The 115,343-nt window shown below is 34.3% G+C and carries 122 protein-coding genes; 100 read left to right on the forward strand and 22 right to left on the reverse strand.

The window, feature by feature from the left end; all coding sequences use genetic code 11:
* Positions 1-98: 98 nt before the first annotated feature.
* From SLH48_RS03570 to SLH48_RS03690, 25 genes are all read left to right on the forward strand, one after another.
* Positions 99-1,136, forward strand: a complete 1,038-nt coding sequence (locus SLH48_RS03570) for an NAD(P)H-dependent glycerol-3-phosphate dehydrogenase (protein WP_320257034.1) — start codon at positions 99-101, stop codon at positions 1,134-1,136.
* Between the two features lie 458 nt (positions 1,137-1,594).
* Positions 1,595-1,795 carry a DUF2768 domain-containing protein gene (locus SLH48_RS03575; protein ID WP_214480052.1) on the forward strand — a complete coding sequence of 67 codons (201 nt, stop codon included), beginning with the start codon at positions 1,595-1,597 and terminating at the stop codon, positions 1,793-1,795.
* A 29-nt stretch (positions 1,796-1,824) separates the two neighbouring features.
* Positions 1,825-2,547 carry a hypothetical protein gene (locus tag SLH48_RS03580; RefSeq protein WP_320257037.1) on the forward strand — a complete coding sequence of 241 codons (723 nt, stop codon included), beginning with the start codon at positions 1,825-1,827 and terminating at the stop codon, positions 2,545-2,547.
* A 201-nt stretch (positions 2,548-2,748) separates the two neighbouring features.
* The gene (gene spoIVA / locus SLH48_RS03585; protein WP_214480050.1) at positions 2,749-4,227 is read left to right on the forward strand and encodes a stage IV sporulation protein A; all 1,479 of its coding nucleotides are present in this window, start codon (positions 2,749-2,751) and stop codon (positions 4,225-4,227) included.
* Between the two features lie 340 nt (positions 4,228-4,567).
* Entirely contained in the window at positions 4,568-4,840 is a 273-nt protein-coding gene (locus tag SLH48_RS03590; RefSeq protein ID WP_214480049.1) for an HU family DNA-binding protein, read from the forward strand.
* Positions 4,841-5,099: 259 nt separating this feature from the next.
* Positions 5,100-5,666 carry a GTP cyclohydrolase I FolE gene (gene folE, locus SLH48_RS03595; protein WP_214480048.1) on the forward strand — a complete coding sequence of 189 codons (567 nt, stop codon included), beginning with the start codon at positions 5,100-5,102 and terminating at the stop codon, positions 5,664-5,666.
* 89 nt (positions 5,667-5,755) lie between these two features.
* Complete coding sequence (gene mtrB, locus SLH48_RS03600) at positions 5,756-6,001, forward strand: trp RNA-binding attenuation protein MtrB (RefSeq protein ID WP_214480047.1); 246 nt, start codon at positions 5,756-5,758, stop codon at positions 5,999-6,001.
* Positions 6,002-6,424: 423 nt separating this feature from the next.
* Positions 6,425-7,249 (forward strand): heptaprenyl diphosphate synthase component 1, encoded by an 825-nt coding sequence (locus tag SLH48_RS03605; protein WP_320257040.1) that lies wholly within the window; start codon positions 6,425-6,427, stop codon positions 7,247-7,249.
* Between the two features lie 4 nt (positions 7,250-7,253).
* Positions 7,254-7,955, forward strand: coding sequence for a demethylmenaquinone methyltransferase (locus tag SLH48_RS03610; protein WP_320257041.1), 702 nt, complete (start codon positions 7,254-7,256; stop codon positions 7,953-7,955).
* Positions 7,956-8,023: 68 nt separating this feature from the next.
* On the forward strand, positions 8,024-8,986 hold the full coding sequence (hepT, locus tag SLH48_RS03615; protein WP_320257042.1) for a heptaprenyl diphosphate synthase component II: 963 nt from the start codon (positions 8,024-8,026) through the stop codon (positions 8,984-8,986).
* A gap of 102 nt (positions 8,987-9,088) precedes the next feature.
* On the forward strand, positions 9,089-9,535 hold the full coding sequence (gene ndk / locus SLH48_RS03620) for a nucleoside-diphosphate kinase (protein ID WP_320257044.1): 447 nt from the start codon (positions 9,089-9,091) through the stop codon (positions 9,533-9,535).
* 169 nt (positions 9,536-9,704) lie between these two features.
* Positions 9,705-10,478, forward strand: a complete 774-nt coding sequence (locus tag SLH48_RS03625; RefSeq protein ID WP_320257045.1) for a protein-glutamate O-methyltransferase CheR — start codon at positions 9,705-9,707, stop codon at positions 10,476-10,478.
* Between the two features lie 316 nt (positions 10,479-10,794).
* Complete coding sequence (gene aroC, locus SLH48_RS03630) at positions 10,795-11,967, forward strand: chorismate synthase (RefSeq protein ID WP_320257046.1); 1,173 nt, start codon at positions 10,795-10,797, stop codon at positions 11,965-11,967.
* A gap of 1 nt (position 11,968) precedes the next feature.
* A complete protein-coding gene (aroB, locus tag SLH48_RS03635) occupies positions 11,969-13,054 on the forward strand; it encodes a 3-dehydroquinate synthase (protein WP_320257047.1) in 1,086 nt (361 codons plus the stop codon).
* Between the two features lie 2 nt (positions 13,055-13,056).
* Positions 13,057-13,425: a chorismate mutase gene (gene aroH, locus SLH48_RS03640; RefSeq protein WP_214480039.1), complete on the forward strand. Its 369-nt coding sequence runs from the start codon at positions 13,057-13,059 to the stop codon at positions 13,423-13,425.
* Positions 13,426-13,594: 169 nt separating this feature from the next.
* Positions 13,595-14,698 carry a histidinol-phosphate transaminase gene (hisC, locus tag SLH48_RS03645; RefSeq protein ID WP_320257048.1) on the forward strand — a complete coding sequence of 368 codons (1,104 nt, stop codon included), beginning with the start codon at positions 13,595-13,597 and terminating at the stop codon, positions 14,696-14,698.
* A gap of 16 nt (positions 14,699-14,714) precedes the next feature.
* Positions 14,715-15,818, forward strand: coding sequence for a prephenate dehydrogenase (locus SLH48_RS03650; RefSeq protein ID WP_320257049.1), 1,104 nt, complete (start codon positions 14,715-14,717; stop codon positions 15,816-15,818).
* 23 nt (positions 15,819-15,841) lie between these two features.
* A complete protein-coding gene (gene aroA, locus SLH48_RS03655) occupies positions 15,842-17,119 on the forward strand; it encodes a 3-phosphoshikimate 1-carboxyvinyltransferase (RefSeq protein WP_320257158.1) in 1,278 nt (425 codons plus the stop codon).
* 612 nt (positions 17,120-17,731) lie between these two features.
* Entirely contained in the window at positions 17,732-18,643 is a 912-nt protein-coding gene (locus SLH48_RS03660) for a hypothetical protein (protein WP_320257050.1), read from the forward strand.
* A gap of 232 nt (positions 18,644-18,875) precedes the next feature.
* On the forward strand, positions 18,876-20,132 hold the full coding sequence (locus SLH48_RS03665) for a tetratricopeptide repeat protein (RefSeq protein WP_320257051.1): 1,257 nt from the start codon (positions 18,876-18,878) through the stop codon (positions 20,130-20,132).
* A gap of 86 nt (positions 20,133-20,218) precedes the next feature.
* On the forward strand, positions 20,219-20,755 hold the full coding sequence (locus SLH48_RS03670) for a ReoY family proteolytic degradation factor (RefSeq protein ID WP_214480034.1): 537 nt from the start codon (positions 20,219-20,221) through the stop codon (positions 20,753-20,755).
* A gap of 151 nt (positions 20,756-20,906) precedes the next feature.
* Entirely contained in the window at positions 20,907-21,374 is a 468-nt protein-coding gene (locus SLH48_RS03675; RefSeq protein WP_214480033.1) for a YpiF family protein, read from the forward strand.
* 152 nt (positions 21,375-21,526) lie between these two features.
* Positions 21,527-22,036 (forward strand): ubiquinol-cytochrome c reductase iron-sulfur subunit, encoded by a 510-nt coding sequence (locus tag SLH48_RS03680; protein WP_320257052.1) that lies wholly within the window; start codon positions 21,527-21,529, stop codon positions 22,034-22,036.
* Between the two features lie 3 nt (positions 22,037-22,039).
* Positions 22,040-22,714, forward strand: a complete 675-nt coding sequence (gene qcrB, locus SLH48_RS03685; RefSeq protein ID WP_214480031.1) for a menaquinol-cytochrome c reductase cytochrome b subunit — start codon at positions 22,040-22,042, stop codon at positions 22,712-22,714.
* 49 nt (positions 22,715-22,763) lie between these two features.
* A complete protein-coding gene (locus SLH48_RS03690; protein ID WP_214480424.1) occupies positions 22,764-23,540 on the forward strand; it encodes a menaquinol-cytochrome c reductase cytochrome b/c subunit in 777 nt (258 codons plus the stop codon).
* Between the two features lie 281 nt (positions 23,541-23,821).
* Here SLH48_RS03690 and SLH48_RS03695 read toward each other — a convergent pair whose 3' ends face one another.
* The gene (locus SLH48_RS03695; RefSeq protein WP_320257053.1) at positions 23,822-24,289 is read right to left on the reverse strand and encodes a YkyB family protein; all 468 of its coding nucleotides are present in this window, start codon (positions 24,287-24,289) and stop codon (positions 23,822-23,824) included.
* A 702-nt stretch (positions 24,290-24,991) separates the two neighbouring features.
* Here SLH48_RS03695 and SLH48_RS03700 point away from each other — a divergent pair.
* The 3 genes from SLH48_RS03700 to crcB are packed head-to-tail and all read left to right on the forward strand — an operon-like array spanning position 24,992 to position 25,922.
* On the forward strand, positions 24,992-25,114 hold the full coding sequence (locus SLH48_RS03700) for a hypothetical protein (RefSeq protein WP_320257054.1): 123 nt from the start codon (positions 24,992-24,994) through the stop codon (positions 25,112-25,114).
* A 48-nt stretch (positions 25,115-25,162) separates the two neighbouring features.
* On the forward strand, positions 25,163-25,543 hold the full coding sequence (locus tag SLH48_RS03705; RefSeq protein WP_320257055.1) for a CrcB family protein: 381 nt from the start codon (positions 25,163-25,165) through the stop codon (positions 25,541-25,543).
* Positions 25,544-25,565: 22 nt separating this feature from the next.
* Entirely contained in the window at positions 25,566-25,922 is a 357-nt protein-coding gene (gene crcB, locus SLH48_RS03710; protein ID WP_320257056.1) for a fluoride efflux transporter CrcB, read from the forward strand.
* A 118-nt stretch (positions 25,923-26,040) separates the two neighbouring features.
* On the opposite strand, the gene SLH48_RS03715 is transcribed toward crcB, so the two are convergent.
* Positions 26,041-26,904: a metallophosphoesterase gene (locus tag SLH48_RS03715; RefSeq protein ID WP_320257057.1), complete on the reverse strand. Its 864-nt coding sequence runs from the start codon at positions 26,902-26,904 to the stop codon at positions 26,041-26,043.
* Positions 26,905-27,108: 204 nt separating this feature from the next.
* Here SLH48_RS03715 and fadH point away from each other — a divergent pair, with 204 nt between their 5' ends.
* From fadH to SLH48_RS03730, 3 genes are all read left to right on the forward strand, one after another.
* Positions 27,109-27,873 (forward strand): 2,4-dienoyl-CoA reductase, encoded by a 765-nt coding sequence (fadH, locus tag SLH48_RS03720; RefSeq protein WP_214480026.1) that lies wholly within the window; start codon positions 27,109-27,111, stop codon positions 27,871-27,873.
* 161 nt (positions 27,874-28,034) lie between these two features.
* The gene (locus tag SLH48_RS03725; protein ID WP_320257058.1) at positions 28,035-28,274 is read left to right on the forward strand and encodes a hypothetical protein; all 240 of its coding nucleotides are present in this window, start codon (positions 28,035-28,037) and stop codon (positions 28,272-28,274) included.
* A gap of 653 nt (positions 28,275-28,927) precedes the next feature.
* Positions 28,928-29,452 carry a DUF3993 domain-containing protein gene (locus SLH48_RS03730; RefSeq protein WP_214480024.1) on the forward strand — a complete coding sequence of 175 codons (525 nt, stop codon included), beginning with the start codon at positions 28,928-28,930 and terminating at the stop codon, positions 29,450-29,452.
* A 50-nt stretch (positions 29,453-29,502) separates the two neighbouring features.
* Here SLH48_RS03730 and SLH48_RS03735 read toward each other — a convergent pair whose 3' ends face one another.
* Both SLH48_RS03735 and SLH48_RS03740 read right to left on the reverse strand, forming a co-directional pair.
* Positions 29,503-29,742 (reverse strand): glutaredoxin domain-containing protein, encoded by a 240-nt coding sequence (locus tag SLH48_RS03735; protein WP_320257059.1) that lies wholly within the window; start codon positions 29,740-29,742, stop codon positions 29,503-29,505.
* Positions 29,743-29,928: 186 nt separating this feature from the next.
* The gene (locus tag SLH48_RS03740; RefSeq protein ID WP_320257060.1) at positions 29,929-30,900 is read right to left on the reverse strand and encodes an MBL fold metallo-hydrolase; all 972 of its coding nucleotides are present in this window, start codon (positions 30,898-30,900) and stop codon (positions 29,929-29,931) included.
* Positions 30,901-31,077: 177 nt separating this feature from the next.
* On the opposite strand from SLH48_RS03740, the gene SLH48_RS03745 reads away from it, so the two are divergent.
* The 14 genes from SLH48_RS03745 (at position 31,078) to SLH48_RS03810 (ending at position 44,677) form a co-directional block, all read left to right on the forward strand.
* The gene (locus SLH48_RS03745) at positions 31,078-31,314 is read left to right on the forward strand and encodes a YkuJ family protein (RefSeq protein WP_214480021.1); all 237 of its coding nucleotides are present in this window, start codon (positions 31,078-31,080) and stop codon (positions 31,312-31,314) included.
* 43 nt (positions 31,315-31,357) lie between these two features.
* Entirely contained in the window at positions 31,358-31,507 is a 150-nt protein-coding gene (locus SLH48_RS03750; RefSeq protein ID WP_320257061.1) for a hypothetical protein, read from the forward strand.
* A 329-nt stretch (positions 31,508-31,836) separates the two neighbouring features.
* Positions 31,837-32,355 (forward strand): ribonuclease H-like YkuK family protein, encoded by a 519-nt coding sequence (locus tag SLH48_RS03755; RefSeq protein WP_320257062.1) that lies wholly within the window; start codon positions 31,837-31,839, stop codon positions 32,353-32,355.
* An 87-nt stretch (positions 32,356-32,442) separates the two neighbouring features.
* Positions 32,443-32,886 carry a cyclic-di-AMP-binding protein CbpB gene (gene cbpB / locus SLH48_RS03760; protein WP_214480018.1) on the forward strand — a complete coding sequence of 148 codons (444 nt, stop codon included), beginning with the start codon at positions 32,443-32,445 and terminating at the stop codon, positions 32,884-32,886.
* A gap of 61 nt (positions 32,887-32,947) precedes the next feature.
* Positions 32,948-33,814: a LysR family transcriptional regulator gene (locus tag SLH48_RS03765; RefSeq protein WP_320257063.1), complete on the forward strand. Its 867-nt coding sequence runs from the start codon at positions 32,948-32,950 to the stop codon at positions 33,812-33,814.
* Positions 33,815-33,911: 97 nt separating this feature from the next.
* Positions 33,912-34,622 carry a 2,3,4,5-tetrahydropyridine-2,6-dicarboxylate N-acetyltransferase gene (gene dapD / locus SLH48_RS03770; RefSeq protein WP_320257064.1) on the forward strand — a complete coding sequence of 237 codons (711 nt, stop codon included), beginning with the start codon at positions 33,912-33,914 and terminating at the stop codon, positions 34,620-34,622.
* Between the two features lie 220 nt (positions 34,623-34,842).
* Positions 34,843-35,985, forward strand: a complete 1,143-nt coding sequence (locus SLH48_RS03775; RefSeq protein WP_413785388.1) for an N-acetyldiaminopimelate deacetylase — start codon at positions 34,843-34,845, stop codon at positions 35,983-35,985.
* A gap of 78 nt (positions 35,986-36,063) precedes the next feature.
* Positions 36,064-36,306 (forward strand): YkuS family protein, encoded by a 243-nt coding sequence (locus SLH48_RS03780; protein ID WP_214480014.1) that lies wholly within the window; start codon positions 36,064-36,066, stop codon positions 36,304-36,306.
* A gap of 337 nt (positions 36,307-36,643) precedes the next feature.
* Positions 36,644-37,186: a peroxiredoxin gene (locus SLH48_RS03785; RefSeq protein WP_214480013.1), complete on the forward strand. Its 543-nt coding sequence runs from the start codon at positions 36,644-36,646 to the stop codon at positions 37,184-37,186.
* A 327-nt stretch (positions 37,187-37,513) separates the two neighbouring features.
* Complete coding sequence (locus SLH48_RS03790; protein ID WP_214480012.1) at positions 37,514-37,969, forward strand: TlpA family protein disulfide reductase; 456 nt, start codon at positions 37,514-37,516, stop codon at positions 37,967-37,969.
* Between the two features lie 200 nt (positions 37,970-38,169).
* A complete protein-coding gene (locus tag SLH48_RS03795; protein ID WP_320257066.1) occupies positions 38,170-39,924 on the forward strand; it encodes an ABC transporter ATP-binding protein in 1,755 nt (584 codons plus the stop codon).
* Between the two features lie 12 nt (positions 39,925-39,936).
* Positions 39,937-41,757, forward strand: a complete 1,821-nt coding sequence (locus tag SLH48_RS03800) for an ABC transporter ATP-binding protein (protein ID WP_214480010.1) — start codon at positions 39,937-39,939, stop codon at positions 41,755-41,757.
* A gap of 470 nt (positions 41,758-42,227) precedes the next feature.
* Positions 42,228-43,718 (forward strand): S8 family peptidase, encoded by a 1,491-nt coding sequence (locus SLH48_RS03805; protein WP_320257067.1) that lies wholly within the window; start codon positions 42,228-42,230, stop codon positions 43,716-43,718.
* A 302-nt stretch (positions 43,719-44,020) separates the two neighbouring features.
* Positions 44,021-44,677, forward strand: coding sequence for a TrkA family potassium uptake protein (locus tag SLH48_RS03810; protein WP_320257068.1), 657 nt, complete (start codon positions 44,021-44,023; stop codon positions 44,675-44,677).
* Positions 44,678-44,762: 85 nt separating this feature from the next.
* Here the strand turns inward: SLH48_RS03810 and rnjA are convergent, their stop codons facing one another.
* The 3 genes from rnjA to def form a co-directional block, all read right to left on the reverse strand.
* Positions 44,763-46,430 (reverse strand): ribonuclease J1, encoded by a 1,668-nt coding sequence (gene rnjA, locus SLH48_RS03815; RefSeq protein ID WP_214480007.1) that lies wholly within the window; start codon positions 46,428-46,430, stop codon positions 44,763-44,765.
* A 6-nt stretch (positions 46,431-46,436) separates the two neighbouring features.
* Positions 46,437-46,646, reverse strand: a complete 210-nt coding sequence (locus SLH48_RS03820; RefSeq protein ID WP_214480006.1) for a DNA-dependent RNA polymerase subunit epsilon — start codon at positions 46,644-46,646, stop codon at positions 46,437-46,439.
* Positions 46,647-47,406: 760 nt separating this feature from the next.
* On the reverse strand, positions 47,407-47,961 hold the full coding sequence (gene def / locus SLH48_RS03825; RefSeq protein ID WP_214480005.1) for a peptide deformylase: 555 nt from the start codon (positions 47,959-47,961) through the stop codon (positions 47,407-47,409).
* Between the two features lie 521 nt (positions 47,962-48,482).
* Between def and SLH48_RS03830 the strand changes: the two genes are divergently transcribed.
* From SLH48_RS03830 to lpdA, 5 genes are all read left to right on the forward strand, one after another.
* Positions 48,483-49,169 carry a YkyA family protein gene (locus tag SLH48_RS03830; RefSeq protein ID WP_214480004.1) on the forward strand — a complete coding sequence of 229 codons (687 nt, stop codon included), beginning with the start codon at positions 48,483-48,485 and terminating at the stop codon, positions 49,167-49,169.
* A 681-nt stretch (positions 49,170-49,850) separates the two neighbouring features.
* Positions 49,851-50,957, forward strand: coding sequence for a pyruvate dehydrogenase (acetyl-transferring) E1 component subunit alpha (gene pdhA, locus SLH48_RS03835; protein WP_214480003.1), 1,107 nt, complete (start codon positions 49,851-49,853; stop codon positions 50,955-50,957).
* A gap of 3 nt (positions 50,958-50,960) precedes the next feature.
* Complete coding sequence (locus SLH48_RS03840; protein ID WP_214480002.1) at positions 50,961-51,938, forward strand: alpha-ketoacid dehydrogenase subunit beta; 978 nt, start codon at positions 50,961-50,963, stop codon at positions 51,936-51,938.
* A 53-nt stretch (positions 51,939-51,991) separates the two neighbouring features.
* Positions 51,992-53,287, forward strand: coding sequence for a dihydrolipoamide acetyltransferase family protein (locus SLH48_RS03845; RefSeq protein ID WP_320257069.1), 1,296 nt, complete (start codon positions 51,992-51,994; stop codon positions 53,285-53,287).
* 3 nt (positions 53,288-53,290) lie between these two features.
* On the forward strand, positions 53,291-54,700 hold the full coding sequence (gene lpdA / locus SLH48_RS03850; RefSeq protein ID WP_320257070.1) for a dihydrolipoyl dehydrogenase: 1,410 nt from the start codon (positions 53,291-53,293) through the stop codon (positions 54,698-54,700).
* A 131-nt stretch (positions 54,701-54,831) separates the two neighbouring features.
* On the opposite strand, the gene SLH48_RS03855 is transcribed toward lpdA, so the two are convergent.
* Positions 54,832-55,206, reverse strand: coding sequence for a hypothetical protein (locus tag SLH48_RS03855; RefSeq protein WP_320257071.1), 375 nt, complete (start codon positions 55,204-55,206; stop codon positions 54,832-54,834).
* Between the two features lie 199 nt (positions 55,207-55,405).
* Here SLH48_RS03855 and SLH48_RS03860 point away from each other — a divergent pair, with 199 nt between their 5' ends.
* Positions 55,406-55,654 (forward strand): hypothetical protein, encoded by a 249-nt coding sequence (locus SLH48_RS03860; protein ID WP_214479998.1) that lies wholly within the window; start codon positions 55,406-55,408, stop codon positions 55,652-55,654.
* On the opposite strand, the gene SLH48_RS03865 is transcribed toward SLH48_RS03860, so the two are convergent.
* Complete coding sequence (locus SLH48_RS03865) at positions 55,625-56,710, reverse strand: FUSC family protein (RefSeq protein WP_320257072.1); 1,086 nt, start codon at positions 56,708-56,710, stop codon at positions 55,625-55,627. The genes SLH48_RS03860 and SLH48_RS03865 overlap by 30 nt on opposite strands.
* A gap of 509 nt (positions 56,711-57,219) precedes the next feature.
* On the opposite strand from SLH48_RS03865, the gene SLH48_RS03870 reads away from it, so the two are divergent.
* The gene (locus SLH48_RS03870) at positions 57,220-58,089 is read left to right on the forward strand and encodes a polysaccharide deacetylase family protein (RefSeq protein WP_320257073.1); all 870 of its coding nucleotides are present in this window, start codon (positions 57,220-57,222) and stop codon (positions 58,087-58,089) included.
* 183 nt (positions 58,090-58,272) lie between these two features.
* Here SLH48_RS03870 and SLH48_RS03875 read toward each other — a convergent pair whose 3' ends face one another.
* Complete coding sequence (locus SLH48_RS03875) at positions 58,273-58,701, reverse strand: DUF1885 family protein (protein WP_214479995.1); 429 nt, start codon at positions 58,699-58,701, stop codon at positions 58,273-58,275.
* Positions 58,702-58,861: 160 nt separating this feature from the next.
* On the opposite strand from SLH48_RS03875, the gene SLH48_RS03880 reads away from it, so the two are divergent.
* From SLH48_RS03880 to SLH48_RS03890, 3 genes are all read left to right on the forward strand, one after another.
* Entirely contained in the window at positions 58,862-59,161 is a 300-nt protein-coding gene (locus SLH48_RS03880) for a DUF3055 domain-containing protein (RefSeq protein WP_214479994.1), read from the forward strand.
* A 386-nt stretch (positions 59,162-59,547) separates the two neighbouring features.
* Complete coding sequence (locus SLH48_RS03885) at positions 59,548-59,667, forward strand: GapA-binding peptide SR1P (RefSeq protein ID WP_320208552.1); 120 nt, start codon at positions 59,548-59,550, stop codon at positions 59,665-59,667.
* Positions 59,668-60,017: 350 nt separating this feature from the next.
* Positions 60,018-60,797, forward strand: coding sequence for an alpha/beta hydrolase (locus SLH48_RS03890; protein ID WP_320257159.1), 780 nt, complete (start codon positions 60,018-60,020; stop codon positions 60,795-60,797).
* Positions 60,798-61,150: 353 nt separating this feature from the next.
* On the opposite strand, the gene SLH48_RS03895 is transcribed toward SLH48_RS03890, so the two are convergent.
* Entirely contained in the window at positions 61,151-62,623 is a 1,473-nt protein-coding gene (locus SLH48_RS03895) for an aminotransferase class I/II-fold pyridoxal phosphate-dependent enzyme (RefSeq protein ID WP_320257074.1), read from the reverse strand.
* An 857-nt stretch (positions 62,624-63,480) separates the two neighbouring features.
* Between SLH48_RS03895 and SLH48_RS03900 the strand changes: the two genes are divergently transcribed.
* Positions 63,481-64,440, forward strand: a complete 960-nt coding sequence (locus tag SLH48_RS03900) for a nitronate monooxygenase family protein (RefSeq protein ID WP_320257075.1) — start codon at positions 63,481-63,483, stop codon at positions 64,438-64,440.
* A 37-nt stretch (positions 64,441-64,477) separates the two neighbouring features.
* Positions 64,478-64,750, forward strand: coding sequence for a UPF0223 family protein (locus SLH48_RS03905; RefSeq protein WP_320257076.1), 273 nt, complete (start codon positions 64,478-64,480; stop codon positions 64,748-64,750).
* Positions 64,751-64,942: 192 nt separating this feature from the next.
* Here SLH48_RS03905 and SLH48_RS03910 read toward each other — a convergent pair whose 3' ends face one another.
* Entirely contained in the window at positions 64,943-65,590 is a 648-nt protein-coding gene (locus SLH48_RS03910) for a DUF1054 domain-containing protein (RefSeq protein ID WP_320257077.1), read from the reverse strand.
* A gap of 211 nt (positions 65,591-65,801) precedes the next feature.
* On the opposite strand from SLH48_RS03910, the gene SLH48_RS03915 reads away from it, so the two are divergent.
* Positions 65,802-65,996, forward strand: a complete 195-nt coding sequence (locus SLH48_RS03915) for a hypothetical protein (protein ID WP_214483192.1) — start codon at positions 65,802-65,804, stop codon at positions 65,994-65,996.
* Between the two features lie 284 nt (positions 65,997-66,280).
* Positions 66,281-67,081 carry an inositol monophosphatase family protein gene (locus tag SLH48_RS03920; protein WP_214483193.1) on the forward strand — a complete coding sequence of 267 codons (801 nt, stop codon included), beginning with the start codon at positions 66,281-66,283 and terminating at the stop codon, positions 67,079-67,081.
* Between the two features lie 205 nt (positions 67,082-67,286).
* Here the strand turns inward: SLH48_RS03920 and SLH48_RS03925 are convergent, their stop codons facing one another.
* Positions 67,287-67,472, reverse strand: a complete 186-nt coding sequence (locus tag SLH48_RS03925) for a YlaF family protein (RefSeq protein WP_320257078.1) — start codon at positions 67,470-67,472, stop codon at positions 67,287-67,289.
* Between the two features lie 167 nt (positions 67,473-67,639).
* Here SLH48_RS03925 and typA point away from each other — a divergent pair, with 167 nt between their 5' ends.
* The 3 genes from typA to SLH48_RS03940 all read left to right on the forward strand — a co-directional run bounded on the left by typA (position 67,640) and on the right by SLH48_RS03940 (position 70,352).
* Entirely contained in the window at positions 67,640-69,481 is a 1,842-nt protein-coding gene (typA, locus tag SLH48_RS03930; RefSeq protein WP_214483195.1) for a translational GTPase TypA, read from the forward strand.
* Between the two features lie 251 nt (positions 69,482-69,732).
* Positions 69,733-70,050 carry a YlaH-like family protein gene (locus tag SLH48_RS03935; protein ID WP_214483278.1) on the forward strand — a complete coding sequence of 106 codons (318 nt, stop codon included), beginning with the start codon at positions 69,733-69,735 and terminating at the stop codon, positions 70,048-70,050.
* An 11-nt stretch (positions 70,051-70,061) separates the two neighbouring features.
* On the forward strand, positions 70,062-70,352 hold the full coding sequence (locus SLH48_RS03940; protein ID WP_214483196.1) for a hypothetical protein: 291 nt from the start codon (positions 70,062-70,064) through the stop codon (positions 70,350-70,352).
* 151 nt (positions 70,353-70,503) lie between these two features.
* Here the strand turns inward: SLH48_RS03940 and SLH48_RS03945 are convergent, their stop codons facing one another.
* Positions 70,504-70,704, reverse strand: a complete 201-nt coding sequence (locus SLH48_RS03945) for a YlaI family protein (RefSeq protein WP_214483197.1) — start codon at positions 70,702-70,704, stop codon at positions 70,504-70,506.
* Between the two features lie 94 nt (positions 70,705-70,798).
* Here SLH48_RS03945 and SLH48_RS03950 point away from each other — a divergent pair, with 94 nt between their 5' ends.
* The gene (locus tag SLH48_RS03950; RefSeq protein WP_320257079.1) at positions 70,799-71,251 is read left to right on the forward strand and encodes a pyridoxamine 5'-phosphate oxidase family protein; all 453 of its coding nucleotides are present in this window, start codon (positions 70,799-70,801) and stop codon (positions 71,249-71,251) included.
* Positions 71,252-71,340: 89 nt separating this feature from the next.
* On the opposite strand, the gene SLH48_RS03955 is transcribed toward SLH48_RS03950, so the two are convergent.
* Entirely contained in the window at positions 71,341-71,940 is a 600-nt protein-coding gene (locus SLH48_RS03955) for a YhcN/YlaJ family sporulation lipoprotein (RefSeq protein WP_320257080.1), read from the reverse strand.
* Between the two features lie 226 nt (positions 71,941-72,166).
* Here SLH48_RS03955 and SLH48_RS03960 point away from each other — a divergent pair, with 226 nt between their 5' ends.
* Positions 72,167-73,495 carry a PhoH family protein gene (locus SLH48_RS03960; protein WP_214483200.1) on the forward strand — a complete coding sequence of 443 codons (1,329 nt, stop codon included), beginning with the start codon at positions 72,167-72,169 and terminating at the stop codon, positions 73,493-73,495.
* A gap of 193 nt (positions 73,496-73,688) precedes the next feature.
* Here SLH48_RS03960 and SLH48_RS03965 read toward each other — a convergent pair whose 3' ends face one another.
* Positions 73,689-74,180, reverse strand: a complete 492-nt coding sequence (locus tag SLH48_RS03965) for a peptidyl-prolyl cis-trans isomerase (protein ID WP_320257081.1) — start codon at positions 74,178-74,180, stop codon at positions 73,689-73,691.
* Between the two features lie 136 nt (positions 74,181-74,316).
* Between SLH48_RS03965 and glsA the strand changes: the two genes are divergently transcribed.
* From glsA to pyc, 4 genes are all read left to right on the forward strand, one after another.
* Entirely contained in the window at positions 74,317-75,246 is a 930-nt protein-coding gene (gene glsA / locus SLH48_RS03970; RefSeq protein ID WP_320257082.1) for a glutaminase A, read from the forward strand.
* A 96-nt stretch (positions 75,247-75,342) separates the two neighbouring features.
* Positions 75,343-75,624 carry a YlaN family protein gene (locus SLH48_RS03975; RefSeq protein ID WP_320208568.1) on the forward strand — a complete coding sequence of 94 codons (282 nt, stop codon included), beginning with the start codon at positions 75,343-75,345 and terminating at the stop codon, positions 75,622-75,624.
* Between the two features lie 162 nt (positions 75,625-75,786).
* The gene (locus SLH48_RS03980) at positions 75,787-77,013 is read left to right on the forward strand and encodes an FtsW/RodA/SpoVE family cell cycle protein (RefSeq protein ID WP_320257083.1); all 1,227 of its coding nucleotides are present in this window, start codon (positions 75,787-75,789) and stop codon (positions 77,011-77,013) included.
* Between the two features lie 85 nt (positions 77,014-77,098).
* Entirely contained in the window at positions 77,099-80,545 is a 3,447-nt protein-coding gene (pyc, locus tag SLH48_RS03985; RefSeq protein ID WP_320257084.1) for a pyruvate carboxylase, read from the forward strand.
* 125 nt (positions 80,546-80,670) lie between these two features.
* Here pyc and SLH48_RS03990 read toward each other — a convergent pair whose 3' ends face one another.
* A complete protein-coding gene (locus tag SLH48_RS03990; RefSeq protein ID WP_214483206.1) occupies positions 80,671-81,591 on the reverse strand; it encodes a COX15/CtaA family protein in 921 nt (306 codons plus the stop codon).
* Positions 81,592-82,246: 655 nt separating this feature from the next.
* Between SLH48_RS03990 and cyoE the strand changes: the two genes are divergently transcribed.
* The 7 genes from cyoE (at position 82,247) to SLH48_RS04025 (ending at position 88,826) form a co-directional block, all read left to right on the forward strand.
* On the forward strand, positions 82,247-83,146 hold the full coding sequence (gene cyoE / locus SLH48_RS03995; RefSeq protein ID WP_320257160.1) for a heme o synthase: 900 nt from the start codon (positions 82,247-82,249) through the stop codon (positions 83,144-83,146).
* Between the two features lie 129 nt (positions 83,147-83,275).
* Complete coding sequence (coxB, locus tag SLH48_RS04000) at positions 83,276-84,346, forward strand: cytochrome c oxidase subunit II (protein ID WP_214483279.1); 1,071 nt, start codon at positions 83,276-83,278, stop codon at positions 84,344-84,346.
* A 44-nt stretch (positions 84,347-84,390) separates the two neighbouring features.
* On the forward strand, positions 84,391-86,259 hold the full coding sequence (ctaD, locus tag SLH48_RS04005; RefSeq protein ID WP_214483208.1) for a cytochrome c oxidase subunit I: 1,869 nt from the start codon (positions 84,391-84,393) through the stop codon (positions 86,257-86,259).
* Complete coding sequence (locus tag SLH48_RS04010; RefSeq protein WP_320257085.1) at positions 86,259-86,879, forward strand: cytochrome (ubi)quinol oxidase subunit III; 621 nt, start codon at positions 86,259-86,261, stop codon at positions 86,877-86,879. The genes ctaD and SLH48_RS04010 overlap by 1 nt, the downstream gene beginning before the upstream one ends.
* A 4-nt stretch (positions 86,880-86,883) precedes the next feature.
* A complete protein-coding gene (ctaF, locus tag SLH48_RS04015; RefSeq protein ID WP_214483210.1) occupies positions 86,884-87,216 on the forward strand; it encodes a cytochrome c oxidase subunit IVB in 333 nt (110 codons plus the stop codon).
* Positions 87,217-87,297: 81 nt separating this feature from the next.
* Positions 87,298-88,200 carry a cytochrome c oxidase assembly factor CtaG gene (gene ctaG, locus SLH48_RS04020; RefSeq protein WP_320257086.1) on the forward strand — a complete coding sequence of 301 codons (903 nt, stop codon included), beginning with the start codon at positions 87,298-87,300 and terminating at the stop codon, positions 88,198-88,200.
* Positions 88,201-88,358: 158 nt separating this feature from the next.
* Positions 88,359-88,826, forward strand: a complete 468-nt coding sequence (locus SLH48_RS04025; RefSeq protein ID WP_214483212.1) for a DUF420 domain-containing protein — start codon at positions 88,359-88,361, stop codon at positions 88,824-88,826.
* Positions 88,827-89,058: 232 nt separating this feature from the next.
* Here SLH48_RS04025 and ytvI read toward each other — a convergent pair whose 3' ends face one another.
* Entirely contained in the window at positions 89,059-90,117 is a 1,059-nt protein-coding gene (gene ytvI, locus SLH48_RS04030; RefSeq protein ID WP_320257087.1) for a sporulation integral membrane protein YtvI, read from the reverse strand.
* 292 nt (positions 90,118-90,409) lie between these two features.
* Between ytvI and SLH48_RS04035 the strand changes: the two genes are divergently transcribed.
* Positions 90,410-90,763, forward strand: coding sequence for an Asp23/Gls24 family envelope stress response protein (locus SLH48_RS04035; protein ID WP_320257088.1), 354 nt, complete (start codon positions 90,410-90,412; stop codon positions 90,761-90,763).
* A 48-nt stretch (positions 90,764-90,811) separates the two neighbouring features.
* Here the strand turns inward: SLH48_RS04035 and SLH48_RS04040 are convergent, their stop codons facing one another.
* Positions 90,812-91,165, reverse strand: coding sequence for a YugN family protein (locus SLH48_RS04040; RefSeq protein WP_320257089.1), 354 nt, complete (start codon positions 91,163-91,165; stop codon positions 90,812-90,814).
* A gap of 520 nt (positions 91,166-91,685) precedes the next feature.
* Here SLH48_RS04040 and SLH48_RS04045 point away from each other — a divergent pair.
* From SLH48_RS04045 to coaD, 11 genes are all read left to right on the forward strand, one after another.
* Positions 91,686-92,222, forward strand: coding sequence for a CAP domain-containing protein (locus tag SLH48_RS04045; protein WP_320257090.1), 537 nt, complete (start codon positions 91,686-91,688; stop codon positions 92,220-92,222).
* Between the two features lie 67 nt (positions 92,223-92,289).
* Entirely contained in the window at positions 92,290-92,718 is a 429-nt protein-coding gene (locus tag SLH48_RS04050; RefSeq protein WP_214483216.1) for a CBS domain-containing protein, read from the forward strand.
* A 555-nt stretch (positions 92,719-93,273) separates the two neighbouring features.
* Positions 93,274-94,323: a CAP domain-containing protein gene (locus SLH48_RS04055; protein ID WP_320257091.1), complete on the forward strand. Its 1,050-nt coding sequence runs from the start codon at positions 93,274-93,276 to the stop codon at positions 94,321-94,323.
* Positions 94,324-94,415: 92 nt separating this feature from the next.
* Positions 94,416-94,808 carry a YlbD family protein gene (locus tag SLH48_RS04060; protein WP_214483217.1) on the forward strand — a complete coding sequence of 131 codons (393 nt, stop codon included), beginning with the start codon at positions 94,416-94,418 and terminating at the stop codon, positions 94,806-94,808.
* A gap of 20 nt (positions 94,809-94,828) precedes the next feature.
* A complete protein-coding gene (locus tag SLH48_RS04065; RefSeq protein ID WP_320257092.1) occupies positions 94,829-95,065 on the forward strand; it encodes a YlbE-like family protein in 237 nt (78 codons plus the stop codon).
* Between the two features lie 89 nt (positions 95,066-95,154).
* Positions 95,155-95,589 carry a hypothetical protein gene (locus SLH48_RS04070; RefSeq protein ID WP_214483219.1) on the forward strand — a complete coding sequence of 145 codons (435 nt, stop codon included), beginning with the start codon at positions 95,155-95,157 and terminating at the stop codon, positions 95,587-95,589.
* Between the two features lie 328 nt (positions 95,590-95,917).
* Positions 95,918-96,361, forward strand: coding sequence for a YlbF family regulator (locus SLH48_RS04075; RefSeq protein ID WP_214483220.1), 444 nt, complete (start codon positions 95,918-95,920; stop codon positions 96,359-96,361).
* A 28-nt stretch (positions 96,362-96,389) separates the two neighbouring features.
* Complete coding sequence (locus tag SLH48_RS04080) at positions 96,390-96,665, forward strand: YlbG family protein (RefSeq protein ID WP_214483221.1); 276 nt, start codon at positions 96,390-96,392, stop codon at positions 96,663-96,665.
* A gap of 105 nt (positions 96,666-96,770) precedes the next feature.
* Complete coding sequence (locus SLH48_RS04085) at positions 96,771-98,204, forward strand: stalk domain-containing protein (protein ID WP_320257093.1); 1,434 nt, start codon at positions 96,771-96,773, stop codon at positions 98,202-98,204.
* Between the two features lie 465 nt (positions 98,205-98,669).
* Entirely contained in the window at positions 98,670-99,221 is a 552-nt protein-coding gene (gene rsmD / locus SLH48_RS04090; RefSeq protein WP_320257094.1) for a 16S rRNA (guanine(966)-N(2))-methyltransferase RsmD, read from the forward strand.
* A gap of 19 nt (positions 99,222-99,240) precedes the next feature.
* Positions 99,241-99,720: a pantetheine-phosphate adenylyltransferase gene (gene coaD, locus SLH48_RS04095; RefSeq protein WP_214483223.1), complete on the forward strand. Its 480-nt coding sequence runs from the start codon at positions 99,241-99,243 to the stop codon at positions 99,718-99,720.
* 212 nt (positions 99,721-99,932) lie between these two features.
* Here coaD and ylbJ read toward each other — a convergent pair whose 3' ends face one another.
* Positions 99,933-101,159, reverse strand: coding sequence for a sporulation integral membrane protein YlbJ (gene ylbJ, locus SLH48_RS04100; protein WP_320257095.1), 1,227 nt, complete (start codon positions 101,157-101,159; stop codon positions 99,933-99,935).
* Between the two features lie 176 nt (positions 101,160-101,335).
* Between ylbJ and SLH48_RS04105 the strand changes: the two genes are divergently transcribed.
* Together SLH48_RS04105 and SLH48_RS04110 are read left to right on the forward strand one after the other, a co-directional pair.
* Positions 101,336-102,133 (forward strand): patatin-like phospholipase family protein, encoded by a 798-nt coding sequence (locus SLH48_RS04105; RefSeq protein ID WP_214483225.1) that lies wholly within the window; start codon positions 101,336-101,338, stop codon positions 102,131-102,133.
* Positions 102,123-103,136, forward strand: coding sequence for a SepM family pheromone-processing serine protease (locus SLH48_RS04110; RefSeq protein WP_320257096.1), 1,014 nt, complete (start codon positions 102,123-102,125; stop codon positions 103,134-103,136). The genes SLH48_RS04105 and SLH48_RS04110 overlap by 11 nt, the downstream gene beginning before the upstream one ends.
* Positions 103,137-103,356: 220 nt before the next feature.
* On the opposite strand, the gene SLH48_RS04115 is transcribed toward SLH48_RS04110, so the two are convergent.
* On the reverse strand, positions 103,357-104,592 hold the full coding sequence (locus SLH48_RS04115) for a nucleotidyltransferase (protein ID WP_320257097.1): 1,236 nt from the start codon (positions 104,590-104,592) through the stop codon (positions 103,357-103,359).
* Positions 104,593-104,861: 269 nt separating this feature from the next.
* On the opposite strand from SLH48_RS04115, the gene SLH48_RS04120 reads away from it, so the two are divergent.
* The 4 genes from SLH48_RS04120 to SLH48_RS04135 all read left to right on the forward strand — a co-directional run bounded on the left by SLH48_RS04120 (position 104,862) and on the right by SLH48_RS04135 (position 107,219).
* Entirely contained in the window at positions 104,862-105,377 is a 516-nt protein-coding gene (locus SLH48_RS04120; RefSeq protein WP_214483228.1) for a YceD family protein, read from the forward strand.
* A 66-nt stretch (positions 105,378-105,443) separates the two neighbouring features.
* Entirely contained in the window at positions 105,444-105,617 is a 174-nt protein-coding gene (rpmF, locus tag SLH48_RS04125; protein ID WP_214483229.1) for a 50S ribosomal protein L32, read from the forward strand.
* Positions 105,618-105,708: 91 nt separating this feature from the next.
* Entirely contained in the window at positions 105,709-106,473 is a 765-nt protein-coding gene (locus tag SLH48_RS04130) for an enoyl-CoA hydratase/isomerase family protein (RefSeq protein WP_320257098.1), read from the forward strand.
* Positions 106,474-106,604: 131 nt separating this feature from the next.
* Complete coding sequence (locus SLH48_RS04135; RefSeq protein ID WP_214483230.1) at positions 106,605-107,219, forward strand: RsfA family transcriptional regulator; 615 nt, start codon at positions 106,605-106,607, stop codon at positions 107,217-107,219.
* A gap of 107 nt (positions 107,220-107,326) precedes the next feature.
* Here SLH48_RS04135 and SLH48_RS04140 read toward each other — a convergent pair whose 3' ends face one another.
* Entirely contained in the window at positions 107,327-107,803 is a 477-nt protein-coding gene (locus SLH48_RS04140) for an N-acetyltransferase (protein ID WP_214483231.1), read from the reverse strand.
* A 156-nt stretch (positions 107,804-107,959) separates the two neighbouring features.
* On the opposite strand from SLH48_RS04140, the gene SLH48_RS04145 reads away from it, so the two are divergent.
* From SLH48_RS04145 to mraZ, 7 genes are all read left to right on the forward strand, one after another.
* Positions 107,960-109,297, forward strand: a complete 1,338-nt coding sequence (locus SLH48_RS04145; protein ID WP_320257099.1) for an acetyl/propionyl/methylcrotonyl-CoA carboxylase subunit alpha — start codon at positions 107,960-107,962, stop codon at positions 109,295-109,297.
* Positions 109,298-109,405: 108 nt separating this feature from the next.
* Positions 109,406-109,618, forward strand: a complete 213-nt coding sequence (locus SLH48_RS04150) for a biotin/lipoyl-containing protein (protein WP_214483233.1) — start codon at positions 109,406-109,408, stop codon at positions 109,616-109,618.
* Positions 109,619-109,638: 20 nt separating this feature from the next.
* A complete protein-coding gene (locus SLH48_RS04155) occupies positions 109,639-111,180 on the forward strand; it encodes an acyl-CoA carboxylase subunit beta (protein WP_320257100.1) in 1,542 nt (513 codons plus the stop codon).
* A gap of 291 nt (positions 111,181-111,471) precedes the next feature.
* Positions 111,472-112,377 carry a 2-dehydropantoate 2-reductase gene (locus SLH48_RS04160; protein WP_320257101.1) on the forward strand — a complete coding sequence of 302 codons (906 nt, stop codon included), beginning with the start codon at positions 111,472-111,474 and terminating at the stop codon, positions 112,375-112,377.
* Positions 112,365-112,757 carry a DUF3397 domain-containing protein gene (locus SLH48_RS04165; protein WP_214483236.1) on the forward strand — a complete coding sequence of 131 codons (393 nt, stop codon included), beginning with the start codon at positions 112,365-112,367 and terminating at the stop codon, positions 112,755-112,757. The genes SLH48_RS04160 and SLH48_RS04165 overlap by 13 nt, the downstream gene beginning before the upstream one ends.
* Before the next feature lie 91 nt (positions 112,758-112,848).
* Positions 112,849-114,477, forward strand: a complete 1,629-nt coding sequence (bshC, locus tag SLH48_RS04170) for a bacillithiol biosynthesis cysteine-adding enzyme BshC (RefSeq protein WP_320257102.1) — start codon at positions 112,849-112,851, stop codon at positions 114,475-114,477.
* A 422-nt stretch (positions 114,478-114,899) separates the two neighbouring features.
* Positions 114,900-115,331: a division/cell wall cluster transcriptional repressor MraZ gene (gene mraZ, locus SLH48_RS04175; protein ID WP_214483283.1), complete on the forward strand. Its 432-nt coding sequence runs from the start codon at positions 114,900-114,902 to the stop codon at positions 115,329-115,331.
* Positions 115,332-115,343: the final 12 nt, after the last annotated feature.

Here is a 115,343-nt window from a genome sequence, read left to right on the forward strand (position 1 = left end):
CACTTGGTTTATACGTAGATATTTCTTAGTATGAATAGCAACAATTAAAGTGTAAAACATCCATAAAGTTATGAGATAATCAAGAAGGGTGTGGAAAAATGGATAGTATTGCAGTAATAGGTTCAGGAAGTTGGGGAACAGCTCTAGCAATGGTACTAGCTGATAATGGTCATGATGTACGGATTTGGGGGAGAAATAAGAAGCAAATTGATGAAATAAATACCGCCCATATGAATACACAGTATTTACCAGAGATTGAATTATCACCAAAAATTATTGGATATAGCTCTTTAACAGAAGCTTTACAAGATGTGAGGACTGTTGTATTAGCGGTTCCAACGAAAGCGATAAGAGATACGCTGAAAAAGGTTAAACAAATTATTTCTGAGCCGATTACAATTGTCTCAGTAAGTAAAGGTATAGAACCAGATACTTTATTAAGAATTTCAGAAATAATAGAGCAAGAACTCCCTGAAAGTCTTTTGACAGACGTTGTAGTTCTTTCTGGACCAAGCCACGCAGAGGAAGTAAGTTTACGTCACCCAACTACTGTAACAGTAACTTCTAAAAATATGGATATAGCTGAAAATATTCAAGATATATTTATTAATCAACACTTTAGAGTTTACACGAATCCAGATTTATTAGGTGTTGAAATTGGTGGGGCACTAAAGAATATCATTGCGCTTGCTGCCGGGATTACTGATGGTTTAGGCTATGGGGATAATGCGAAAGCTGCCCTAATTACTCGAGGATTAGCTGAAATCACCCGCTTAGGTAGTGCGATGGGTGCAAATCCATTAACATTTGCTGGTTTAACTGGGATTGGAGATTTAATTGTAACTTGTACAAGTGTTCATTCAAGAAATTGGAAAGCAGGTCATATGCTTGGAAAGGGAGAAAGCCTTTCAGAGGTATTAGACAATTTAGGTATGGTCGTTGAAGGTGTCCGTACGACCAAAGCAGCCTATCAACTTGCGAACAAAATGGATGTGACAATGCCGATTACAAACGCGCTGTACGATGTTCTGTTTGAAGATAAAACTGCAAAAGAAGCTCTTGATTCACTCATGCAACGAACAAGAACTGGTGAGATGGAGGAGCTTTTAAATATCATAAGTATTAATAATAATTAGCTAAAGGGTACATATTTATTGCTAAATGTAATAAAAAATGGGCAGTTGATGATACAACATAGTTCATTTTCGCATAAAATGGAACGTACGACCATATGAGCTTGAGCTAAGCGAAATGGGTTACATTGTCATATGCTGGAGTAGAGCTGCCCCTCTTTACTTCAGCATTTTCTGATGATGAAATAGGATAAGCTGTGATTGTAATTTAACTAAAGCTTGTATTTAAGATATGTAGAGGCGTTAATCGTGGTCATCCAACGACTCGAAGTTGCTAATTGTATAACTTTTGCAACTTCGACCACAGCCACTCAACCCTTTCCGCAAAGCAAAGGAGCCGTTTAGTTAATGGGTTTCAACAGGAGTGCTTAATATCCAAAGAACTTACTGATTTCTCATTGTTGATAACATTTTCATGTGGTAAGATATAATATGGTTTTAAAAAGGAGAGATAGTTAAGAATGTCACCAGGGATGTTTAAAATGTGGATATCGCTTGCAGCTATGGGCTTTATGTTTCTTGCTATTATAGCGATATATTTTAGTAGATTTAAGTTAAAAGGTGTGTTGAAAGGTATTGTTGCACTTTTTGCGTATTGTTTCATGGTGTTAGCAGGTATTATTATCTTTTTTGTTGTTTTTAGTGGTCCTGTAAGTGAATAGATATACATAAAATTAAGGAATGATTTACAATGAAATTATTCATTAACAGTGGGGTTACACTATTACTTCTTATGTTACTATCGGGATGTTTATACCCTGAAGCTAACTTGGAAAATAATCAAATCCCACTCGAAAATCAAGTATCAGATGTTCAGGAAGCAGTGGTTAATTATCAAAAGGACCAGCAAGGATTGTTGCCGATAAAAACGAGAGAGGCATCTACTCCTATATATCAAAAGTATCCAATCGACTTTAACAAGCTAGTCCCACGTTATTTATCAGAAACGCCAGGAACAGCGTATGAAAGCGGTGGAGTGTTTTCATATGTTCTTGTAGATGTTGAAACAAACCCAATGGTAAAACTTCTAGATTTAAGGATAGCGGAGCAAATTAGAGAATTAAATACACGTTTAATGTTCTATAGACAATCAAATGGTTACCCTCCATATAAAGAAGTAGTTGATGAGGGTGTTTTTACTCTGGATTATGGGAAATTAGGATATGAAGAGCCACCGTTTGTAGTCAGTCCATTTTCAGGACTCAATCTTCCATTAATCATAGCGTCTGATACAGAAGTTTATGTTGATTATAAAATAGATTTATTTAAAGTATTACAAGAGGAAGACTACTCTTTTAACCAAGATGAAGATATTAGGCATATATTAGTGGATCAGTCAATATTTGTGCCAGCGTATTCGATGCCTTATACAATTGATCCTAAAAATGGCGAACCAATTTTTTTATATAAATAAGTCATGAACCCTTTACTTAGGAATACAATCTAAGTGAAGGGTTTTTTAGTAATCCTTTGTTTAGGTCATTGTATGCCATTAAAAAAATTGTTCATAATAGTCATAAATAAATAGGACAACATCATAAACATATAATGTCCCCTATTATCAAATAACTGGATTAAATATATTCCAAGAACTCTAAGACCGGGAGGGAATCATTTGGAAAAGGTAGATATTTTTAAAGATATCGCAGAACGCACTGGTGGAGATATTTATTTAGGTGTGGTAGGTGCTGTTAGGACGGGAAAATCTACTTTTATTAAAAAGTTTATGGAACTCGTTGTATTACCTAATATTGGTAACGAAGCTGATAAAGCGCGTGCACAAGACGAATTACCACAAAGTGCAGCCGGGAAAACAATTATGACTACTGAACCGAAGTTTGTACCAAATCAGGCGGTATCAGTACATGTCGAAGAAGGCCTTGATGTAAATGTTAGATTAGTAGATTGTGTTGGTTATACTGTACCAGGAGCCAAAGGGTATGAGGATGAGAATGGACCAAGAATGATTAATACGCCATGGTATGAAGAACCTATTCCATTCCATGAAGCGGCTGAAATAGGGACTAGAAAAGTTATTCAAGAGCACTCTACAATCGGCGTCGTCATAACAACCGATGGTTCCATTGGTGAGATTCCTAGAATGGACTATATCGAAGCTGAAGAAAGGGTTATGGAAGAGTTAAAAGAGGTAGGTAAACCTTTTATTATGGTAATTAATACGGTTAGACCGCATCATCCAGAAACTGAAGAGCTTAGAAGAAAACTAACAGAGAAGTACGATATCCCTGTATTAGCAATGAGCGTAGAAAGTATGAGAGATACGGATGTATATAATGTGTTGAGGGAAGCTCTTTACGAATTTCCTGTGCTTGAAGTGAACGTAAATTTACCGAGCTGGGTAATGGTTTTAAGAGATGAGCATTGGTTAAGAGAAAGCTATCAGGAATCAGTAAAAGATACTGTAAAGGATATAAAGAGGCTAAGAGATGTTGACCGCGTTGTAGGTCAATTTAGTGAATATGATTTTATTGATAAGGCAAGTTTAGCTGGGATAGAAATGGGGCAAGGTGTTGCGGAAATTGATTTATTTGCCCCAGATGATCTATATGATCAAATTTTGAAAGAAGTTGTTGGAGTTGAGATTCGAGGGAAAGATCACTTACTACAATTGATGCAAGATTTTGCTTATGCAAAATCAGAATATGACCAAGTAGCTGATGCACTTAAAATGGTAAAACAAACTGGCTATGGGATTGCTGCACCAGCTCTATCAGATATGAGCTTGGATGAGCCAGAAATAATTAGACAAGGGTCGAGATTTGGAGTAAGATTGAAAGCTGTAGCTCCTTCGATCCATATGATTAAAGTAGATGTCGAATCTGAATTTGCTCCAATCATAGGTACTGAAAAACAAAGTGAAGAGCTTGTTCGATATCTAATGCAGGATTTTGAAGAAGATCCATTATCAATTTGGAATTCTGATATATTCGGTAGGTCGTTAAGTTCATTAGTGAGAGAAGGGATTCAAGCGAAGCTTTCTTTAATGCCTGAGAATGCAAGATATAAATTACAAGAAACATTAGAAAGAATCATTAATGAAGGATCAGGTGGATTAATAGCCATTATTCTATAATTCAAAGACTCCATAAGGGGTCTTTTTTATTGTTGCTATTTGAAAAAATGAAATAACCTAATTATTGGGAATGACTGAAATAGGTGGTCTTTAAGCTAAAATATGCTTGCTATGACTGTTCCAGTGTGATAATCTTTTAACAGTAAAGGCGCATTTTCATAGTGATTGTCTATCTAAAGATTATTAGTCAAACATATTGAATTCTGTCAATTTTTCATATAACATTATGCATGGTAAGAAAATGCTATTATTAAGATGTATAGAATTAGTTTAAAATGTGAAAAAATGTTGACAAGATAGCTTTTTATATAACATACATCTTTGGGAGGAGGTGAATGTCATGAATAAAGCAGAATTAATTAATACTGTAGCTGAATCAAGTGAACTTTCAAAGAAGGATGCAACAAAAGCTGTAGATGCTGTTTTTGATACAATCTTAGAGACACTTAAAACTGGTGACAAAGTACAACTAATTGGTTTTGGTAACTTTGAAGTACGTGAGCGTGCTGCTCGTAAAGGACGTAATCCTCAAACTGGTGAGGAAATCGAAATCCCAGCAAGTAAAGTACCTGCATTCAAACCAGGGAAAGCACTTAAAGACGCTGTAAAATAATATTTACATAGTTGGTAGAATCAATATAGCACACACAAAGAGGAACGACTGTTATGTAGTTCCTCTTTTCGTATGTCGTAAGATAAGAATCTGCTCTAAGGATGCCAAGTAGATTTGATAATGAATGTTAGCATCTTAAACAGTCGTTAGAGTAAGCACTTATTTTTTTGCGCTGGTTGCGCAATCCTTTACTTTAATGTTGTCGTTATGCTAGAATCTGATTACGACGATAGTATACAATCGTAGGAGGATTTATTGAATGGCAAATATTAATTATGAACAACTAGAACATGCAATGAAATTAATTATAGAAGCTGTTGGAGAAGACCCAAATAGAGAGGGGTTACTCGATACTCCAAAGCGTGTAGCGAAAATGTATGCAGAGGTTTTTGCTGGCTTAAATGAAGATCCAAAAGAGCATTTTCAAACAATTTTTAGTGAGGATCATGAAGAGCTAGTACTTGTCAAAGATATACCGTTTTATTCAATGTGTGAGCATCATTTTGTACCTTTTTTCGGAAAGGCTCATGTTGCGTACCTACCTAGGGGAGGGAAGGTAACTGGGTTAAGTAAATTAGCTCGAGCGGTTGAAGCTGTTGCTAAAAGACCACAACTTCAAGAGAGAATTACTTCCACAATAGCAGATTCAATCATGGAAACCTTAGAACCATACGGTGCAATGGTTGTAGTTGAAGCGGAACATATGTGTATGACCATGCGTGGGGTAAAAAAGCCAGGATCTCAAACAATAACAACTGCTGCAAGAGGCAGATACGAAAACGATCATATTGCTAGAAATGAAGTATTATCACTTATTAAATCATAATAAGAAATGATGACTTTCTAAAAATTACTAACCATTCAAACGAGTAGTTTTATGTTATATGACATATAGAAAGTTCAGGAGGTTGTATTGTGAATAAAAATAACAATGGTGATTATATTGTGATTAAAGCCATTGAAGATGGTGTGAATGTGATCGGACTTACCCGTGGTACTGACACGCGTTTTCATCATTCAGAGAAGCTGGATAATGGAGAAGTTATGATTGCTCAATTTACCGAACATACATCTGCAATTAAAATTAGAGGAAATGCTATTGTTCAAACACAACATGGCGAAATGAAATCAGAGCCAACACGCAAAAACAGACAAGAATAATAAATGTATGTAGGAAATTATTATATTACATTATCCTTCTTGCTAGTTTTTTTGATAAGGCTCATTTTTGTTACTTATGTTAACAATTAGCTCAACTAGATTAGCTTAATTATGAGTGTCATCGTTATAAAGAGAAAGGTGCTTCGAACTAATGATAAATGTTTTTTTCATAGTTAGATGAACACAATCAATAACGAAATAACTAAATTAAGCTGTTACCAAGTACATATTACAAAACATGTCGCTTCGCTGCTTCCTAGAAAGAACGATCTCTTTTTGGGAAAAAGGCGAAGCGATTGTCAATAAAGTCTATGTATAACTGTTTCGAAGAAAATAGTTATTTCTTTAAAAGTTATGTTATAATGGTCACTGGAATTTAGTAATTAGCACGGTGTAAATATATGGGAAACAAGGGTGATTTAATTGGAAGACATCTGGGGAAAAGTTGCATTATTTAAAGAAGAAATTACAGATATGATACACTATCCTTTTCTATTTAAGCATATTAATGCACCTATAATTGACGAGGATAAAATGTTACTTCTATATTCAGTACTTCAAGAATTAGAATTATCTAATAAAACAGTTTCTGAATATATGATAGCAATCATGCTTGTACAAATTTCCCTTGATACCCATGATACGGTTACAAATGTAGAAGAAAAACATAGTGACCATCTTACTGAACGACAGCTAACAATTTTGGCTGGTGATTATTATAGTGGATTATATTACAAGATTTTATCTCAAGCTGGGGATATTTCATTGATTTCAACAATAGCAAGCGCTATAAAAATGATTAACGAGCATAAAATTAAGCTATATGAAAATAAGCTAGATTCTTTAGAAGAGCTGATGAATAGTTTAAAGGTTGTTGAGTCATCATTGTTTCAAAACGTATCAGAATTATTTGGCAAACCATTTTGGAAAGAAATTTCTGCTCACTTTCTGTTATTTAAAAGGCTTCTGATAGAAAGAAAAAAATTCCTTAACAACGAACACTCTCTTTTCTTTGACTCATGTAAAAGAGTTATCTTTCAATTAAATCACAAAGATATACATGATAAAAGAGATGGTATAAAGTCACAGCTAATACATATGTGTGAAACTCAAATCATACAAACTAAGAATTTAATAGACAAAGGGTTAGAAGGAAATCCTATCATTAAACATATTATGGCTAATCGAATTGAGCAGCTAATGTATGAAAACTTTTTTACGGTAAAAAAGATAGTGGAAGAAGGGTAGGATTATGCAACAATCTAAAGAAGAACGTGTACACCATGTTTTTGAGAAAATCCATGATAATTATGATAAGATGAATTCGATTATTAGCTTTAAGAAGCATATTAAATGGCGAGTAGCAACGATGAAAAAAATGAATGTTCAAGAAGGTGCAAAAGCGCTCGATGTATGTTGTGGTACAGGGGATTGGACGATTGCACTTGCCGAAGCAGTTGGGAAAACTGGTCAAGTAACTGGCTTAGATTTCAGTAAAAACATGTTAAAAATTGGGCAGGACAAAGTTGATTCTTTAGGCTTAACTAATATTGACCTTATCCATGGCAATGCGATGGAATTACCTTTTGATGATAATTCGTTTGACTATGTTACAATTGGTTTTGGACTAAGGAATGTACCTGATTATATGCAAGTTCTTCATGAAATGTATCGCGTGGTTAAGCCAGGAGGGAATGTTGTCTGTTTAGAGACGTCTCAACCGACACTACCTGTGTTTCGTCAAGGGTATTATTTATATTTCCGATTCGTTATGCCGATATTTGGTAAGTTGTTTGCAGAAAGCTTCAAAGAATATTCTTGGTTGCAGGAATCTGCACGTGAATTTCCAGGAATGAAAGAATTAGCGAAAATGTTTGAAAAGGCGGGATTTAACAAAGTTGAATATAAAGCATTTACTGGTGGCGTTGCTGCTATGCACTTAGGGTACAAGTGAAAAAGTTAGCCAAAAGATATATCATATGACATACATTTTAGATTTTTTCTATGAATAAGGTGAAGAGCATGAAATTAAAAATGATGTATTCATTTTTAAATACTGATATAAATATTGTTGAAAAAGAATTAGAAAAGTCGATTAAGTCTGAACATCCTCTGTTGAGTCAGGCATCATTGCACTTATTACAGGCTGGGGGTAAGCGGATTCGCCCAGTTTTTGTCTTACTTGGGGGTAAATTTGGCGATTACCAAATAGATCAAATTAAATACGTTGCAATGTCATTAGAGTTAATTCATATGGCATCGCTCGTTCATGATGATGTAATTGACGATTCTACCTTACGAAGAGGAAAACAAACGATCAAAGCAAAATGGGATAACCGTATTGCTATGTACACTGGAGATTATATTTTTGCCAGGTCATTAGAACTGATGTCTAATGTTGAAAATATATCTGCTCAACAGATTTTATCGAAAGCGATAGTTGAGGTATGTGTTGGAGAAATTGAACAAATTAAGGACAAATATAATTTTCATCAAGACCTTCGCACATATTTGAGACGTATTAAAAGAAAAACAGCGTTGTTAATTGCAGTTAGCTGCCAGTTAGGAGCAGTTGCTGCAAATGCGGATGATGACATATGTGAATCATTATTTTGGTTTGGTTATTATGTTGGAATGTCATATCAAATTACAGATGATGTATTAGACTTCACTGAAACAGAGACTCAGCTTGGTAAGCCTTCAGGTAGTGATTTACAACAAGGAAATGTGACACTGCCAGCATTGTTTGCAATGGAAAACAAAGAAATTTACAACGAAATAATAAACATAAATCCAAAAACGACAAAAGAAGAAATGAATCATATTATATCTCTTATAAAACAATCAGGAGCAATTGAACGATCGATTGAAATAAGTGATAAATACTTACAAAAAGCTCTTGTTGTTCTTGATAGTTTACCGTCTGGTAAAGCAAAAACAGCCCTTTATAATATAGCAAAGTACATAGGAAAACGAAAAATCTAGGCCCAGAACTGTTGCTAAACTATAGAAACAGTGGTAATATTTTGATTGGTTGAACTATATTTGACAACCTATTTGACAATATTGTAGGGGTGGAAGAAAGTCATGGAAAGAACATTTTTAATGGTAAAACCAGACGGAGTACAACGCAATGTAATTGGGGAAATTATTTCACGATTTGAAAGAAAGGGCTTTCAACTTGTAGGTGCAAAATTAATGGCAATACCAACCGAGCTCGCAGAACAGCATTACGCTGAACATAAGGAGCGTCCTTTTTTTGGAGAATTAGTAGATTTTATCACTTCAGGTCCTGTGTTCGCAATGGTGTGGCAAGGGGATAATGTCATTGCAACTGCTAGGCAAATGATGGGGTCAACTAACCCTAAAGATGCTGTTTCAGGAACAATTCGTGGAGATTTCGGTTTGACAGTAGGTAAGAATATCATTCATGGTTCTGATGCACCTGAGAGTGCTGAACGTGAAATCAATTTGTTTTTTACAGAAGATGAGTTAGTAGATTATAGTAAGTTAATAAATGAATGGATATACTAATTGATTGCCAGCTCACATAGGGCTGGTTTTTATATCATTTACCGTTAATCGATTTGCAATATTCACTTTTTAATGTCCAGCCGCTGATTCCCCTCGAAATTTCTTTACTATGATTTACATCGAAATTAATAGTACTATCCATTGAGTTCATGTTAGAGGAGTAATAAGTATGTCACGAGATTACATACAATTTATAGAAAATATTAAAAGGAAAACTGGAATTGATTTATCTTTATACAAAGAAGCACAAATGAAAAGAAGGTTAACATCTCTGTATGAAAAAAGAGGGTTTACAAATTTTCAGGATTTCTTTCGCGCCTTTGGAAGCGATGAAAAATTATATGACGAATTTTTAGATAGAATTACAATTAATGTTTCAGAATTTTATCGAAATGCTAACAGGTGGAGTATATTTGAAGAAAAAGTGTTGCCTAAAATATTGAATGGTCGCTCACGATTAAAAATATGGAGTGCTGCTTGTTCTACAGGAGAAGAGCCTTATACAATAGCTATGATTCTATCAAAATATTTACCCCTTTCCAGATTTTCCATATTAGCAACTGATTTAGATGAAAATGTTATTCGAAAAGCTAAAATTGGTTTGTATCCTGAGCGATCTTTGATGGAGGTACCAGAAGAAATAAAAAGGAAATACTTTAGTAAAGATAGAGCATATTATAAGTTATCAGATGAAATAAAAAGTGCAGTCCATTTTAAAAAGCATAATTTACTATCTGATCAGTTTGAAAACAATTTTGATTTAATTGTTTGCCGAAATGTGCTTATATATTTTACTGAGGAAGCAAAAGATCACTTGTATCAAAAATTTTCTAATTCACTTCAAACTGATGGTATTTTCTTTGTAGGCAGTACTGAACAAATTTTCACTCCGAATAAATACGGATTCGATTCTGAAAATACCTTTTTTTACCGTAAGGTTTAAGTTTGAAAACAGATAAGCAAGATAATAAAGAATTACTAGAAAAGAGTTCGTCAATTTGATGAATTCTTTTTTAAAAGATGGCTGTTTGTGCATTAATTACTGTCTGAACAAAAGCTATAAACTGTTACAACTAGATTTGTGGCATCTTTTCGCAGATGGGGTTCAGAAATAACCTCATCTTCCTTATTATAATGTTGTAATAATGACAACAAAGGCTACGAAATGAGCTTAACAGATAAAAAAGCTACCTTTTAACTACTGTATATGATATATTGTTACACATAAAAGCTTTAAAGGATTGAAGGGAGATAGAAAGATGAGGTATTTAACAGCAGGAGAATCGCATGGCCCACAATTAACGACGATATTAGAAGGCGTTCCGTCTGGTTTAGAGCTGTTAGTAGATGATATTAATATTGAGCTAGCAAGAAGACAGAAAGGACATGGTCGTGGAAGAAGAATGCAAATTGAAAAAGACCAAGTTCAAATTGTCTCAGGTGTACGACACGGTAAAACACTCGGATCTCCAATAGCCTTAGTTGTTGAAAATCGTGATTGGAAACATTGGACGCATATTATGGGAGCTGAACCTCTTGTAGATATAAAAGAAGAAGATGTAAAGCGAAAAATTACAAAGCCCCGGCCAGGTCATGCAGATTTAGTAGGTGCGATGAAATATGGCCATAGAGATATGAGAAATGTGTTGGAACGATCTTCAGCAAGGGAAACAACTGTTCGTGTAGCTGCTGGTGCTGTAGCTAAAAAATTGCTTGAAGCATTAGGTATAAAGGTAGCAGGTCACGTATTAGAAATAGGCGGTGTAAAAGCTTCTAAAGTGAAGTATGATTCGCTTGAAGAATTACAACAGATAACAGAAGACTCACCCGTTCGTTGTGTAGATAAGGAAGCAGAGAAGAAAATGATGAATGCAATTGATACTGCTAAAGAAAACGGTGACTCCATCGGTGGTATTGTCGAAGTGATTGTTGAAGGAATGCCTGAGGGAGTAGGTAGTTATGTTCATTATGATCGAAAATTAGATGCAAAAATAGCTGCTGCTATTGTAAGTATCAATGCATTCAAAGGTGTGGAGTTTGGAATTGGGTTTGAAGCTGCCAGAATGCCAGGAAGCAAAGTTCATGATGAAATAAATTGGGATCAACAGGAAGGTTATACACGTAAAACGAACAATTTAGGAGGATTTGAAGGTGGAATGACAACAGGTATGCCAATTGTCGTTCGTGGTGTAATGAAGCCTATACCTACATTATATAAGCCTCTTCAAAGCGTGGATATAGAAACGAAAGAAACATTTGCAGCAAGCATTGAACGATCCGATAGCTGCGCCGTTCCAGCTGCTAGTGTAGTTGCAGAGGCTGTTGTTGCGTGGGAACTTGCAAATGCAATCATTGAACAATTTGGTCAAGACCGAATAGACATTATTAAAGAAAATGTAGAGAATATGCGGAAGTATGCTAAGGAGTTTTAATATGGAAACTCTTAAAGTAACAACTGAGTCAAAATCATACCCTGTACATGTTGGACAAGGAATTATAACCCGTTTATTATCATGTATTGATGAAACAAATGTTAAACCAAATAAATTATTTATCATTACTGATGATACAGTAGCTAAGTTATATTTGCGACAAATTTTAAACATCATCGGGCAAAAATATGAAGTGGGTCATAAAGTTATTCCAAGTGGAGAGGCTGCAAAATCATTTGATAATTATTTCGATTGTCATACAGAGTTATTAACATTTGGACTTGATAGGTCATCACTCTTAATAGCTCTTGGTGGTGGGGTTGTTGGTGATCTAGCAGGTTTCGTAGCTGCTACATTTATGAGAGGTATCCCTTTTATACAAATTCCAACAACTTTATTAGCTCATGATAGTGCTGTAGGAGGGAAAGTCGCAATCAATCATCCTTTAGGAAAAAATATGATTGGTTCTTTTTACCAACCTGAAGCTGTATTATATGATATAGATTTTTTATCTTCATTACCGGAGATAGAAAAAAGATCTGGCTATGCTGAAGTCATAAAGCACGCACTTATACATGATGCAACATTTTTTGAATGGTTAGTATTAAATGTAGATACGATTGGGGAATTGAAAGATGAAAAGCTTATTTATGCCATTACATCTGGTATAAAAGTAAAATCAGAAATTGTATCCTCTGACGAGAAGGAAAGTAGTGTACGTGCCTTTTTGAATTTTGGCCATACGCTAGGACATGCCATTGAAGCTGAACTAGGCTATGGGAATATTACGCATGGTGATGCAGTCGCAATTGGAATGTTATTTGCTTTATATGTAAGTGAGGAACGGTATGATATTGACTTACAAATTCCTAAAATAACAAGTTTGATGACGTCTATCGGATTTCCTACTGAAATACCGAGTAAACTTTCATTAGATGGTCTAATTAAACGAATGAAGAATGATAAGAAATCGGTCACTGGGATGGTTCGATTTGTTTTATTAAAAGAGATAGGCACACCAGCAATAGAGCCAATTGAGGACGAAACTTTACGTGCATTATTATCAAAATTTATGAAAGGAGAGTAGATATGATTCGTGGGGTAAGAGGAGCAACGACTGTCGAAAAGAATAATGCAAATGACATCATTAAAGCGACAGAAAAGTTATTATTGGAAATGATTGAATCTAATAAAATTATACCAACAGATGTAGCATCTGTTATGATATCAGTAACAGAAGACTTAACAGCAAGCTTCCCAGCAAAAGCATTACGGAATATTGACGGTTGGATGTATGTACCTGTTATGTGTATGCAGGAAATTACTGTGCCGAATGCTTTATCACATTGTATTCGCGTGATGATGACTATTAATACTAGTTTGGAGCAAGAGGAAGTAAATCATGTTTATTTAGAGAAAGCTACTGCATTAAGACCTGATTTATTTGACAGAAAATAATTGTACTTTTTCTTCTGTTTGTTTTTGATCTGCCGAATTTCTGACAATTTGAGGTGGGGGCATAGACCAAACTGTTTTAGGTGGTTTATTGTTTGCGCATATTTGTCATTATTAAGCAGGTCAATTGTGCTTTTAATATTAAATTTTACAATAAGAGGTGTGTAAAAAGATGGATATTAAGAAACAATTTCTTACTTTAAAGCCATATCAACCAGGTAAACCGACAGAAGAGGTACAGAAAGAGTATGGGCTAGACAAAATTGTAAAACTTGCATCAAATGAAAACCCATTTGGTAGTTCAAATAAAGTAAAGAGTGCCATTCATGATAACTTAACTTCGCTTGCCATATATCCAGACGGATACGCTGCGAACTTACGGGGGAAATTAGCCACTCATTTAGGTGTTGCGGAGTCCCAACTCATATTTGGCAATGGCTCTGATGAAGTGATTCAAGTGATAAGTAGAGCATTCCTCGGCCCTGGTACAAATACGGTAATGGCAACACCTACATTTCCACAGTATCGCCATAATGCTATTATAGAAGGTGCTGAAATAAAGGAAGTCCCATTAATTGAAGGCCATCATAATTTAGATGAGATGCTTAATGCTATTGATGATCATACGCAAATTGTTTGGCTTTGTAGCCCAAATAATCCTACAGGAACATATATCAATTCAGAAAAGCTATTGACATTTTTAAATAACGTTCCAAATAATGTTCTAGTAGTCATTGATGAAGCTTATTACGAATATGTAACCGCAACGGATTATCCTGAGACGGTTCCATTACTTGATTCATTCGATAATTTAATAATTTTAAGAACCTTTTCAAAAGCACATGGTTTAGCCGCGCTTAGAATTGGATATGGTATATCTCATCAAGAACTATTACAAAAAATAGAGCCTGGAAGAGAACCATTTAATACGAATAGATTGTCTCAAGCAGCCGCGTTAGCATCCTTAGATGACCAGGCTTTTATTGATCAGTGTGTTCAAAAAAATAAGGAAGGTCTTCAACAGTTCTATACATTTTGTGAGCAGTATCAATTAAGCTATTATCCATCTGAAGGAAACTTTATTTTAATTGATTTTGAGACTGAAGGTAATGAAATATTTCAATATTTACTTGAAAGGGGATTTATCGTTCGGTCTGGAAATGCCCTAGGATTTCCTACGAGTGTTCGTATAACGATAGGGTCAAAAGAACAGAATGAAGAAATTATAAATATATTAAGTGAAATGTTAAGTAATAAGACTGCTAACATGAAATAGCTATAGGTGATTAAATATGAATAAAAGAGTATTAATTATAGGTTTAGGTCTTATAGGTGGGTCAATAGGATTAGCAATTAGTAAAGCACATAAACAAACAACAATCATTGGGTATGATATTAATACTCATAACTTAAAACTTGCTAAAACTTTAGGAATCATAGATGAAATTGGTATATCTTTAGAGCAAGAAGTAAATAGTGCAGACTTGATTATTCTTGCGACCCCTGTTAGACAAACAGAAATATTAATTGAACAAATGGCACAGTATAAGTTTAAGAAATCAGCTATCGTAACTGATGTAGGGAGTACTAAACAGTTTATAGTGTCAAAAGCGATAATATTCCGCGAAAAAGGTGTTACTTTTATTGGTGGGCATCCGATGGCAGGATCTCATAAGAGTGGAGTAGTGGCAGCGAAAGCACATTTGTTTGAAAATGCATTTTACATTTTAACTACACCTGAAGATGTTGGTATTGAACATGTAAACGATTTGAAGGAATGGTTAAAAGGTACAAATGCTAAATTTATTCATTTATCTCCACAGGAGCATGATAGAATTACAGGGGTCATTAGTCATTTTCCACATATTATTGCAGCAAGCCTTGTACATCAGGCGGAAACGTTTCAAAACGAACATGAATTTATAAGTAGACTAGCAGCTGGAGGCTTTAAAGATATTACAAGAATCGCATCAAGTAATCCGGAGATGTGGCGTGACATTTTACTCCATAATAAGGATGAGTTGTTACATCTATTCAACCACTGGACTAGTGAAATGGAAACAATTCGAAAAATGATTGATAATGAGGATGGTGAAGGAATCTTCTCTTACTTTTCCTCAGCAAAACGTTTTCGTGAATCATTACCAGCAAAGGCCAAAGGTGCCATTCCGTCATTCTATGATTTATATGTAGATGTACCCGATTACCCTGGGATTATCTCTGAGGTAACAGGGTATTTGGCATTGGAGAAAATAAGTATTACGAACATACGTATTATCGAAATACGAGAGGATATATATGGAGTTCTTCGCCTTAGCTTTCAATCGGAGGAAGATCGAAATAAAGCAGTTTCCTGTCTTGCGAAGCATACCAGCTACGATACGTATTACGGATAGAACAAGGAGTGAACCTATTGAAAATGATAAAAACGAAGGTACCTAGCTTATTAGGGACCTTACATATTCCAGGGGATAAATCAATCTCTCATCGTGCAGTGATGTTTGGTGCAATTGCTAATGGTAAAACGACAATCAACAATTTTTTAGCGGGAGATGATTGTTTAAGTACAATCGATTGTTTTCGCAAAATGGGTGTTGCCATTAAACAAAATGACGATCATGTAGAAATAGAAGGACAGGGTATCGAAAAGTTAAAAGAGCCTTCAGATATATTAAATGTAGGAAACTCAGGTACGACCACAAGGTTAATACTTGGCCTTTTAGCAGGCTGTGATTTTCATGCATGTTTAATTGGCGATGATTCCATAGCTAAAAGGCCGATGGGAAGGGTTACTATTCCATTAAAAGACATGGGAATTCAAATAGATGGGCGCTCAAATGGAACATTAACCCCGTTATCAATTCGTGGAGGGAATGTCAAACCTACACACTATATTTCTAAAGTTGCTAGCGCACAAGTGAAATCTGCCATTCTTCTAGCGGGATTACATGCTGATGGTGTGACATCTGTTACAGAACCACATAAGTCAAGAGATCACTCTGAGCGAATGTTACGAGCATTTGGAGCTGATGTAAAGGAAGATGGACTAACTGTATCTATTGAGGGTAAACAGCCTTTAACGGGTACGAATATTGAAGTTCCAGGAGATATATCATCAGCCGCTTTTTTTCTAGTAGCTGGAGCTATTGTTCCTAACAGCAACATCACGTTAAAAAACGTTGGGGTTAATCCGACACGAACTGGGATTTTAGATGTGCTACACATGATGGGGGCAAATATTAATATAACAAATGAGCGTTTGGAAAATTTTGAACCTATAGCTGATATTAACATAACAACTTCTGAGTTAAAAGGTATAGAAATCGGTGGGGACCTCATTCCAAGGTTAATAGATGAAATACCGATCATAGCCCTGATGGCTACGCAAGCTAAAGGTGTAACAGTAATTAAAGATGCAGCAGAATTAAAAGTTAAGGAAACGAATCGTATTGATACAGTCGTTTCACAATTAATAAAGCTAGGCGCAGATATTACTGCAACTGATGACGGGATGATTATTAATGGCACGACTAAGCTGACAGGAGATCGTGTCGATAGCTATCATGATCATAGGATAGGTATGATGCTTGCAATTGCAGGATGTATTTGTGAAGGAGAGATGACTTTGCAAAATGATGAGGCTATATCGGTATCCTATCCAAACTTCTTTCATCATTTAAATAGTCTTATCAATTAAAGTACGGTAGTTTTTTGTAAGAATTCCCCACCTAAAGAGGTGGGGTTTTTTATCGGAGTAGAGCTGGCATTTAGACGTTCATTTTTACTTTTCCGGGAGGGTTTAGTTATTTGTTGTGTAATTAATAACTAGGTTAATGTTTATTTAGAAGTAAGTAGGAGGATTACAACAAGTCATATGTTTTTGGCCGTTTTCTCATTGGTTGTTCCTAGTCGTTCTTACATATAAAAGTGAAATATCTACCGTTCGTGGTACCTTTTTACTTGAGAAAGATTACCTTACTGTCCATTATTAGTAACACAGTAACAAGGTTAACATAAGTGCCTTTGTTTTTTATTACCAGATTGAACATTAAAGTGTCTATATGCTAACTAACGATGTTAATGATATGAAAGCTTATAGCTAGATTTTGTAAAAATAGTAACAATGCTAATCGACTGAGCATTATAAAAGAGCGGAATATGTTTAATCGTACTTCGTCATAAATTACTATCGTAAGATATATTGATTGAGAGGAAGAGAGACGTTATTGATTTCATAATTTGTGTCATAGTTACCATGCTTCGTACATAGCTTGTCATAAGACCTTTTTATCATTTCAAGGGGGATATTATGGCATATATTATTGATGAAGCCAAAGTGTTAAAAGGTAATGGAGTCGAAGCATGTTCGATATTTGTAAAAAATAATAAGATTGACTTTATAAGAGAAAACGCCAACAGGTTTCGTTCGCTTAAGATGAACGTCAATAGTTTTATCGTTACGCCTGGTCATGTGATGCTTGATCTATCACTATCGACATCCCTCCCCTTTCAATTATTTAAACAACACCTTCGGACTCATTTCCTCATGAAGGGCTGTACAACAATACTTGTTATTTGTAAAATTCCTTATGAAAATCAGCTAATAAATGAACTCAATAAAGTTCGGGGAAATTTAGTTAACAGTCCGATTGATTATTACATTGGAGTGCAAATTTCTTTGAAAACATTAACCCCTTCTTTTGTACGAGCTTGTAAACGAAATAAAATACCAGTAATATTAGTTGAAATTGAACATGAAGATGATTTATTTGATGTACAGTGGGGATGGATTAGGGAAGCATTATTTTTATATCCAATTGTATTTATCCCTGTTTGGCAAAATCAAAATCGACCAAAGCAAGAGCAAAAAAAGGTTACAAAGATTTGGAATCATCATACATCAACACATAAAATTCCAACTATTGTAGAATGTCCACAAGAGGGAAGGCCGTTATCAAAGGAAGTATTAACAAAGATAGGAATCTATCCGGCTAAAGGGGATATTCGAGTTGGAGGGGAAGTTGATTATAATTTGTATAACCAAGAAGATCAAGTAAAGAAAGTTGCTCAAAAAGCATTTGTCGATTATCATAATCATAACCCCGCTATAACGGTGCATAAGGGTGTAGTTATTAAATCAGGTGACAAAATCGATTTCCGACCAGGTTTTGGAAATGAATGTAGTGTTAAAATCCCTGGGTATTTTTCTGCACCTACATAAACAGAACATAATTAAAACTTGATGTGATAATAAAATAAGAAGGCTCTTTTCGCAAACTTTGTTGTTCTAGAGATTTATATAGGAAAGCAACAAATAAATTGACCACATTTAAAATGAGAAAAGTTTCCATGAATGCTTGTTTTATACGTATTTTATTTCTTATAACGAAATGCAACAATGAATGCGGAAACAGCCAGTAAGAATGAGTTTAAATAGAGAGGATTACTGTTATATGAGTACTATCGATAAAGCGTTAAGTTATATAGATAATGGAGATGTAGAGAGAGGTATTGATCTTCTAAATAGTTTAAAGCTAAACTGTACAGATGACGAAAAGTACCGGATTGCGGAGATATATTTCGATTTAGGGTTCGCAGATGACGCCAAAGTTGTGCTTGAAGAATTGTTACTACTTTATCCTAATGAAGGAGAGTTATTAACTTTCTTGGCTGACGTGCTAATCGACTTAAATCATGAAGATGAAGCTATTGAGGTATTAAATACCGTATCCAAAGAAGATCCAGCATTTCCTCAAGCGTTATTGCTGCTTGCAGATTTATATGAAATGCAAGGTTTAGAGGAAGTTTGTGAACAAAAATTACTGGAAGCAAAAAGTATTCTACCTAATGAACCACTTATTGACTTTGCCCTTGGAGAATTTTATCTAAGTCATGGATATTTTAATAAAAGTCTAGCGTACTTCATTCGACTCGTAGAAAATAGTGAAACAATTTCAGGAGTAAATCTTAATCAACGTATTGCAGAAGCATACAGTTCAAGCGGTGAATTTGAAAAGTCACTTCAATATTATCAAGCAGCACTAGAAGAAAATGTAGATATTAATTTATTGTTTGGTTACGGATTTACTGCTTATCAAGCTGAAAACTATCAAACCGCAATTAAGAAACTTACTGATCTTAAAGAGATGGATCCTGAATATACTTCATTATATTTATATTTAGCAAAGTCTTATGAGCATGAGGGTGCTACGACTAAAAGCTTGGAAGTAGTAAAAGAAGGACTTGCAGTGGACGAATATAATAAAGAATTATATTATTATGCAGGGAAATTAGTGATTTCTGCAGGTGAGAATAGGGATGCCATTCAATATCTATATGAAGCCTTAGCATTAGATCCAGAATACGTCGAAGTAATCCATACGTTAATTGAGCTTTTCATGATTGAAGAGAACTATGACGAGGTTGTAAATACAATTGAAGAAGCAAAAAGATATGGATTAGATGATCTCCAGTTTGCTTGGCAAATAGCAAAAGCTAAAAGCAAACTTGAAAAGTTTTCAGATGCATTAAAACATTATCGTCTCGCATATACTTTCTTTAACAATGATATTGCATTTCTTGAAGAGTACGGTTATTTCTTAGTTGAAGAAGGCTTGAGAGATGAGGCGAAAACAGTTTTTTTACAGTTACTTGAACTAGACCCTGCCAATACGGAAATTGCTGATATGTTATTACAAATGGATTATTAATGATTAGTTGAATCATGTTGTCTAACTTGTATAGCTGTTAATTGTTTTGTTTTCCTTTTATAGTTGAAAAGGAGGGAAGGAAGAGTATGGCGATTCCTGTTTCTGTTAATGAAAAAAAAGATTTTATTCGTTGGTTCTTAAGTAACTATCAATTAAAAAGAAGAGAGTGTGTTTGGATTTTAAACTACTTAATGAGTCATGATCAACTAATGAAACACGTTCATTTTGTAGAACAATCGCAATATTGCCCTCGAGGAATTATTATGTCAACACATTGTGTTGATGATGTTCCCTTTCGTTTTTATAAAGAAAATGTGATGACAACAGATGCTGAAAAATCCTTTCATGACATAAGGTTAAACCGGGAAGAGGAGATTTATATACAGCTAAACTTTCGAGCATCCATACATTCTCCCAATTATGCTGCTGTTTTAGAGGAAAATCCATATATTCCAAAACAGATGCATATCAATGAGAAAGACCGCATTTTAGCTGAAAGGTTTTTAGAGGATTCTATACAATCGTTTCAAAAAGACAAACTGTTAAAGCTGATTGATGAAGCGCTTGACTGTGATGATAAAGATGAATTTAACCGATTAACTGAAATCTTAAAGAAAATATGAACATTTTATGAACTTTTTTATTGTATGTAACCTTGCGTTATAATTTAGCAAGGTTTTTTTTTATTTGTAGTTTTCTTATGAATGTAATTATGATATGTTTTTTGCTAGTAAGGAAATTTAGTTTTTCAGACTGAATGATGGAGGGATAATTTTGAGATGGACAATCAATGATATTGACATGTATTTGAAATCGGCAGACTATGTTGATTCTGCTATCATTCCACTAATACCATTCGGTTTAGGTTCAAATATCAAGTCAACTGTAACTATGGGAGAATTCATAGGAATGATTACTTATGAGTTGGAGCGCCAATTTAAAGGAAGGTTATTGCTATTACCACAGTTTACATACATGCAAGATGAGGAGATAGAAACGAAGAAAAATAAGTTGTTTACGTGGTGTAATGAATTAAAAGCTAATGGCATAAAGCATATCTTTATTTTGACAAGTGATAGTGAATGGAAGCAAATTGAATCTATAATGGAAGATATGTTAATCTGGTTGCCCGCCTTACCACTTGAACATTTAGATGACGAAGCCTACAATACAATGATGAAAGAACAAGTAAATCAATTAATTCCACTTTTTATTAATACGTGGAGAGAAAAAAACAAATAAATCTCTATAGTAGGACACATAGTTGACATGTTTTAAGAGAATGATAATATTGACCTCATTGGCATATTGATATATCATGAGTATGTCCTAGTTTTATATGTGTATAATGTATGTCCGGGAAGGACCTAGCAATGTTTAGAGGGGGGAAAAATATGAGCGAGAAAAATCACCGAGTTTCTAGACGACAATTTTTGAACTACACTCTTACTGGTGTCGGTGGATTTATGGCGGCAGGGATGCTAATGCCGATGGTTCGCTTCGCAGTTGACCCTGTACTTAGACCATCGGAAGAACAAGAAATGCTTCCTGTTGCACAAGTTACAGATTTAACAAACGAGCCGAAATCGTATTCTTTTAAAGTCGATCAAGTTGATGCATGGTATGAGTCAGAGGTTCCTTATACAGCTTGGGTGTATAAAGATGAAAAGGATGAAATCGTCGCATTATCACCTATATGTAAGCATTTAGGCTGTGTTGTAGACTGGAATACAGATGATAGCAATCCTAACCACTTCTTCTGTCCATGTCATCTTGGTCTATATACGAAGGATGGAACCAATGTACCTGGTACACCACCTTTGGCACCGCTAGATGTGTATGATTTTAAAGTAGAGGACGGGACGTTATATCTAGGAAAAGCAAAACCACGAAAGGAGGCGTAATTAATGTTAAACAAGATTTATGATTGGATTGATGAGCGATTAGACATTACGCCTTTGTGGCGAGATATAGCTGACCATGAAGTACCTGAGCATGTTAACCCAGCTCATCATTTCTCAGCATTTGTGTATTGCTTTGGTGGCTTGACATTTTTTGTTACTGTCATTCAAATTCTATCTGGTATGTTCTTAACGATGTATTATGTTCCAGATATTGAAAATGCATGGAAATCGGTTTATTACTTACAAAACGAAGTAGCCTTTGGGCAAATTGTTCGCGGAATGCATCATTGGGGTGCTAGCTTAGTTATTGTTATGATGTTTTTACATACGCTACGAGTATTTTTCCAAGGGGCATATAAAAAGCCACGTGAACTTAACTGGGTTGTTGGAGTTTTAATATTCTTTGTAATGTTAGGATTAGGATTCACAGGCTATTTATTACCTTGGGATATGAAAGCGCTCTTCGCTACTAAAGTAGGACTAGAAATAGCAGTACAAACACCGTTAATAGGTGAACAATTAAAAACACTATTAGCTGGACACAGTGAAATTGTAGGGGCACAAACATTAACCCGTTTCTTTGCTATTCATGTATTCTTCTTACCAGGAGCTTTACTTGGATTGATGGGAGCCCACTTCTTAATGATCCGTAAGCAAGGAATTTCAGGTCCACTATAAAATATATGAATAATTGTATATACCTTAAACAAAGGAGGGAGAATTGAATATGCATCGTGGAAAAGGGATGAAATTTGTAGGTGATTCCCGCGTGAAAGCGGTAGAAATGCGTAAACCGAATATCCCGAAAGATTATTCGGAATACCCAGGGAAAACCGAGGCATTTTGGCCAAACTTCTTATTGAAAGAATGGATGGTAGGAGCAGTCTTTCTTACCGCATACCTAATCTTAACAGTAGCCCATCCATCGCCTTTAGAGCGTATGGCGGATCCGACTGATACTGGGTATACTCCACTGCCTGACTGGTATTTCTTATTCTTATATCAATTACTTAAATATACTTATGCGTCTAGTCAGTATACAGTATTAGGTGCATTTATTATGCCAGGATTAGCATTTGGTGCATTATTGCTCGCGCCATTTTTAGACCGAGGACCAGAGCGCCGTCCTCTTAAAAGACCTTTAGCTACAGGATTCATGCTATTATCAATCGCGGCAATTACTTTCTTAACTTGGGAATCTGTAGATCAGCATGATTGGGAATTAGCTAAAAAGCAAGGAGAAATTGTTATTGTACCTGATGTTGAGGTAGATACTGATGCTGAAGGTTATAAATTATTAGAGGCAAATACTTGTTTATCTTGTCACGGTAATGACTTGTTAGGTGGATCTGCAGCACCAGCACTTATTGATACAGGCTTAACTGTTGATGAAATTACAAATATTGTGATTAACGGACAAGGGGCAATGCCTCCAGGCATTTTTAATGGAACTGATGAAGAACTTCAAAAGGTTGCAGAGTTTATCGAAAGCTTGAAGCCTTAAAAAAAAGCTGACTAAATGTCAGCTTTTTTTTATTAAGAATGTTTTTGCATTGGATTGCTACTATTTGTTTTTAGATATAAACACGTATACATCTAGCGCTAGTGGCATCTTTTGTTTCGATGACTAACGTATAAAACCACATATTAAGATACTAATTTAATAACAATAGCAACAGAGTTTGCGATAAAAGCCTTTGTTAAAATAGATAAAACTTGTATAACACTTCTTCAACTGTGTTCTACAATCGTACAAATAGTAACAAAGTTTACTGAAAGAGCTGTTTAAAAATAACTTTGTCCAAGTTTTTTAAAAATTGGTTTATTACGTCGTTGAGAAGATGGAGGTGCTTTATCTGTATGATCTTCTTTAACACCGACGTAGGCTTGAAGTAGCATTTTTGCCTGGGACAATGGCATATGCGTTTTAGGGTTACGATATGATTGATTTAAATCCCCAAGATGTGGAAGTTTTGAAAAATCATCTTTTGTAGGGGGCATATGGAAAAAATATTCACCAGCAGACACGAGTACATCTGATTGCTGAATGCTGTTTCGAGGATTTCTTGAGAAGTGAAGGCCAATCTTTTCCGCCTTTTTTTCAGCTACCAGTTTTTGCAGAGCCTTCCGCTTTAGCAGATACAAAAATTTAGGGTTTGTAGCTGTTTTAGCATGACGGTTTACAATGAAGATAGCCTTAGTGAGGTTATTAATAGTAGGTTTCAGTGGAGGAGTTTCATTTGAGTTATTCATGGTCATCACCTTTCATTTATCTTTTAAAAATAGCTGTTTTAGCATAGATTGTTGAATATTCAATACGGCTAGAATTTGTCGTCATTTCTTCTTTAAAAACGAAGACTGTTTCGTAAAACGACATATTTGTCTTCTAGTTTACGAAAAGAGCATTTAAAATTAATTAGCTTGTATATATATACCATTATACATTTTGTATATGAATTTGCAAAAAAAAAGATATATCGAGAAAGTTGTTTATGCTTAATGGTAAAATAAATTACTCACATTGTACACTATTTATAGGAATTTATCTTTCTGCTTATCGTTTGGGAGTGTGGCTGAACAAGTCCAGAGGACACTTAAGTCCTCTTGGATATTGGTAAATAGGCAGCAATTGTTTGAGAGTGTTAATTAAAGGCTCTTTTCGTAAACTTAATTAATCTCTTTTAGTTTTAAGATTATGATTAACTGATGTGTACGATGTGATTTTTATAGTCTTTAACGAAAAGCAACATTTAATGCGAAAACATCCTAATTTAAAGGGTGCTTTCTATACGAATAAGGATAATTATAACCAAAACTGTAAGGGTTTCCGTAACCTCCCCCATAATAATATCCTCCGCCATAGGGATAGCCGCCGTAATAAGGAGGATAATATGGTGGTCTAAAAACATAAGGGCTTATCGCAAGTCCAGCTAAAAAGGGGAGAAATGGGAATCTTTGATAACGTTGAAAATGATGTGGATACATATTTCATCCGCCTCCTATCGTTCATTCTTTTCATCATATGGGAAAAAAGCGGAAGTTGAGCTTGATTACTTACAAGCTGTGGTGGAGGATTAAGCCTATATTTTATCTATCTACAAGTTTTTATAATATAGGAGTGATTAGATGTTCGTCTATTTAACACAAATATTGTCTGTCGGAATTGGAGGGGCATTGGGTGCAAGTATACGTTATTTATTGCAAGTTGGTCTTGGAAATGACTTTTTTCCAATTGCTACTTTTATTGCAAATATGGTAGGCTCCTTCTTATTAGGCTTGTTATCAGGACTAACGGCAAGATATGAAATGAAAAGCAATATCAAACTATGTCTTGGAACAGGTTTTTGTGGAGGTTTTACAACAATGTCTGCTTTCGCAGCAGATATATATATTTTAAATACTCAGCAATATTCAAGTGTAATGTTTGTTTATATAAGTTTAACGTTATTGCTAGGCTTAATATTATCTTTTATCGGGATAGTAATTGGACGAGGAGTAAAAAGATAAGTGATAGGAAGGTGATGTAGTGTTGACTATTTTGTCAATCATGCTTGGGGGAGCGATAGGAGCAATGAGCCGATATAGTATCGGTTTACTCATTTCAAAAAAAAAGAAACATTTTGGGTTCCCCGTTGCAATGATCATTGTTAATTGGATTGGCTCTTTCGGTCTAGGTATCAGTGTTCATTTTATAACGGGCTTATATCCTTATGCTCAATCGTTCATAACAATAGGTTTTTTTGGAGCGCTTACTACGTATTCAACTTTCAGCGTGGAGGCAGTTGAATTAATCTTAGAGAAAAAATATGTAGGTAGCTTATTATATATACTACTAACGTTTATAGGGAGTATTGGTTTATATTCTTTAGGGGTCAACTGGTTTTAGAATGTTATCACTCCTATCAATTAGTGAGAACACGTCAGGATAGGAGTTTTATATATAACGGTAAAACATTAAGTACTCATATTAGAATACAATGCTAACAACAGGCTCTAGTCTATTATTAAGCATTAAGATGGAAAACAGTTATTTCGGGCTTTGATAAAAAACGGAATGGGAGTCGTGTTGTCCCAATACCGCGATTTACATAGACACTCAAATTGCTTTCTTCTACTTCATAAAAACCCTCAACATATGTTGTTGCTAGTGGAGGGGTAATTAGTGGACCAAAAAAAGGTAGCTGTACTTGCCCTCCATGGCTATGGCCAGATAGTTGAAGATGAATTGGGTATTTTGATGTCACTTGAGCAGCATCTGGTTCATGTGCTAATAATATCGTGAAGAGCTCTTGTGGAACATTTTTCAAAGCTTTATCGTAGTCAGGATGTCCTAGTAATAAATCATCAACTCCTACTAAACATATTTGACTACCATCAGGTAAACTAATAATAGTTGATTCATTTACTAGCAATGTAAACTCTGCTTTGTTCATAATTTCAAGATAAAGATTTGATCCATATCCACCATGGTCGTGATTGCCGTATATAGAAAATTTACCTAGTGGAGCTTTAATACTTTTTAAAATTGCTGGTATTTTATCAGCATCTTTAAACGTCATAGGACTATCAATTAAGTCACCTGTAAATAATACTATATCTGGTTTTTCTTCGTTAATTTTATTCACTGCACTTTGAAGTTGCTTCAAATTATAGTTATATCCAATATGTAAATCACTAAATTGAACAATTTTTAGACCTTCAAAATTGTTTGGAATGAGTTGATGGGATATATTTTGATGGACTATAGACAGTTGTTTCGGCTCAATATACCTTGCATAATAATAACCTAATGAGGTTGCTAACAAACTACCAACAGTGATAGAAAATGAGCGTTTTAAAAATGTTCTTCTCGTTTGCTTCTGTGTCATTTTATTTCTCAACCTACCTATAAATACAAATAAAATCTATATAAATCTTATGTTTATTATACTTGTTAGCAGGGAGAATAAAAAGATAGAATAGTAACATACATTATTTTCTAAAAACTTAATTAAAAGATTAGAAAATTTAGAAAAGACATGGTATGATTAAAATGAATGGACATTCATTCATTTTAAAAGGGGGTTCACATGATGAAAGATAAGGTAGTTATAGTAACTGGCGGTTCTAGTGGAATGGGTAAATACATGGCAATGAAATTTGCTCAAGAAGGTGCGAATGTTGTCATTACAGGGCGAAATGTGGAAAAACTTAATGAAGTTAAAAAAGAAATAGAAACCTTTGACGGACAAGTGTTGACAGTACAGATGGATGTCAGGAATATTGAAGATGTTTCACGAATGGTAAAAGAAACTGATGAAAAATTCGGTAGAATTGATTCACTAGTAAATAATGCGGCAGGTAATTTTCTAGTTCCAGCAGAAAATTTATCTGTAAATGGTTGGAATGCAGTCATTGATATTGTGTTAAACGGTACATTCTATTGTAGTTCAGAGGTTGGAAAGTATTTTATAGATAAAGGGATAAAAGGAAGTATCCTAAATATGGTAGCCACATATGCCTGGGATGCAGGTCCTGGAGTTATTCATTCTGCATGTGCAAAAGCTGGAGTTTTGACAATGACAAGAACTTTAGCAGTTGAATGGGGAAGAAAATACGGGATTAGAGTGAATGCTATCGCACCTGGTCCGATAGAAAGAACAGGTGGAGCTGAGAAATTGTTTATTTCTGAAGAAGCAGCAAAGCGTACACTCCAAAGTGTTCCATTAGGTCGATTAGGAACACCTGAAGAGATAGCTAGCTTGGCATACTATTTATTATCAGAAGATGCTGCATATATTAATGGTGAATGTGTGACAATGGATGGTGGCCAGTATTTAAATCAAATTCCATTTTAAGAAAAAAATAACAAATAGATGTGAATATAAGGGATATACCGAATAATTTCTTTGGTATATCCCTAGTTTTATTTAGTAAATATCACCATAAAAAATACGTCTGAATATAGATAACTTATTTGTGAGAAAGTAAAAAAAGGATGTGTGAAGGTGGTGATTCAGTGAATAATTTAACATTTATACTGATGATTATTTCGATCCTTATATTAACGATCGGTCTAATCTATACCTACAGGTTAGGAAGGGCATTAAAATTGCAACAAGATGAGTATGACCCGGAATTAAATGAAAAGGTCCAAGATCACCCAGTTATGAGAAATCCTATTTTTATTGCATATTTAATAGCACTTGGATTGGTTGTTGCCTATATGATTTATTTAGCTGTTAACTCAAATTGGTAGCCAAGCCAATTTGAGTTATTTAATTGTAAACACAAATTGGTCAGCCAAGCCAATTTGAGTTATTTAATTGTAAACACAAATTGGTCAGCCAATCCAATTTGAATTATTTAGTTGTAAACACAAATTGGTAACCAATCCAATTTGAATTATTTAGTTGTAAACACAAATTGGTAACCAATCCAATTTGAATTATTTAGTTGTAAACACAAATTGGTAACCAATCCAATTTGAATTATTTAGTTGTAAACACAAATTGGTAACCAATCCAATTTGAGTTATTTAGTTGTAAACACAAATTGGTCAGCCATTCCAATTTGAGTTATTTAGTTGTAAACACAAATTGGTCAGCCATTCCAATTTGAGTTATTTAATTGTAAACACAAATTGGTCAGCCAATCCAATTTGAATTATTTAGTTGTAAACACAAATTGGTAACCAAGCCAAGTCTTCTATTAACCCCTATTCTTAATAAGGTTTTCAAGAATAGGGTGTTTTTGTGTGCACCACTATAGTTTATGTAGAAAAAAACAACATTAGTGTAGAGAAAAATGTCAAAATATTATGGATATTTACGAACGATTTATGCTAAATTAAGTCATATTTGTTGATACAATGATATTAACTATAAAATCTAGTTAAGAAAGGAGAATTATTTGGTCAATTACTTCACCCAACTGTTGCTGTCTATCGCCTTGTTGTACTGTTCTGTTGAAGATACGCAATTATATACACTCCCCTCTAAGGAAAACATAATTAATCATCTCCAAGATGCCTTTAACACACAAGTCTCCTTAAGTGAAGATTATCGTACACATGAAGAAATCACTGAGTTACTCTCACCGTATTTTAATGATGAATTTATGAATAAGTTTATTAGTGAGAATGTTGTTCAAGAAGAAGATGGTTACATAACTCTTGGAACCGATATTGCACGTTATTACATTCCATTCTTTTCGTATACAGATCAAACAGTAGTAATATACGACATACAATTGCAACAAATATATATTTATGAATATTTTTTAGAAGAAAATAACATCTTATTTACAAGTCCTGACCATTATGAAATTGTTACACTTAGCAAGGTAGAAGGTGAATGGAAAATTGCGGAGATTGAAAGTAGCGAGAGTAAACCGTATCGAATTAGCGAAATTGAAAGAACAAACAAGGTGGAGTAGACTATCCACCTTGTTTGTTTTGTATAACCCACGTTACAACAGACTCACGACTATTCTTCTATATTAAGTATATTAGCTAATTTTGTGAGATCAAAACCTTTTACAATTTCATCATCAATAATAATTGTTGGTGTAGAATAGGCTTTATATTCATTAATTAAACGTTCTTTTTCACGTTTGTTTTTTGTAATATCGATCTCTTGATATGTTATCTTGTGGTGTGCCAAAAATTTTTTAACAACCTCACAAGGTGGGCAGTCTGGTTGGCTATATACAGTGATGCTTCTCATAACAAATCATAGGCCTCCTGACGTATTGTTATAAGCTGTGCTCAGGTTAAGATATAGGGATCTTGGTTTCTTATACTTTAGCAATGATGATAAAACTATTCTATTTGTTTAGAAATAGTTTAACAGATTGCTAAAGTATGTAAACAGCTTTGTCGACCTCTATTGTAACATATGTACACATGTAGCTCATCCTTCATGGGACATATCTTCAATCAAATCATTCTTACCTAAATAATCTACAATTCCCATTGCACAGACTGACATATCCATAGGTATAATATTGTAAATCGGATGGCTTTCGGGAACTCCTTGCTCGTGAAGATAAGCAGAAATCATTGAAAATAGTTCCTCAGTTACTGCTTGAACTTTATGTTCATTATTTTTGTTAATACCTTTAGTTCCTGCATCAATAAATTTTGGTATCCAATAATGAAGTTGATTGATTACTTCCTCCACATTTGTTGTCATGCCATAATGTCCAAAATAAATGGCTTTTATATCTAGTTGCTTAATCACTTTTGCAGAATGTAACATTTTTTTTGGGTCAAATTGATTTGGAGATGTTGAAGGTAAGAACAGCAAGATATTTAGCTCACTTAATTGTTTGTAATAAATGCCTAGAGTATCACCTGTAAATATTCCCTTACTTATTGGGTCATAAATGCTGAAATGATGATTTGCATGGCCAGGTGTATCGTAAAAAGTTAACATTCGATCTTTGCCAATTTGAAGTTGTTCTTTATCTTTCATAATTACAATTTTGTTTTCTTCAATGGGAACAATTGGGTCAAATAATGTATTGAAATTCATACCGTAGACTGCCTTAGCGCCCGCTATTAATTTGGATGGATCAACTAAATGTCTTGCGCCTTTAGGGTGTACGATAACTTTAGCATTTGGACAATGTGATAATAATAATCCAGCTCCTCCTGCATGATCAAGATGTATATGGGTAACGATTATATAAACAATCTCTTCAGGTTCAACGCCTATATCAGCCAAACCCTTCAATATGTATGGTATCGATGGACTAGCACAAGTTTCTATTATCGTTGGCTTATCGGTTTTAATTACATAAGTTCCAGTCCTTTCCTGCATTCCTAAATCAAAATCATCAATTAAAAAAATGTCATCAAAAATTTGAACAGGCTTACTCAATTATATATCTCCCCTTTGCAAAAAGAGTATTTAATACCTTTTATTGTATGTGCTTTATTTATATAAGTAAAGTAATGAACAGAAAATTCAGAAAGATAAATCATGAAAAATAGTGATGAAAATTTCATTGATAGTAAAACATATATAATAACCCATGTAGTAAAGGAGAGCGATATGATGTCACAATTACAAGCAATCATAAATCGTCTCAATAGTTTGCGCGAAAATACGTTGCAGGGAGATTTATCCCAGCGATTTTTTGAAGTGGAAGGAGAAAAAAAATGCAGTGTTAAATTCTTTCAAAATAATAATGCTTTTGAGCTGGAGGTTTATGAAAAAGGAGAACAGTCTAAGCGATACCAATTTGATAATATTGACATGATTGCAATAGAGATATTTGACTTAATTCAGTAATTGTAAAAAATTATCGGTAATATATATTCAGGGAGGTGGTTGATTGTTTCCAGATATTTTTGTCGTTTGCCCACAATGTAAATCAACATCAACGATAGCTTCTGTTTTAACAGCCCAATCAAATCAAAATGTTATTTATACATGCCCTAAATGTAATTTTGTTGCACGCAATATTGAAACAAGTAAAGGATGAGCCCTCTTTTAAAGAGGGTTCTTTTTTTGGCTCTAGTCGCATTCATTGTTGCTTTTCGTAATAAGAGTCTAAACACGAATACAGCAAACGTTCGAGTCATCTTTTCTACTTTATAGACAATAGAAATATTTCGTAGACATCATTTACTTAAATATACGTAACAATCGATTAAAACTTTATTTTACTGGTAGTTTTCAAGAAAAAATGCAGCAATACTACGAAAAGAGTTTTACGAAATAAACCATTCTATTTATAAGCATTAATTTATAGAACTATTTCATCCAAGACTACGTATATTATAGTAAATAATGCCAGGGGTGGGATAACAAATGAATGATAAGCTCATGTTTTACAATATATCGGAAACGAATATGTCATTTGAAATAGTTATCTGTAGAATCACTGAATTTATGAAAAGTGACCCCCATTCGCTTTATGTTTTGTCGATAGGCACAGATTCACATATTCATAAAGAAATTACTCGTTTTATTACCGCTATTCACTTACATAGGGTGGGTAAAGGTGCTTGGGGATGTTTGAAAAACTACAATTTATCTCGCCCGGTTCGAAGTTTGCGGGAAAAAATATCTTTAGAAACTAGTTTAAGCCAAGAAATTGCTTATGATTTTACGACAAAGTATGTAACAGAGTTATCGGAGGTTATTTTACCTTATATTGATAAAGGGGCTGATTTTCGATTAGAAGTTCATTTAGATATCGGTAAAAAAGGTATGACAAAGGAATTGATACATGAAATGACTGGGAGAATTACTGCAATGGGAATAGAAGCAAAAATTAAACCAGATTCTTACGCTGCTTTTTGTTATGCAAACCGCTATACAAAGTAGTTAAGCAACAGCTCTTACATAAAGTATTATTGCTAATAGTGTGATACAATAAAAAGGAAAATGAATAGTTAAAGGGGAAGATCAGCAATGATAAGCTTACACAGTAGTGAATTCTTAGAAACAAACATTAAGGATTTACTTATTCCAGCTGATAAAGTGGCCCATGTACAAATAGGGAATAGTTTAGAGCATGCCTTGTTAGTATTAACAAAGTCTGGATATACAGCAGTACCTGTATTGGACCCAATGTATCGTTTACATGGCTTAATAAGTTCTACGATGATATTTGATGCTATTTTAGGCTTAGAAAGAATTGAATTTGAGCAACTTGAAAATATGAAAGTTGAAGACGTCATGAATAGTGATATTCCAAGATTATATGTAAGTGATTCCTTAACTAAAGGTTTAAATTTGGTCGTTAATCACCCGTTTGTGTGCGTACAAAATGATGATGAGACGTTGGAAGGAATATTTACCCGAAGAGCTATTTTAAAACAATTAAATCGCCACGTTCACAAATTAAATAAATAGCATTGTTCGCTGATATTTCATCTATTGAAGCGATAAGAAAAACTGAGTTAGAGGTATGAACATGCAATTTTCAGAGTTTCAATTATTAGTTGTGTTAGCTCAAGAATTAAATATGCGTAAAGCTTCAGAAAAGTTATTTGTATCTCAACCTGCGCTGTCACAAAGGCTTCATTCTATAGAAAAAACATGGGATACTCAAATCTTTCTTCGTTCCCAAAAAGGATTAACATTAACACCGGCTGGTGAAAAAATTGTAAACTATGCAATGGAAGTAGTGAGAAATGAAGAAAAGGTTCGAGAAGAGATCAACAAGTTAGACCAAGAAATACACGGAACTTTAAAAATAGCAGTTGCAACGATTATCGGACAGCACTGGTTACCGAGTGTGTTAAAAAAGTTTGTCAATACTTATCCACATGCAAAAATATCGTTAATAACAGGGTGGAGTAGTGATATTTTAAAAAGCTTGTATGAGGATTCAGTGCATATTGGTATTATCCGAGGTAATCCAGAGTGGAAGGGTGTAAAAAAGCATCTACTGTCGGATACTTTATATTTAGTTGATACAGAAATTAATAAAATTGAACAAGTTTTAGAAACTGAAAGGCCTTTTATCCAATTTAAAAGTGACTCTACTTATTATCAAGAAATACAAAACTGGTGGCATCGTCAATTTCAGACAACTCCTAAAAGGACAATCGTTGTAGATCAAATTGAAACTTGTAAACAAATGGTTTTACATGGAATTGGCTATGCCATCCTGCCATCTGTTACTCTAGATGGGGATTCTAACATGTATCGAATTCCATTATTAGATGAAAATGACCGTCCAATTACTAGAGATACATGGTTACTTGGTTATGAATCTGCATTTCAGCTAAAACAAGTACAAGCATTTATTGATATAATAAAGAACTCAAAGCAGTAACTTTGTAGAGTTCTAAAACAGTTGTCACATATTCTTTTGTCTGTTAAAGTATAACAGAATAACTAATTAAACAAGTAAAGTTGTGGAGGTATAAGCTATGAAAATGATGGATGCTAACGAGATCATATCTTTTATTTCAAATAGTAAAAAATCAACCCCTGTAAAAGTATACATAAAAGGTGAGTTGGAAGGTCTTGAGTTTGGTGCTAATTCTCAAACATTTATAACTGGAGATACAGGAGTAGTTTTTGGAGAATGGGAAGACATTCAATCTGCTCTAGAGAGTAATACAGAAAAGATCTCTGATTATGTAATTGAAAATGACCGTAGAAACTCTGCTATTCCAATGCTAAACCTTAAAAATATAAAAGCACGAGTTGAACCAGGTGCGATTATTAGAGACCAAGTGGAAATAGGAGACAATGCTGTAATTATGATGGGAGCTTCTATTAATATTGGTGCAGTTATAGGTGAGGGAACGATGATCGATATGAATGCTGTTCTAGGAGGACGAGCAACAGTAGGGAAAAACTGTCATATCGGAGCAGGTGCAGTACTTGCTGGTGTGATTGAACCACCTTCAGCAAAACCGGTTGTAATTGAAGATGGTGTTGTCATCGGAGCAAATGCGGTCGTTCTTGAAGGAGTTACTGTTGGACAAGGAGCAGTAGTAGCCGCTGGAGCTATTGTTATTGATGATGTGCGTCCAAATACGGTAGTAGCAGGCACCCCAGCTCGTGTAATAAAAGAGATTGACGACAAAACAAAATCAAAAACTGAAATTATGCAAGAGTTAAGAAAACTGTAAATGTGATAACAGAAAGGCCTTTTTCGTATCTTTTTTGCCGTATTCTCAAAGAATTCACAGCATGAAGAGTTTTGTAAGAACTCAAAAATGTTAAAAGTAGAAAAGACGCCGCTGTATACGTACTTAATCTAAGTACGAAAAGAAACAATCATAAAAATAATGCTAAGCGTGGACAAATAAGTCCACGCTTATGTTTTAAGGAGGTATAAATTTGAGTGAAATGGACCGTTTTATAAAAATCCGCAGAGATTTACATCAAATTCCTGAATTGGGATATAAAGAAAATAAAACCCAACAATACTTAATTAACTACTTATCTACTCTAAATGCTGAACGCTTTGTTATGAAGAAATGGAAAACTGGTTTATTCGTTAAAGTTGCCGGAACTAATCCGCAACAAACGATAGGTTATCGGGCTGACATTGATGGGCTTCCTATTACTGAAGAAACTGGGTATGAATTTTCAAGTAAACATAAAGGCAATATGCATGCGTGTGGACATGATTTTCACATGAGTATTGCGTTAGGCGTGCTAACTCACATTGTAAATCACCCTATACGTGATGACGTTCTTTTTTTATTTCAGCCTGCTGAAGAAGGCCCTGGAGGAGCGTTAGAAATGCTTAATAGTGAGATAATGAAAGCGTGGAAGCCAGATGAAATATTTGCTCTACATATAGCGCCAGAGTATCCTGTTGGAACGATTGCAACAAAAGAAGGGTTGCTTTTTGCTAATACGTCAGAATTATTTATTAATTTGAAGGGGAAAGGTGGCCATGCTGCTTATCCGCATCTTACAAATGACATGGTTGTAGCAGCTTGTGCACTTGTTTCTCAATTACAATCTATCGTTTCGAGAAATGTCAATCCACTTGATAGTGCCGTTGTTACTATTGGCAAAATTACCGGAGGAACAGTACAAAATATTATTGCAGAAAATGCAAGGTTAGAAGGAACGATTAGAACTTTGTCTGAAGAAGCAATGAACGATGTAAAGGGTCGAATAACATCTATCTTGAATGGGATTGAAATAGGGTATCAATGTGAAGTAGAAATCGACTTTGGATCGAACTATTACCAAGTGAATAACCATAGCGATAAAACTCGTGAGTTCATGCAATTTGTTAACGACCAGACAGACGTAAAGATGATTGAATGCACCGAGGCTATGACAGGTGAAGATTTTGGTTATTTAATTAAGGATATTCCTGGCTTCATGTTTTGGTTAGGAGTCGACTCTCCCTATGGCTTACATCACGCAAAGCTCATGCCAAACGAACAAGCCATACCAGTAGCCATAAACTTAATCACACAATATATTAACTACAAGCAGGGTTTGACCCCCACTATATTACCGAGTTAAGTGGTAGGGGGTTAGACCCTTTTATAATGAATATTTTATTGGATGTTAGCCAAATTAAATGTGAGGAGGTGGTTTTTGATGGCAAAAGTAGGAGTTGAGCAATCGTTAACCCAAGTACAACAGGCACTTGAAGAGAAGGGACATCAAGTAGTTCAGTTACAACAGGAAAGTGACGCTCAAGGATGTGATTGTTGTGTTGTAACTGGGCAAGACTCCAACTTTATGGGAATGAATAATGTAGCAACAGCTGGCCCGGTTATCGAAGCGAGTGGGCTATCTGCAAATGAAGTGTGTCAGAAGGTGGAAGATAAATTAGGCTAAGGTGATTAAAGAAATAAAAAGAGGACTAGGAAATCAAACTATTCCTAGTTTTCTTTGTATGGAATAAAGACCATTTATGTTAGAAAAAACAACTCATTTGTCATGATAGTACTATTATCGGGGCGTAATATTTTTCATCCGTTAGTTTGTTTGATAAACTATTATGTGTAGAAAATAAATGATGCACCAAAAAATATAATAACTATCTATTTAAATTAATTATAATTTAATATTGACTAAAAACACATTGTATATTATAATTTTTTTTGTTAAGATATTCATTAGTGAGAATTCAACATATTAATTCTCAATTACAATAATATTGGAGGTAATACATATGGCAGAACGTCTAGTAGGTAAACAAGCACCACGTTTTGAAATGGACGCGGTTTTAACAAATGGAGAATTTGGTAAAGTAAGTTTAGAGGAAAACATGAAAAATGATAAATGGACTGTGCTTTTCTTCTACCCAATGGATTTTACTTTCGTATGTCCAACTGAAATTACTGCTATTTCAGATCGTTATGAGGAACTTGAAGATCTAGATGCTGAAGTAATTGGTGTTTCAACTGATTCAATTCATTCACATAAGGCTTGGATTAATACACCAAGAGACAGCAACGGCTTAGGACAATTAAACTATCCATTAGCTGCAGATTTAAATCACGCTGTATCAAGAGATTATGGTGTTTTAATTGAAGAAGAAGGAATTGCTCTTCGTGGATTATTTATTATTAGCCCTGAAGGGGAATTAATGTACCAAGTAGTACACCATAATAATATTGGACGTGAGGTTGAAGAGGTACTTCGTGTACTACAAGCTCTTCAAACTGGAGGTCTTTGTCCAGCTAACTGGAAACCAGGTCAAAAGACACTTTAATTCACTAAGTATTAACAACACTTTAAATGCAAATAGACATGTGCTTACAACTGCAACATATAGAAGAAAGGGTCTAACGAATATGTTAGACCCTTCCTTAGCATCATCGTTGTAATTATATTAATATAGGCTGTTCAAAAAGTCTGGATGAAGGATGTAATATTTCACGGTAAGTGACATTTTGAATAGTACTTCCTGAACTTGGTACTCGTAAATATTAATTTGTAGTATGTGAGACTACAAGTTACTCGGAGAAATCAAAACACTTATCTCAGCACTACGCCTTTTATCTTCCTTTTTGAACATGCTCTTATAGGAGTGAATTTAATGAAATTAAGAGAACAAATGCCAGAGTTAACTGGAGCAACAACTTGGCTAAATGGTGAAGTAACAAAAGAGCAACTTGTAGGTGATAAGCCAACGTTAATTCATTATTGGTCAGTTAGTTGTGGGTTATGTAAAGAAGCGATGCCTCAAATAAATGAATTCCGTGACGAATACAAAGATAAATTGAATGTTGTAGCAGTCCATATGCCACGATCAGAAAAGGATTTAGATATTGAGAAGGTAAAAGAAGTTGCTCAAGAACATGATATATCGCAGCCCCTTTTCGTAGATAACGATCATAAGTTAACGGATGCATTTGAAAATCAATATGTTCCAGCATATTATGTGTTTGATAAAGAAGGAAAATTGAGACATTTTCAAGCAGGTGGAAGTGGTATGAAAATGTTGACAAAGCGTGTAAATCGTGTTTTAGAAGAGTCGGAAAAAGCTGAATAATAATAACCATGTAAGAAGCCCAAAGTGAAGTATATTTTGGGCTTTTTGTTTTGAATAACTTCCAGTTTTATTAATTGGTTTTATTGTCATTATTGGGAATAGAATTTTAAAAATAGAAAATAGTAGAAAAATATGATGAAACACGGTATATTTATTTATACGTCTAAAAAAACAACAATAGTTAGTTAGGAGGTCATAAGATGGAAACTTTTCGTAAACTTAAAAGCTTTTACTGGCCATACAAACATCTGTTCTTATGGTCATTATTTTTTTCATTGTTTGTAACGGGAATTATTGTAGTGTATCCAATCATTTTACAATATACAATTGATGAAGTTTTTATTGGTGGTAAACACTCAGCTGTTCCGTATTTGGCTTTAGGCTTTGTTGGAATTATGATTATAAAAGGTATTGCAACTTTTTTTCAACAGTACTTAGGTGATATGTTTGGCATAAAATCTGTGTATCATCTTCGAAATACACTGTATGAAAAACTGCAATATTTGCCTTTTCGTTATTACGACAACGCCAAAACAGGAGATTTAATGTCAAGATTAACTGCAGATGTTGAAGGTTTTAGATTTTTCTTATCATTCGGTATTTCAGAATTTATTCGTCTCATACTTTTAATTACAGTAAGCTTATCTGTTATGTTTTATTATTCTATAGAACTAGCAATGATAACGATTGCTGCTTTACCGTTTTTAGCAATTGTGGTTTATAAGTTTGATAAGCAAGTTCATCCAGCCTTTAGAGGAATCCGTAAATCATTTGGCCGCCTAAATACTAAAGTGCAAGAAAATATTAGTGGAATTAATACAGTGAAATCCTTGTCTAGAGAAGGATTTGAAATATCAAAATTTAATACAACGAATGATGATTATAAGGATAAATATTTGCATACAGCCAATGTATGGGCTAAATTTTTTCCTTTAATGGAGTTTATAGGTAATCTATGTGTAGTAGCGTTATTAGCATATGGTGGGAACTTGGTTATTAATGGAGAGCTAAACCCTGGAGAATTAGTAGCTTTTTTCAGCCTTGTTTGGTACATTATTTGGCCGATAGCAAACTTAGGGTTTGTAATTAATTTATTTTCACAGTCAAAAGCCTCTGGTGAAAGACTGTTGGAAGTTCTTGAGGCAGAAGAAGAAATTAAAAATGCTGAAACACCTATTACTACAGCAAAGCTTGAAGGTAATATAGAGTTTGAGCAAGTTACATTAGAGTATAGTGATGAGGATACAGCTGCAATAAAGAATATTTCTTTTCATGCAGAAAAAGGGAGAGTTATTGGTCTCATTGGGTCAACTGGTTCAGGAAAGACGAGTGTTACGCAATTATTAACAAGATTTTACGACCCTGCAGCTGGTTTTGTTAAAATCGATGGTAGGGATGTAAAAGATTACGCTCTCCATATTTTGAGAAAAAACATTGGTGTTGTATTACAAGAATCATTTTTATTCTCATCTACAATAAAAGCGAATATTGCCTATGGAAAGCCTGAGGCGACCATGGATGAAATCATTGATGCTGCGAAACGTGCGAATGCACATGAGTTTATAATGGATCTGCCTGATGGATATGATACGTTGTTAGGTGAAAGAGGTATGGGCTTGTCTGGTGGTCAAAAGCAGCGTATTGCCATTGCTCGAGCAATTTGTATTAATCCTAGTATTCTCATTTTAGATGATGCGACAAGTGCTGTTGATATGGAAACTGAATTTAAAATTCAGCATGCACTTCAGGAAGTAATGAAGGACAGAACTACGATTATTATCGCTCATCGTATTTCTTCATTAAAACATGCAGATGAAATATTAGTATTGGAAGAAGGTAGAATTGTAGAACGAGGACTTCATAATGAGCTATTGAAGAACAATGGGATGTATAAAAGGATATACGATATTCAATACAAAGATCAAAAACGTATTCTTGCTACTCAGATCGGATAAGGTGGGGTGAACATGAAAAAAGAAAAACTGAATGAGTTAGTAAAAGAGAGATTTCACTATTCCACAGATCAAGCTATCGATAAACCATTCAATTGGAATCAAATGGTTCGATTGCTTAGTTACATGAAACCATATGTTAAATCATATTTACCGTTAGCGATCCTGACAGTTATTATAACTACAGCTGTACGTCTCATTATTCCGATCTTAATAGGAATCTACACGCTAGACCAAGCAGTGAAATATAAGGATACAGACTTATTAATTAAACTGGTTATCATTATCGCTGTTTTATATACGGTCTCGTATGTAGCAAATATGTTGCGTATTCGCTGGATGAATTTACTTGGTCAAAATATTATTTATGATCTACGTAAACATCTATTTACCCATGTTCAAAGGTTGTCACACAAGTTTTTTGATCAACGATCAGCGGGTTCAATATTAGTTAGAATCATGAACGATATTAATTCATTACAGGAATTGTTTACAAATGGTGTCATTAATTTATTAATGGACTTAATTATTTTAGTAGGTATTGTTGTTATTTTATTCTCAAATAGTCCATCATTAACGATTGCCATCATGGTCATTTTACCAATTATGTTTATCATATCGACAAGCTTACGTAAAAATATACGACGTTCATGGCAAAATGTGAGGATGAAGCAGTCGAAAATGAATTCACACTTAAATGAAAGTATTCAAGGGATTCGTGTGACGCAGGCATATACACAAGAGCCTGAAAATATTACTTTTTTTGATGGTATAAACACTGAGTCCTATCTTTCATGGAAAGATGCAACAAAAAAGAACGCTCTTTTTAGACCATTTGTTGAAATGTCTAATGCGATTGGTACAGCGATCTTAATTTGGTATGGATCAATTTTAATAACGGGTCAAAGCTTGAGCGTCGGGGAGTTTGTCATGTTCGCCTTTTACTTAGGTATGTTTTGGGAACCTATTTCAAGATTAGGCCAAGTTTACAATCAATTATTAATGGGTATGGCATCTAGTGAAAGGATTTTTGAATTTTTAGATGAGAAGCCACTCGTTTCAAACAAAATAGATGCAAATCCACTGCCAAATATGAAAGGTGATATTGATTTTCGTGATGTGACTTTTTCATATGACGACAAGAGAACAGCACTTGACAAAGTTTCATTATCAATTAAACAAGGTCAAACTGTTGCCCTAGTTGGGCATACTGGGTCAGGTAAAACTACGATTGCAAATTTAATAGGTAGAAACTATGATGCTACAAGTGGAGAAGTAATAATAGATGGTTATAACATAAAAGATCTGTTATTGGACAGTGTTAGATCACAAATTAGTGTAGTTCTACAAGATACATTTATATTTTCAGGTTCAATTATGGATAATATTCGTTTTGGAAGACCTGATGCAACAGAAGATGAGATTATTGAAGCAGCAAAAGCCGTTGGTGCACATGATTTTATTGAAAAACTAGCTAACGGCTACGAGACAGAAGTAGAGGAAAGAGGCAATGTCTTATCTGTCGGAGAGAGACAACTATTATCTTTTGCAAGAGCATTGCTTGCTGACCCAAAAATATTAATACTTGACGAAGCAACAGCAAGTATAGATACAGAAACAGAAGTGAAAATCCAACAGGCGCTAAAAGAACTATTACATGGTCGAACTGCAATCATTATAGCCCATAGATTATCCACGATTAGAGATGCTGATCATATTTTTGTCCTTGAACAAGGTAAAATTATTGAAGATGGAACACATGAACAGTTGATGGAACATCATGGAGAGTACTATAAGTTGGTTGAAGCACAATTTAAAATGCTTGAAGTAGGATAGTAACAAACCACCTAAAAGGTGGTTTGTTTTTTTGTAAGTTCTTTTCTTCCTTGTATTTATTACTATCAAGATTTTAGTAAATGAAATGTATTATATGATTTTATAGTCTCTAAAGAAGAAAAGATACCCCGAGCGTTATTAAGATTCGTCTGTTGTTGGTATTACGAAAAGCAATAATTGATACGAAAACAAGCATTAGTAAGGTTCTTTTCGAGACTTTGTATTTATTACTATCAAGATTTTAGTAACCGAAATGTATTATATGATTTTATAGTCTCTTAAGAAGAAAAGAAGCCCTGAGCGTTATTGACAATATTTATAGTCAATTCTTACATAGCGTATATGAGAAGAGACATCTAGTATCTTTTGCCTATATTGCGAATGGCATTATATAGTCGATAAGTAGCAAGGATTCTGTCGAAAATTATAGAATATTTATAATTGTACAAAAAATAAAGGGAGGAAAAAAGATGAAAAAATTTATAAGTTTGTTATTTACAGCATTACTAATAGTAGGTGTGACGCTACCTACGTCTGCTTCAACGAAATCAGAAGAAAGCATCTCTTATACGATTGTTTTTAAGAAAGAACAACTACCAGATGATGTCTCTTCAATCGTTGAGGAGCTAGGTGGTACAATAGTTAAATCCATACCGGAGATTGGTGTCATTCAGGTCAAAGCTCCTACAGATTTTGCTAAGGAAGCAATAAAACACGCTGACATCTCAGCTGCAAATCCTTCGTTAGTCGTAAATGCACCTGATTTACATTCAATCGATATAGAAGATACATCAATTGATGTAAATAATGCTTCCTTATATGATTTACAATGGGACATAAAAAGGGTGACAAACGATGGTGCTAGCTATGATATTAACACTGGAAATCATGATGTTGTCGTAGGTATTATAGACTCTGGGATAGATGTCAATCATCCTGATGTTATAGAGAACTTGTTGCCAGGTTCTAAAAACTTTGTACCTGCTGGAGGATTCACTGGTGTAGATAAGTCCGAAACGGGTGATTTATACGATATTCAAGACCGTAACGGACATGGTACGCACGTTGCTGGAACAATCGCTGGAAACGGCGAAATTTTAGGTGTTGCTCCGAATGTAGGCTTCCGTTCATATCGTGTATTCGCAGCTGAAGGCGGAGCTCATGACGCTTGGATTGTAGAAGCAATTATTGCCGCTGCCAATGATGGTGTTGATGTAATTAACATGAGCTTAGGGGGGATCATGGCTAAAGGGCAAGTGTACTTCACTGATCCTGAAACTGGTGAGAGAACAAAACTAGGTGATGATGTTGCTGAATTTGTAGCATATTCTAGGGCGATGAAATATGCAGAGAAAAAAGGAGCTTTAGTTGTGACCTCTGCAGGAAATGATGGTATAAATGCATCAAATCATAAAGAAGTTACAGAACTCGCAAATATAAAATATGGTCCAGATGGGTATGAATATATAGGTGCTAGCTTTTATGCTCCAGCGAGTATTCCAAACGTAGTGTCGGTATCAGCAACAGGTCCTTTTGATGAATTAGCTCTTTACTCTAATTACGGAAATGGGTTTGTTGATGTTGCAGCACCTGGTGGAAATTATGAATTGTATATGGAATATTTAAATGCAGGAATCTTTGACGAATATATCGCTAATCGTTTATTTGAGGGCGAGTTTAATCTTAGTTCAGTACCGGATGTATCTTATGAATACGATGCCGATGGTGTAATTGTTGACTATAGTTATAACGGCCCTTCATACTCTTGGCAAGTAGGTACATCCATGGCTGCTCCAAAAGTATCAGCAGTAGCGGCACTTATTTATGCCACAAACGATGATATTACACCGAAGAAGGTAAAACTACACTTACAAAAATCAGCTGAAGATTTAGGTAAAAATGGGCATGATGAATCTTATGGACAAGGTTTAGTTAATGCTTACTATGCCTTAATGAGATAAGTACGTTAGTTAACTAAGTGAAAATGGTTAGATAAGTAATACATGCTGAGATAAGCTTGATTGCTTATCTTTTTTTTGTTTTGGCTCATTTCGTAAACTTTGTTGTTTTTCACTTTTATTTGAGTAGCAAATATGTATAATATGATTGTTATGGTCTATAGAGAAAAAAAGAGGCCTAGAACGTTAGCTATATAAGTGCACTTATATCTAAGAACGAAAAGCATCAATCAATGCGAAAACAGCCTATATTTTATGGTAAAATCAATTTGAACCATTTTCTTCACTATATTGGAGGAGTTAACGTGAAAAAAGAATTTGCAGTAATTGGACTAGGAAGATTCGGAGGAAGTATTTGTAAATCTTTAAGTGAACAAGGTATGGAAGTATTAGCTTTTGATATTGATGAAGATAAAGTAAATGAGTATGCTAATATCGCTTCCCATGCAGTAATAGGAGACTCTACAGATGAGTCAATATTAAAAAATTTAGGGATTAGAAATTTTGATCATGTTATTATCGCAATTGGTGATAACATTCAAGCTAGCATTTTAACTACACTCATTTTAAAGGAGCTCGGAGTTGAAAATATAACAGTCAAAGCACAGAATGATTATCATGAGAAAGTACTTTCTAAAATAGGTGCTGATCAAATCGTCCATCCCGAACGAGATATGGGAAGAAGAATAGCGCATAATATTATTTCAAATAACGTATTAGACTACTTAGAATTATCAGATGAGCATAGCATTGTCGAAATTGTTGCAAGTGAAAACATTGATGGTAATTCATTAATTGATTTAGACATACGGGCTCAATATGGAATAAACATTGTTGCAATTAAACGAGGTAAGGAGATCATTGTTTCACCTCAAGCAACAGAAAACATACATGAAGGGGATATTTTAATTGTTATCGGGGCAGATACAGATATCAATAGATTTGAAAAACATGTGATATAAGAAAGAAAAAGGGCTAACCTCGCTGTTATGTATTTTCTATTTATAGAAAATACATTTAACAAGCGGAAAGCCCTTTTTGCTTAAGTTATACTTCCATGATGATTGGTAAAATCATTGGACGGCGTTTTGTCTTTTCATATAAAAATGGTGATAAAGTATCTGTAATTTCATTTTTAATTTCAGACCATTGACTTGTGCGACGTTCCATGACTTTATTTAAATGCTTTGTTATTAAATTCTGAGCATCATTTATTAAGTCTCCAGATTCTCTCATATAAACGAAACCTCTAGATATAATGTCAGGTCCAGCTGCAATTTTAAAGTCTTTCATGTTAATGCTAACTACAACAATAACCAGCCCTTCTTCTGATAAGATACGACGATCGCGCAAAACGATATTACCAATATCCCCTATACCATTACCGTCAATATAAACTGATCCGGAAGGGATTTTTCCTGCAACAGATGCTTCCTTTTTGCTTAAAGCAAGCACTTCTCCATTGTCCATAATAAAACAATCTTCTTCCTCTACACCACAATCAATAGCAAGCTTGGTGTGCATTTTTTGCATGCGATATTCACCATGAATCGGCATAAAGTACTTAGGCTTAATTAATCGTAGCATTAGTTTTTGTTCTTCTTGTCCACCATGCCCAGAAGTATGAATGTCATTTAATTGACCATGAATAACTTCAGCGCCTGCTCTTGAGAGTCTATCTATTGTACGGCTAACGCTAATTGTATTTCCAGGAATAGGTGAAGATGAAAATACAACTGTATCACCAGGGATAATTTGAATTTGTCTATGTGTGCCATTTGCAATCCTGGATAAAGCTGCCATTGGTTCCCCTTGACTACCTGTACATAGAATTGTAGTTTGATTAGCTGGCAGTCTGTTGAGTTGAGCCGTATCTATAAATGTATCTTTCGGACATTGAATGTATCCAAGCTCTTGGCCTATTTCGATAGCACCTTCCATGCTCCTCCCAAATACAGCGATTTTACGATTATTAGCAACCGCTGCTTCAGTAACTTGCTGCAATCGATGAATATTTGATGCAAAAGTTGCAAAGATAATTCGACCATCAACTTTCCTGAAAATATCGTGAATGCTATCACCTACACGCCTTTCAGACATAGTGAAATCAGGATTTTCACTGTTTGTGCTATCCGAAAGTAAGCATAACACTCCCTCTTTCCCTATTTCTGCCATCTTTGTTAAGTTTGCTGGCTCTCCAACAGGAGTAAAGTCGAATTTGAAGTCACCGGTATGTACAATTTGTCCTGCAGGAGTTTTTACAACAATACCATAAGAATCAGGGATACTATGAGTAGTCCTGAAAAATGTAATTGCTGTTTTTCTAAATTTTATAATATCGTCTTCTTTAATTTCATGAAAAGTTGTTCTTCGTAATAGTCCATGCTCTTCTAATTTATTTCTAATAAGGCCTAATGCTAATTTACCACCGTATATAGGAATATTAAGCTCACGTAATAAATACGGAATTCCTCCTATGTGATCTTCGTGTCCATGTGTTATAAATAAACCTTTTATTTTATTAGCATTTTTGACTAAATAGCTATAATCTGGTATTACGTAGTCGATACCTAAAAGTTCATCTTCAGGAAATTTAATTCCAGCATCAATTAAGATTATTTCATCTTGATATTGAACACCATACGTGTTCTTTCCGATTTCACCTAATCCGCCTAGAGCGAAAACCGCTACTTGATCATTTTTTACAAATTTCATTAGTTATCAATTCTCCAATACTTTAAAATCTTCATTTCTTTGTTCGAATTCTAAATATTCACCACTTACTAGCTGAACAAACTCAATATTTAGATTTCGATCTTTTAATTTTTCTCTTACATCCTGTTCTGAATCAGCGTTTATGTACACAGTTTGCGTCTTTTCTCTCACTGGTACTTCAAGTACATCTTCCTGAAAATAAACTTTAAAAATCATTCCTATCTCTCTCCTTAACCTCCGAAATTACAATTCACTTGTTTTATTATAAATAAAATAACATATATTTCATTTTTTTGCTGAAGTATATGAAAGTATATATTTATAGTAGTTACATTCACTTATTTTACAATAAAATGGTCCATGGTGCTAATTAAATAATGAGCCCTTCAGTAGAAGGGCATAAATGCATTTATATTATTATGCAATAGATTTTTTTCCAACAAGATCCCGCCACTGTTTCAACAATTTTTTTCTGAGTTTTTTTAGCATAGCTATGTCAACTCCTTATATATTTATTGTAAACGAACTTTAGTAATTGTTAAAGGGTATTTACAATCTTTATTACTAGTATATGTGTTCAAGATTAAAGTTCTCATGGGTAAAAATGGAACAAAAATTTTGATCTATACACGGTAAAGATTTTTTTCAGCAGTGATATAAACGATCGGTGAGTCAAACAATAATATTTTTTTAAAAAAATAGGTGGATTATATAATAGTTATACATAACTAAATTTCTTCTATTATTAAAATTGAAAAGTCCCAGATGTTTAGAAATGAAGTGATATTTGTAATTCAAGAGTGGGGGAGGTCTGGTATGGTATGGTTATGATGAACAAAGATAAAGGATTATATTAGAACAGTAAGATATTCCGAAGCACTTTAAAACGAAAACGATCACAAGTAATACAAATGAAACAAGTAGGTGAGAATAGCAAAGGATCAGATCCAATTTAATTAGGGTCTGATCCTTTTAGTTATCTATCAAGAGGTGTGGCTTCTTCTAACAATGTAAACGGCTCTTTTTCATTGATATGGTCATAAAACATGATGCCGTTTAAATGGTCTATTTCGTGCTGGAAGACGATGGATGGAAGTCCTTTCAGGCGTATAGAAATATTTTCACCTTCTAATGTGGTTCCTTTTACTGTGATTCGAGCATATCGTGGAACGTACCCAGGAACTTCTCGGTCAACTGAAAGGCAGCCCTCACCTGTTGTTAAATACGTTTTTTCTACAGAATGACTAACAATCTTTGGATTGAATAATGCGTAGCTAAATAATGTGTCATTGGCGTCATGAACATGAATTGCAATCATTTTTTTAGATACATTTATTTGAGGTGCAGCTAAACCTATACCAGGTCGTAAGTCATATTTTTCTGCCAATTCTTCATCTTGACTCATCTGGACATATTCAATCATGCTTTGTAAAATATTTATATCTTCCTTTGATGGAGGCATTGCTACTTCTTCAGCGACTTTCCGAAGTGCAGGATGGCCTTCTCTAATAATGTCTTCCATTTTAATCAAGAATTTTCACTCCTATTTAAATCTTCTAGTTATTTTAGGCTGGTTTCGCATAGATTGTTGCTTTCTGTACTAAGATATAAACAATTAGTGCTCGAGGCAACTTTTCGACTTTTAGCATTTTAGGTTTCGGATAATTTTCATCTAATAGCCTTAATAATAATATTAGCAACAATGTTTAAGAAAAGAGCCCTATTTTATTATAGTCTATCAAATACATATGAAATTGTTAACAAAATCAATTATTATTTTGAACTATAAATATGCCTAGTAACAAATATGCACGTATTCGAGGTATCTATTCATGTTAATAGACTACTTTGAACAGATGTGCTCATGTTTATTTTCTTTGTTTATAAAAAACTTTTAAGAAAGCTCTATATATGTAAATTATTCAGTCATTTTCAAGTAGACAAGCTCATAAATATGTATTGTACTAATCGATCATTATTTTTCTTGTACATATTGTCAAATATCATAGATATCATTATAGTAGAAAGTGTTAGGTTGTGAGGGGGATTATTGTGTATAAACAACAGAAAATATTAGGGGTACTCAGTATGCTAGTGGCGTTACTGCTTGGAACAGCCGCTTGTAGTGGTACTAGTCCTGAAGAAAAAATTTACAATACTCTGGAAGAGGTCGTTTCGCTTGAAACTGATTTTGAAGAACAACAAGAGCCTTTGACGGGGTTAGAGCTAAAGGATAAAGAATTATTTGATCAAATTATATCATTAAGTATGGATGATTTTGATCAGATCGTAACCCTTTCTAACGAAGCTCTTAATGTTGTTGCGAAGAGAGAAGAACATCTGAAGAATGAATATGAGAGCATAGAAGCAGGGAAGAAGCATTTCGAAACAATTCTGTCAATTACTGATAGCATGAAGGATGAAGACTTAAAAAAATCAGCAACAGCTTTATTTGAGTTAATGAACGAACGTTATACTGTATATGAAGATCTTCACCAACGGTATGTTCAATCACTTTCATTAGATAAAGAACTATATGAAATGCTTCAAATTGAGGATTTACCATTAGAACAATTGGAATCTCATATCACGAAAATAAATGAAAGCTATACTAACGTCATGGATACAAATGAAAAATTTAATCAATTGACAAACGAGTTTAATGAATCAAAATTGTCTTTCTATAACAATGCAGGATTTGAGATTGAACATTCAGATGACTCTAATGTGAGTGAATAAAAGAATAAATTTAGCTACAAAAAGTGAGGATATAAATCCTCGCTTTTTTATTATGGGAAGATTTTTTTGTGAAAATTGCTACTTTTTTTGCGAAGAATAACAATATGATGCGTTGTACGAAGGTTCATCGGCTTTAAAGTAGAAAAGATACCACGAAAGCAAGTTGTATACGTGCTTATTTCTAAGTAGGAAAAGCAACAATCAACACAAAAGCTTATTGAAAAGAAAAGATGCCACAACCGCTAGCTATATATATGTTTTTAACTTAAGTGCAAAAAACAACAATCAATCTAAAAACAGCCTATAGGGAAAATGAAATATATTATAACAGATGGGGTATTTGTAATATAACAGATTGTTTTTTTGAAGAGAAATATAAATGCGGTTAACAATACAATTAACTTGAAAAAACTATGAGCATAGAGATTGACGACTCCTGTTTTGATGGTGTAATATTTTTATGTAATAAAAATTGTATTAATCAATTACTTTGATATGAATGATACAGATTCTATTATCCATATAACCATAAGAAACTTATCTTATTATCTACCCTTAATATGGCTTGTTAAAGTCAAAATTGGATAATCTAATAAGTAAGCCAAAGGGTTCCAAGTTACCACTTATTGTGTAATTACCCTGAAAATAACTAATTGGAGAAGAAAGGAAGAGGTGAAGCAGATGGGAAAAACTACCCAAACTGACACTAAAGAACAACTTTCAAAAGTAGAAGAGCATTTTCAAACACTTCAAATTTTGAATGAAGAAGGCGAAGTTGTAAATGAAGACGCTATGCCTAAGCTATCAGATGACCAATTAAAAGAGTTAATGACAAGAATGGTTTATACACGTATCTTAGATCAACGTTGTATTAGTTTAAATCGTCAAGGTCGTCTAGGATTTTATGCTCCGACTGCAGGTCAAGAAGCTTCCCAGTTGGCTAGTCAGTTTGCTTTAGAAAAAGAAGATTTTATTTTACCTGGATATCGTGATGTGCCACAAATTGTATGGCATGGTTTACCATTATATCAAGCATTTTTATTTTCAAGAGGACATTTTCATGGAAATCAAATGCCTGAAGGAGTAAATGTGATTTCACCGCAAATTATTATCGGTGCACAAATTACTCAATGTGCTGGTGTAGCGCTTGGGATGAAAAAACGTGGTGAAAAAGCAGTAGCAGTTACTTATACAGGTGACGGTGGTGCGAGCCAAGGAGATTTTTATGAAGGTATGAATTTTGCAGGAGCATACAAAGCACCAGCTATTTTCATTGTTCAAAATAATCGATTTGCAATTTCTACGCCAGTGGAAAAACAATCTGCAGCAGGTACTGTTGCTCAGAAGGGTGTAGCGGCTGGAATACCTGGTATTCAAGTTGATGGGATGGACCCTTTAGCTGTTTATGCTGCAGTAAATGAAGCTCGTGAGCGTGCGGTAAACGGTGAAGGACCAACGTTGATCGAAACCTTAACATATCGCTATGGCCCTCACACAATGGCTGGAGACGATCCAACTCGTTATCGTTCTACAGAACTTGATGATGAGTGGGAAAAGAAAGATCCACTTGTACGCTTCCGTAAGTTCCTAGAAAGCAAAGGCTTATGGTCTGAAGAACAAGAAAATAATGTAATTGAAAAAGCAAAAGAAGATATAAAAGAAGCAATTAAAAAAGCTGACGAAGCACCTAAACAACAAGTATCAGATTTTATTAATAATATGTTCGAGGAATTACCATACAACTTACAAGAGCAATTGGAAATTTATCAAGAGAAGGAGTCGAAATAAGCGATGGCCCAAATGACATTGATTCAAGCAATCACCGATGCGTTACGTACAGAGTTGCGTAATGACCCTAATGTATTGCTATTTGGAGAAGACGTAGGATTAAACGGTGGGGTTTTCCGTGCTACTGAAGGATTACAAGCAGAATTTGGTGAAGATCGTGTATTTGATACACCTTTAGCTGAATCGGGTATTGGTGGCCTTGCAGTAGGTCTAGGTTTACAAGGTTTCAGACCTGTTCCTGAAATACAATTCTTCGGTTTTGTATATGAGGTTATGGATGCGATATCTGGACAAATGGCTAGAATGAGATATCGTTCTGGAGGACGTTATCATTCGCCAATTACAATACGCTCACCATTTGGTGGAGGAGTGCATACACCTGAGTTACATGCAGACAGCTTAGAAGGATTAATGGCTCAGCAACCAGGATTAAAGGTAGTCATCCCTTCAACTCCATATGACGCGAAAGGTTTATTGATTTCAGCTATCCGTGATAATGATCCAGTTATCTTTTTAGAGCATATGAAATTATATCGTTCATTTAGAGAAGAAGTACCTGAAGAAGAATACACAATTGAAATCGGTAAAGCGGATGTAAAGCGTGAAGGCAGCGACCTATCGATTATCACATATGGTGCAATGGTTCATGAATCTTTAAAAGCTGCAACAGAACTTGAGAAAGAAGGAATTTCAGCAGAAGTAATTGATTTACGTACAGTAAGTCCATTAGATATTCCTACAATTATTTCATCTGTTGAAAAAACTGGGCGTGCAATTGTTGTACAAGAAGCACAAAAACAAGCTGGTATAGCAGCGAATGTAGTAGCGGAAATTAATGATCGTGCTATATTAAGCCTAGAAGCACCAGTATTACGTGTAGCAGCTCCAGATACAGTATATTCGTTCTCTGCAGCTGAACCTATTTGGTTACCTAACTTTAAGGACGTTATTGAAACTGCGAAAAAAGTAATGAACTTTTAATTTAAAGTTCCCAAGATAATGACTTTATGCAAAAGGACTAGGAGGTCGACAACATGGCATTTGAATTTAAACTGCCTGATATCGGAGAAGGTATTCACGAAGGTGAAATTGTTAAATGGTTTGTAAATACAGGCGATGAAGTCAATGAAGATGACGTACTGTGTGAAGTACAAAACGATAAAGCTGTAGTTGAAATTCCTTCACCTGTTAAAGGAAAAGTGTTAGAAGTTCTTGTTGAAGAAGGAACGGTTGCTGTTGTAGGTGACACTCTCATTAAATTTGATGCACCAGGATATGAAGGCTTAACATTTAAAGGTCAAGAAGAGGAAGAAAAAGAACCTGAGCAAGTAGAGAGTGTGGAAGAGGTAACTGCAGCAGTTCAAGCGGATATCCCTGAAGTAGATGAAAATCGTCGCGTAATTGCAATGCCGTCAGTTCGTAAATATGCACGAGAAAAAGGCATAGACATACGTCAAGTAGCTGGTACTGGAAATAACGGGCGTGTACTTAAACAAGATATCGATACGTTTGTAGCTGGTGGAGCTGTACAAGAAACGGAAACAGTAGAGATCGTTGAAGAAATCTCAGCTGTACAAACACCTGTTAAGGAAGAAAAACCTGCTAAGCAACCAATCCCAGCTGGTGAATACCCTGAAACAAGAGAAAAAATTAGCGGTATCCGTAAAGCAATTGCAAAAGCGATGGTGAATTCTAAACATACTGCACCTCATGTAACGTTAATGGATGAAATTGATGTTACTAAGCTTGTTGCACATCGTAAAAAGTTCAAGAGTGTTGCAGCTGACAAAGGTATTAAACTTACATTTTTACCTTATGTCGTTAAAGCTTTAACATCAGCTTTGCGAGAGTTCCCTGTATTAAACACATCAATGGATGATGCAACAGATGAAATCGTTCAAAAGCATTATTACAATATTGGTATTGCAGCTGATACAGAAAAGGGACTACTTGTTCCAGTAGTAAAAAATGCTGATAGCAAATCTGTATTTTCAATTTCTAATGAAATTAATGAATTAGCTACAAAGGCTCGTGATGGTAAACTTGCACCTCAAGAAATGAAAGACGCTTCATGTACGATAACTAATATCGGATCAGCTGGTGGTCAATGGTTTACACCAGTAATCAATCATCCTGAGGTCGCAATTCTTGGTATCGGTCGTATTCAAGAAAAACCAGTTGTGCAAGATGGTGAAATTGTAGTTGCACCTGTATTAGCATTATCATTAAGCTTCGATCATAGAATGATTGATGGTGCTACTGCTCAATATGCTTTAAATCATATCAAACGTTTATTAAACGATCCTGAATTATTATTAATGGAGGGGTAATCGATGGTAGTAGGAGATTTTCCAATTGAAACAGACACTCTTGTCGTAGGAGCTGGCCCTGGTGGTTATGTAGCAGCAATTAGAGCAGCACAACTAGGGCAAAAAGTAACGATTGTTGAGAAATCTAATCTAGGTGGAGTATGTTTAAACGTTGGTTGTATTCCATCTAAAGCTTTAATAAGTGCAGGGCATCGTTATGAAACTGCATTACATTCTGAAGATATGGGAATTAAAGCTGAGAATGTTACTGTTGACTTCTCAAAAGTACAGGCTTGGAAAGCTGGAATAGTTAAAAAACAAATCGGTGGAGTAGGGACTTTATTAAAAAGTAACAAAGTCGACATCGTTAGTGGAGAAGCTTATTTTGTTGATGCAAATACAGTCCGTGTGATGGATGAAAATTCTGCACAAACGTATAAGTTTAAACATGCAATCATTGCTACGGGTTCACGTCCAATTGAATTACCGACTTTTAAATATAGTAAACGTGTTATTGATTCTACTGGAGCTTTAGCATTGGAAGAAATTCCAAAGTCATTAGTCGTTATCGGTGGAGGATACATCGGTACAGAGCTTGGTACAGCTTATGCTAACTTTGGTACGGATGTAACAATATTAGAAGGTGCGGATGAGATTTTATCTGGCTTTGAAAAGCAAATGAGCAGCATTGTAAAGCGTAAACTTAAGAAAAAAGGCGTTGAAATCTTTACAAATGCTTTAGCACAAGGTGTAGAAGAACGTGAAGATGGGGTTACCGTTACTTTTGAAGCAAAAGGTGAAACAAAAACCATTGATGCTGATTACGTGTTAGTAACAGTAGGTCGCCGTCCAAATACCGAGGAGTTAGGTCTTGAACAAGTTGGTGTTGAATTAACTGACCGTGGTGTAATTAAAATTGATAAGCAATGTCGTACATCTGTCGACAATATCTTCGCCATCGGTGATATCGTCGAAGGACCACCGCTTGCACATAAGGCTTCCTATGAAGGGAAAATAGCTGCTGAGGTCATTTCAAACCATCCGTCTGAAATAGACTATCATGGAATTCCAGCAGTTGTATTTTCAGACCCTGAGCTAGCATCAGTTGGTTACTCAGAAAAAGAGGCGAAAGAGAATGGGCTAGATATTGTAGCTGCTAAATTTCCTTTTGGTGCAAACGGAAGAGCGCAGGCGCTTAATGCAGCTGAAGGTTTCCTAAAGCTCATTACGAGAAAAGAAGATGGCTTAGTGATTGGTGCTCAAATTGCTGGTCCAAATGCATCTGATATGATTGCCGAGCTTGGTTTAGCAATTGAAGCAGGAATGACTGCTGAAGATATTGCTATGACAATCCATGCACATCCAACATTAGGAGAAATTACGATGGAAGCTGCAGAGGTTGCCATCGGAAGTCCAATTCACATTTTGAAATAAATTTAAGAATGCTTACGTTACTGATAAACATGTTAGTGATATAACTAAAAAAGATGTCACTGTATAACCTAGGTAACGTAAATATATGTAATAAAAAAAGGCTGTCATGAATATATAATGACAGTCTTTTTTTATTCTTTATTGCCTTCTAAAGCCTCTTTTATCGGATTCATAATCTCATCCTTACTTATATGACCTTCTACTTGTGCAATAATTTCGTTATCGTACATCATCACTAGTGCTGGATATTGGTTAATATTAATATTTATATTAAGTTCTTCTGTTTGTGATGAAATAATGACCATATTTGAAATTTCATGTGGAAATTCTTTTTTCAATTCGAGTAAAGCATCGTAGTAATTTATTTCATTTTGCACATTGTTTTCATCTGAGAAAAACATCAACTGTAGATCATCTTTATTTTTTGGGATGCTAGAAGTGTCATTCTGTTGGCAAGATGCAATGAAAATGAATGACAGTAAAAAAAATGTAGAAAGACGCTTCATTATTTGTTCACTTCTTTCAGTCAAAATGAGTGAATGTCTCTTTTGTGATTTGAATCGAAATACTTATAACATGTAGTACTATTTTAGCATGTGAGAGTCTGGGAATAGACTATGTCATCTATTTGTTACAAAAATGAAAAATAGATGTTGCTTGTCTTGCATAAGTATTAAAAAGAGGTTAAGAGAAGGGGAATAATATATGAAGACTTTAACTGTTTTTATGGTCCAATTTATAATATGGAGTGCATACAGTATTATAGAATGGTTGTCTCAGCATGATGGTCGCGTGTCAAAGTCAATATTACTAGCAATATTAATTTATTTTGCATATATAATCGCACAAAAAGCAATGCAGTCAAAAAAGAGAGGTGTAATAATTACGATCATTAGCCTCCCTTTATATTTTTTATGTCGTGAGCTATTCTGGGCTTTTGTTGCTATTTATTGACGTATATTCTTTATCTCGCTTTGATTGATTTCTAGTCAGGTGCTCAATTTCTTCTAACACATCATGTATAGACAATAGTTCAAACAACAACACTGTTTCTTTTGGAAAATGATGATAGTATTTTGTGTGTGTTTCCCCTATTTGTTCTTTACATTTTCTGAAATTTTCATCAAGATCTTTAATTAAGTCGTAATGATCATCAGAAATACGGTGCTTAGGATCCTTCAATATAGTATTTATAGATATAAATGCTTGGTGAAGTTTTTCTTTATCTATATTAGTTATAATACTATAATTTGACAAATGTTGTAAATTTCCGATGTGAAATAGTATTTGTTGCAGCAATGTTAATTTTTTATGTTCAATTTGAAAATCTCTCATTTCTTTCGTAGTATGCCTATGGAACTTCCACTCAGCACGTTGATAGTGACATAGTTGTAAAGTTTTTTCGTAGCTTTTAGTTATAGCTTGAAATTGTTGAACAGTTTGTGTCTTTTTGGTGTTTGTAAGGCCCAAAATATCATGACCAATTACTTCAATTGTTTGAGCTGTCTCTATAAACAGCTTATCAATTGATTTATGTATAATAGGAGAGAATTTTGGCGGTAATATGATCAAGTTTACTAACGTAGATACGAACAATCCAATGGATGTTGTTAGTAGTCTTGTAAAAAAAGCAAGTATAAAATTATCACCTGTCACTGGGATCATCGCAACAGCTGTTAAGGTTGCTACTAAGATGCCATCATCCAGTTTTAATCGATGGCATAATAAAATCGTACTTGTTGCTGCAAGGGCATAGGAAAGAGGATCTTCACCAATAAAAGCCGTAAAAGTTAATGAAAATGCTGCTCCAATAGCTGAAGCTGGGAAGCGAACAACACCTTTTTTAATGGATTCTGCAGCTGTTGGCTCAATTGTAACAATAGCTGTTATAACGGCAAAAATAGCTGGAAGGCTAAGTAGCTCGCATATATAAGCGGTAATAAAAACAGCGAGTCCCGTCTTAAAGACACGTCCCCCAAATATTTTAAATTTATTTACAAATCTTTTCATTTCTTCAAACTCCGTCTCATAGTTTACCTTACTTTGTTAAATTTTTGCTGTTGTCACCACTAAGTTTATACGCGAATATAACTAGTTTCATAGCATGTTTGCTACTTCTAATAAAACCTTTCTTGTTGTATTTATGTAGTAGAAATAGCTATGTATTTTTTACATAATTTGTTATTTTTATAATAAGGGCTAAATACGTTTATGACTAACGTTTGGGGTAACTTTTTTCTCTAAAGGCTATAAACATTATTTCATTCATATCAGTTACACAACTATATGTGAAAAAAAGCAAAATATTTTACCAAAAGAGCCTTTTTTATGTCATCATTACAGTTGGGATAAATTGATGAGATACTTGTCAAGTTTACTTGAAAGACCTCACTGGATGTTATCATTAATATTATAATATCAATGGTAAGAAATAAGGTAATCATTTTTATTTTTTTAGGAAAAAAAATATAACTATATTATAATTAATGAGTATTTTTAATAAATGGAGGATTATACGAATGAAAATCATCACAATTGCAATTTTATCGATCCTAGCTGCTTACATAACTGGCTGTAGCCAAGGTGATGTTACTAAGGAAACTGTCGCAATCGACAATGAAGAAGTAAACATCGAGGAGATGACGGAAGTAGAAGATAGTAATTCAACAAACATAAACACTACAACGAAATCTAGTGTGGAAGAGCAATTTAATAACACTGAGGAATTGGAGATAGTAGAATTAGAGCCCCAATATATAATAAACCCGAATCATTGGGGAGTTGAACCAATTGGTGACGCTAATGAAAATGTATTATTATTAACAATTGATGATGCCCCAAATAAATTCAGCTTGCAGATGGCTCATACTTTACAGTCCTTGAATGTAAAAGCGATCTTTTTTGTGAATGGACATTTTATTGATAGTGAAGAAGAACAAGAGGTATTGAAGCAAATATATGAACTCGGCTTTCCGATAGGCAATCATACATGGTCTCATAATAATTTAAGTGAATTATCTGAAGTTGAACAATATGAAGAAATTGTAAAATTAAATGATGCAATAGAAGAAATAACTGGAAATAGGCCCCAATTTTTTCGAGCTCCATACGGGGTAAATACTGAATACTCAAAACAACTAGTTGCTGAAGAAAATATGGTGTTAATGAATTGGTCATATGGATACGACTTTGACAAAAAATACATGACTGGAGAGTCAATTTTAGATATTATGGTAAATACGCCACTCCTTCGTAACGGTGCGAATTTATTGATGCATGATCGTGAATGGACAAACGATGCGTTAAAGGAAATTGTTATTCAGCTACAAAAGAACGGTTATGACATGGTTGACCCAGCGTTAATCAAAATCAATCCACATACAGATTAAGTTGACTGTTAAGTCACCTTAATTAATCATTATTGACATAATGTTCTTTCGGTTGTAGCTAAGCTCGTATTTTGATAAACTTAACTCTATAGGTAATTAGGTGGGTGGATCCACCTGATTACCTATAAATCTAGCTTACCTAATAAATTCATTTATATTTAGATGTAAATGAGCATGGATATATTAATAATAATAGATCGTTCTGCCGTTAAATAGGTGCAATTCACCAGAAACCTTTTTAGCTAAAAATTTACAAAATTCATTAGCTTTGCCCTTGTCTCCATGTGTGGATTGCTTTAACAAACTTACTTGTATATATTGTTGTTGGCGTACCTCTTTAGAATCCATGTCTTCAATGCTTTCGTTACCTATACCAACAATGATTGATTTATATTGTTTATGTTCAGACTGTAAGTGGAATAAATCATTGTTGCCATCATTAATCTTTGTTATCCTGTAAGGAAAAGCTGAATCATCATATTTCCAGTCAAGCTGCTTACCTGTTTTGTTAGTGATCTCTTTATAATATTCAAACAGGTCTTCTACATCATCTAATGTAATATCATGTTTCTTAGATTTTGGCACTAGTTTTATGTATGCGTTGTTTGCCATTCTCTTCACTCCCAATTCTGAATATGCACGTTCGATTACATTCTAGCATTCTCATTGAGATGTTGACAACTTCTTGAACAATTAATCCATGAACTTGTCAAAGGTTAAGAATTGATTTATAATAATATTCTGAATATTATTTTGCTGAAGGAGGTTGTTTATGAACCTATTTGAAAAATTATACGATGAGCAAGAGACGGTTAAGGTACGTTTTGTGGGTTTTACAACAACAGAAACGAGATATGATTTTGGTATCATTTATACAAGTATGTTTTTTGGAAAACCGTTAGTCGTATGTATGCAAACTGGGCGTTCAACCCTTCTAGATCCTAAAGATGTTGAGGATCATGATCATTTACACCATGTCTTCCGCCTAGACTCTAAAGATGAAGCAGCAGACCTCGCTGAATTCTTCAAAGTAAACTTACCTGTATCTCCATTCCAATCCCAATATGAATAGTGCTCATTTAAAAGATGACTTTAATGTCATCTTTTTTTCTTAATGTTATGGCTGTTTTCGCATTGACAGTTGCTTTACGTTCTATCATGTAAGATCGTAAGCATGTAGCGTTCCTTGCATCTTTTCTACTTTATTAAAATCTCTTATATAAACCCTTATTTTAGTCCAATATTAGTCAAAATAGCCCCAAATTTACGTTAGGGGTCCATATTATATAACAGATATTAAAAGTTATAATTATTTTTATGTGACATACTAATTGTGCTTGACTAAATATATGTGACATATTATTATTAAGTTAAATAAAAGATAACGCTTTCAAAAAATCAATTTTGTGCAGTTGTCGAGGTCGTTTGAGTGGTCATAAAACGAAAGGGGTTTGATGAATGGGAACAATCGTATGTCAGTCGTGTAACAGTACAATTGACCATTATGAGGATGAAAAAGTTACGATACTGTATGGAAAAAGTACTGAGTGTTGTTGCGAAGATCACAAAGAGAACTAAAAAACAAGCATGTTCGGTTTTTGGAGAGAAAACATTAAAAAACAGCGTTATTGGGGACACAATTCACATATGAATTGGTGTCTCCTTTTTATTGTTATATAATAGGTATGCAGAATTTTGATACGATCTTTACATAAGTTAGATTACTAAATATAAATTTCTATTAAAGTGATATCATTTTCTAAGGTAGTTCGCTTAATGCTAAGCGAACTTACTTTTTGAAAGGAACTAGAATTTTTATGTTAATATAAATTTATAAATTGTGAAATGATTTGCTTATACTATGGGCAGCCTGTTTCTTTAATTACAAAAAACAGTAGGAGAAACTAGCATAAAGAGAGGTGGATTTTCTGGATTTACAATATCAAGAGTATGGGGATAAGAATGCTTCATTAATGGTATTTTTGCACGGTGGTGGAGTAAGCAGTTGGATGTGGAAAAAACAAGTTCAATACTTCAGTCATTATCATTGCATTACAATAGATTTACCAGAACAAGGGGAAAGTAATTATACAGAAAGCTTTTCAATTCAATTAAGTGCGGAAAAAATAAATGACTTAATAGAAAAATTAGCAAACGGTAAAAAAGTAATTGTTATTGGTTTCTCATTAGGTGCACAAGTAACTATACAAATGTTGAGCATGAATCCGAATTTGATAAATTATGCGGTCATAAATAGCGCATTAGTAAGACCTAATTCATTTGTTAGAAAAATGATTAGACCGTCTATAAAATTAACTTTTCCATTAGTTAAAAATAAATCTTTTTCAAAACTTCAAGCGAAAACACTGTACGTTGGTAAAGAATACTTTGAAACATATTACAAGGAAAGTTCTGAAATGAAATTAGATACACTTATTAGAATACTAGAAGAAAATATGTCATTTGAAATTCCTAATAATTTTTATAAAGCAACGGGAAAAATATTAGTTTCTGTCGGTGAAAAGGAAAAAACAGTAATGAAAAAATCAGCAGCAGATATAGTTTCAAATAATACAAATTGTAAAGGGATCATTATACCTAACGTCGGTCACGGAATATCCTTGTGGAATCCTAAATTCTTTAATCAAATGATTGAAAAGTGGATACAGGAAGATGCTTTGCCACAAGGTACTATAACAATAAAGTAACAAATGTTTGTTGTGCTAACGTGAGCTTTAGTACAATCAGAATGGTAAAAATAATACATTAAAAAGAGGCTGGGACAAAACCCAATATAAAATGAAGAAACCGCACGAAATCAAATTTATAAACCTTGATTTCATGCGGTTTTATTTTTGTGTAATGTATAATAATCAGTTAGTTTTCAACTTATGTCCCAGCCTCTTTTATTTGCTATTTCATATGGTTAATTTACTTTAAAAAAATTGATAGTTAGGTTGTAATATGGATTCGTTTTAGTATTTTTCTCCCTATCAACCGAACCCATTATTTTGTATATGCTTGTTTGTATAGTTCATTTGCTAGTATTTCTTGCCTCAGTTTAGCGTATAGCTTTATGCTCTTTTATGACTCTTAGTGAATGTAGATGATTATCTTCAGGCCCTTGAACAGGTAAGCCTGCCTCTAGGTTTTTTATTACGTACTTAAGGTTATCGTTTGTTATTATTTCCCCAGGAATGAAAATTGGAATTCCTGGAGGATACACCATAATAAATTCAGCGCTAATTCTTCCAGCAGACTCCTCAAAAGGAACAATTTCAGTTTCTGCATAAAAAGCATCTCGAGGGGATAGCGCTAATAATGGTATATCGGGTAACAACACCGTAGTTGGCATTGTTGATTTTGCTTGATGGTAAAATTCATCTGCTAAATGGCGTAATGCTCGCAACAATATTTCTGTATCATCTTCAGTATCCCCAGGAGTGATAATACATAAAATATTGTATAGGTCAGATAATTCAACCTCGATATTGTAATGTTTTCTTAGCCAAACTTCAACGTCATGTCCAGTAATACCTAAATTTTTCACAGAAATTATTAATTTGGTAGGGTCATAGTCAAATGTCGCTTTTGTACCGACAATTTCATGTCCGACACAATATAAATGCTGTATCTTATTTATGGACGTTCTGGTTTTTTCTGCAAGTGCGATGGACTTTTCTATTAATCCATGTCCTTCAGTAGCCAACTGTTTCCTAGCGACATCCAAAGAAGCTAGCAATAAATAAGATGTTGACGTAGTTGTAAGCATGCTTAAAATAGCTTGAACACGGTTCACCGAAACGAGTCCGGATTTTATATTCAGTATAGAACTTTGAGTCATTGATCCCCCAAGCTTATGAACACTCGTTGCTGCCATATCTGCTCCAGCTTGCATTGCGGATAAGGGTAACTTTTCATGAAAATGAATATGAACTCCATGAGCTTCATCAACTAATACTGGCACTTTGTGTTCATGAGCCACTTCAACGATACCTTGTAAATCTGCAGCCACTCCAAAATATGTGGGATTAATTACAAAGACACCTTTAGCATCTGGGTGCTGTTCCAATGCTTTTGACACAGCATCTACGGTTATACCGTGAGAGATACCCAAATTCTTATCAATTTCAGGGTGTATAAATATCGGTATAGCTCCTGAAAACACAATTGCTGACATAACTGATTTATGAACATTACGTGGCACTATGATTTTGTCTCCTGGTCCACATACCGACATTATCATAGCCATAATTGCTCCACTAGTACCTTGAACAGAAAAAAATGTGTAATCTGCGTGAAAAGCTTCAGCAGCCAATTGTTGAGCCTGCTTAATCATTCCACTTGGCTGATGTAAATCGTCAAGTGGTTCAATATTAATTAAGTCAATGGAAAACGCATTATCACCTATAAATGAGCGAAACTCTGGTTCAATACCTTTTCCTTTTTTGTGTCCAGGAATATGAAATTGATGAGGATTTTTTTTAGAATGATCTACTAAACCAGTAAATAATGGTGTTTTATTTTGGGACAAATTTATATGGCACCTCTTTTGATAAGCTATTTTCGCATGGAATGTTGTTGTTCGTACTAATATATATAAACATGTACAACTACAGGTCGTGGCACTCTTATAGACTATTATGAATTGAGTTGTTCTGTTTTATAAAAAGATTAGCAACAAGTTTTACGAAAAGAGCCTTTAATGATAAGTTATTAGTTTTTACATAAAACACAAGAATTATATCACTTTATGAAAGGGTTGCATAGTACTAACAGTCATTAGAAATTTAAAGGTACTTGTTTAACCATCTGAACAAAAAATTTAATGTTAATAGTCCTGTTTTAGTAATGGTATAGTACACATACACTGTTATTTTTCTTGATAGAACACAAAGGCAAAAAAAGTGCTTTGGCTTGTTTATAATTAAGTAGGCTGTTTTCGTATCAAATGTTGCTTTTCGTAATAGCAATTCAACACGAAAATTACTAACGTTCGTGGCATCTTTTCTGCTGTGTAACGGTGACTAGCAATGTAAAGCCACTTTTTATGATGCTAATTTGATAACAATATAACAAAGTGCACGAAAAGAGCCCTACTTAAGGCTTTTTCGTATCAAATGTTGCTTTTCGTAATAGCAATTCAACACGAAATTACTAACGTTCGTGGCATCTTTTCTGCTGTGTAACGGTGACTAGCAATGTAAAGTCACTTTTTATGATGCTAATTTGATAACAAAACAACAAAGTGTACGAAAAGAGCCCTAACTTTGTTTTTTAATGAATTCACTTTTCTAATATAATATTATTGCGTAGTTATGCTATGTTAAAGGATTTTGCCCTATAAAAAGCGAAATAATTATGGTACAGGGATTTATAGGAGGTGTTCATTTGAATTGGGATACAAAGATAACAAAACTATTAGGAATTAAATATCCCATTATTCAAGGGGGGTTAGCTTATTTAGCTTATGCTGACTTAGCAGCTGCTGTAAGTAATGCTGGTGGGTTAGGCCAGATTACAGCGATGTCATTACAAACTCCTGAAGAGTTAAAGAAAGAGATAGATAAGGTTAGAGAACGAACAGATAAACCATTCGGAGTTAATTTTGCCATTGGTCAACACGGAAGAAGTTATTCACATATGCTTGATGTGGCAATAAACGAAAAAGTACCTGTTATTTCAATGACTGGTGGAAATCCAACACCAATATTTGAACAACTAAAAGGTGTAGATGTCAAAAAACTTGTTCTTGTAGCAGCTCGAAGGCAGGCAATTAAAGCGGAGCAATTAGGTGCAGATGCCGTTATGGTAGTTGGACAAGAGGGTGGAGGGCATTTAGGGAAAAATGATACAGGAACGATCGTTTTAATTCCACAAGTAGTTAACGCTGTGTCTATACCAGTTATTGCCTCGGGTGGAATAGGCGATGGTCGGGGATTAATGGCTGCGCTTAGTTTAGGTGCAGAAGGAATAGAGATGGGTACAAGATTTATTGCTACGCAAGAATGTATTCATGCTAATCAAGTATATAAGCAGGCTCTCATAGAAGGAACAGAGGATGGAACAACAGTGATAAAACGATCCATAGGGGCGCCAGCACGAGCTATTTCAAACAATTGGACAAAAAAAATTGTTGAGCTTGAGCGCGCAAATGGTGACTACGATCAATTAAAGGATTTTATAAGTGGGTCCGCAAATAAACGTTATATATATGAAGGGAACACCGAAGAAGGTTTTGCATGGGCTGGTCAAGTGATGGGTCTAATAAACGATTCTCCCACAGTAAGTGAACTTTTTGATCGTATTATTAATGAAGCAGAACAAATTCGAAAAACATGGGGAAACTAATATAGGCTAACTTGATTAACATTAAGGGGGAATACCATTGGATTATCAATATCCAATATCTTATGATTGGAACACGAATGAAATTGTTGATGTAATAAGGTTTTTCGAGACAATCGAACATGCCTATGAAAAAGGCATTGTAAAAGAAACGCTTATGGAAGCGTATCGAGTATTTAAAAAAGTTGTACCGAGTAAAGCTGAAGAAAAAAAATTATGTAAAGAATTTGAAGAAATCAGTGGGTACTCCTCATACCATACCGTTAAAAAGGCGAAAGAAGCTATTACAAATGATGCCATTATTAAAATGTAAGGCTCTCTCTTGTTGTTAATATTTTTGTTTATTGGAACAACTAGGAAAGTTATAAAAAATTATCACCTTTTCTGTAAATATTGCCTGGCCCTATAAATACTTTGCTATGGGGCCAAGCATCTACAGTTGTGTTTGGCAAAAAGCCGAAGCTAAAAGTTCACAAGCACACTTCAAACTCTTATTATATCTTCATTATTTTGAAAGAACGGTGGATGATGACGTTGCTAATTCATACAACGGCATAAGCGTTTTAAAAGTGGTATCAATGATGTTAAGTAACTGTTTGTCATTCATATTTATCACATCATCTTTGTCAATATGAACTCCGCATAATATTTCTGCCTTTTTGATCGTTTGTAGCCTGTTAAACATATGTAGTATTTGCTCATCAGCTAAATTTTCTTGAGCTGTGGCAGTAGGTTTTGTATGATCTGTTGACCAGACAAAGTTGTTAGGAATTTGCTTTTTAAGCTCACGATATTGTTCTTCAAGTATTATTCCTAAGTTCTCCTTGTATGGGTACTCATAGATAACTGCAAATATGATAAATAAATGACTCCCCCACAGGCCAACCTGGAAGTGTGGTAGCATTTTATATCCTCTTGCATTACTTGAAAAAGCTACCCAAGTATCATTAGGTGGGTTTTTAGTTCGACGAGCATGTTTGGCCACATGAAAAAACATCTCATTCCCAGTTAGCGTTGTAAGAGAAGGGACAAAATGGGTGCCAATAAATTCAAATTTTGGTCTAATTAATTGCTTTATCGCTGTCATTCGATCATCTAATTCAGGAATCATAAAAGTATCAAAATCATCTGCTGAAAAGCCTTGAAAATTCATAATTACACTCCTTAAAAAATATCTTCATTCGAGAATTTATAACAAATCTTATTTTACCATAAATCTTGTATACAAATTCTATCTAACATAATGGGTCTACACACATTTTTGTTCCATAGACATCTAGCTCAACATAAAGATATAACAACAAATTCAAATATAGTCATTCTGAAGTGGGTACTAACAGTAAAAACCGAGGGGGTGCATTTACTTGAAACAAGTAATGAAATCTTTGAAGCGTAGTGATAGTGAACAGCGATTAGCGGTTTTGCGGTTGGAATTAGATTATGAGTTGTCGACACTTTATGAAGCCATTGTGGAAAAAAATGTACCTAAAAAAAATGAGTGTTTAAAGCGATTAGAACAAATACGAGAAGAATTATTGTCGTTAGGATGGTTTAAATAAAGGCTCTGTTGTTAAATTCAGTTGTTATCTTTTGACCAAATAAGTAGAATGTTAAACGGCTTCCCTTGTTTAAAGAATAATAGGGGCTAAGTTTACACGCTTTAGCCGAGTTCATTCTTAGCTGGAGTAGCTACAATCAAGTAAAAAACAGCCATAGAAAAACACCAATTAGTATAACTGTTGGTGTTTTTCTTGTACAGTTTAAGTAAAGCTTGAATGAAGCTTGTGTTTTCTGTATGCTGAATTGTAAAAGTTATACTAATGAAATAGGGAGGCAGCTCTTAATGAGTAACAATTGGGACGAGATAGATCAAACCGCTAAGAAGTGGATCAAAGAAGCTGGTATTGTTATACGCAATTCGTTTACGAAACAAGTAGGTATACATACAAAATCAAATCCTAATGATTTAGTGACTGATATTGATCGAGAAATAGAGCAATTTTTTATTAAAAAAATTAACAGTAAATACGCTACTCATTATGTGTTAGGTGAAGAAGGATTTGGTAATGAAGTTAAAACATTGAATGGTACTGTTTGGATTATTGATCCTATTGACGGGACGATTAATTTCGTGCATCAGCAAAGAAATTTTTGCATCTCAATAGGCATTTATGAAAATGGCGTAGGTATGATCGGTCTTATTTATGATGTTGTTAGTGATGAGCTTTTTCATGCAAGAAAAGGTCATGGTGCATATATAAATAACATCTTGTTATCACCGTTGAAAGACACGCCAATCCATGAAGCAATCATTGGAATCAATGCTACTTGGGTAACAGAAAATTGGCGCATTGATCATGCTATTCTATCTCCGATCGTAAAAGACGCAAGAGGGACGCGTTCTTATGGATCTGCTGCGCTAGAAATGGCTTATGTTGCTGCTGGAAGGTTAGATGGATACATTACAATGAGGTTGTCACCTTGGGACTTCGCTGCAGGTGTTGTAATATTAAGTGAGGTAGGTGGAGTTGTAACAACAGTAAAAGGAGAAGAAATTTCATTTCTAGAAGAGAATAGTATATTTGCAAGTAGTATCAACTTACATAACAGAATTTTGCAAAAGTATAAACTGAATGAGGGTTAAATCTACATTACGTGAATGAGTCCTGTCCAATGGTCTTATTAATACGATTGCAAATAATTAGTTGTTAATTGAACGTTCACATATTCAATCATATAGCCTCAACTCCATTCCACCCGTTCCGTTACTAGTCGTTTGGGTGGAATGGACTCTAATTTCGGTTTGTTTAAAGCTTGTCAAAACCGATAGTAGGAGCATAAGTCTTCCGTTATAACCTTCCTTGTTCACGCATTTTCTTCTTTGTCACGAATCCAAACCCCATTGCTAAAACAAAACTAATACTTGCTGTAATAATACCAATAATATTTTGTTCAGCAATAAATATTCCGACAGACATGATGCAAATAGTTGCGAGAATAGCGAATAATAACATAGTGAGGTTGAGTTTTTTCATATTCGTTAAAAAACCCCCAATTAAAAGTCTCAAATTGAGCTTAAATAATACTTACACCTTTAGTGTACAGAAAAATATCCATCTTTTCTACTATGAATGTGATATAATAGCCTAGTTGGTTTTTTGTCAAGGTAAAATATGAACATCAAATTTAGGAGTTGAAGACGTTGACTATTCGTCAAGATATACGAAATATAGCGATTATTGCCCATGTTGATCATGGAAAAACGACGCTCGTTGATAAATTATTACAACAAGCAGGTACTTTCCGAGTAAATGAACAAGTTGAAGACCGTGCCATGGATTCAAATGATTTGGAGCGCGAGCGTGGTATAACTATTTTAGCTAAAAATACTGCGATTAATTATAATGATTGTCGAATAAATATATTAGATACACCAGGTCACGCTGATTTTGGTGGAGAAGTTGAACGTATTATGAAAATGGTTGACGGTGTGTTACTCGTTGTAGATGCTTACGAAGGGTGTATGCCACAGACTCGATTCGTTTTGAAAAAAGCACTTGAGCAGAATTTAACACCAATTGTTGTTGTTAATAAAATAGATAGAGATTTCGCACGACCAGAAGAGGTTGTTGACGAAGTAATTGATTTATTCATTGAGCTTGGAGCAAATGAAGAACAGCTTGATTTTCCAGTGGTATATGCTTCAGCGATTAATGGTACTGCAAGTACAAACCCTGAAAAACAAGATGAAGATATGAAGGCATTATTCGAAGGAATTCTTAAATACATTCCTGCCCCAATTGATAATAGTGATGAACCACTTCAATTTCAAGTGGCATTATTAGACTATAATGACTATGTAGGACGTATAGGTATCGGTAGAGTATTTAGAGGTACTATGCAAGTTGGTCAACAAGTATCTCTTATGAAACTTGATGGATCTGTGAAGCAGTTTCGTGTGACAAAGATGTTCGGTTTTTCGGGATTGAAGCGCATTGAGATTAATGAAGCAAAAGCTGGAGACCTTGTTGCAGTGTCTGGAATGGAGGACATCAATGTAGGTGAAACAGTTTGTCCGTTTGATCATGAAGAGGCGTTACCGGTGTTACGAATTGATGAGCCGACATTACAGATGACATTTCTTGTGAACAATAGTCCTTTTGCAGGAAGAGAAGGTAAGTTTGTAACAGCTAGGAAAATAGAAGAACGATTGCTTGCTGAGTTGCAAACAGATGTAAGTCTCCGTGTAGAAAATACTGAATCACCAGATGCATGGATTATTTCTGGTAGAGGTGAGCTACACTTATCAATTTTAATTGAAAATATGCGTCGAGAAGGATATGAAATACAAGTGTCGAAACCAGAAGTTATCGTAAGGGAAATCGACGGTGTAAGATGTGAACCAGTAGAGCGTGTACAGATTGATGTCCCAGATGAACATACTGGATCGATTATCGAGTCAATTGGCGCTCGTAAAGGTGAAATGCTCGATATGATTAATAATGGGAATGGTCAAGTAAGGTTAGTTTTCATGGTACCAGCTAGAGGTTTAATAGGTTATACTACTGAGTTTCTTTCTCTTACTAGAGGATTTGGGATTCTTAACCATTCATTTGATAGCTATCAACCAATGCAGCAAGGACAAGTCGGTGGAAGACGTCAAGGTGTTCTCGTTTCAATGGAAAAAGGCAAAGCATCATCATACGGTATAATGGGGGTAGAAGATCGCGGCACAATCTTCGTAGAGCCAGGTACAGAAGTATATGAAGGTATGATTGTTGGTGAGCATAACCGTGAGAATGACCTTGTTGTGAATATATGTAAACAAAAACAGATGACTAACGTACGTTCAGCAACAAAGGATCAAACAACAACGATGAAAAAACCACGTATCATGTCACTTGAACAATCTTTAGAGTATTTAAATGATGATGAGTATTGTGAAATCACACCTGAATCTATTCGTTTGCGTAAGAAGCTTTTAAATAAAAATGAGCGAGAGAAAATAGCGAAGAAAAAGAAATATGCTGAAATGAACAGCTAAATATTTAACATGTTATTCGTTTTTCAATATAGTATGAAATTGGTCTTGTGGCTGGTATAATTGCATTATAAATTGTATCAGTCACTTGGCTTATGTTATGCAATTTTATAGTATGGCTTAATTCCTTGACCCACAAAGTAATTGCCTCCTTAGTCTAAAGAGAAAACGTATGTTTAAACTAAGTGATTCTATTCTTGATGGGGAGGGTGGCGATATTGCTTTCTTAATGTAAGGAGGGATTTGAAATGGAAATTGATGTTTCTTCAAGGCTGTCATTTTTTGCCTCATTATATCAAGTAGACGACAATCCAGAATTGGGCATGTGGCTATTATACATAACGATTTTTGCATTAAGTATTGTTGTATATAAGCTGGGCTTTGCTAAAAAACTTCCTTTGTTAAAAAATATTGTGATTTATGCTTTTTTAGCATTAGGTTGTACAGTGTTAACTTTTTTCGGGGCATTTTTACCAATGGCAGAAGGATTGTTTTTTGCAGCGGTTATTTTAATTATATATAAAATTAGATTAAATCAAGCAAAAAAGCACAAAGCAAATACTAATTCCTAGGATGTGCAATCATGAAATCATTACAAGATGCCTTGTATAATTGGTTAAGTATAAAAGTCGTTGCAGATTCGAGAAAAAATGATTCTGCTGCTCAAGATACATACGCACTTTTTACAAATATATTAGTGGATGAACATGGACTGTCAAATATTTCTGTTACTAAAGATGAAATCATGTACTATATAAGTTACTCACAAAATGGAAGTGATTTCAAAAATCGATTTCCTATAGAGTTAATTCACGTCATGTTAGATCAAATTGAACTAGAACCTGAGAAGTATATTAATTATCCTAATGAATAAAGCAAAGGTGGCTCATTATTTATGAGTCACCTTTGCTTTATTTAGAGCTGAATGCTGCTCCTTTTGTATAGCAAAGGATGATCAGTTTTAGGTCCTTTCACTCTTTATTGAATTGACTCCCTATTCAGTTCTACTTTTTCAAGCTTTTTTTCTACCACTCGTCCTCTGTTTTTTTGTCACGGTATAGGTGAAAATTTCCAGTAGCAAGCCTCATATTTGTTTTTTCTTCTATGCGTACATAACATGGGTCACACATATATGTATGAATGGGTCTGTTTCTCAGGCGCTTTGCCTGCATCGAATCATCATCAATTGTATTTATCTGGTCACAAAGTACACATTTCACTTTCATTAAAGCACCTCATTAAATAATAATAATTTATTATAGTTTTATCTTACCACAAAAAAAGGTAAGATTATTGTATATATAACTTTGGAGGTGTTTTATGGCAAATCAAGTTGAACCAAAGCTAATTGAACCTTTGTTTTTGGCATTACAGAAGGAACGTTTCGTGACTATTGCGACAGTAGATCATGAAAGTGGAGGCCCTATTGTAAGCGCTATTTCATGGGTTTTTGCTCCTGATGAACAACGCATTTATTTTGCGGTAGATAATAGGTCAAGAATGTTGGAAAATATGAGCCAAAATTCACTCGTTGTTATGAATGTTATTGCCAACGAATCAACGTATGCTATTACAGGGCATGCTTCTGTTAAGGAAAATAAAATAGAAGGTATACCACTAAAGCTTGCACGAGTAGAAATAAAAATTTCTGAAGTTCGGGATGTTATGTTTTATGGTTCAAAAATTACTAAGGAACCTAAGTATGAAAAAACCTATGATGAAAAAGCAGCTGCGAAACTAGATAAACAAGTAATGGATGCTTTGAAAAAGTAGGACTAACTTAACTTAGAATGCAATGTACGGAAGCGAAGTAGACAGGGGAGGGAACACTCGGCCGCCCCCTGCTTTTTTGCTTAATTTGTTTAGCCTTGTTGTTCTTCAGACTCCTCTATTTGTTCCTTTTCTAGCTCCTGTTTGTCTTTGTCGTTAAGTTCTCTATTTGGTTTTTTTGTTGGATCTATTTTTCTATTTGTTTCGATAAGGTCGTTGGGAACTTCAGGCATGACTCTATTAACGATTGCAGATAGTTCATCCATAATTCCTTTAATAGGGTGGCCATTCCTTATATCTGTTGCCATTTGTTTTAACCTAACATTCGTATCTGGATCCGCTATCACAATGGCGTTTGCACCGTAAGGGTCTTTTTTTAAGCTTTCAGCGACTGAATACTTAATCGTACTAACCTTGGACCTATCCAATTGTGAATTGACATCGATTCCTACGACAGCAAAGTCACCTAATACAATAGCTGTTGCATCATTAACATTAGGTATGCTACTAGCTAAATCCACTAAATGTTTAGCCGCTTCCTGCCCATTTTTTATTTCCTTCGTTTCGTTTGTTGTATTTTTAACATTTATCATTTCAGGTGAATTCTTATTATCATTTGTTTGTTGATTTATGGTACAGCCTATTAATGTGAATAATGCGATAACAATAGTTATGAGTAATTTTCTTGTCATCGTTATCACTCCTTAGTTTTGAATTTGAATAGCTTATATATTCTTTGTGATAAACAATTTGATTTTATTGTTTATTTAACCTTCTATCTTTATACGTCCAGACATATATTTTATCAAGCCGTCTAATAGTTTAACACGATATTGAAGGTACTCTTTGAACACATACGATAAGAGGTTCTGATGTATCTGATAGAACTGAATTATATCCATACAGGGAGGCGGAGGGTTGGATAAGATCTACGTGTTAGATACAAATGTTTTACTTCAAGACCCACATTCAATTTTTACATTTGGAAATAATGAAGTTGTCATCCCAGCTGTTGTTTTAGAAGAAGTTGATTCAAAAAAACGCTATATGGATGAAGTTGGTAGAAATGCAAGACAAGTATCTAAGTTAGTGGATAGCTTTCGGTTAAGTGGAAAACTTCATGAAAAGATTTCATTAGAGAATGGTGGTGTTCTTAGAATTGAATTGAATCACCGTTCTTTTCAGCAACTACAAGATATTTTCGTAGAAAAAACAAATGATAATCGTATATTGGCAGTTGCCAAAAATTTATCAATCGAGGAACAAAACAAAGAAAATGGCAGGTCAGTCATCCTAGTTAGCAAAGATGCTTTAGTTAGAGTAAAAGCGGATGTGTTGGGATTAAATGCGGAAGACTTTTTAAGTGATAGAGTAGTTGATATTGGTCATATTTACTCAGGTTTTACTGATTTATTTGCAAGTACCGAGGATTTTCAACAGTTTTATAATAAAGGCGATCTAACATTAGCTGAAAATAGTAGTAACCAATTATACCCAAACCAATTTATTATTATGAAGGACTCATCTGGTGGTTCAGCATCTGCAGTTGGGATGATCAATGAGAAAGAGCAAAAAATTAGTAAATTGGTCTTTTTACAAGAACATGTCTGGGGGATTAAGCCTCGAAACGTCCAGCAGATGATGGCTTTAGAATTATTGCTAAGAGAAGATATATCACTCGTTACATTAATTGGTAAAGCGGGGACAGGTAAGACGTTACTTACGTTAGCAGCGGGACTTTTACAAACAGAGGATTTATGTATATATAAAAAATTATTAGTTGCAAGGCCCATTGTACCTGTTGGTAAAGATATTGGTTTTCTACCTGGGGAAAAGCAAGAAAAACTGCGACCGTGGATGCAACCCATCTTTGATAATTTAGAATACTTATTTAATACAAAGAAACCAGGTGAATTAGATGCGATCCTTGCTGGGCTAGGATCAATTGAAGTGGAAGCACTAACTTATATACGTGGAAGAAGTATACCAGAACAGTTCATCATTATTGATGAAGCTCAAAATTTAACGAAGCATGAAATTAAAACAATTTTAACAAGAGTAGGAGAAGGAAGTAAGATAGTGCTCATGGGTGATCCTGAGCAAATAGATCATCCTTATTTGGATGAATACAATAATGGCTTAACTTATGTCGTAGAAAAGTTTAAAAATGAAAGAATTGCAGGGCATGTGAAACTCATAAAAGGAGAACGTTCCAAAATAGCGCAATTAGCAGCTGATATATTATGAAGGAGCACCATCTTATTAAGATGGTGCTCCAGTTGTTTTTAGCGATCATTTAACCACTTTTTCTTTTGTGTTAGGTGCATTTTTACATGCTACCTTGTTGAAGATATATATGATTGTCATCGTTGCACAACAGGAAAAATGCTACGGACTCAATGTAAGACCTTGCGCTTCTCAATAAATGTAGGAGACAGTCTTATTTAACAATGAACTTTCTTATATGTGTGATCGGCCTTTCCTTGTTAGACCCAGCAAAATATATATGTATTGGCCCATTATCTTTTAAAGGCTCTCCGTTGTTGGAAAAAGCTAAAATAGCATCTGCAGCTTGTGAGAGTGAGATTGTAATGGTTTCTGTGTGAGTAACTATATCTAATGCTGTAGCATTTTGTAGCGGCTGTGCATTTTCTAAAAAATGTTTAAGTAAAATACCGAATGAACCAGTTAAAACTTTTTCCTTCTCAAATTTTTTTTCCGTTTGTAATGTAGGTGGTGAAATCGCCCCTTCGCGGATTTCACGTTCCCATTGCTTTGAAACATTTGTTACATTACCTTCAGACTTATCTGCCTCTTTATTTGAAGAAAAGAACGATTTTAAATTAATTCGTCTGTCATCAAATATCCATACTGCGGGATCAAGTGTGATGTTATATGCTACATTGCCTTCTATCATTACAATTGATGTCACTAGAATCAACCTTTCTACTTATTTCATTAGCAAAAGTATAGCGTGTTTTTAAATAATTGTCATTAGTACATCATGAAACGTTAAGACCTGGACAAGATAAATATACACTAACAGTGAGAAACTAAGGAGAGATATTATGGCTTGTAAATCCGCTAGTGAATTAGAGCGAACTGTTAATGCAGCTAGAGAATGTATACAGTATGGTAATGTGGCAGCATACATACCCGCATTAGCTAAAGCTAATAAAGAAGATTTAGCTATAGCTCTATATTATCCTGATGGTACGTGCAATTCTGCTGGAGATGTGAATAAAAGGTTTACTTTGCAAAGTATATCAAAGGTAATTAGTTTAGCATTAGCACTAATGGAGCATGGAGAAAAATATGTTTTTTCTAAAGTGGGGATGGAGCCAACTGGTGACCCCTTTCATTCAATTGCTAAGCTAGAAACAACAGTTCCTTCCAAGCCTTTAAATCCAATGATAAATGCAGGTGCTTTAGCCGTAACAAACATGATAAGCGGTAACACAGCAAGTGAACAAATTAATAATTTTACATCATTTGTCCGTAAACTTACAGGTGGTGATCATATCTCCTATTCGTCTGAGGTTGCGGATTCAGAGTTTCATACAGCATATCTAAATCGGTCTTTAGGTTACTATATGAAAGAACATGGGATTATAAATGGAGATATTGAACGGCTATTGGATGTATACACGAAACAATGTGCAATAAATATTAATTGTATTGAATTAGCGAAAATAGCATTAGTTTTTGCGTTTGATGGTACCAATCCATGCACAGGAGAGAGAATCATTCCTGCACAAATAGCGAGAATATGTAAAACTTTTATGGTTACATGTGGAATGTATAATGCATCTGGAGAGTTTGCAATTAAAATCGGCTTACCTGCAAAGAGTGGCGTTTCTGGAGGGATTCTTGCAGTGTTACCGAATAAATTTGGAATTGGTATCTATGGACCATCTTTAGATGATAAAGGTAATAGCATTGCTGGACTAAAGATGCTTGAAATACTTTCCACAACATTCAAGTTAAGTATATTTTAGTATTGAAAAATCGCTTTTTTCTTGCTTTTTTCCTTTTTTCACGGTAATATTTATAGATAGGATTGGGGTAGTCGCTCGTGAACGGAGGGATTAATTTTGACGGCTGAAATTGCAACAAATGAACGTGAAAAAGCATACAGTCTCTTAAAAGCTGATGCTGCAAAAATACTGAAGTTAATAAAAGTTCAAATGGATAACTTAACGATGCCGCAGTGTCCATTATATGAAGAAGTACTAGATACGCAAATGTTTGGCTTATCTAGAGAAATAGATTTTGCAGTAAGGTTAAGGCTTATAGAAGAACAACAGGGTAAAGAGTTACTGGATCAATTAGAGAAGGAGCTTTCTTCCCTACATGAAGCATCGACGAAAAAATAATATGCATTAACTCAAACTATGAAGATGGTTTGAGTTTTTTTATAAACATTACATATCTTAGAATATTCAGTTTTTAACAAAACGTCAAAGGTTTTTCGTAGTTTAATGGAGAATAATATTTATAAAAGTTTTTGTATTAATATGTAGTTAGGAAGAGGATATATGATAAAAAAAATGTTCAAATCATATGATTATTCAATTGTAGTTGCTGTATTGCTATTGAGTGTCTTTGGATTATTGATGATATATAGTTCCAGTACTGTTATATCGGTAACAAGGTATGATGAATATACTGGTGGGCAAAGTGACTTTTTTTTTCAGCAACAAAAAAAATGGCTAATAATTGGTTTTATAGCATTTCTATCGACCATGATCTTTCCGTATAAAGCGTATGCATCAAAAAAGATTCTTCAAGGCATTGTGTTAGGTATTATTGCCTTGTTAATATTTGTATTCTTTTTAGGTCACACAGCTGGTAATGCCCAAAGTTGGTTAAAGTTAGGTATTATTCGATTACAACCATCAGAGTTTGCTAAGATGGCTGTCATTATATATCTAGCTGCTGCATATTCAAAAAAGCAATCATACATAAATCAATTTGATAGGGCAGTTTTGCCACCAATAATTTTTGTGGGATTTATTTGTATTTTGGTTGTTCTACAGCCTGATATTGGGACAGCTACTATCATTGCAATGATTGCGACCACAATAATTATGTCATCTGGTATGGGGATAAAAAATTTAATTAAACTAGGTATGTTAGCTCTTGCTGGCTTAATTTTAATTACACCTATATTCGTTATTTTCTCGAATCAGATTTTTACAGAAAAAAGGCTGGGGCGACTTTATGGTTATTTAGATCCGTTTGCAAATGAGGATATAGTTGGTGGTGGTTACCAGCTAGTTAATTCGTACATAGCTATAGGGTTAGGAGGTTTAAACGGTTTAGGACTTGGAGAAAGTATTCAGAAGTTTGGTTATTTACCGGAATCTCATACAGACTTTATTATGGCTATTATCGCAGAAGAGTTAGGATTGTTTGGAGTTACCTTTGTGTTATTTTTATTATTGTTTATTATCCTAAAGGGATTTCTTATTGCTCGAAAAAGCAACGATCCATTTGGCAGTTTACTTGCTATTGGCATTTCGTCAATGATAGGTATTCAAACCTTCATTAACTTAGGCGGGGTAACCGGCTTAATTCCGATTACAGGTGTTCCACTACCTTTTATTAGTTACGGTGGGTCATCATTTTTATTATTAATGATTTCAATGGGAATTCTAGTTAATATATCGATGTTTGTTAATCGTCAATTGGATAAATCACAAGAAATGAATGAGCAACCAATTAAGCACCAACAAACTTTCCGAAAACCCATTTCATATTAAATCCATCGTATGTCACAATATGTGCTAACACTGTTGCACTATTTTTTCATAACTTATTATACTTACTCAGTCAAGGGGGAAAACAATGAAAACAAATCGTCGCATCAAGAAACTACTAGTAGCAAATCGTGGAGAAATTGCGATCCGAGTATTTAGAGCATGTACAGAACTTAACATTCGTACTGTAGCGATTTATTCAAAGGAAGATACTGGATCTTTTCATCGATATAAAGCAGATGAAGCTTATCTTGTAGGTGAAGGAAAAAAACCAATTGACGCATATCTGGATATCGAAAACATTATTGAAATTGCAAAAACTAACAATATTGACGCAATTCACCCTGGATATGGATTTTTGTCTGAGAACATTAATTTTGCTAGGCGATGTGAGGAAGAAGGGATTATATTTGTCGGGCCTCAATCGAAGCACTTAGATATGTTTGGAGACAAGGTAAAAGCAAGAGATCAAGCTGTTTTAGCTGATATTCCTGTTATCCCAGGTAGTGATGGTCCAGTTAATAGTGTTGAAGATGTGGAGTTATTTGGTAAAACCCATGGTTATCCAATTATCATTAAGGCTTCCTTAGGTGGTGGTGGACGTGGGATGAGAATTGTTCGCAGTGAAGCAGGAGTCAAAGAATCTTACGACCGTGCGAAATCTGAAGCGAAGGCTGCCTTTGGTAATGATGAGGTATACGTAGAAAAATTGATAGAACTTCCAAAGCATATTGAAGTACAAATACTAGGGGATCATGAGGGTAATATTGTTCATTTGTTCGAACGAGATTGTTCTGTACAGCGTCGTCATCAAAAGGTTGTAGAAATTGCACCTAGTATTAGTTTGTCAGAAAAGCTAAGAGATGATATTTGTCAGGCCGCTGTAAAACTAATGAAGAATGTTGATTATATAAATGCTGGTACAGTTGAATTTCTAGTATCGGGAGGAGAGTTCTATTTTATTGAAGTCAATCCTAGAGTGCAGGTGGAGCATACAATAACTGAGATGATTACAGGTATTGATATTGTACAATCTCAAATTCTTATAGCTGAGGGACAAGGGCTTCATAGTAATAAAGTAGGGATTCCTAGTCAAGAGCAAATTATTACTCATGGCTTTGCAATCCAATCTCGTGTTACAACTGAAGATCCATTGAATAACTTCATGCCAGACACAGGTAAGATTATGGCATATCGATCTGGCGGAGGCTTTGGAGTGCGCTTAGATGCGGGTAATGGATTTCAAGGAGCGGTTATTACGCCCCATTACGATTCACTCTTAGTCAAGCTATCAACGTGGGCTTTAACTTTTGAACAAGCTGCTGCAAAAATGGTTCGAAATTTAAGAGAATTCCGAATACGTGGTATTAAAACAAATATACCGTTTTTGGAAAACGTAGTTAAACACCAAAAATTCCTGACAGGTGAATATGACACTTCATTTATAGATACGTCACCAGAATTATTTGTATTTCCGAAGCGAAAAGATAGAGGAACTAAAATGCTTTCATATATTGGAACGGTGACTGTCAATGGTTTCCCAGGAGTAGAAAAAAGAAAGAAGCCAGTATTTGATAAACCTCAAATACCTAAGTTAAAGAGCTCAGAACAAATGCCATCAGGTACAAAGCAGATTCTTAATGATTTTGGTGCTGACGGACTTGTTCATTGGATTCATGAGCAAAAGCAAGTGTTGCTCACAGATACCACTTTCCGTGATGCTCATCAATCTTTATTAGCAACAAGATTCCGTACAAATGATTTAAAGCAAATTGCCGAACCAACAGCTCGCTTAATTCCTGATTTATTTTCAATGGAGATGTGGGGAGGAGCGACATTCGATGTGGCGTATCGGTTCTTGAAAGAAGATCCGTGGGAACGTTTATTAACATTAAGAGAAAAAGTACCGAATGTATTATTTCAGATGCTACTCCGAGCATCAAATGCAGTTGGTTATAAAAATTATCCAGATAATGTAATTCGTGAATTCGTAGAGAAATCATCTCATGCAGGAATTGATGTTTTTAGAATATTTGATAGTCTAAACTGGGTAGAAGGAATGAGGCTTGCGATAGACTCAGTTCGTCAAAATGGGAAGATCGCTGAAGCAGCAATTTGCTATACAGGTGATATTACTGATCCAACTCGTACGAAGTATGATTTAACATATTACAAAAACCTTGCTAAAGAGTTAGAGCAATCAGGTGCACATATATTAGGCATTAAAGATATGGCAGGTTTGTTAAAACCTCAGGCAGCCTATGAACTAATTTCATCCCTGAAAGAAACAATTGATATTCCTATCCATTTACATACGCATGATACGAGTGGTAATGGAATTTTGATGTATTCAAAAGCAATAGATGCAGGGGTTGACATTGTAGATGTAGCTATGGGCTCAATGGCAGGGTTAACGAGTCAACCTAGTGCAAGTACGCTATGTTATGCATTAGAAGGGTCAGACAGAATGCCAACAGCAGACATCAATGGTTTAGAGCAGTTATCTCAATATTGGGAAGGTGTCCGAAGTTATTACCAAGATTTTGAAAGCGGAATGAAAGCCCCACATTCAGAAGTATATATTCATGAAATGCCAGGTGGTCAATATAGTAATTTACAACAACAAGCTAAAGCTGTGGGACTTGGAGAAAGATGGGAAGAAGTCAAACGTATGTATCGAAGAGTAAATGATATGTTTGGTGATATTGTTAAAGTTACCCCATCATCTAAAGTTGTTGGTGATATGGCGCTGTATATGGTACAAAATAACTTATCTGAAGAGGATGTTTATGAACGAGGAGAAACGTTAGATTTCCCTGATTCTGTAGTTGAGTTGTTTTCTGGGTCATTAGGTCAGCCTTATGGTGGATTTCCGAAAGAATTACAACGCTTAATTCTAAAAGGACGTGAACCAATAACTGATAGACCGGGTGAACATATTGAGTCAGTTGATTTTTTTGCGATAAAAGAACAGCTGTTTCATACATTAAATAGGCAAGTAACTGATTTTGATGCCATCGCATATGCATTATATCCAAAAGTGTTTATGGATTACATTAAAACAGGCGAACAGTTTGGCAATGTCTCAAAACTAGATACTCCAACATTTTTATATGGTATGCGACTTGGAGAAGAAATTGAAGTAGAGATAGAACAAGGTAAAACTTTAATTGTCAAATTAGTTTCCATCGGACAGCCACAAGCTGACGGAACTCGTGTCGTTTATTTCGAGTTAAATGGTCAACCACGTGAGGTAATTATCAAAGATGAAAATGTAAAATCTACGGTTGCTACTAAATCAAAAATGGATAAAAACAATCCGAATCACCTCGGAGCCTCTATGCCTGGTACTGTTTTAAAAGTGTTAGTTGAAAAAGGGGAGAAAGTCAATAAAGGAGACCATTTATTGATTACTGAAGCTATGAAGATGGAAACAACTGTACAAGCGCCGTTTGCTGGTACAGTAACGGCTATACATGTTTCATCGGGTGAAGCAATTCAAACAGAAGATTTATTAATTGAACTATCACAATAGTTATGTAATATTAACATAAAAAAAGGTCTGACTTTACGCTATCGTTCTGTATATAAGACTTCTCCTTGTCTTATATACAGAAATGTAGGTGTGTAGTCAGACCTTTTTGAAACTCTAAGTAATATTTAATCTTGCAGCTTTTCATTCCTGGTACTTCTGGATGCTAATAAAACTAAATAACTTAATACACCGAATAAACATGAGATAAATAATGCATGTAATAATGCAACTATCAGATTTAATTTACTAAATATGATGATGGCACCAGTGATAACTTGTAATATTACGAGTGTGCACGCGATAACCCATCCCCATGTAATAACTCTTTGGTGTTTATGGTGTTTTAATGCCCTCATTGTAATAAAGATAATCCAAATGAAGATTATTCCTGCTGCAAACCTGTGACCCATTTGTATCCATTCATGGCTCGTAGTAGGCAACCCCCAGGCATTATTATTATTACACATCGGCCAATCTTTACAGACTAGGCTTGCGCTTTTATGTCGGACTAATGCACCAGAATATACTACTAAATAACTATAAATCGTTACTGCATATATATGCCATTTCATTTTAGATGCGATGACTATTTTTTCAGCATCAAATTTTTTATCAACTTCAAAGATGAGCAATGTTAATAATAGAACCGAAGCAAAAGAAATTAATGATATACCGAAATGTAAGGCTAGTACAAATGATGATTGTCCCCACATGACAGCAGCTGCACCAATTAAAGCTTGCATTAATAAGAATACAAATGAAATAATAGCTAAAGGCTTCGTTTCTCTTATATGCCCAATCGATCTCCATGACCAAATAGAGAGGATAAGAACCATTATTCCTACTGTGCCTGAGACGACACGATGACTTAGTTCGATGACTTTTTCAGGTGAAATATTACTAGGGATTAGTTCGCCCTCACATAAAGGCCATGATTTTCCACACCCCATCCCCGAATCTGTTTTTGTTACAAGGGCACCCCCTATTAATATAAAGAGCATACCGATGGTCGTTAAGACCGCAAATAATTTTAATCTTTTGTTCACTACATCACCTTCATATGTAAGAAATGAAATAACGGTCACTTAAGCAAATAACCAAACTTTATGATAGCGAAATTATGTATAAATAGCAAAGGAAAAATGCATAGTAATATTTCTGACATGTGGGATATATAATAATGAAAATAGTTAATTCATATATTAAAAAAGTTTTTGCTCATATTCTTTCATAAAAAGATTGTTTGATCTTATTGTTTCAGAGAAAAGGTAATTGTCAATGGAATAGGAACATTTAATGTTTGTTAAACCCTACACACATAGTGTTTATAATACCTTTTATGTAAATAATATGGATAAAATAACACAAATTTGTGAACGTTTTACTAATTTTTTTTACTTGATTTATTATAGACAAAAAAAAAACAAAATTTATTCAAAAAAAATTCACAAAACCATCTCGAAATGTGATTTAATATACAGTGATACTATTTGGCTAACTCAAAATTGTGCATTAATAGTTAATAAAGTCACACTACTTAGTTAAATCTGTTCTAAGTAATACTACATAACAGTTTAAATGCTTTGTTTTTACTAGAATTGAGCATCATATTATTATACTGAAGTGAAAAGTAATACTATTAGAAATTAACTGAAGGGAGGAATTTGAATGTCTAATACGAGGACGCTAGACGAAACAAATATGTTGGAGCAAAGCACTCAACATCATTTACACGAGACAAGCGTTTGGAAGGACTTTCTTGCTCTAATTAAAATAGGGATTGTTAATTCTAATTTAATTACGACATTTACCGGATTATGGCTCGCCATGTATTTTTCAGGTGTAGGTTTTTTCGAAAATATAGATGTTGTTCTATTAACTTTAATAGGCTCAGCACTAATTATTGCAGGTTCTTGTAGTCTAAATAATTTTATTGACCGAGATATAGATCACTTAATGGATAGAACAAAACAAAGACCTACTGTGACAGGCAAAGTTCAACCATCACAAGTGTTAGTTTTAGGTCTATTGTTGACAGTAATTGGCACAGGGATATTAGCGTTTACAACTATAACTGCTGCTGTTATTGGGTTGATCGGTATTATCTCATACGTTATTTTATATACGATGTGGTCAAAAAGACTTTACACTTTAAATACAGTAATTGGAAGTATATCCGGAGCAGTACCGCCATTAATTGGCTGGGCTGCAATAGATGCTAATTTACATAGTGTTGCTTGGATTTTATTTATCATCATGTTTGTATGGCAGCCGCCACATTTTCTGGCGCTTGCAATGAAACGTGTGGAAGAGTATAGAGCTGCAGGAATTCCAATGCTCCCTGTTGTTCATGGATTTGCGATCACCAAGCGACAAATGGTTGTTTGGGTTGCATGTCTCCTACCATTACCATTTTATTTATTTGCACTGGGAATCCCGTTTTTAATTTTAGCTACTGTTCTCAATGTAGGATGGTTGGCTTTAGGGTTAGCTGGTTTTAAGATGCAAGACGATGTGAAATGGGCACGCTTAATGTTTGTATACTCACTTAACTATTTGACCATTCTGTTTGTAGCAATGGTTGTCGTGACAATTATATAATTGTTAAAGTCAATGTATAGTTGTCTTCTTAATTGTAGAAGTTCTTTCTCTAATAACATATAGCTGTTAGAAGGAATTTATTTTATTATATTTTAGAAACATTAAATGAAAGAGGGGTATGAAGAAGCTATGAAAAAGTGGCTACCTAATTGGCGCTTGATTTCTGTAATATCAGTCATAGCGTTATTTTTATCAGGCTGTGGAAAACCATTTTTATCCACACTACAGCCAGCGGGAGAAGTAGCAGAAATGCAATATGACCTAATGATTTTGTCAGCAGTAATAATGGTCCTTGTTATTGTTGTTGTCACAGTTATTTTCATTTTTGTCTTATTGCGTTTCAAGGAACGTAAAGGGGAAGAAAACAAAATTCCTAAGCAAGTAGAAGGAAGTCATAAACTAGAAGTGATCTGGACTGTTATCCCGATTATTTTATTGTTAATTTTAGCTGTTCCAGTTGTTAAAGCGACATTTGAACTAGCTGACGTGACTCCAATGCTAGAGGAAACACGCGATGAAAATGCTGTAGTAGTTAATGTAACTGCTAATTTATATTGGTGGGAATTTGAGTATCCAGATTACGGCATTATCACAAGTCAAGATTTAATCGTTCCAACAGATGAGCGAGTATATTTTAATTTAATCGCTTCAGATGTTAAACATTCATTTTGGGTACCTGCTGTTGGTGGGAAAATGGATACAAACACGGATAACACAAACCAATTTTTCTTAGAGTTTGATTCTGCCAAAACAGAAGAAGCTGGCGGCGTTTTCTGGGGTGAATGTGCTGAATTATGCGGGCCGTCACATGCGAAAATGGACTTCAAAGTGAAGCCGTTATCGAGGGATGATTTCGATAGTTGGATAAGCAAAATGCAAAATGCTACTACCCCTGTGGCTTCAACTGATTTAGCAGTCCAAGGTGAGGAAATATTTAATAACAGCTGTCTTGCATGTCATGCAGTTTCACCAGAAGACACAAGACCTTTTGGAGCTCGTATCGCACCTAACTTGGCTACATTCGGTGAACGTGAAACAATTGCAGGTGTCATAGATCATAATGAAGAAAATTTAAGAGCTTGGTTAGAGGATCCAGAACAATTCAAACCAGGAAATAAAATGTCTGGTACATATGGGGATTTACAACCTAATGATATGGATGCTTTAGTCGAATATTTAATGGGACTGAAAGTAGAGTAAATACTAGGGGATTGATCTTTATATATTAAAGGGAGGTAACATTTGTGAGTACGTTAACTCAAAAAAAGGGGTTTGGTGCTACAGTATGGGATTATTTAACGACGGTTGACCATAAAAAGATAGCGATCCTATACTTAATTGCCGGAGGATTTTTCTTTGTTGTCGGCGGACTAGAAGCACTATTTATCCGCATACAGTTATGGGCCCCGGATCAAGGATTTTTTGTTGGTGAACTATACAACCAAATATTGACGATGCACGGAACTACTATGATATTCTTAGCTGCGATGCCGCTCGTTTTTGCGATGATGAACGCAGTAATGCCAATCCAAATTGGTGCTCGTGACGTAGCATTTCCATTTTTAAATGCACTAGGATTTTGGTTGTTTTTCTTTGGTGGAATCTTTTTAAACCTTAGTTGGTTTTTAGGTGGCGCACCAGATGCGGGTTGGACTTCATATGCTTCACTAGCATTAGAATCCTCCACACATGGAATTGACTTTTATACCATCGGATTACAAATTTCTGGATTTGGTACGTTAATTGGTGGTATTAACTTTCTTGTAACGATTATTACTATGCGTGCTCCTGGAATGACATATATGCGTATGCCGTTGTTTACATGGTCAACATTTGTCACTTCAGCACTTATTTTGTTTGCGTTTCCACCATTAACAGTTGGATTTTTCTTAATGATATTTGATCGTTTGTTCGGTGCAAATTTCTTCGATCCAGCTATGGGTGGTAATACAATTATTTGGGAGCATTTATTCTGGATTTTTGGACACCCAGAAGTGTATATTCTCGTACTGCCGGCATTCGGTATTTTTTCAGAGATTTTTGCAACATTTTCGAAGAAAAGACTATTTGGTTATTCATCAATGGTTTTTGCAACAGTATTAATTGGCTTTTTAGGCTTCATGGTTTGGGCTCACCATATGTTTACAGTTGGTTTAGGACCAATTGCCAATGCAATATTCTCTGTAGCTACGATGGCAATTGCGGTACCAACAGGTATTAAAATCTTTAACTGGTTATTTACAATGTGGGGAGGAAGTATTCGCTTCACCACGCCGATGCTTTATGCAGTAGCATTTATACCATCATTTGTAATGGGTGGAGTAACTGGTATTATGCTTGCTGGTGCTGCGGCCGATTATCAATATCATGATAGTTATTTCGTCGTTGCACATTTCCATTACGTAATTGTCGGTGGTGTTGTTCTTGCATTATTTGGAGGGGCACATTATTGGTGGCCAAAAATGTTTGGTACTATGCTAAATGAGACACTTGGAAAAATAACTTTTTGGCTATTCTTAATTGGTTTCCACTTGACTTTCTTTATTCAACATTTCTTAGGTTTAATGGGTATGCCTCGACGAGTATACACATTCGCAGAAGGTAAAGGATTTGAAACCGGGAATCTAATCAGTAGTATAGGTGCTATCTTCATGGCCGTAGCAACTGTCATTTTATTAGTGAATGTCATTATTACTAGTATTAAAAATGAAAAAGTTGGCAATGACCCTTGGGGTACTGGGCGAACTTTAGAGTGGGCAATAGCTTCACCTCCACCATTCTATAACTTTAAACAAACGCCATTAGTACGTGGATTAGATGCATTTTGGATTGAAAAGATGGAAGGTAAAAAAGAAATGACACCTGCTGAGCCATTAGGTGATATTCATATGCCTAATTCATCTATTTTACCATTCGTTATGTCACTAGGTTTATTTATTTCTGGTATCGGCATCTTATTTATAAATGATTATAGTTGGGGATTATTCGTTGGAATTTTAGGTGGTTTAATTACGTTTGGCGCGATGTTCCTACGCTCTGTAATTGACGATCATGGATTCCACATTCATAAAGAAGAATTAGTTGAAGATGATAATAAGGGGGTAAAGGCATAATGCATGTGGAAGAAAAATTAACAGCCGAAACATTTCCTGCTTCACCGGAAAAAGCTACCCTCGAAGGAAAGAATAAATTTTTAGGATTTTGGTTTTTCTTAGGTGCTGAAACAGTTACATTCTCTACATTGTTCGCTACTTATTTAGCTTTAAAAAATAGTACGAATGGTGGACCTACGTCAGAAGAATTATTCCAATTACCAATAGCTTTTGTCGCTACTATGCTGTTATTGACAAGTAGTTTAACGAGTGTGTACGCAATGTATCACATGAAGAATTTCGATTTCAAAAAGATGCAACTATGGCTAGGTATTACATTGTTCCTTGGTGCAGCTTTCCTTGGCTTAGAAATTTATGAGTTTATGGAATATGTGCATGAAGGTCATACGTTTACGAGTAGTGCATTTGGTTCTGCTTTCTATTTTCTAGTTGGGACGCATGGAGCTCACGTTGCTTTTGGTTTAGTATGGATATTAACGTTAATGATTCGTAATAGCAAACGTGGTTTAGACTTGTATAATGCACCTAAATTTTATGTTGCGAGCCTTTATTGGCACTTTATTGATGTAGTATGGGTGTTTATTTTTACAGTAGTATATTTAATGGGAGTGGTGGGATAAATTTATGACGACAAATCATTCAAATTCCAGTAACCCGAGAGTCGATATAGCTTATCGGAGGAAAAAAAGTGCTGAAGAGATGAAGCATCATGTCATATCATTTGTTTTAATGATATTTTTAACGATTGCTGCTTTTATAGCTGTTGGCTATGAGTTTTCACGTTGGTTTACAGTTCCGTTCATTATACTACTAGCAGTAATACAAGTTATTTTTCAATTGTATTATTTTATGCACATGAATCATAAAGGTCATGAAGCACCTGCTTTATTTCTATACTCTGGGTTATTAGTTGGATTAATTACTGTTTTAGCTTTCATGACAATTGTTTGGTGGTAAATAAGAAAATCGGCATTTTGCCGATTTTCTTATTGCATTAAAATCTAGAAAAACTTGCGAACAATAAGAGGTGAAGAATATATGGATTTATCGGTATTTGGATTTCGAGCATTGTGGAGCCCCTACTTCTTCATTTGGATTTGTATATTAGTTACATGTTATTTTTTATTAATGGGTCCGTTGCGAAAGAAATTATCAGCAGATAGCCCAGCTTCCAAAAAGCAAATAAGCTATTTTGTAACAGCAATGGTATTATTGTATGTTATAAAAGGATCACCAGTTGATCTACTAGGACATCTAATGTTAAGTGTTCATATGGTTCAAATGGCGACATTATATTTAATTATTCCACCATTACTAATTTTGGCATTCCCGAATTGGTTTTACAGATGGTTATTAAATGTTCGATATGTCAAGCCGGTCTTTTCGTTATTCTCGAAACCGCTTATTGCACTTATTTTGTTTAACGGTGCTTTTTCCTTTTACCATATACCAGTTATTTTTGATATAGTGAAAACAAATAGCTTGTTACATGCCGCTGTTACAATTGGGATATTTATTGCTGCAATGTTGATGTGGTGGCCATTAATAAATACACTTGAAGAAAGTCAATCCTTATCTGGAATTAAAAAGATCGGTTACATTTTTGCTGATGGGATATTGTTAACACCTGCCTGTGCACTTATCATATTTGCCCAGGAACCTTTATATATAACTTATAGTGATCCAACCGCTTGGGTAAATGCATTAAAATTATGTGTTCCCGCTGATATGCTAAATTCTATACAGCTAACTGGACCTGAGTTGTTTAATACTTTACCATTGCTAGAAGACCAACAGCTAGGTGGGGTATTAATGAAAATTATCCAAGAAATTGTCTACGGAGCGATTTTAGCTCATATATTCTTCCAGTGGGCTAAAAAAGACCGTGAGCAAGAGGAAAAAGAGCTTGAAAAATATATGACACCTCAAACGATAAAATAGGGGAATACTAAGTGGGTCTTATTCTACACCATTCATTCTGTATGTAGATTAGACCCGTTATTTTTTAATATGCGACTAGTATATCCATTGATTATGTAAAACATTTTTACTAAAATAGTTATGTATTTACATAAAAATTGATACAGAGAGGGAGACATATGGAACAAACGATAAAAATTCTACCTACGATTAGTACAAGCTTTATTGTTCTAAGTGCGATTTTTGTTGCGATTGGTTGGTATCTCATAAAACAGCGAAAGATTGAAGCACATAAAAAAGTTATGATATGGGCTGCTATATTTGCTTTAACTTTCTTCATCATTTACGTATCTAGAACAATATTTATAGGTAACACGAGTTTTGGCGGGCCAGAGGATATAAAAATATATTATACATTGTTTTTAATATTCCATATTATTCTTGCTACTACTGGCGGGGTTTTTGGTTTAATTACATTATACCTAGGATTTAATAATCGAATCGCAAAACATAAGAAGATCGGACCAGTTACAAGTATAATATGGTTTTTTACTGCTATTACAGGTGTAGCTGTATATGTCCTTTTATACGTGCTTTATCCAGGTGGAGATACTACATCAGTCATAAGAGCAATTCTAGGTTATTAGAATGGCTTACAGCTAAAAAGTTTTAAAGTATCTTGTTGTCATGATTGTTATTTAGTTTGTACTGGCTAGAAGTGTTATAGATAATGGTTTAAAGCAGGGGAGACACCCCCTAAATCCTAGTTGGAAGATTGAGAAATACAAGCAAATTAGGTAACGATGATCATAAAAAAATGGAGTACCCGTCTATATGACGATGCTCCATTTTTTTATGTCGTTAAATTTAGTATACATCCTATAGTTTAAAATTTAGCTTAATTATGCCTGCTTCGCGTGCTGAATTAAAAGCTATTAAGAGTAGCGGTCCTAAAATGAACCCTAAAATCCCTAGTAGCTTTAAGCCTAAATACATTGCAATGAGTGTTGATAGTGGTGATAATCCAATATGGCTACCCATTACCTTAGGCTCAACAGTACGACGTATAATAAGAAGAGCAATTGCTAAAATAGCTAATTTAGTTCCTAATACAACATCGCCAGCAAACAAATGGAATAGCGCCCACGGACCTAAAATAACGATTGACCCAATAATTGGAATGAAATCAATCGCCCAAATAATTAGGGCCATCACTAATGCAATATTTGGAGTAATAAATAATAAACCTACAAGTGATACTAAAAATATAATAATGCTTACAAGAAACTGAGCTTTAAAAAAACCAAAAATAACATAGGATAACCGAGATGACATAAAATTAACTTTATCAGCTGTTTTCTCGGTTAAATGCGCGTTTACTCTACCCCGTAAACGTGGGAGGTCTAATAGAAAAAGAAAAAGTGCAATTAAGTATACGATAAGACTTACTAAAAAGTTCGGAATATTGGTAAAAATATTTTTAACATTATCAATCGTTAATGATGAAGTTACATCTTCCTTAAGGTTAGAAAAAAATGATTCAACTTCAATAGTTACTACGTCTACAAACTCCTGCGGTAAATCCTGTGCAGTGTTGTATAAATTCTTTTCAAACTTTTCCCAAGCACGACTAATTTCATTTATATAAGTTGGAGCATTTTCGACGATTTTTATCACTTCAGTTACTACCTTTGTCGTTACAAAGTATCCACTAACTCCAATAAAGACTAAAAATAAAGTAAAAACAAAAAATACAGATAAATTACGTGAAATGTTTGTTTTATTTTGTAATAACTTAATAATTGGTTCTAATAATAGTGCAGTGACAAGCGCTATTATTAATGGAATGGATACTGGCAATATTAAGTATCCGATAATAAATACTGTGATAAGAATCAAGGCAATCACTAAATTACGTCTAACCTGTTTATTTAACAAGACTTAACTCCTTTCTTATTGTCATCTTTTCATTTCTTTATGTGCCTCTTCGAAGCACTGCTGCACATATAAATAAAGTTGAAAAGCTGGATGAGGATCTTAACGACTGCCATCGTTAACAAGGCTCACAAAACCAATTAAATAGGTGTTTATTTCTAAGTGAGATATAGATAATCAAAATGAAGTCAGACTTTGTTTATATATAAAATTATATTATGAAAAGTATTACTTCAACAACATATTTTGTATACATATACTAAAAGAAAAGGGAATTTGAAAGGAGTAATAACATATGATCACTCAATTTTTGTCAAAAGGCTCCCTTAGCATTACAGAAAATGTGTTTGCAGTGATTACCTCAATTTGTATCAATGATATTGAAGAAATCGATGGTACTGTTTATGATGTAAAAGAACAACTATATCTTTTTTTAAACAATGGTCAAAGACAAAAAGGAATTTTAATCAAAAATGAAAAAAATGACATTATCATTGATATTCATGTATGTGTGAAATATGGTGTAAATATAGCTCAAGTATGTAAAAAGTTACAAGCATTAGTGGTTACGGAGATTGAAGCATTGACTGGAATTAGACCAACTGCTATTAACGTGATGGTTGATGAAATTCAAGTTAAAAACGCATGAATTTTTCATGCGTTTTTAACTTGCTAAATCCTTTTGACAGCGGTTTTATTAAAGCGAATCAATTTTATTCTTCACATTATTCAATAAGTTTTCACACTGTTCAATTAAGGATTTTGGAAATGTTTCACCTTCACCATATTCAACACCATGAGGATAATAATGCTTTCCTAGTACTGGTGTTAACAGCTTTATCATTGCATGACGACTACCGACGTCACCCTCTACTGCATAGCCTTGCACTCTTAAATAATAAACTTCATTTTTAAACTCAAATTTACGGTCATATGTAACTCGTTCATAATCCCATTGACCTGCTAAAACAAGTCCATTTTCCTTCATAACATCATTTAACCGTGCTAACTCCACTGATTTTTCTTGAATTCCAACTGCTTCAAGTTTCATTATGTATTTCCCTCCATTATCTTTGAAAAAGATAAGTTTACTCTTGTTAATAATAGTACGAAATTGAGCAAGTTGCAATGCGAAGTTATTACATTACCTATTTAACGTGTTTTGATTTTTGTTATAAAAAAGGACTATCATATACGTTGTAGCTATTGTTCCTAAATTAGGAGAGTAACATGTAAAGACTCAACAACCATCGTTTTAATGAAGAAAATATACAACGTACTCTAGTTTGCTGCGTTGTTTATTGCTTTGTGTTAAAAATAACAATTAATGGAAAATGAACCTTTTGATATATGATGGTTTTTACTTTTTTATTAGTAGAATAAATTTATTATCAAAATGACAAATTAAACAAAGTACATAAAAAAATTTAGATACAAGAGATTTTTTTACTGTATTGGTAAAACTATTCTAGAAAGGAGGAATGAAAGTGAAGAAAGTATGAATTTCTGTGATTTCCTGTATGATCTTGCTCGTTACATCTATGCCTAGAGCTGCTGATGGAAGAACTATGATGTACAAAGTACAACCAGGTGATTCATTATGGGAAATTGCAGTATTATATAAAGTAAAACTGTCATTATTAATTAAAGAAAACCCACAATTTCCGAATCCAAACATGATATTTCCTGGGCAAGTTGTGTATATACCAACAAACGATGTTAAGACCAATTTAGAGGATAAAATAATTCAATTAACTAACGCTGAGCGCTCGATAAACGGTTTACAGCCATTAAAAGTAGATCCAACTATCAGTAGTATCGCTAGAACTAAGTCGGCAGACATGCGAGATAATAATTACTTTTCTCATATATCCCCAACATATGGTTCGACATTTAATATGTTGAGAGCTTATGGTGTTCATTTTCATACAGGGGCAGAAAATATTGCTGTAGGGCATAGCTCAGCTGAAGAAGTTGTGAAATTTTGGATGAATAATGCAGGACATAGAGCTAATGTGCTCAACCATGATATGACACATATAGGAGTTGGTTATACGATTGGTGGCAGTCACGGACATTATTGGACACAAATTTTAGTACAAAAATAACTAATCATTTGAACGTTCTGTGTTATTAACAATTTTGTAATATCCATATAGAAGGAGTGAACCAACAATGAATTATGTAGGCGATGTGATGTCAACGTCAGTCGAATGCTGTACGCCATTAGATAATGTATATGAAGCTGCAGTTAAGATGAAGGAATATGATGTAGGAGCCATTCCTGTAGTGAATAAAGATGAACTAATTGGTATGATTACAGATAGAGATCTAGTCATTAGAGGATATGCAGAGAAGCGCTCTGGTTCAAATTCAGTCATTAATGTAATGACTGAACAATTGATCACATGTAACCCTAAGACTACTGTAGAAGAGGCAGCGAATCTCATGGCGGAACACCAAATTAGGCGTTTACCTGTTGTAGAGCATGGTAATATGGTAGGTATTGTATCTTTAGGAGATTTAGCTATTAATAACATGTCTGATGAAAGTGCGGGACATGCGCTAACTGAGATTTCGGAAACGGATGAACTACACCACTAACAAAGGCACTGTTAATCAGTGTCTTTGTTAATGGCTGTTTTTACATTGATTGTTCGTTTTCGTTTTAAGATATCAGCATATACACATTTAGCGTTGTTCTCAAAAAGTCCATCATACTGTCCATTTTTAGTAAAAATAGCAAAAAGGTTACGGGAATAGCCTGGTTAATAGAATGAATTTTATTCTCTGTTATTTTCACATTAAATGTTTTTTTTGACAAAAAGTGTTAAATGTAATTATAATTAACGTTCTTGGCATCTTTTCTTCTCTAAAAATAACATTAATATATTGTACATTCAGTTACTCAAATGAAAGAGAAATAAAGCAATAAGTTTGTTAAAAGAGTTTTCATAAACAGTCTTTGCATACTAAGAGGTAAATACGATGATAGCTTGTTCATGTTCAAACTACAGAACTGATCTAATTTTGAAATAATACAACATAGTGGCGAAAACTCTCATTTGATTACATCGTCCTATAAAAATTTATTGGTCTATCTAGAAAAAAATACAATATACTTTACTAGAATTATAGAATCTGAAAGGAGGTAGATCTATGAAAAGAAAAATAGGGTTTGCAATATTTGCTAGTTATCTAATTATTGGAATCATAACTTTTATGAATGATTCACCTTCAAATGAAATCAGCAATCAAGAAGAAATCATTCAAGTTAATCAACAGTTGAATAGTAGTGTTGAAGTGGAAAAACGTGAAATTACGTTAAACGGATTAGATTCGTTTATAGGGAAACCTAGTGAAGTTATTGAAAGAGAATTTGGGAAACCAATAAGAGTTGATAAGTCCATTTATGATTACGATTGGTGGATTTATAATCAACATCCATCACAATATATTCAAATTGGCGTTGAAAACAATATAGTGACAACGATATATGCAATTGGAGAGGAATTAAACACAGAACCATTTATCATTGGACAACCTATCGATGAGATCATAAACACATTCTCTCTGGAGCAATCAATATCATTCACAGCTAATAACAATAATTATCGATTTGAACTATCAGAACAGGACTTAGAAATTCGTCCATTAGTTAAAGTAAACGATGTTTATATCCAATTATATTTTGATAGATATTCAAATAAATTATCGAGTATTAGATACATGGATGCAAATACGTTAATAAAACAAAGACCATATGAACTAGTATATAGGGGAGATCTATTATCTTCTGAGGAGCTATCGATAGAGGAATTAGCATTAGTTGAACAAGGCGTCGCAAAACAAATATTGGACCTTACAAATATAATTAGAAATCAGCATAATTTACCTGCCGTACAGTGGAATGAAGAAGCTGCCATCGTTGCACATAAACATAGTAAAGAAATGTATGATGAAAATTATTTTTCTCACACTTCTCCATTAAGTGGGGGATTACCAGAACGATTAAAAGAAGGAAATGTTTATTACTTTTCTGCTGGAGAAAATATAGCTGCAAAGTATATTGATGGGATAGCCGTTATGGTTGGCTGGCTGAATAGCAAAAGTCACAGAGAGACGTTATTAAATGAGAATTTTACAAATTTAGGAGTTGGAGTGTACAAAAAATATTATACACAAAATTTTATTGAATCGTGGGAATAGAGAAAGACCTACGATTACGGGAAAATGGGCGAACAACGGAATAGGTAAACTGATACATTATATTAGGTACTAGTGTATATGAGGTGAATAAGATGGAAAAACGAGCCCACCCTGATGTTAAGAAGTTTAAAGAATTTGTTAAACAACACCCTAAACTCATCAGTGAAGTACGCCGAGGTGAGAAGACATGGCAGGAATTTTTTGAAGACTGGTATTTATTTGGTGATGATGATGAAATGTGGGATGAATTTAAAGGAAGCAATAGTAATGACAGTAGTGAAGACAATAATGAAGCTAAACCTGAGATTTTAGGAACTTTTTTATCTTCTATAAAGAATATGGACTTAAATCAAGTTGAGCAACATTTAAATACATTTGGAGAGGCGATTACTACTCTTCAAAGCGTTTTACAACAATTTCAGCCAGAGCTAAAGCAACAGCAGGTAACGAATGACCTTACTCCTTTCTCGTTTCGAAAAGATTAAAAAAGTGAGTTGGAAAAATTATGAGACCAACAATTTATGAATATATACAATCGAACAAAGAGCTACAGCATTTTATACGAGCTCAACCGATTTGGTACCGCAAACTTTCGAGGAATCCAGAATCGATTAAAGTTTTTGAAAATGAAGCTAGATCATATTATGGAAAGACTTTTCAACATAGACTTGATTCATTTTCTAACTCTTTTCAAATGTTTTCTATGTTAGCTAATTTTTTTCAAACAGATCAAAGTAACTAATCTCCGTCTTAGTTTTTTTTTTTTGCAAAAAAATGAATGAATTTCTCTAATCATAGCTAACAATAATGTTGTAAAGGAGTGATTACAACATGAAAATGTTCACAATAATATATTTATTGTTAGCCATGTCGATTATTCAAGCATGTGGAAATGAAAAGCCTACTCCAGAAACGAATGTTACAGTAATAAGTGTACGTGATAACAGCTTAGATAAGGTAGCGATTCAGGCCACTACACAACAAATAATGCCTAAGATATCTATCACACACCTTGTGAAAGGACAAGATGTGTACGTTGAGTGTTATGTACCTAATTTTGTTTTCCAAAAGGAAAAAAAGGCAAATAAAAATGGTGAAGGACATATTGAAGTCTTTGTCAATAATAAAAAAGTGGAAACAATTTCTACAGCAGCATTTGTTATTAAAGGTTTACCTAAAGGAACACACAATATAAAAATAGATCTTGTTCATAATGATTCTACTAGCTACCAACAAACAAAAGAATTTCAAGTTACGATAAAATAATTATACAGCTTGTAAAAAATTTTTTTTTTAAAATTATGTTGTTTTGTAAGTCTTTTCGTAATTAATATATATTTTATGATTTTTTATAATCTGAAAAGATGCTCCGAACGACCTTGTTGCTAATTATATAAAATGATCACAGAGAAATTAAACTTCCTTGCATTGTCTTCGGTTAATAACAGATAGGTTGCCACGAAGCTATAGTTATATATGTGTTTATTTCTTAGTACGTGAAAATGTAATTAATTTGAAAGCAGCCTCGTAAAAAATAAAAGGAAAGATACATGTGTTATGAGAATATGTTATGATAATGAATGGAGGTGTGATCATGCTTGCAACTTTAGAAACAGTCGAAATTATTGATGGAGCTGAAGAATTATCGAAGATGATTCTTGATTCAGAAGTTTTTGAAAATTATAATGATTGTTTAAATAAATTGAAGAAGAACGAGAATGCTCAATCGTTAATTGATAAATTTGTTAATATAAAGGAACAGTACGAAGATGTTCAGCGTTTTGGAAAATATCATCCTGATTTCAAAAAGATCTCTCGAGAAGTAAGAGAGATAAAACGTGAGGTAGATTTAAACGAAATCATTTCTGAGTTTAAAAAAGCTGAAAACTCCATTCAAGTGTTATTGGATGAAATAAGCATTATCATTGGAAAGACCGTCTCTGATTCAATTAAAGTTCCTACAGGTAATCCATTCTTTGATGCTGCTTCTAGCTGTGGAGGTGGTTGTGGTGTAGGTGGGAGCTGCGGTTGTCACTAGATCAATAATCAATCGGGGGAGTATTGTAATGTTTTCCAAAAGACAAGGGATTATAGTATGGCTTTTTTCATTAAAACAAGCTAAATTATTAAGAAAGTATGGGAATGTACATTATGTATCAAAACGTTTAAAGTATGTAGTCCTGTATTGTGATATGTCTGAAGTAGACCATATGTGCAATAAATTAAATGGTCTTTCATTTGTGAAAAAGGTCGAGGTATCTCATAAGCCATTTTTGAAGATAGAATTTGAAAATTCTAAACCTGATGAAGCTAAAGAATATGACTATAAATTAGGACTATAGCCCCTCCCAACATGGAAGGGGTTATCTATATTTTATTATTAACAAAGAGTGTGATTATGATAAACTAATCATATTCTAGTTGTTTTTATGAGTTAGGAGATAGTTATGAGACGTTCATTGTATGCAATTCTTTTTCTTTTAATAACTTTAAGTTTGGCACTCATCATATTGCAATGGTTTTCTTATACTGGAAATACAGAACAAAAAGTAATGGTGGATAATAATACACAGTTAAATGAATCAATTCAGCTTGTGCGGAAAGATAACGCATTGGTTGTAACACAATCGTATAATGGTTTAGTACAACCAACGTATGAATTATCGATTCCATCAGTTATTGAGCAAGAGCAAATTTTTTGTGAAACAGAAAATGGAAAGCAATGCGAGATTATTTATAATGACAATGATATTACCTTAATGAATGGTAATGAGCAACATATCATTTTCACATATCAAATATCAATTGATAGTTCCCTACATTCTTTCTTGATGGAAAATTGGTCAATAAACCTTCACTCTCAACAATTGAAAAATACTCGTTTAGAAATTATTGAAGATCATTCACCTCGAGGGACTTGGGTGACAGGTGCCTCGCTGCAGAAATATATTTCTAAAGAGAATATTGACTTTTATGCATGGGAATATTCCTATATGGATTCACCACCAATTTTTTGGACAAACAAACAATTGGATAGTAAAGAGGTTGAAGAAATTATATATTATGTTAATGAAGGGAATCAAGTTGAAAAAATAAATGCCCCATCGCTAGCACGTGTGCCATCTTCATCTCCATTAACGATAGTAAATATTCCAGGTGAGGATTTGGTTATTACACCGTCTTTAATCATTCATGATAAAGATGATGTTAATTTTATTGAAGAAGGTTATATAGATAAGGTTTTATTTGAATCTTTTTCTTATGATGAAAATGATGAATGGATTTTACAAGTCCTGAAATCAATTCTTCTTAACAGAAGTGTTGGTGATGAATTTTCTAATAGACTTTCTGAAGAAATGTTCACTCAGCTATCTGGACAAGCTCTTGATGAATTTATTGAAATAATATTTACATATGAAAATAAGAAGCTTTCATCCGAACTATTAGATAGGTCGTTATCAGCTATTGATTTAGGTAAAACAACATTCTTTTCAGCAAACACTAATCAAAGGAATCAAACTTCTTCCCTCTATTTTGTTGATGAACGAAACTTCTTCATTAATAGTAAAGAAATTGTAAATCGACCAGTTATTTTCAGAAATGGTCAGCTCTTGTTCCCATTAGAGGATGTATTACGTCAAGCTGGGTATAAGGTTTCATTTTTTTCAGATCAAGAAACCATTTATATTGAAAAAGGGCAAGATATTTGGAGATTTTACTTAAATAAAAACTATTTTATATATAATGAAGAAGAATGGGGATTATTATCTAAACCAATGGAACAGATTGATCATTCTGTTTACATTTATGAAACGTGGCTAACTGATTTATTCGCAGTATTGGTTGAAAAGGATGAACAAACAATTGATCTTACATATTAATAACAAAGCAAGTGAGCATAATGGTCAATAATTGGCTGTTTTCATGTTGAAATATATACACGTAAACAACTTAATTTCGTGGCATCTGTTCTTCTATTGAACGATGACTGTTGAGTAAAACGACATTTTTATTTTCTAGTTTAGGAACTACAGCAACATAGTTTACGAATAAAGTCTATAAATTAAAAAAACCCTGCAGATACCTACAGGGTCCTTCTATATCATAGGGATAATTTTCGAAATATCACCCATAGATAAGAAGGCAAAGGGAGAGGAGAAACCGGAGGAAGAACTTATGGGGAAACGTAAGTCTTCTCCGCGGTTGGCAACAACATCAATAATTTGATGTTGTTACTACTAATTATGACCATTTGAAGTGACTGTATACACTTTCAAAATATTTTTTTATCATCTATAATAAATAAGGCTTAATTTATTTACAATTTTGTAAGAATGGTGATGTTAATGAGAGTAGTTTCAGGAAGCTGTAAAGGTATGCCTTTAAAGGCAGTGCCGGGTAAATCTACACGTCCAACAACAGATAAGGTAAAAGAAGCTATATTTAATATGATTGGTCCATATTTTGATGGTGGCTATGCTCTAGATTTGTTTGGAGGTAGTGGTGGCTTAGGGCTTGAGGCTTTAAGTAGGGGGATGGAACATTGCATATTTGTTGATCGGGATGCGAAGGCTATACAAACGATTAAAACAAATATTGAATATTGCAAATTTACTGATCATGTAGAAATATATCGAAATGATGCAGAACGTGCGCTAAAAGCGATTACTAAACGAAATTTACGATTTTCCAAAATCTTTTTAGACCCCCCATATAAGCATCAGAAGATCAAGAATATTATTGAATTGATAGAAAATAATCGTTTATTATATGAAGGTGGGCATATTGTCGTTGAACATTCAACAGATGTTAAGCTACCTAATACAATCGGTGGTGTTTCACAAATAAAACATGAGGTATACGGAATCACTGCCATAACGATTTATCAGTATTGCTAGAAATATGGAGGTGAAGAATATGGCGAATATTGCTGTTTGTCCTGGTAGTTTTGATCCCATTACTTATGGGCATTTAGATATTATAAAACGGGGTAGAAAGGTTTTTGACAAAATCTATGTTGTTGTTTTAAACAACTCATCCAAACAACCATTATTTACTGTAGAAGAAAGGTTGGAACTGATAGAAGAGGTTACGAAAGATTTTGATAATGTTTATGTTGATTCATTTCAAGGACTATTAGTTGACTATGCAAGAAGTAAGAATGCACAAGCGATTTTACGTGGTTTACGAGCTGTTTCAGACTTTGAGTATGAAATGCAAATAACTTCTATGAATAGAGTGCTAGAAGAAAATATTGAAACTTTTTTTATGATGACTAATAATCAATATTCCTTTTTAAGTTCGAGTATTGTAAAGGAAGTAGCCAAGTACAATGGTGATGTATCAGAGTTAGTTCCTGATGTAGTAGAAAAAGTGTTACGTCAGAAATTTAACTGATTACATATATAAAGTATAGCCTACTGAGCGAACAGATACCTTTTATTGAATAACTTGATAATGTTTGCGCTTACATAACAAACGTCCATCACTTTGATGGTCGTTTTAATTATTGTTGTTCTCCGTACTAAAACATAAGATTAGCATTCATTTGCCTTTCTTGATTAAAAGAAATTACTTGTGCTTATTTAAACAATGTTTGCAACAAAGCCTTACGAAAAGAGCCTTATTTTTTTTATATAAAGTAACACATAGCAACAAAGAGTTGTCAAGGTAATAATTGGTCCGTAAGTCCACATGATATGTAAAAAATCATAAAACATACTGAAATTAGTATTTAATGAAAAAGAAGGTATGACGTTTGGTCCGTGCTCGGGTTTTACTATCGTATTAATGTATAGAGGCTTCCAAAGTATATATGCAAAAAGCGCAGCAAAAAATCCGTGAAAGATACGAGCGACAAAAAAGGGCCTAAAGCGTATATCGGTCTCAGCTAGAATACTTGCAACTTGGGCCTGAACTGATAAGCCACTGAAAGCAAGAATAAAGCTTGTAATCACTGCTTGGTAAATCAAGCTAATATTAGGTGTTTCACTAGTTAATTGACTTCCTAATGTTATTTCAAATAAACCGGAAAATAAAGGTATTCCTAATTCTTCGGGAAGATCAAAAACCGCTAACACATATTCCAAAAGATAAGCTACCACAGCTGTTATATGGACGATAGATAGCAATTTGTTTAAAACAGAAAATAAAATAATGAAACCACCGATCATTAATAATGTATGTACTGAGGATGTGATCGCATCCCCGAGTAATTTTCCTAGTGGCCTATTATCTTGCAGCCTAGATTCATGTGCTGAACGTAGTGCCTCATGTATAATTCTTTTCCTTCTGTTATTAGAAGGCTTGCTAATGACATTTTCTTTGCCGTGAAATCTCATTATTAATCCTACACAAATATTACCTAAATAATGTGATATGGCTAGGATGATACCTAAACTGGCATTTTGAAAAAAACCAATAGCTACCGCACCAAAAATAAACAATGGATTAGAAGAGTTAGTAAATGATACTAGGCGCTCCGCTTCTATTGCAGTTAACTGATTTTCTTGGCGTAATCTTGCTGTAAATTTAGCACCTGCAGGATAACCAGATGCCATTCCCATTGCCCATACAAATCCGCCAACACCGGGTACTTTGAATAATGGTCTCATAAGAGGCTCCAATAAAAAACCGATAAATCGAACAACTCCAAACCCTATGAGCAACTCAGATATAATAAAAAAGGGAAGTAAAGACGGGAACACGACTCCCCACCAAATCTGTAACCCTCTTTGTGAAGCTTCAAATGATGCTTGTGGAAAAGAAATAAGGGCTATAGCTAGCAATAAGGCAGTTGTTGCTAATATTAATGAATTTACTTTTGTTATATTCAAGAGTATTGCCTCCCGTTTTATCTTCTTTCTATACAATGGATGTAGTAGGTGTTAGAATGAAAGAACGAATAAATCATGGTAAAAAGTTGTACAAACTTATATTTCAATATACGTGTATAGCACCTTTCTTTAGACCATAAGATTGAATATAGATCATTTTTTTGGAGGTATTTCTCATGCGAGATCCTATCATTGGTCTAGCTCTTGGTTCTGGAAGTGCAAGAGGCTTTGCCCACTTAGGGGTTATTAAAGTATTGACAGAGGAGAATATTGGAATAGACCTGATTGCTGGAAGTAGCATGGGTGCCGTTGTTGCAGCCTTTTATGGAGCTGGGCTAGACATTAATCGTCTATATAAAGTGGCTTATGCATTTAAAAGAAAATATTACTTGGATTTTACTGTTCCAAGGATGGGTTTTTTGGCAGGGAATAGAGTTAAAGAGCTCATTCGTATATTTACCCATGGGAAAATGATTGAAGACTTAGATATTCCGGTAGCTATTGTAGCAACCGATTTAATAAAGGGAGAAAAGGTAGTTTTTAGAACGGGACCAGTTGCTGATGCTGTCCGTGCGAGTATTGCAATTCCAGGAATTTTTGTGCCAGAAAAAATAAACAATCGAGTGCTAGTCGATGGAGGCGTTGTTGACCGCATACCTGTATCAGTCGTGAAAGAAATGGGTGCTGATATCGTGATTGGAGTTGATGTATCACATGTTAAAAAAAATGAAAGTATCTCATCCATTTTTGACGTGATTATGCAAAGTATAGACATCATGCAAGAAGAGCTAGTTAGCCATAGGGAAATTGCTTCTGATATAATGATTCGACCACATGTGGAACATATTAGTTCAAAAGCATTTTCCAATATAAAGGAGATTATTGAGATAGGCGAGGAGGAAACGAGAAAACAGCTCGAAAATATTATTACGGTTATTTCTACGTGGAAGGAGTCACAGCAAGGTGAAGACTAAAAGTTATATTAGATCGTTATTTATTGGTATTATACTTGCTATGCTAATTACTTTTGTACAGCTACCATTTTACATTACGAAACCTGGAACAGCACAAGAGCTTGCTCCTATTGTTCAAGTTGATGGTGGGTATGAAGAAGAAGGGTCATTAATGCTAACAACAGTTAGAATGGGAAAAGCAAATGTTGTCTCATATATTTGGGCGAAATTGAGTGAATACCAAATGATTTACCCTGAACAAGATATTCTCCAAGATAGAAGCGATGAGGAATATTCATATATTCAATTACATAATATGGAGAACTCAAAAAACAGTGCTATAACAGTTGCATATAATCAAGCAGATAAAAGTATAGAGTATAAATATAATGGATTATTTGTCTTTACGGTGCTAGATAATGTACCAGCTAAAGATTTTTTAAAAACAGCTGATCGTATTATACGAGTAGACGATAAAGATGTGAAAAGTTATGAAGACCTTACTCATTATCTATCAACAAAACAAGAGGGCGATGTAATTGAGGTTGTTGTTGAGAGGGATGGTGAGACGGTTGTTCAAGATATTGAGTTGATTACATTGGAAAATAAAGAGCAAGTAGGTTTAGGTGTACAACTTATAGAAGATGTGGAACTTAACGTAAACCCAAGCGTGGAAATTAATTCTGAGAAAATAGGTGGTCCATCTGCAGGATTAATGTTTACATTAGAAATCTATAATCAATTAGTTGAAGAAGATCTTACAAAGGGCTTTGACATCGCTGGTACTGGTCAAATTTTTAATGATGGTACTGTCGGACCTATAGGTGGGATCTCTCAAAAAATTGTAGCGGCGGATAAGGCAGGGGCCGAAATCTTTTTTGCGCCAAATCAGAACGGAGCTAGTGACTCAAACTATAATGAAGCTGTAAAAACAGCTCAAGATATTGGAACTTCAATGGAAATTGTACCTGTAGATACATTTGAAGATGCTTTATTGTATTTACAATCTTTACAGCCAGAGTAGTATTACATACTTATGCTGTTTATTAATTGCAACTGAAGGCAGATCTCTTACATTAAATGTAGAGGTTGCCTTCTTTATTTGTATAGCTGCTTTACGTCCATGTATTCATTATAGTTCGTGGCATCCTTTTATTTCATTTTCATAACGCTGAAAACCCTAGCTAATCTTCTCTAACGGTGCTAATTTAGTAATAAAAGCACCAAAGTTTATGTAAAGAGAGTTATTTAAACTTCCTAGCATCTTCATCAAACCTAATCGGTGGAGTTGAGTACTCTTGTTTAATTGCTGTTGAACATAAAGGTTCTGGTAAAATACTAGCATATACATGTGCAGCAGTAATATCTAACATGAATAGTGGGTCTTCAAAGGAAGCTGCTTTCGAAATGATAGGTAGTTGTATTTTTTTCTTTACTTCATTCAAATACTGTTGCCCTCTCGTATTCATACCTAATAAACGGATATATGGAGATTGGGTAGATAATTGTAGTAAGTCGTGCTTTTTAGTATTCGTTAATATATGTAGACATAGTCGCTGAAGTCGAGTCCAAGTATAACGCTTTGTCTTAATTTTTTCCATAAAAGTTATAAATGAAGTCGATTCTTTTATGTACTTCATAAGTCGATATTCTAACCCTTCCTCACATTCATATATTGATTCCAGCTCTGCTAGACTAGAAGTTAATAGCTTATATTTTAATAATGGAAAATAAGCTTCCCAGCTATGAAATCGATTGTACTGATTATGATAATTAATTAAGTGGTTCTTTGTAGATACAGGGATGTAGTTATCTATGTCATTTATATTACCGCTCTTTGAGAATAAAGTTTGACGAATACTGGTTGCACTAGCGATAGAAGGAGATGTAAATTCCTCATCATGATATTGAGCCCCTGTTCGGGTGATTGTTAATGGAGTTAGGCTACTGTGCTGATCATAAATTGCTTTCACATAGTGATAGCCTAGAATGTTATTTGGCTTAGATAAATCAAGCTTCACATTCGTAGTTTTTACTTCATTAAAAGCAATTGATGATGCTTTCGGATAACTATATCCTTTATCTATTGCATTCTTCACCTTTTCATTATATGTTGGTGCAGCTTGTTTCAAAAATTGGGCAGCATGTTGAAAATCTTTTATTTCTCCATGCTCACTTCCAAAACAAACTTCCTCACATAATAAAGCAGATAAAATGGAAATTGCTCCATTTGCAAACATTTCAGCATTTTGTGATGCATAGGCGTAAGGTAATTCGACAACGATATCTACACCAGCTTCTAAGGCCATCTTAGTCCTCGACCATTTAGATACTAGTGCGGGTTCACCGCGTTGCAGAAAATTTCCACTCATAACTGCTATAACACAATGAGTGCCTGTTTGCTTTTTTGTTTCTTGTAAATGAACGTAATGCCCATTATGAAATGGATTGTACTCAACGATAACACCTGCAGCCTTCACTTACACACCTCAGTTCTAGTTTAATATTGGAAAAATGTATACAACGATTTCTTTTATTATAATGTATATGAAAATGAAGTTCCATCTCTCAAATTCACAGTATTTATTAACTCAATTAAATTAATGAAAATAGAAGGGTAAGGAAGCTGCTTTCGATGAATAATAGTGTTAAAGGAACTTACTATTTAAGAATGTAGATGTAAAGAAAAAATATTGACAAATGTGTTTTACAAAGCTATAATTACCTTTGTTGCCTTGAGGTGATATAATTGAAATGGACAATTCATCAACTATACCAATTACAGAACAAGGACATAATAATTGACGAAACTGTAGATGTAAGTGACATTAAACATATTGAGAAGTCAATTCGTAATATTTCACCTGTTAAAGTTACAGGTGCAGCAGATGTAAGTCATGCTAAAGCTATTTTTCACTTAACAATTACTGGTTCAATGGTTTTACCTTGCTCGAGAACATTGGTTGATGTACAATTTCCGTTTACTATTAAAACGACGGAAACCTTTTTATTTAAACAATCTGATTTTGATAATGAAGATGAGGTTCATAATGTTGAAGGAGATGTCGTTGACATTCTTCCGATCATAAAGGAAAATATTCTTCTAGAAATTCCAATGCAGATATATTCAGAAAGTGTACAGGAAGATAAAGTATTACAATCTGGAAAAGATTGGTCTGTTATTACTGAGGAAGATGTGAAAAATCAGATAGATCCACGTTTAGCTGGATTAGCAAAATATTTTGACAAAAATAAAGAAAATTAACAAAACGAAGAACCGGCATTATCCGGCCTTCATATGATTTTAATTCTCTTTAAGGAGGTGGGAATAATGGCTGTACCTTTTAGAAGAACATCTAAAACTAAAAAAAGAAAGCGTCGTACGCATTTCAAATTACAAGCCCCTGGTATGGTAGAATGCCCAAATTGTGGTGAAATGAAGCTTGCTCACCGCGTTTGTAAAGAATGTGGTACTTATAAAGGAAAAGAAGTAGTTAGCAACTAAATGATGTTGATTACTGACGTTAAAAAACACAAAGAGTAAATTCTTTGTGTTTTTTTCTATATCATTATATAAGTGGGGGGAAGGTACAAGGGTGGAGAAATTGATTATTAATAAAGACGATAATGGCGTAGTATGGGCTACAATTAACCGTTTGGCTAAAAGAAATGCGATCGATTATGATGTTATGAATAAATTGGAAACGCTTATAAACGATGTGAGAGAGACGGTTGATATTAAAGCAATCGTCATTACTGGAGCTGGTGACAAAGCATTTTGTTCCGGAGGTGATTTAAGTGTATTTCATCAATTAAAAACAAAAAGAGAGGCATATGAAATGCTTTCAAAAATGGGTGAAATACTATACTCGCTACAGACACTTCCTAAGCCAACTGTGGCACTATTAAATGGATTTGCAATAGGAGGTGGTTGTGAACTAGCAACAGCATGTGATTTTCGTTTAGCTAAGCAAGGCAGTAAATTAGGATTTATACAAAGTAAATTAGCGATAACAACAGGTTGGGGTGGAGCAACCTTATTAAATGAAAAAATTCCATATGATAAGGCACTTCAATTGCTAATGACAGCAAAAATGATTTCAGCAGAGAAGGCTTATGAAATTGGTTTTGTTAATGAAGTGTTAGATAACCAAGACTTAGTGAAACAGTGTAAAGAATTTCTGAAACCAATACTTGAAGCAGATGTACATGTACTATCCTCATATAAACAGGTATTAATTAATAAATGGAAGGCCCATCATTTAAAGGAAAGAATGTTTGCAGAAATTGAACAATGTGCATCTTTATGGGCAAGAGATGAGCATCACCATGCAGTCGAGGCTTTTTTGAATAACAATTAAGATGTTTTTTAATGATTTATGTGTTGTATATGGATAAAACATGAATTATTTGCATTGTGATAGTTTATATATAGTCTATCTTTTCTAGTAGCAGCATATGTATTAAAAAAAAGCTACTGGGAGGTAGGGTAATGTCAACGACTCGGCAGGATGCATGGACAAACGATGAGGATTTACTGTTAGCTGAGGTTGTGTTGAGGAATATTCGTGAAGGTGGAACGCAATTGGCAGCTTTTGAGGAAGTCGGCAGACGGTTATCACGAACTGCAGCCGCCTGTGGTTTCAGGTGGAATTCGTATGTTCGTAAACAATATAAGTCTGGTATTGAGCTTGCTAAGAAACAAAGAAAGCAATTAAAAAATGGGCAAGAATCAACACTTACCACAGTTGAACATAAAGAAAATGATTTTCAGTCATCTGAACCTTTAGTTGATGATTTATCATTGAAAAAAGTAATAACTTATTTGCAAATTATCGACTCATCTCAAAATGAATACGACGAATTAGTTATAGAAAATAAACAATTAAAAAAACGTGTGGCGCATTTAGAAAACAAAATGGATAAGGTCGATGAGGAGAATCAATCGCTGTTAACTAATCTACGACAAGTTGAAGATGATTACAAAGCGTTAATAGAAATTATGGAACGTGCAAGGAAGATGGTTGTGCTGCAAGAAGAGGAAAAGCAAAGTAAAGTAAAATTCCAAATGGACAGAAATGGAAATTTAGAGAGGGTTGAAAAATAATCAATAGCACCTATGTAATTTACAAAAAATAAAAAAAGAAACAGTTAGTTTAAAAGAAACTGTTTCTTTTTTATGTCCATGTATTGAATGTGTTGAAATGGTATATATTATCGAGTCTGTTCTTTAACACCATTAGGATGCCATAATAACGGATTTTCACCAAAGTCTCTTTCTACATCATAAGTAGCAGCAGAAAACCCCATTTTAGTCCAAAACTCTGCTGATTTTACACGGGGGTTAGTTTTGATAGGTAGGTTAAAACTCTTCGCGAAATTGACTAAAGCGGTTCCAAAATTTTTCCTTTGAAATGCAGGTAATACCTCAAGTTTCCATAGCTCTAGGTATGTTTGTGGTGGGTCAAAGTATTTATCATATTTTGCATCAACTTTATATAAACTCATTCGAGCGACTAACTTACCACCGTAGTATATTCCATAAAATGGAGAATCGCTATTGTTTTCGATGATATTCGTTTGAAGATCATCAAGCATAGATAATTCTTGTAGTCCGTATTCTTTAAATTTTTTAAATTCTTCTATTGTTTTATAGTTTACGAGTAATCGTTCTATTTTATAAGTTTCCATCATAATCTTCCTCCCACATAACCTTATATTTTTATTATATAACAAAGTGACACAAAATTCTGTAGAAAATAATTAGAAAGCGTTTTCATAAATAGAAGGAATATTAAAAATTTTGTAGAAATATATACAAATAAGATTTAGAACAGGAGTGTGCAAATGAAGAAAATACTAATTGCGAACAGAGGGGAGATTGCCTCTAGGGTAATTCGAACATGTAACAATATGGGGATTGAGACAATAGCGATTTATTCTGATGCTGATAAGAATTTACCATACGTAAATGAAGCTACTAAAGCGATCCGTATCGGGGAATCGCCTGTTCAAAAATCATATATGGCTATGGATGCTATCGTAAAATTAGCGGTAGAGGAAAATGTAGATGGTATTCACCCAGGGTATGGTTTTTTATCCGAAAATGCAATGTTTGCAAAGTTAGTTAATGATAATGGTATAACTTTTATTGGCCCACAACATGACGTGATTGCCTTAATGGGAGAAAAAATCCAAGCACGAAAGGAAATGCAAAAGGCTGGAGTACCTATTGTGCCAGGGAGTCATGAGTCTGTTAGTTCAGTTGAAGAGGCATGCGTTATAGCTGACAAAATTGGATACCCGGTAATGATAAAAGCAAGTAGTGGCGGTGGCGGAGTTGGGATGCAACGTTGTAATGACGAGCAAGAATTAAAGAAGGTGGTTGTGTCAATTAAAAACCGTGCTAAAGCATATTTTGGGAATGATGAAATATTTATTGAGAAATATGTTGCCGATGCGAGGCATATTGAAATTCAAATATGTGCTGATACAGCTGGGAATATTGTTCATTTGTTTGAGAGAGATTGTTCAATTCAACGTAGAAATCAAAAGGTGATTGAGGAAACACCTTCACCGTTCCTATCAGAAGAATCGAGAAGAGCAATGATTGATTGTGCATTAAAAGTCGCTGCACATGTAGGGTATACCAATGTAGGAACAGTTGAATTTGTAGTAGATAACGATGAGAATTTCTATTTTTTAGAAATGAATACGAGGTTACAAGTTGAACATCCGATCACTGAAATGGTTACAGGGATTGATCTAGTTGAATGGCAAATAAGGTTGTCATGTGGGGAGAATATGCCATTATTACAGCATGAGATAAATAGTAACGGGCACGCGCTAGAATTTCGATTATATGCGGAAGATCCAGTTACATATTTGCCCTCGCCAGGTACTCTTAATGTATTAACTTATCCATCAACAGAGGGTGTCAGAATAGATAAAGGGTATGATGAAGGTTGCCAAGTTACCCCATTTTATGATCCGATGATCGCAAAGCTAGTCATACATGGTCTTGATCGAAATGATGTATTACATAAGGCTGAAAAATTGTTTGAAGAAATGAAAGTTGAAGGGATAAAAAACAACTTACCTTTACTTGAAAAGGTTATTCAAAATGAGATGTTTCGAGAAGGGTGTTATACTACCTCTTTTTTATCAAGGCAGTATTCACGCTGATGTTCTCTCATAGAACTTCATCTAGTTGTTTTAACTTATATCAATAGTAAAAGTTTGTGAAATGACCGCTTAATAGAAAAAAACACCTGAATTGGGAGGATATATGGTATGAAAGAAATATATGCATCGATGGCAGGTACTGTACTAAATTTATTAGTTGAGAAGGAAGAACAGATTACTAAAGGCCAACAGGTTATTATTCTAGAATCAATGAAAATGGAAATACCAATTGAGAGTTCAATAGAAGGGGCTGTAAATGAAATAAAAGTGGAAATAGGAGATTTCGTAAATGAAGGAGATGTTCTCATCGTATTAGGATAAAGGGAAGGAGAATTTAAACAATGGTTCAAGTAAGCGATTTAGATAAAGTTTTATCAGAAAAACTAGAAAATATTGAACGTGGAGGAGCAGAAAAGTATCATCAAAAACAAAAAGAGCAGAACAAATTATTTGTTAGAGATAGATTGAAACTGCTCTTTGATCGAGGGGTATATATAGAAGATGGAATGTTCGCAAACGATCAAGCTGGGGATTTACCCGCTGACGGAGTAGTTACAGCTACTGGAACAATCAATGGGCAAACAGTATGTGTGATGGCTAATGATTCGACTGTGAAGGCTGGTTCATGGGGAGCAAGAACAGTCGAAAAAATTATTCGCATCCAAGAGTCAGCAGAGAAACAAAAGGTGCCGTTGTTATATTTAGTCGATTCGGCTGGTGCACGCATTACTGATCAGTTAGAGATGTTTCCAAATCGCCGTGGAGCAGGTCGTATATTTCATAATCAAGTACGCCTATCTGGAGTCATTCCTCAAATTTGTATTTTGTTCGGGCCGTCCGCTGCTGGCGGAGCATATATACCAGCTTTTTGTGATATTGTAATAATGGTCGATAAGAATGCATCAATGTATTTAGGCTCCCCTCGAATGGCTGAGAAGGTCATAGGTGAAAAAGTAACGCTTGAAGAAATGGGTGGAGCTCGCATGCATTGTACAATAAGTGGATGTGGTGATGTACTTGCTGGAAATGAAGAAGAGGCAATTCGTTTAGCTCAAACGTATTTAACGTATTTCCCTACTAATTCCCAGTCTAAACCACGCCATATTGAGGCACGAGAGTCGAGTCATAGTAAGAGCTTGGCTGATATCATCCCTGCGCATCAAAATGCTCCTTTTGATATGTATGATTGTATTAACGCACTTGTAGATAAAGATAGTTTTTTTGAGATTAAGAAATTATTTGCTGCCGAACTTATTACTGGTTTAGCTAGAATAGATGGTCGCTGTGTTGGTATTATAGCCAATCAACCGAAAGTGAAAGGCGGAGTTTTATTCGTTGATTCCGCAGATAAAGGGGCTAAATTTATTCAGCTGTGTGATGCTTTTCATATTCCTTTATTATTCTTAGCTGATGTGCCAGGTTTTATGATAGGAACAAAGGTTGAACAGGCTGGAATAATTAGACATGGTGCTAAGTTTATAGCTGCAATGAGTTCAGCTACTGTGCCAAAAATCTCTGTTATTGTTCGAAAAGCTTATGGAGCCGGGCTATATGCAATGGCGGGACCAGCTTTTGAGCCTGATTGCTGTATAGCACTTCCAACTGCGCAAATAGCTGTAATGGGTCCTGAAGCGGCAGTAAATGCAGTTTATTCTAACAAAATAAGTAACATAGAAGACCCAAAAGAAAGAATAGCATATATTCAGCAAAAGCAAGAGGAGTATAAACAGCATATAGATATATATAAGTTAGGATCTGAAATGATTATAGATACAATTGTATCACCAAATGATTTACGAAAAGAGTTAATTGATAGGTTTACAATTTATGAAACTAAAGAGATAGCAGATGTCCAACGTAAGCATCCTGTTTATCCAGTTTAAACGATGCTGTAAAGTGAGGCCAAAAATGTTATATAAGTACTAATGTAAATAAACAAACAGAGGATGACGACATTATAGTGTTATCCTCTGTTTATTTATTTACAGAATCAATGTTGTTAAAATACGCCTGTACTAATTTTGCTTAGGTCAAAATTATGAGGAACTTTGGCACTTGCTGTTAGTTAAAGTAACAACATTAGGCAGTTTTTACGAGATTATGTAACACTGCTTCCGCTATTTTTGTTAAAATAGTTTCATAATACATAGAACCTGATATAAAAGGAGGTTTATATGCAAATAGGGGTTATTGGTGCTGGTTCAATTGGACTATTATATGCGTGTTACCTTTCAATATATCATCAAGTTACGATTTATACTCGACGCAAAGATCAAGCTAGGCAAATAAATTCCAAAGGTATTCAATTGATCAAGAGCGGTGTTCAATCCACGTATAAGGTTACTGCAAAAGTATTAGACGATGGGTTAGAACACGAGGATTTGATTATTGTTACGGTTAAAGAGTATCACTTAGACCGTGTTCTGAATACGACGAATCAATTTCGAAATGTTAATGCACTGTTATTTTTGCAAAATGGTATGAAGCATATTTCACTATTTGAGAAACTAAACAATGAAGTAATACTTGTTGGGGTCGTTGAGCATGGCGCGTTAAAAATTAATGACTATACAGTAAATCATACTGGTGTTGGAATAACGAAAATTTGTTCATTTAGAAATGGAGAAGGCGTAATACAGTCGTTTCAAAAAGGTCAACACTCCGACTTTGGGGTTTTAGTTGCTGAAGATTGGTATAAGGTGCTTTCTGAAAAGTTAATTGTTAATGCTGTAATCAACCCATTAACCGCCTTATATTGTGTGGAAAATGGAGACTTACTTTCCAATCGTTTTTTTCTTTCTCGAATGAAGAACCTTTTTATAGAAGTGACATCAGTTATGAATGTTAATACAACTAATATGTGGGAACGTCTAGAACATATTTGTATACAAACTAAGAATAATCGCTCATCTATGCTAAGAGATATTGAGAGTGGGCGACAGACAGAAATCGATGCAATATTAGGATATATCATAGCAGAGGCTGATAAGATGGGGAAAAGTGTACCAGTTAGTACATTTTTGTATGATTCTATAAAAGGTAAAGAATTGCAGAGAGGTGATTCGTCATGTCACAGTTAGTAGCAGGTGTTTTTGCAACAGTTGTCACTATTCCAATAATTGGTTTGTTTCTTGTGTATTTCATCTTATGTAAGATCACCCGTCGTAAAAGGAATTCTTTGTTAATGGCTATCGACATTTCAACAGCCTTATTTATCTTGTCAGTATATTATTTGACAGAGGTTATTTGGGGACAATCTATGTTTTGGCTTATCCTACTTATAATCGTGTTAATTGCGATGGTTGTTGTTATTTTACAGTGGAAAATAAAACAAGATATCGATATGCGCAAAGTATTAAAAGGATCGTGGCGGTTTAGTTTTTTGTTTTTCTTTTCCGCCTACATCATTTTGTTTGTTTACGGCTTAATTGATCGTGTATTGGCATTTGTTAACACTTAATAGTTTACGAGCAAGTTCTTTCCATTTTTTAAAAATCAATGCTATACTACGGGGAGTAGATATAAAAGCAGCTAGAAAGGAAGTTAAATTCATGGAGGTTAATGATCTTTTTCTCCCTTCATTAAATAAATTTGCAACTGATTACATGGGGAATTCCAAAGAGTGTCATCAGTTTTTTCATTACAATATTCATGATGCAACAGTGTATGAACAAAGAAAAGATGAGCTTGCATCAAGACGGTTTCAGCGTGAGAGGCTCGTAAAGCATCTACTACGTTATCACTCTAAATTTCAACATAATGACAAATCTAAACAGCATATTGAAAAGCTTCTAGATCAAAATAGCCTTGTTGTAATCGGTGGTCAACAAGCAGGATTATTAACAGGTCCTTTGTATACTATTCACAAAATATTGACAATAATCCAAACAGCAAAGCAGCAAGAGAAGGAACTAAATGTCCCAGTCTTACCTGTGTTTTGGATAGCTGGTGAAGATCATGACTTTGATGAAATTAATCATCTATATGTAGAGACAGAAAGCGGCATGAAGAAAAAATCGTACAATCGCCATAATACTACTAAGCAAATGGTATCAGATATACATATAGACAAACACCTTTGTGAGCAATGGATACAAGAAATCATTCAATCGTACGGTGAATCAAATTATACACATGAAATTCTATCTATGCTTAAACAGAGCTTACATGATACAGAAACTGTTGTTGACTTTTTTGCTCAAATCTTAATAACATTATTTGCTGATGAAGGGCTTATCGTTGTTAACTCAGCTTCCCCTGATCTACGTGAAATAGAATCTGAATTTTTCCATCATCTTATCTATAACAATTCACAACTAGCAGAAGCGGTGTCTATGCAACAACATGTGTTAGAAGAAGTTGGATATAAGAAAGTGCTAGATGTGAATATCAATTCTTCAAATTTGTTTTTTCAATATAATGAAAATCGAGTACTTTTGGAAAGGGATGGGGCTGAAGGATACTTTAAAGGTAAGAATAATGAAATGAAGATATCATTTGATGAACTTATTCAAATAGCAGAATCATCACCCCATTTGCTGAGCAACAATGTTGTTACAAGACCCCTCATGCAAGAATACTTATTCCCAACATTAGCATTTATTGCTGGACCAGGAGAACTTGCCTATTGGGGTGAGCTTAAAAATGCCTTTTCATTGTTCGATTTTAAAATGCCACCAATTATACCGAGAGCTAATATTACGATTGTTGACCGAACAATTACATCTGATTTAGAGAAGTTAAATATACCAATAGATGATGTTTTACAAGGTAATTTGCTTTCTTATCGTGATGATTGGGTGAAAACCGAGCTGAAGTATGACTTTGAAAGTATCATTAACAATGCGAAAGAAGAGGTTGAACAAATTCATCAACAAATTAGACAAAAAGCAACAGAAGTAGATGCTAACTTACATTCTGTCCTTGTTAAAAATGCGCAATTAATACAATCTCAGTTTGAATTTGTTTCAACTATAATTAATCGTTCTATCGAGACTAAACATGAAGTAACATTGAAAAAGTTTCAAAGGATAGAGAACTGTTTACGACCAAATCATTTACCTCAAGAAAGGGTATGGAATATATTTTACTTTTTAAATAAATATGGGTTTGGTTTTATTCAGCAATTAGTAAATGCTCCGATAAAATATAATGGGAACCATCAATTAATTTATCTATAAATGTAAGAAATGCTATTTGAATAGAGTGTACATTTATAGCTACATCAAGGCTTTTATCGCATTAATTGTTATTATAGACTTAAGAATATAAACACGTATACATCATGTGTTCGTGGCATCTTTGTTACTTATAATTGTTGGATTAGGATGATACATCTTACTGGCCATTTTTAATTAAAAGAGCATAAATGACAGCTAATTTAAACCTCTGTATTCATACAGAGGTTTTTTTGTATGCCATTATTTTTTTTCTGAAATAAGGCTTGTTGTTGTCTTGTATAACAAATATTTACTTTTTTTGTACTGAAGCAAACAAAGTCGATATTTGACTACATATGCTTTTATGGCTAAATTACAAAAAAAAGGGTGGAGAGAAGTGGGGAGATGTGGTACATTATTGTTAGAAAGTGGGGTTGTGTATCATGTTTATGGGAGAATTCCATCACAACATTGATCAAAAAGGTCGAATGATTATCCCTGTTAAGTTTAGAGATAATCTGGGCGATTCTTTTGTCCTTACAAGAGGGTTAGATCAGTGTTTATTTGCTTACCCCTTAAGTGAATGGAGCATTATTGAAGAGAAGTTAAAAAGCCTCCCATTAACAAAAAAAGATGCACGTGCTTTTACTCGTTTCTTTTTTTCCGGCGCTATAGACTGTGAAATTGATAAACAAGGTAGAATAAATATACCTATTTCGCTGAGGAAATACGCCGTAATTGAAAAGGAATGTGTAGTAATTGGTGTCTCTAATCGCATTGAAATTTGGAGTAAGATAAGTTGGGATCAATATGTTTCTGAGTCTGAGGAATCATTCGCTGAAATCGCAGAAAACATGATCGACTTTAACTTTTAATGAACGAGTTTA

The sequence above is a fragment of the Cytobacillus sp. IB215316 genome (genome assembly GCF_033963865.1).
Classification (GTDB): domain Bacteria; phylum Bacillota; class Bacilli; order Bacillales; family SM2101; genus Nanhaiella; species Nanhaiella sioensis.

What these genes read in the sequence shown, in the direction of transcription:
- SLH48_RS03570 (WP_320257034.1), top strand. Translation starts at nt 99, where the DNA reads ATGGATAGTATTGCAGTAATAGGTTCAGGAAGTTGGGGAACAGCTCTA.
- SLH48_RS03575 (WP_214480052.1), top strand. Translation starts at nt 1,595, where the DNA reads ATGTCACCAGGGATGTTTAAAATGTGGATATCGCTTGCAGCTATGGGC.
- SLH48_RS03580 (WP_320257037.1), top strand. Translation starts at nt 1,825, where the DNA reads ATGAAATTATTCATTAACAGTGGGGTTACACTATTACTTCTTATGTTA.
- SLH48_RS03590 (WP_214480049.1), top strand. Translation starts at nt 4,568, where the DNA reads ATGAATAAAGCAGAATTAATTAATACTGTAGCTGAATCAAGTGAACTT.
- folE (WP_214480048.1), top strand. Translation starts at nt 5,100, where the DNA reads ATGGCAAATATTAATTATGAACAACTAGAACATGCAATGAAATTAATT.
- SLH48_RS03610 (WP_320257041.1), top strand. Translation starts at nt 7,254, where the DNA reads ATGCAACAATCTAAAGAAGAACGTGTACACCATGTTTTTGAGAAAATC.
- hepT (WP_320257042.1), top strand. Translation starts at nt 8,024, where the DNA reads ATGAAATTAAAAATGATGTATTCATTTTTAAATACTGATATAAATATT.
- ndk (WP_320257044.1), top strand. Translation starts at nt 9,089, where the DNA reads ATGGAAAGAACATTTTTAATGGTAAAACCAGACGGAGTACAACGCAAT.
- SLH48_RS03625 (WP_320257045.1), top strand. Translation starts at nt 9,705, where the DNA reads ATGTCACGAGATTACATACAATTTATAGAAAATATTAAAAGGAAAACT.
- aroC (WP_320257046.1), top strand. Translation starts at nt 10,795, where the DNA reads ATGAGGTATTTAACAGCAGGAGAATCGCATGGCCCACAATTAACGACG.
- aroB (WP_320257047.1), top strand. Translation starts at nt 11,969, where the DNA reads ATGGAAACTCTTAAAGTAACAACTGAGTCAAAATCATACCCTGTACAT.
- aroH (WP_214480039.1), top strand. Translation starts at nt 13,057, where the DNA reads ATGATTCGTGGGGTAAGAGGAGCAACGACTGTCGAAAAGAATAATGCA.
- hisC (WP_320257048.1), top strand. Translation starts at nt 13,595, where the DNA reads ATGGATATTAAGAAACAATTTCTTACTTTAAAGCCATATCAACCAGGT.
- SLH48_RS03650 (WP_320257049.1), top strand. Translation starts at nt 14,715, where the DNA reads ATGAATAAAAGAGTATTAATTATAGGTTTAGGTCTTATAGGTGGGTCA.
- aroA (WP_320257158.1), top strand. Translation starts at nt 15,842, where the DNA reads ATGATAAAAACGAAGGTACCTAGCTTATTAGGGACCTTACATATTCCA.
- SLH48_RS03660 (WP_320257050.1), top strand. Translation starts at nt 17,732, where the DNA reads ATGGCATATATTATTGATGAAGCCAAAGTGTTAAAAGGTAATGGAGTC.
- SLH48_RS03665 (WP_320257051.1), top strand. Translation starts at nt 18,876, where the DNA reads ATGAGTACTATCGATAAAGCGTTAAGTTATATAGATAATGGAGATGTA.
- SLH48_RS03670 (WP_214480034.1), top strand. Translation starts at nt 20,219, where the DNA reads ATGGCGATTCCTGTTTCTGTTAATGAAAAAAAAGATTTTATTCGTTGG.
- SLH48_RS03680 (WP_320257052.1), top strand. Translation starts at nt 21,527, where the DNA reads ATGAGCGAGAAAAATCACCGAGTTTCTAGACGACAATTTTTGAACTAC.
- qcrB (WP_214480031.1), top strand. Translation starts at nt 22,040, where the DNA reads ATGTTAAACAAGATTTATGATTGGATTGATGAGCGATTAGACATTACG.
- SLH48_RS03690 (WP_214480424.1), top strand. Translation starts at nt 22,764, where the DNA reads ATGCATCGTGGAAAAGGGATGAAATTTGTAGGTGATTCCCGCGTGAAA.
- SLH48_RS03695 (WP_320257053.1), bottom strand. Translation starts at nt 24,289, where the DNA reads ATGAATAACTCAAATGAAACTCCTCCACTGAAACCTACTATTAATAAC.
- SLH48_RS03705 (WP_320257055.1), top strand. Translation starts at nt 25,163, where the DNA reads ATGTTCGTCTATTTAACACAAATATTGTCTGTCGGAATTGGAGGGGCA.
- SLH48_RS03715 (WP_320257057.1), bottom strand. Translation starts at nt 26,904, where the DNA reads ATGACACAGAAGCAAACGAGAAGAACATTTTTAAAACGCTCATTTTCT.
- fadH (WP_214480026.1), top strand. Translation starts at nt 27,109, where the DNA reads ATGAAAGATAAGGTAGTTATAGTAACTGGCGGTTCTAGTGGAATGGGT.
- SLH48_RS03735 (WP_320257059.1), bottom strand. Translation starts at nt 29,742, where the DNA reads ATGAGAAGCATCACTGTATATAGCCAACCAGACTGCCCACCTTGTGAG.
- SLH48_RS03745 (WP_214480021.1), top strand. Translation starts at nt 31,078, where the DNA reads ATGTCACAATTACAAGCAATCATAAATCGTCTCAATAGTTTGCGCGAA.
- SLH48_RS03755 (WP_320257062.1), top strand. Translation starts at nt 31,837, where the DNA reads ATGAATGATAAGCTCATGTTTTACAATATATCGGAAACGAATATGTCA.
- cbpB (WP_214480018.1), top strand. Translation starts at nt 32,443, where the DNA reads ATGATAAGCTTACACAGTAGTGAATTCTTAGAAACAAACATTAAGGAT.
- SLH48_RS03765 (WP_320257063.1), top strand. Translation starts at nt 32,948, where the DNA reads ATGCAATTTTCAGAGTTTCAATTATTAGTTGTGTTAGCTCAAGAATTA.
- dapD (WP_320257064.1), top strand. Translation starts at nt 33,912, where the DNA reads ATGAAAATGATGGATGCTAACGAGATCATATCTTTTATTTCAAATAGT.
- SLH48_RS03775 (WP_413785388.1), top strand. Translation starts at nt 34,843, where the DNA reads ATGGACCGTTTTATAAAAATCCGCAGAGATTTACATCAAATTCCTGAA.
- SLH48_RS03780 (WP_214480014.1), top strand. Translation starts at nt 36,064, where the DNA reads ATGGCAAAAGTAGGAGTTGAGCAATCGTTAACCCAAGTACAACAGGCA.
- SLH48_RS03785 (WP_214480013.1), top strand. Translation starts at nt 36,644, where the DNA reads ATGGCAGAACGTCTAGTAGGTAAACAAGCACCACGTTTTGAAATGGAC.
- SLH48_RS03790 (WP_214480012.1), top strand. Translation starts at nt 37,514, where the DNA reads ATGAAATTAAGAGAACAAATGCCAGAGTTAACTGGAGCAACAACTTGG.
- SLH48_RS03795 (WP_320257066.1), top strand. Translation starts at nt 38,170, where the DNA reads ATGGAAACTTTTCGTAAACTTAAAAGCTTTTACTGGCCATACAAACAT.
- SLH48_RS03800 (WP_214480010.1), top strand. Translation starts at nt 39,937, where the DNA reads ATGAAAAAAGAAAAACTGAATGAGTTAGTAAAAGAGAGATTTCACTAT.
- SLH48_RS03805 (WP_320257067.1), top strand. Translation starts at nt 42,228, where the DNA reads ATGAAAAAATTTATAAGTTTGTTATTTACAGCATTACTAATAGTAGGT.
- rnjA (WP_214480007.1), bottom strand. Translation starts at nt 46,430, where the DNA reads ATGAAATTTGTAAAAAATGATCAAGTAGCGGTTTTCGCTCTAGGCGGA.
- SLH48_RS03820 (WP_214480006.1), bottom strand. Translation starts at nt 46,646, where the DNA reads ATGATTTTTAAAGTTTATTTTCAGGAAGATGTACTTGAAGTACCAGTG.
- pdhA (WP_214480003.1), top strand. Translation starts at nt 49,851, where the DNA reads ATGGGAAAAACTACCCAAACTGACACTAAAGAACAACTTTCAAAAGTA.
- SLH48_RS03840 (WP_214480002.1), top strand. Translation starts at nt 50,961, where the DNA reads ATGGCCCAAATGACATTGATTCAAGCAATCACCGATGCGTTACGTACA.
- SLH48_RS03845 (WP_320257069.1), top strand. Translation starts at nt 51,992, where the DNA reads ATGGCATTTGAATTTAAACTGCCTGATATCGGAGAAGGTATTCACGAA.
- lpdA (WP_320257070.1), top strand. Translation starts at nt 53,291, where the DNA reads ATGGTAGTAGGAGATTTTCCAATTGAAACAGACACTCTTGTCGTAGGA.
- SLH48_RS03855 (WP_320257071.1), bottom strand. Translation starts at nt 55,206, where the DNA reads ATGAAGCGTCTTTCTACATTTTTTTTACTGTCATTCATTTTCATTGCA.
- SLH48_RS03860 (WP_214479998.1), top strand. Translation starts at nt 55,406, where the DNA reads ATGAAGACTTTAACTGTTTTTATGGTCCAATTTATAATATGGAGTGCA.
- SLH48_RS03865 (WP_320257072.1), bottom strand. Translation starts at nt 56,710, where the DNA reads ATGAAAAGATTTGTAAATAAATTTAAAATATTTGGGGGACGTGTCTTT.
- SLH48_RS03870 (WP_320257073.1), top strand. Translation starts at nt 57,220, where the DNA reads ATGAAAATCATCACAATTGCAATTTTATCGATCCTAGCTGCTTACATA.
- SLH48_RS03875 (WP_214479995.1), bottom strand. Translation starts at nt 58,701, where the DNA reads ATGGCAAACAACGCATACATAAAACTAGTGCCAAAATCTAAGAAACAT.
- SLH48_RS03880 (WP_214479994.1), top strand. Translation starts at nt 58,862, where the DNA reads ATGAACCTATTTGAAAAATTATACGATGAGCAAGAGACGGTTAAGGTA.
- SLH48_RS03885 (WP_320208552.1), top strand. Translation starts at nt 59,548, where the DNA reads ATGGGAACAATCGTATGTCAGTCGTGTAACAGTACAATTGACCATTAT.
- SLH48_RS03910 (WP_320257077.1), bottom strand. Translation starts at nt 65,590, where the DNA reads ATGAATTTTCAAGGCTTTTCAGCAGATGATTTTGATACTTTTATGATT.
- SLH48_RS03920 (WP_214483193.1), top strand. Translation starts at nt 66,281, where the DNA reads ATGAGTAACAATTGGGACGAGATAGATCAAACCGCTAAGAAGTGGATC.
- SLH48_RS03925 (WP_320257078.1), bottom strand. Translation starts at nt 67,472, where the DNA reads ATGAAAAAACTCAACCTCACTATGTTATTATTCGCTATTCTCGCAACT.
- SLH48_RS03940 (WP_214483196.1), top strand. Translation starts at nt 70,062, where the DNA reads ATGAAATCATTACAAGATGCCTTGTATAATTGGTTAAGTATAAAAGTC.
- SLH48_RS03945 (WP_214483197.1), bottom strand. Translation starts at nt 70,704, where the DNA reads ATGAAAGTGAAATGTGTACTTTGTGACCAGATAAATACAATTGATGAT.
- SLH48_RS03950 (WP_320257079.1), top strand. Translation starts at nt 70,799, where the DNA reads ATGGCAAATCAAGTTGAACCAAAGCTAATTGAACCTTTGTTTTTGGCA.
- SLH48_RS03955 (WP_320257080.1), bottom strand. Translation starts at nt 71,940, where the DNA reads ATGACAAGAAAATTACTCATAACTATTGTTATCGCATTATTCACATTA.
- glsA (WP_320257082.1), top strand. Translation starts at nt 74,317, where the DNA reads ATGGCTTGTAAATCCGCTAGTGAATTAGAGCGAACTGTTAATGCAGCT.
- SLH48_RS03980 (WP_320257083.1), top strand. Translation starts at nt 75,787, where the DNA reads ATGATAAAAAAAATGTTCAAATCATATGATTATTCAATTGTAGTTGCT.
- pyc (WP_320257084.1), top strand. Translation starts at nt 77,099, where the DNA reads ATGAAAACAAATCGTCGCATCAAGAAACTACTAGTAGCAAATCGTGGA.
- cyoE (WP_320257160.1), top strand. Translation starts at nt 82,247, where the DNA reads ATGTTGGAGCAAAGCACTCAACATCATTTACACGAGACAAGCGTTTGG.
- coxB (WP_214483279.1), top strand. Translation starts at nt 83,276, where the DNA reads ATGAAAAAGTGGCTACCTAATTGGCGCTTGATTTCTGTAATATCAGTC.
- SLH48_RS04010 (WP_320257085.1), top strand. Translation starts at nt 86,259, where the DNA reads ATGCATGTGGAAGAAAAATTAACAGCCGAAACATTTCCTGCTTCACCG.
- ctaF (WP_214483210.1), top strand. Translation starts at nt 86,884, where the DNA reads ATGACGACAAATCATTCAAATTCCAGTAACCCGAGAGTCGATATAGCT.
- ctaG (WP_320257086.1), top strand. Translation starts at nt 87,298, where the DNA reads ATGGATTTATCGGTATTTGGATTTCGAGCATTGTGGAGCCCCTACTTC.
- SLH48_RS04025 (WP_214483212.1), top strand. Translation starts at nt 88,359, where the DNA reads ATGGAACAAACGATAAAAATTCTACCTACGATTAGTACAAGCTTTATT.
- SLH48_RS04035 (WP_320257088.1), top strand. Translation starts at nt 90,410, where the DNA reads ATGATCACTCAATTTTTGTCAAAAGGCTCCCTTAGCATTACAGAAAAT.
- SLH48_RS04040 (WP_320257089.1), bottom strand. Translation starts at nt 91,165, where the DNA reads ATGAAACTTGAAGCAGTTGGAATTCAAGAAAAATCAGTGGAGTTAGCA.
- SLH48_RS04045 (WP_320257090.1), top strand. Translation starts at nt 91,686, where the DNA reads ATGTACAAAGTACAACCAGGTGATTCATTATGGGAAATTGCAGTATTA.
- SLH48_RS04050 (WP_214483216.1), top strand. Translation starts at nt 92,290, where the DNA reads ATGAATTATGTAGGCGATGTGATGTCAACGTCAGTCGAATGCTGTACG.
- SLH48_RS04055 (WP_320257091.1), top strand. Translation starts at nt 93,274, where the DNA reads ATGAAAAGAAAAATAGGGTTTGCAATATTTGCTAGTTATCTAATTATT.
- SLH48_RS04060 (WP_214483217.1), top strand. Translation starts at nt 94,416, where the DNA reads ATGGAAAAACGAGCCCACCCTGATGTTAAGAAGTTTAAAGAATTTGTT.
- SLH48_RS04065 (WP_320257092.1), top strand. Translation starts at nt 94,829, where the DNA reads ATGAGACCAACAATTTATGAATATATACAATCGAACAAAGAGCTACAG.
- SLH48_RS04070 (WP_214483219.1), top strand. Translation starts at nt 95,155, where the DNA reads ATGAAAATGTTCACAATAATATATTTATTGTTAGCCATGTCGATTATT.
- SLH48_RS04075 (WP_214483220.1), top strand. Translation starts at nt 95,918, where the DNA reads ATGCTTGCAACTTTAGAAACAGTCGAAATTATTGATGGAGCTGAAGAA.
- SLH48_RS04080 (WP_214483221.1), top strand. Translation starts at nt 96,390, where the DNA reads ATGTTTTCCAAAAGACAAGGGATTATAGTATGGCTTTTTTCATTAAAA.
- SLH48_RS04085 (WP_320257093.1), top strand. Translation starts at nt 96,771, where the DNA reads ATGAGACGTTCATTGTATGCAATTCTTTTTCTTTTAATAACTTTAAGT.
- rsmD (WP_320257094.1), top strand. Translation starts at nt 98,670, where the DNA reads ATGAGAGTAGTTTCAGGAAGCTGTAAAGGTATGCCTTTAAAGGCAGTG.
- coaD (WP_214483223.1), top strand. Translation starts at nt 99,241, where the DNA reads ATGGCGAATATTGCTGTTTGTCCTGGTAGTTTTGATCCCATTACTTAT.
- SLH48_RS04105 (WP_214483225.1), top strand. Translation starts at nt 101,336, where the DNA reads ATGCGAGATCCTATCATTGGTCTAGCTCTTGGTTCTGGAAGTGCAAGA.
- rpmF (WP_214483229.1), top strand. Translation starts at nt 105,444, where the DNA reads ATGGCTGTACCTTTTAGAAGAACATCTAAAACTAAAAAAAGAAAGCGT.
- SLH48_RS04135 (WP_214483230.1), top strand. Translation starts at nt 106,605, where the DNA reads ATGTCAACGACTCGGCAGGATGCATGGACAAACGATGAGGATTTACTG.
- SLH48_RS04140 (WP_214483231.1), bottom strand. Translation starts at nt 107,803, where the DNA reads ATGGAAACTTATAAAATAGAACGATTACTCGTAAACTATAAAACAATA.
- SLH48_RS04145 (WP_320257099.1), top strand. Translation starts at nt 107,960, where the DNA reads ATGAAGAAAATACTAATTGCGAACAGAGGGGAGATTGCCTCTAGGGTA.
- SLH48_RS04150 (WP_214483233.1), top strand. Translation starts at nt 109,406, where the DNA reads ATGAAAGAAATATATGCATCGATGGCAGGTACTGTACTAAATTTATTA.
- SLH48_RS04155 (WP_320257100.1), top strand. Translation starts at nt 109,639, where the DNA reads ATGGTTCAAGTAAGCGATTTAGATAAAGTTTTATCAGAAAAACTAGAA.
- SLH48_RS04160 (WP_320257101.1), top strand. Translation starts at nt 111,472, where the DNA reads ATGCAAATAGGGGTTATTGGTGCTGGTTCAATTGGACTATTATATGCG.
- SLH48_RS04165 (WP_214483236.1), top strand. Translation starts at nt 112,365, where the DNA reads ATGTCACAGTTAGTAGCAGGTGTTTTTGCAACAGTTGTCACTATTCCA.
- bshC (WP_320257102.1), top strand. Translation starts at nt 112,849, where the DNA reads ATGGAGGTTAATGATCTTTTTCTCCCTTCATTAAATAAATTTGCAACT.
- mraZ (WP_214483283.1), top strand. Translation starts at nt 114,900, where the DNA reads ATGTTTATGGGAGAATTCCATCACAACATTGATCAAAAAGGTCGAATG.